At 64.4% G+C, this 112,105-nt stretch carries 110 protein-coding genes, 1 tRNA gene, 4 pseudogenes and 1 riboswitch (2 of these 116 running past the window's edge); of the genes and pseudogenes, 80 read left to right on the forward strand and 35 right to left on the reverse strand.

Annotation, left to right across the window (positions count from 1 at the left end; translation table 11 throughout):
- Positions 1-595, reverse strand: the 5' end (the start) of a protein-coding gene (locus BSE24067_RS08360) for an ABC transporter ATP-binding protein/permease (RefSeq protein WP_151066570.1). It extends 1,175 nt beyond the left edge of the window; the window shows 595 of its 1,770 coding nt (coding positions 1-595); the start codon lies at positions 593-595; its stop codon lies beyond the left edge, outside the window.
- Positions 596-865: 270 nt separating this feature from the next.
- A riboswitch (TPP riboswitch) is annotated at positions 866-989 on the forward strand.
- 234 nt (positions 990-1,223) lie between these two features.
- On the opposite strand from BSE24067_RS08360, the gene BSE24067_RS08365 reads away from it, so the two are divergent.
- The 29 genes from BSE24067_RS08365 to tatC all read left to right on the forward strand — a co-directional run bounded on the left by BSE24067_RS08365 (position 1,224) and on the right by tatC (position 22,676).
- Positions 1,224-2,360, forward strand: a complete 1,137-nt coding sequence (locus BSE24067_RS08365; protein ID WP_151066572.1) for an FAD-dependent oxidoreductase — start codon at positions 1,224-1,226, stop codon at positions 2,358-2,360.
- 33 nt (positions 2,361-2,393) lie between these two features.
- The gene (thiS, locus tag BSE24067_RS08370; RefSeq protein WP_151066574.1) at positions 2,394-2,591 is read left to right on the forward strand and encodes a sulfur carrier protein ThiS; all 198 of its coding nucleotides are present in this window, start codon (positions 2,394-2,396) and stop codon (positions 2,589-2,591) included.
- Positions 2,592-2,629: 38 nt separating this feature from the next.
- Complete coding sequence (locus BSE24067_RS08375; protein WP_151066576.1) at positions 2,630-3,445, forward strand: thiazole synthase; 816 nt, start codon at positions 2,630-2,632, stop codon at positions 3,443-3,445.
- The gene (gene thiE / locus BSE24067_RS08380; protein ID WP_151066578.1) at positions 3,442-4,566 is read left to right on the forward strand and encodes a thiamine phosphate synthase; all 1,125 of its coding nucleotides are present in this window, start codon (positions 3,442-3,444) and stop codon (positions 4,564-4,566) included. Before BSE24067_RS08375 ends, thiE begins: the two co-directional genes overlap by 4 nt.
- 84 nt (positions 4,567-4,650) lie before the next feature.
- Positions 4,651-5,472: an ABC transporter ATP-binding protein gene (locus tag BSE24067_RS08385; protein WP_151066580.1), complete on the forward strand. Its 822-nt coding sequence runs from the start codon at positions 4,651-4,653 to the stop codon at positions 5,470-5,472.
- The gene (gene mlaE, locus BSE24067_RS08390; RefSeq protein WP_011655796.1) at positions 5,469-6,236 is read left to right on the forward strand and encodes a lipid asymmetry maintenance ABC transporter permease subunit MlaE; all 768 of its coding nucleotides are present in this window, start codon (positions 5,469-5,471) and stop codon (positions 6,234-6,236) included. Before BSE24067_RS08385 ends, mlaE begins: the two co-directional genes overlap by 4 nt.
- A gap of 24 nt (positions 6,237-6,260) precedes the next feature.
- A complete protein-coding gene (gene mlaD / locus BSE24067_RS08395; RefSeq protein ID WP_151066582.1) occupies positions 6,261-6,821 on the forward strand; it encodes an outer membrane lipid asymmetry maintenance protein MlaD in 561 nt (186 codons plus the stop codon).
- A 32-nt stretch (positions 6,822-6,853) separates the two neighbouring features.
- On the forward strand, positions 6,854-7,834 hold the full coding sequence (locus tag BSE24067_RS08400; RefSeq protein ID WP_174904728.1) for an MlaA family lipoprotein: 981 nt from the start codon (positions 6,854-6,856) through the stop codon (positions 7,832-7,834).
- A gap of 110 nt (positions 7,835-7,944) precedes the next feature.
- The gene (locus BSE24067_RS08405; protein ID WP_040144866.1) at positions 7,945-8,574 is read left to right on the forward strand and encodes an MlaC/ttg2D family ABC transporter substrate-binding protein; all 630 of its coding nucleotides are present in this window, start codon (positions 7,945-7,947) and stop codon (positions 8,572-8,574) included.
- On the forward strand, positions 8,571-8,846 hold the full coding sequence (locus BSE24067_RS08410) for an STAS domain-containing protein (protein WP_151064235.1): 276 nt from the start codon (positions 8,571-8,573) through the stop codon (positions 8,844-8,846). Before BSE24067_RS08405 ends, BSE24067_RS08410 begins: the two co-directional genes overlap by 4 nt.
- A 192-nt stretch (positions 8,847-9,038) precedes the next feature.
- Positions 9,039-9,965: an ABC transporter ATP-binding protein gene (locus BSE24067_RS08415; RefSeq protein ID WP_151064234.1), complete on the forward strand. Its 927-nt coding sequence runs from the start codon at positions 9,039-9,041 to the stop codon at positions 9,963-9,965.
- Entirely contained in the window at positions 9,962-10,717 is a 756-nt protein-coding gene (locus BSE24067_RS08420) for an ABC transporter permease (protein WP_151064233.1), read from the forward strand. The genes BSE24067_RS08415 and BSE24067_RS08420 overlap by 4 nt, the downstream gene beginning before the upstream one ends.
- 50 nt (positions 10,718-10,767) lie before the next feature.
- Positions 10,768-11,007 (forward strand): BolA family protein, encoded by a 240-nt coding sequence (locus BSE24067_RS08425; RefSeq protein WP_006477131.1) that lies wholly within the window; start codon positions 10,768-10,770, stop codon positions 11,005-11,007.
- 14 nt (positions 11,008-11,021) lie between these two features.
- Positions 11,022-12,371: a UDP-N-acetylglucosamine 1-carboxyvinyltransferase gene (gene murA, locus BSE24067_RS08430; protein WP_151064232.1), complete on the forward strand. Its 1,350-nt coding sequence runs from the start codon at positions 11,022-11,024 to the stop codon at positions 12,369-12,371.
- A complete protein-coding gene (gene hisG / locus BSE24067_RS08435) occupies positions 12,368-13,021 on the forward strand; it encodes an ATP phosphoribosyltransferase (protein WP_151064231.1) in 654 nt (217 codons plus the stop codon). Before murA ends, hisG begins: the two co-directional genes overlap by 4 nt.
- A gap of 24 nt (positions 13,022-13,045) precedes the next feature.
- The gene (gene hisD, locus BSE24067_RS08440) at positions 13,046-14,362 is read left to right on the forward strand and encodes a histidinol dehydrogenase (protein WP_151064230.1); all 1,317 of its coding nucleotides are present in this window, start codon (positions 13,046-13,048) and stop codon (positions 14,360-14,362) included.
- Between the two features lie 119 nt (positions 14,363-14,481).
- Positions 14,482-15,555 (forward strand): histidinol-phosphate transaminase, encoded by a 1,074-nt coding sequence (gene hisC, locus BSE24067_RS08445; protein WP_151064229.1) that lies wholly within the window; start codon positions 14,482-14,484, stop codon positions 15,553-15,555.
- 65 nt (positions 15,556-15,620) lie between these two features.
- Positions 15,621-16,208 (forward strand): imidazoleglycerol-phosphate dehydratase HisB, encoded by a 588-nt coding sequence (gene hisB, locus BSE24067_RS08450; protein ID WP_151064228.1) that lies wholly within the window; start codon positions 15,621-15,623, stop codon positions 16,206-16,208.
- A 60-nt stretch (positions 16,209-16,268) separates the two neighbouring features.
- The gene (locus BSE24067_RS08455) at positions 16,269-16,889 is read left to right on the forward strand and encodes a YchE family NAAT transporter (protein ID WP_151064227.1); all 621 of its coding nucleotides are present in this window, start codon (positions 16,269-16,271) and stop codon (positions 16,887-16,889) included.
- Positions 16,886-17,527 (forward strand): imidazole glycerol phosphate synthase subunit HisH, encoded by a 642-nt coding sequence (gene hisH, locus BSE24067_RS08460; RefSeq protein ID WP_151064226.1) that lies wholly within the window; start codon positions 16,886-16,888, stop codon positions 17,525-17,527. The genes BSE24067_RS08455 and hisH overlap by 4 nt, the downstream gene beginning before the upstream one ends.
- Positions 17,528-17,691: 164 nt before the next feature.
- A complete protein-coding gene (gene hisA / locus BSE24067_RS08465; RefSeq protein WP_151064225.1) occupies positions 17,692-18,447 on the forward strand; it encodes a 1-(5-phosphoribosyl)-5-[(5-phosphoribosylamino)methylideneamino]imidazole-4-carboxamide isomerase in 756 nt (251 codons plus the stop codon).
- Between the two features lie 108 nt (positions 18,448-18,555).
- On the forward strand, positions 18,556-19,329 hold the full coding sequence (hisF, locus tag BSE24067_RS08470; protein WP_151064224.1) for an imidazole glycerol phosphate synthase subunit HisF: 774 nt from the start codon (positions 18,556-18,558) through the stop codon (positions 19,327-19,329).
- Positions 19,329-19,745, forward strand: coding sequence for a phosphoribosyl-AMP cyclohydrolase (hisI, locus tag BSE24067_RS08475; protein WP_048251404.1), 417 nt, complete (start codon positions 19,329-19,331; stop codon positions 19,743-19,745). The genes hisF and hisI overlap by 1 nt, the downstream gene beginning before the upstream one ends.
- Complete coding sequence (locus BSE24067_RS08480; protein WP_044845953.1) at positions 19,742-20,107, forward strand: phosphoribosyl-ATP diphosphatase; 366 nt, start codon at positions 19,742-19,744, stop codon at positions 20,105-20,107. Before hisI ends, BSE24067_RS08480 begins: the two co-directional genes overlap by 4 nt.
- 71 nt (positions 20,108-20,178) lie before the next feature.
- Positions 20,179-20,571, forward strand: a complete 393-nt coding sequence (locus tag BSE24067_RS08485; protein WP_040143134.1) for a DUF4870 family protein — start codon at positions 20,179-20,181, stop codon at positions 20,569-20,571.
- Positions 20,572-20,599: 28 nt separating this feature from the next.
- Entirely contained in the window at positions 20,600-20,965 is a 366-nt protein-coding gene (locus tag BSE24067_RS08490; RefSeq protein WP_096504263.1) for a histidine triad nucleotide-binding protein, read from the forward strand.
- 93 nt (positions 20,966-21,058) lie between these two features.
- Positions 21,059-21,289, forward strand: coding sequence for a Sec-independent protein translocase subunit TatA (gene tatA / locus BSE24067_RS08495; RefSeq protein ID WP_151064223.1), 231 nt, complete (start codon positions 21,059-21,061; stop codon positions 21,287-21,289).
- A gap of 26 nt (positions 21,290-21,315) precedes the next feature.
- Positions 21,316-21,849, forward strand: a complete 534-nt coding sequence (gene tatB, locus BSE24067_RS08500) for a Sec-independent protein translocase protein TatB (protein ID WP_151064222.1) — start codon at positions 21,316-21,318, stop codon at positions 21,847-21,849.
- Between the two features lie 41 nt (positions 21,850-21,890).
- Complete coding sequence (tatC, locus tag BSE24067_RS08505) at positions 21,891-22,676, forward strand: twin-arginine translocase subunit TatC (RefSeq protein WP_151064221.1); 786 nt, start codon at positions 21,891-21,893, stop codon at positions 22,674-22,676.
- A gap of 239 nt (positions 22,677-22,915) precedes the next feature.
- Here the strand turns inward: tatC and BSE24067_RS08510 are convergent, their stop codons facing one another.
- Positions 22,916-24,121 (reverse strand): Do family serine endopeptidase, encoded by a 1,206-nt coding sequence (locus tag BSE24067_RS08510; RefSeq protein WP_151064220.1) that lies wholly within the window; start codon positions 24,119-24,121, stop codon positions 22,916-22,918.
- 21 nt (positions 24,122-24,142) lie between these two features.
- Between BSE24067_RS08510 and BSE24067_RS08515 the strand changes: the two genes are divergently transcribed.
- The 9 genes and pseudogenes from BSE24067_RS08515 (at position 24,143) to BSE24067_RS08555 (ending at position 30,556) form a co-directional block, all read left to right on the forward strand.
- Positions 24,143-24,889, forward strand: coding sequence for a Nif3-like dinuclear metal center hexameric protein (locus BSE24067_RS08515; RefSeq protein WP_151064219.1), 747 nt, complete (start codon positions 24,143-24,145; stop codon positions 24,887-24,889).
- Between the two features lie 218 nt (positions 24,890-25,107).
- Positions 25,108-25,728, forward strand: coding sequence for a ubiquinol-cytochrome c reductase iron-sulfur subunit (gene petA, locus BSE24067_RS08520; RefSeq protein ID WP_040143147.1), 621 nt, complete (start codon positions 25,108-25,110; stop codon positions 25,726-25,728).
- Positions 25,728-27,110 carry a cytochrome b gene (locus tag BSE24067_RS08525; RefSeq protein WP_151064218.1) on the forward strand — a complete coding sequence of 461 codons (1,383 nt, stop codon included), beginning with the start codon at positions 25,728-25,730 and terminating at the stop codon, positions 27,108-27,110. Before petA ends, BSE24067_RS08525 begins: the two co-directional genes overlap by 1 nt.
- 21 nt (positions 27,111-27,131) lie before the next feature.
- Entirely contained in the window at positions 27,132-27,890 is a 759-nt protein-coding gene (locus BSE24067_RS08530) for a cytochrome c1 (protein ID WP_151064217.1), read from the forward strand.
- A gap of 93 nt (positions 27,891-27,983) precedes the next feature.
- Positions 27,984-28,595 carry a glutathione S-transferase N-terminal domain-containing protein gene (locus BSE24067_RS08535; protein WP_006400565.1) on the forward strand — a complete coding sequence of 204 codons (612 nt, stop codon included), beginning with the start codon at positions 27,984-27,986 and terminating at the stop codon, positions 28,593-28,595.
- Between the two features lie 71 nt (positions 28,596-28,666).
- Positions 28,667-29,188 (forward strand): ClpXP protease specificity-enhancing factor, encoded by a 522-nt coding sequence (locus BSE24067_RS08540; RefSeq protein WP_151064216.1) that lies wholly within the window; start codon positions 28,667-28,669, stop codon positions 29,186-29,188.
- Positions 29,189-29,207: 19 nt separating this feature from the next.
- Positions 29,208-29,283 (forward strand) — tRNA-Thr (locus BSE24067_RS08545).
- Between the two features lie 174 nt (positions 29,284-29,457).
- Positions 29,458-29,992: pseudogene (locus BSE24067_RS32420) on the forward strand (tyrosine-type recombinase/integrase); the annotation flags it as partial.
- 84 nt (positions 29,993-30,076) lie between these two features.
- Positions 30,077-30,556 (forward strand): tyrosine-type recombinase/integrase, encoded by a 480-nt coding sequence (locus BSE24067_RS08555; protein WP_420883512.1) that lies wholly within the window; start codon positions 30,077-30,079, stop codon positions 30,554-30,556.
- A 64-nt stretch (positions 30,557-30,620) separates the two neighbouring features.
- Here BSE24067_RS08555 and BSE24067_RS08560 read toward each other — a convergent pair whose 3' ends face one another.
- The 5 genes from BSE24067_RS08560 to BSE24067_RS08580 form a co-directional block, all read right to left on the reverse strand.
- Positions 30,621-30,842 carry a helix-turn-helix transcriptional regulator gene (locus tag BSE24067_RS08560; protein WP_109342969.1) on the reverse strand — a complete coding sequence of 74 codons (222 nt, stop codon included), beginning with the start codon at positions 30,840-30,842 and terminating at the stop codon, positions 30,621-30,623.
- A 116-nt stretch (positions 30,843-30,958) separates the two neighbouring features.
- The gene (locus BSE24067_RS08565) at positions 30,959-31,750 is read right to left on the reverse strand and encodes a transcriptional regulator domain-containing protein (protein WP_151064215.1); all 792 of its coding nucleotides are present in this window, start codon (positions 31,748-31,750) and stop codon (positions 30,959-30,961) included.
- Positions 31,751-32,004: 254 nt separating this feature from the next.
- Complete coding sequence (locus BSE24067_RS08570; RefSeq protein ID WP_151064214.1) at positions 32,005-32,649, reverse strand: hypothetical protein; 645 nt, start codon at positions 32,647-32,649, stop codon at positions 32,005-32,007.
- Positions 32,649-33,062 (reverse strand): hypothetical protein, encoded by a 414-nt coding sequence (locus BSE24067_RS08575; RefSeq protein WP_109342971.1) that lies wholly within the window; start codon positions 33,060-33,062, stop codon positions 32,649-32,651. The genes BSE24067_RS08570 and BSE24067_RS08575 overlap by 1 nt, the downstream gene beginning before the upstream one ends.
- Positions 33,063-33,070: 8 nt before the next feature.
- Positions 33,071-34,174, reverse strand: coding sequence for a hypothetical protein (locus BSE24067_RS08580; protein WP_151064213.1), 1,104 nt, complete (start codon positions 34,172-34,174; stop codon positions 33,071-33,073).
- 276 nt (positions 34,175-34,450) lie between these two features.
- Between BSE24067_RS08580 and BSE24067_RS08585 the strand changes: the two genes are divergently transcribed.
- Positions 34,451-35,026: a recombinase family protein gene (locus BSE24067_RS08585; RefSeq protein WP_151064212.1), complete on the forward strand. Its 576-nt coding sequence runs from the start codon at positions 34,451-34,453 to the stop codon at positions 35,024-35,026.
- A 184-nt stretch (positions 35,027-35,210) separates the two neighbouring features.
- On the opposite strand, the gene BSE24067_RS08590 is transcribed toward BSE24067_RS08585, so the two are convergent.
- Complete coding sequence (locus BSE24067_RS08590) at positions 35,211-35,492, reverse strand: hypothetical protein (protein WP_059617979.1); 282 nt, start codon at positions 35,490-35,492, stop codon at positions 35,211-35,213.
- A gap of 388 nt (positions 35,493-35,880) precedes the next feature.
- Positions 35,881-36,468, reverse strand: coding sequence for a hypothetical protein (locus BSE24067_RS08595; protein ID WP_151064211.1), 588 nt, complete (start codon positions 36,466-36,468; stop codon positions 35,881-35,883).
- Positions 36,469-36,861: 393 nt separating this feature from the next.
- Here BSE24067_RS08595 and BSE24067_RS08600 point away from each other — a divergent pair, with 393 nt between their 5' ends.
- Complete coding sequence (locus BSE24067_RS08600) at positions 36,862-37,989, forward strand: acyltransferase family protein (RefSeq protein WP_244130551.1); 1,128 nt, start codon at positions 36,862-36,864, stop codon at positions 37,987-37,989.
- A gap of 291 nt (positions 37,990-38,280) precedes the next feature.
- Positions 38,281-38,484, forward strand: coding sequence for a hypothetical protein (locus BSE24067_RS08605; RefSeq protein WP_151064210.1), 204 nt, complete (start codon positions 38,281-38,283; stop codon positions 38,482-38,484).
- 100 nt (positions 38,485-38,584) lie between these two features.
- Here the strand turns inward: BSE24067_RS08605 and BSE24067_RS08610 are convergent, their stop codons facing one another.
- The gene (locus BSE24067_RS08610; RefSeq protein ID WP_014722334.1) at positions 38,585-39,385 is read right to left on the reverse strand and encodes a transporter substrate-binding domain-containing protein; all 801 of its coding nucleotides are present in this window, start codon (positions 39,383-39,385) and stop codon (positions 38,585-38,587) included.
- Positions 39,386-39,744: 359 nt separating this feature from the next.
- On the opposite strand from BSE24067_RS08610, the gene BSE24067_RS08615 reads away from it, so the two are divergent.
- The 9 genes and pseudogenes from BSE24067_RS08615 to BSE24067_RS08650 all read left to right on the forward strand — a co-directional run.
- Positions 39,745-42,936: a type VI secretion system Vgr family protein gene (locus tag BSE24067_RS08615; RefSeq protein ID WP_151064209.1), complete on the forward strand. Its 3,192-nt coding sequence runs from the start codon at positions 39,745-39,747 to the stop codon at positions 42,934-42,936.
- A gap of 52 nt (positions 42,937-42,988) precedes the next feature.
- Positions 42,989-47,533 carry an RHS repeat-associated core domain-containing protein gene (locus BSE24067_RS08620; protein WP_151064208.1) on the forward strand — a complete coding sequence of 1,515 codons (4,545 nt, stop codon included), beginning with the start codon at positions 42,989-42,991 and terminating at the stop codon, positions 47,531-47,533.
- 69 nt (positions 47,534-47,602) lie between these two features.
- Entirely contained in the window at positions 47,603-48,046 is a 444-nt protein-coding gene (locus BSE24067_RS08625; RefSeq protein WP_208455063.1) for a DUF4265 domain-containing protein, read from the forward strand.
- A 309-nt stretch (positions 48,047-48,355) separates the two neighbouring features.
- Positions 48,356-48,460 (forward strand): hypothetical protein, encoded by a 105-nt coding sequence (locus tag BSE24067_RS33090; RefSeq protein WP_420883518.1) that lies wholly within the window; start codon positions 48,356-48,358, stop codon positions 48,458-48,460.
- 63 nt (positions 48,461-48,523) lie between these two features.
- Positions 48,524-48,874, forward strand: a complete 351-nt coding sequence (locus BSE24067_RS08635; RefSeq protein WP_151064206.1) for a DUF7716 domain-containing protein — start codon at positions 48,524-48,526, stop codon at positions 48,872-48,874.
- A 39-nt stretch (positions 48,875-48,913) separates the two neighbouring features.
- Positions 48,914-49,057 (forward strand): annotated as a pseudogene (locus tag BSE24067_RS33095) (RHS repeat-associated core domain-containing protein); the annotation flags it as partial.
- A gap of 42 nt (positions 49,058-49,099) precedes the next feature.
- Positions 49,100-49,378, forward strand: coding sequence for a hypothetical protein (locus tag BSE24067_RS33100; RefSeq protein ID WP_420883511.1), 279 nt, complete (start codon positions 49,100-49,102; stop codon positions 49,376-49,378).
- Positions 49,375-49,848, forward strand: coding sequence for a hypothetical protein (locus tag BSE24067_RS08645; protein WP_151064205.1), 474 nt, complete (start codon positions 49,375-49,377; stop codon positions 49,846-49,848). Before BSE24067_RS33100 ends, BSE24067_RS08645 begins: the two co-directional genes overlap by 4 nt.
- 317 nt (positions 49,849-50,165) lie before the next feature.
- A pseudogene (locus BSE24067_RS08650) lies at positions 50,166-50,465 on the forward strand (integrase core domain-containing protein); the annotation flags it as partial.
- A 432-nt stretch (positions 50,466-50,897) separates the two neighbouring features.
- On the opposite strand, the gene BSE24067_RS08655 reads toward BSE24067_RS08650, so the two are convergent.
- Positions 50,898-51,287, reverse strand: a complete 390-nt coding sequence (locus tag BSE24067_RS08655) for a hypothetical protein (RefSeq protein WP_151064204.1) — start codon at positions 51,285-51,287, stop codon at positions 50,898-50,900.
- A gap of 365 nt (positions 51,288-51,652) precedes the next feature.
- On the opposite strand from BSE24067_RS08655, the gene BSE24067_RS08660 reads away from it, so the two are divergent.
- Positions 51,653-51,970 carry a DUF7716 domain-containing protein gene (locus BSE24067_RS08660; RefSeq protein WP_151064203.1) on the forward strand — a complete coding sequence of 106 codons (318 nt, stop codon included), beginning with the start codon at positions 51,653-51,655 and terminating at the stop codon, positions 51,968-51,970.
- 85 nt (positions 51,971-52,055) lie between these two features.
- On the opposite strand, the gene icmH is transcribed toward BSE24067_RS08660, so the two are convergent.
- The 3 genes from icmH to tssJ all read right to left on the reverse strand — a co-directional run bounded on the left by icmH (position 52,056) and on the right by tssJ (position 54,896).
- Positions 52,056-52,838 (reverse strand): type IVB secretion system protein IcmH/DotU, encoded by a 783-nt coding sequence (gene icmH, locus BSE24067_RS08665; protein ID WP_151064202.1) that lies wholly within the window; start codon positions 52,836-52,838, stop codon positions 52,056-52,058.
- The gene (tssK, locus tag BSE24067_RS08670) at positions 52,835-54,181 is read right to left on the reverse strand and encodes a type VI secretion system baseplate subunit TssK (protein ID WP_151064201.1); all 1,347 of its coding nucleotides are present in this window, start codon (positions 54,179-54,181) and stop codon (positions 52,835-52,837) included. The genes icmH and tssK overlap by 4 nt, the downstream gene beginning before the upstream one ends.
- A 103-nt stretch (positions 54,182-54,284) precedes the next feature.
- On the reverse strand, positions 54,285-54,896 hold the full coding sequence (gene tssJ, locus BSE24067_RS08675; RefSeq protein WP_151064200.1) for a type VI secretion system lipoprotein TssJ: 612 nt from the start codon (positions 54,894-54,896) through the stop codon (positions 54,285-54,287).
- A gap of 378 nt (positions 54,897-55,274) precedes the next feature.
- Here tssJ and BSE24067_RS08680 point away from each other — a divergent pair, with 378 nt between their 5' ends.
- The 14 genes from BSE24067_RS08680 (at position 55,275) to BSE24067_RS08745 (ending at position 72,908) form a co-directional block, all read left to right on the forward strand.
- Positions 55,275-55,913, forward strand: coding sequence for a tetratricopeptide repeat protein (locus BSE24067_RS08680; protein WP_151064199.1), 639 nt, complete (start codon positions 55,275-55,277; stop codon positions 55,911-55,913).
- A gap of 49 nt (positions 55,914-55,962) precedes the next feature.
- On the forward strand, positions 55,963-56,478 hold the full coding sequence (gene tssB, locus BSE24067_RS08685) for a type VI secretion system contractile sheath small subunit (protein WP_121859106.1): 516 nt from the start codon (positions 55,963-55,965) through the stop codon (positions 56,476-56,478).
- A 15-nt stretch (positions 56,479-56,493) separates the two neighbouring features.
- Positions 56,494-57,984 carry a type VI secretion system contractile sheath large subunit gene (tssC, locus tag BSE24067_RS08690; RefSeq protein WP_151064198.1) on the forward strand — a complete coding sequence of 497 codons (1,491 nt, stop codon included), beginning with the start codon at positions 56,494-56,496 and terminating at the stop codon, positions 57,982-57,984.
- Positions 57,985-58,055: 71 nt separating this feature from the next.
- Positions 58,056-58,559, forward strand: a complete 504-nt coding sequence (locus tag BSE24067_RS08695; RefSeq protein ID WP_151064197.1) for an Hcp family type VI secretion system effector — start codon at positions 58,056-58,058, stop codon at positions 58,557-58,559.
- A gap of 62 nt (positions 58,560-58,621) precedes the next feature.
- On the forward strand, positions 58,622-59,107 hold the full coding sequence (tssE, locus tag BSE24067_RS08700) for a type VI secretion system baseplate subunit TssE (protein ID WP_151064196.1): 486 nt from the start codon (positions 58,622-58,624) through the stop codon (positions 59,105-59,107).
- Positions 59,108-59,184: 77 nt separating this feature from the next.
- A complete protein-coding gene (gene tssF, locus BSE24067_RS08705; protein ID WP_151064194.1) occupies positions 59,185-61,020 on the forward strand; it encodes a type VI secretion system baseplate subunit TssF in 1,836 nt (611 codons plus the stop codon).
- Positions 60,984-62,084, forward strand: a complete 1,101-nt coding sequence (tssG, locus tag BSE24067_RS08710) for a type VI secretion system baseplate subunit TssG (protein WP_151064192.1) — start codon at positions 60,984-60,986, stop codon at positions 62,082-62,084. Before tssF ends, tssG begins: the two co-directional genes overlap by 37 nt.
- Positions 62,085-62,127: 43 nt before the next feature.
- A complete protein-coding gene (tssH, locus tag BSE24067_RS08715) occupies positions 62,128-64,797 on the forward strand; it encodes a type VI secretion system ATPase TssH (protein WP_151064191.1) in 2,670 nt (889 codons plus the stop codon).
- 39 nt (positions 64,798-64,836) lie between these two features.
- On the forward strand, positions 64,837-65,958 hold the full coding sequence (tssA, locus tag BSE24067_RS08720) for a type VI secretion system protein TssA (protein WP_151064189.1): 1,122 nt from the start codon (positions 64,837-64,839) through the stop codon (positions 65,956-65,958).
- A gap of 67 nt (positions 65,959-66,025) precedes the next feature.
- Entirely contained in the window at positions 66,026-68,707 is a 2,682-nt protein-coding gene (locus tag BSE24067_RS08725) for a type VI secretion system Vgr family protein (protein WP_151064187.1), read from the forward strand.
- Positions 68,708-68,709: 2 nt separating this feature from the next.
- Complete coding sequence (locus BSE24067_RS08730; protein WP_151064185.1) at positions 68,710-70,119, forward strand: hypothetical protein; 1,410 nt, start codon at positions 68,710-68,712, stop codon at positions 70,117-70,119.
- Between the two features lie 26 nt (positions 70,120-70,145).
- Positions 70,146-70,907 (forward strand): hypothetical protein, encoded by a 762-nt coding sequence (locus BSE24067_RS08735; RefSeq protein WP_244130550.1) that lies wholly within the window; start codon positions 70,146-70,148, stop codon positions 70,905-70,907.
- 83 nt (positions 70,908-70,990) lie between these two features.
- A complete protein-coding gene (locus tag BSE24067_RS08740) occupies positions 70,991-71,746 on the forward strand; it encodes a hypothetical protein (protein WP_151064183.1) in 756 nt (251 codons plus the stop codon).
- A gap of 475 nt (positions 71,747-72,221) precedes the next feature.
- Positions 72,222-72,908: a Pycsar system effector family protein gene (locus BSE24067_RS08745; RefSeq protein WP_151064181.1), complete on the forward strand. Its 687-nt coding sequence runs from the start codon at positions 72,222-72,224 to the stop codon at positions 72,906-72,908.
- Positions 72,909-73,165: 257 nt separating this feature from the next.
- Here BSE24067_RS08745 and BSE24067_RS08750 read toward each other — a convergent pair whose 3' ends face one another.
- The 5 genes from BSE24067_RS08750 to BSE24067_RS08770 all read right to left on the reverse strand — a co-directional run bounded on the left by BSE24067_RS08750 (position 73,166) and on the right by BSE24067_RS08770 (position 80,827).
- Positions 73,166-73,729, reverse strand: a complete 564-nt coding sequence (locus BSE24067_RS08750; protein WP_151064179.1) for a DUF3592 domain-containing protein — start codon at positions 73,727-73,729, stop codon at positions 73,166-73,168.
- Between the two features lie 47 nt (positions 73,730-73,776).
- The gene (locus tag BSE24067_RS08755) at positions 73,777-74,745 is read right to left on the reverse strand and encodes an OmpA family protein (protein WP_151064178.1); all 969 of its coding nucleotides are present in this window, start codon (positions 74,743-74,745) and stop codon (positions 73,777-73,779) included.
- A gap of 4 nt (positions 74,746-74,749) precedes the next feature.
- Positions 74,750-75,739: a type VI secretion system-associated protein TagF gene (gene tagF, locus BSE24067_RS08760; protein WP_151064176.1), complete on the reverse strand. Its 990-nt coding sequence runs from the start codon at positions 75,737-75,739 to the stop codon at positions 74,750-74,752.
- Positions 75,736-79,680 carry a type VI secretion system membrane subunit TssM gene (tssM, locus tag BSE24067_RS08765; RefSeq protein ID WP_151064174.1) on the reverse strand — a complete coding sequence of 1,315 codons (3,945 nt, stop codon included), beginning with the start codon at positions 79,678-79,680 and terminating at the stop codon, positions 75,736-75,738. Before tssM ends, tagF begins: the two co-directional genes overlap by 4 nt.
- A 301-nt stretch (positions 79,681-79,981) precedes the next feature.
- The gene (locus BSE24067_RS08770) at positions 79,982-80,827 is read right to left on the reverse strand and encodes a M15 family metallopeptidase (RefSeq protein WP_151064172.1); all 846 of its coding nucleotides are present in this window, start codon (positions 80,825-80,827) and stop codon (positions 79,982-79,984) included.
- Positions 80,828-80,948: 121 nt separating this feature from the next.
- On the opposite strand from BSE24067_RS08770, the gene BSE24067_RS08775 reads away from it, so the two are divergent.
- Positions 80,949-81,917 (forward strand): phage tail protein, encoded by a 969-nt coding sequence (locus BSE24067_RS08775; RefSeq protein WP_174904727.1) that lies wholly within the window; start codon positions 80,949-80,951, stop codon positions 81,915-81,917.
- A gap of 217 nt (positions 81,918-82,134) precedes the next feature.
- Positions 82,135-83,163 (forward strand): transporter, encoded by a 1,029-nt coding sequence (locus tag BSE24067_RS08780; protein ID WP_151065136.1) that lies wholly within the window; start codon positions 82,135-82,137, stop codon positions 83,161-83,163.
- A gap of 119 nt (positions 83,164-83,282) precedes the next feature.
- Here the strand turns inward: BSE24067_RS08780 and BSE24067_RS08785 are convergent, their stop codons facing one another.
- Entirely contained in the window at positions 83,283-85,451 is a 2,169-nt protein-coding gene (locus BSE24067_RS08785) for a M1 family metallopeptidase (protein ID WP_151065135.1), read from the reverse strand.
- Positions 85,452-85,644: 193 nt separating this feature from the next.
- On the reverse strand, positions 85,645-85,920 hold the full coding sequence (locus tag BSE24067_RS32425; protein WP_244130549.1) for a hypothetical protein: 276 nt from the start codon (positions 85,918-85,920) through the stop codon (positions 85,645-85,647).
- Positions 85,921-86,091: 171 nt separating this feature from the next.
- Here BSE24067_RS32425 and BSE24067_RS08795 point away from each other — a divergent pair, with 171 nt between their 5' ends.
- The 4 genes from BSE24067_RS08795 (at position 86,092) to BSE24067_RS08810 (ending at position 89,320) form a co-directional block, all read left to right on the forward strand.
- On the forward strand, positions 86,092-86,586 hold the full coding sequence (locus BSE24067_RS08795; RefSeq protein ID WP_151065134.1) for an LEA/WHy family protein: 495 nt from the start codon (positions 86,092-86,094) through the stop codon (positions 86,584-86,586).
- A gap of 149 nt (positions 86,587-86,735) precedes the next feature.
- The gene (locus tag BSE24067_RS08800) at positions 86,736-87,068 is read left to right on the forward strand and encodes a YegP family protein (RefSeq protein WP_151065133.1); all 333 of its coding nucleotides are present in this window, start codon (positions 86,736-86,738) and stop codon (positions 87,066-87,068) included.
- A gap of 138 nt (positions 87,069-87,206) precedes the next feature.
- A complete protein-coding gene (locus BSE24067_RS08805) occupies positions 87,207-88,340 on the forward strand; it encodes a methyltransferase (RefSeq protein ID WP_151065132.1) in 1,134 nt (377 codons plus the stop codon).
- 89 nt (positions 88,341-88,429) lie between these two features.
- Positions 88,430-89,320, forward strand: a complete 891-nt coding sequence (locus BSE24067_RS08810) for a class I SAM-dependent methyltransferase (RefSeq protein WP_151065131.1) — start codon at positions 88,430-88,432, stop codon at positions 89,318-89,320.
- 71 nt (positions 89,321-89,391) lie between these two features.
- Here the strand turns inward: BSE24067_RS08810 and BSE24067_RS08815 are convergent, their stop codons facing one another.
- Both BSE24067_RS08815 and BSE24067_RS08820 read right to left on the reverse strand, forming a co-directional pair.
- Complete coding sequence (locus BSE24067_RS08815; protein ID WP_151065130.1) at positions 89,392-89,964, reverse strand: DUF1415 domain-containing protein; 573 nt, start codon at positions 89,962-89,964, stop codon at positions 89,392-89,394.
- A gap of 82 nt (positions 89,965-90,046) precedes the next feature.
- Positions 90,047-90,670: a TetR/AcrR family transcriptional regulator gene (locus tag BSE24067_RS08820; protein WP_151065129.1), complete on the reverse strand. Its 624-nt coding sequence runs from the start codon at positions 90,668-90,670 to the stop codon at positions 90,047-90,049.
- 217 nt (positions 90,671-90,887) lie between these two features.
- Between BSE24067_RS08820 and BSE24067_RS08825 the strand changes: the two genes are divergently transcribed.
- On the forward strand, positions 90,888-92,171 hold the full coding sequence (locus BSE24067_RS08825; protein ID WP_151065128.1) for an MFS transporter: 1,284 nt from the start codon (positions 90,888-90,890) through the stop codon (positions 92,169-92,171).
- A gap of 57 nt (positions 92,172-92,228) precedes the next feature.
- Here BSE24067_RS08825 and BSE24067_RS08830 read toward each other — a convergent pair whose 3' ends face one another.
- Complete coding sequence (locus BSE24067_RS08830) at positions 92,229-93,245, reverse strand: fimbrial protein (RefSeq protein ID WP_170297481.1); 1,017 nt, start codon at positions 93,243-93,245, stop codon at positions 92,229-92,231.
- Positions 93,246-93,677: 432 nt separating this feature from the next.
- On the opposite strand from BSE24067_RS08830, the gene BSE24067_RS08835 reads away from it, so the two are divergent.
- Positions 93,678-94,283, forward strand: a complete 606-nt coding sequence (locus BSE24067_RS08835) for a nitroreductase family protein (RefSeq protein WP_040143232.1) — start codon at positions 93,678-93,680, stop codon at positions 94,281-94,283.
- Positions 94,284-94,467: 184 nt separating this feature from the next.
- Complete coding sequence (locus tag BSE24067_RS08840) at positions 94,468-95,718, forward strand: Hsp70 family protein (protein ID WP_151065126.1); 1,251 nt, start codon at positions 94,468-94,470, stop codon at positions 95,716-95,718.
- A 103-nt stretch (positions 95,719-95,821) separates the two neighbouring features.
- Here the strand turns inward: BSE24067_RS08840 and BSE24067_RS08845 are convergent, their stop codons facing one another.
- On the reverse strand, positions 95,822-96,025 hold the full coding sequence (locus BSE24067_RS08845; RefSeq protein WP_006477070.1) for a cold-shock protein: 204 nt from the start codon (positions 96,023-96,025) through the stop codon (positions 95,822-95,824).
- Between the two features lie 420 nt (positions 96,026-96,445).
- Between BSE24067_RS08845 and BSE24067_RS08850 the strand changes: the two genes are divergently transcribed.
- Positions 96,446-98,044, forward strand: coding sequence for an APC family permease (locus tag BSE24067_RS08850; protein ID WP_151065124.1), 1,599 nt, complete (start codon positions 96,446-96,448; stop codon positions 98,042-98,044).
- A gap of 127 nt (positions 98,045-98,171) precedes the next feature.
- On the opposite strand, the gene BSE24067_RS08855 is transcribed toward BSE24067_RS08850, so the two are convergent.
- The 7 genes from BSE24067_RS08855 to BSE24067_RS08885 all read right to left on the reverse strand — a co-directional run bounded on the left by BSE24067_RS08855 (position 98,172) and on the right by BSE24067_RS08885 (position 104,274).
- Positions 98,172-98,963: a DODA-type extradiol aromatic ring-opening family dioxygenase gene (locus BSE24067_RS08855; RefSeq protein WP_151065123.1), complete on the reverse strand. Its 792-nt coding sequence runs from the start codon at positions 98,961-98,963 to the stop codon at positions 98,172-98,174.
- Between the two features lie 221 nt (positions 98,964-99,184).
- A complete protein-coding gene (locus tag BSE24067_RS08860; protein WP_151065122.1) occupies positions 99,185-99,781 on the reverse strand; it encodes a UbiX family flavin prenyltransferase in 597 nt (198 codons plus the stop codon).
- A 13-nt stretch (positions 99,782-99,794) separates the two neighbouring features.
- On the reverse strand, positions 99,795-100,106 hold the full coding sequence (grxD, locus tag BSE24067_RS08865) for a Grx4 family monothiol glutaredoxin (RefSeq protein ID WP_011883132.1): 312 nt from the start codon (positions 100,104-100,106) through the stop codon (positions 99,795-99,797).
- A 67-nt stretch (positions 100,107-100,173) separates the two neighbouring features.
- Positions 100,174-101,016 (reverse strand): peptide chain release factor N(5)-glutamine methyltransferase, encoded by an 843-nt coding sequence (gene prmC, locus BSE24067_RS08870; protein WP_151065121.1) that lies wholly within the window; start codon positions 101,014-101,016, stop codon positions 100,174-100,176.
- 7 nt (positions 101,017-101,023) lie between these two features.
- On the reverse strand, positions 101,024-102,106 hold the full coding sequence (prfA, locus tag BSE24067_RS08875) for a peptide chain release factor 1 (protein WP_151065120.1): 1,083 nt from the start codon (positions 102,104-102,106) through the stop codon (positions 101,024-101,026).
- An 81-nt stretch (positions 102,107-102,187) separates the two neighbouring features.
- Positions 102,188-103,486: a glutamyl-tRNA reductase gene (hemA, locus tag BSE24067_RS08880; RefSeq protein WP_151065119.1), complete on the reverse strand. Its 1,299-nt coding sequence runs from the start codon at positions 103,484-103,486 to the stop codon at positions 102,188-102,190.
- Between the two features lie 26 nt (positions 103,487-103,512).
- Positions 103,513-104,274, reverse strand: coding sequence for a response regulator transcription factor (locus BSE24067_RS08885; RefSeq protein WP_151065118.1), 762 nt, complete (start codon positions 104,272-104,274; stop codon positions 103,513-103,515).
- Between the two features lie 171 nt (positions 104,275-104,445).
- Between BSE24067_RS08885 and BSE24067_RS08890 the strand changes: the two genes are divergently transcribed.
- The 4 genes from BSE24067_RS08890 (at position 104,446) to BSE24067_RS08905 (ending at position 107,767) form a co-directional block, all read left to right on the forward strand.
- On the forward strand, positions 104,446-104,700 hold the full coding sequence (locus BSE24067_RS08890; protein WP_151065117.1) for a hypothetical protein: 255 nt from the start codon (positions 104,446-104,448) through the stop codon (positions 104,698-104,700).
- 18 nt (positions 104,701-104,718) lie between these two features.
- A complete protein-coding gene (locus tag BSE24067_RS08895; RefSeq protein ID WP_151065116.1) occupies positions 104,719-106,533 on the forward strand; it encodes an aminopeptidase P family protein in 1,815 nt (604 codons plus the stop codon).
- Positions 106,534-106,595: 62 nt separating this feature from the next.
- Positions 106,596-107,147 carry a cysteine hydrolase family protein gene (locus tag BSE24067_RS08900; protein WP_151065115.1) on the forward strand — a complete coding sequence of 184 codons (552 nt, stop codon included), beginning with the start codon at positions 106,596-106,598 and terminating at the stop codon, positions 107,145-107,147.
- Positions 107,144-107,767, forward strand: a complete 624-nt coding sequence (locus tag BSE24067_RS08905) for an HAD family hydrolase (RefSeq protein ID WP_151065114.1) — start codon at positions 107,144-107,146, stop codon at positions 107,765-107,767. The genes BSE24067_RS08900 and BSE24067_RS08905 overlap by 4 nt, the downstream gene beginning before the upstream one ends.
- A 137-nt stretch (positions 107,768-107,904) precedes the next feature.
- On the opposite strand, the gene ettA is transcribed toward BSE24067_RS08905, so the two are convergent.
- The 3 genes and pseudogenes from ettA to BSE24067_RS32430 all read right to left on the reverse strand — a co-directional run.
- Positions 107,905-109,572, reverse strand: coding sequence for an energy-dependent translational throttle protein EttA (gene ettA / locus BSE24067_RS08910; RefSeq protein WP_151065113.1), 1,668 nt, complete (start codon positions 109,570-109,572; stop codon positions 107,905-107,907).
- Positions 109,573-109,759: 187 nt separating this feature from the next.
- Entirely contained in the window at positions 109,760-110,068 is a 309-nt protein-coding gene (locus BSE24067_RS08915) for a DUF3761 domain-containing protein (RefSeq protein ID WP_151065112.1), read from the reverse strand.
- A gap of 119 nt (positions 110,069-110,187) precedes the next feature.
- A pseudogene (locus BSE24067_RS32430) lies at positions 110,188-110,370 on the reverse strand (transcriptional regulator GcvA); the annotation flags it as partial.
- Between the two features lie 452 nt (positions 110,371-110,822).
- Between BSE24067_RS32430 and gabP the strand changes: the two are divergent.
- A protein-coding gene (gabP, locus tag BSE24067_RS08920; RefSeq protein ID WP_151065111.1) for a GABA permease crosses the window boundary here: on the forward strand, positions 110,823-112,105 show its 5' portion. The gene runs 109 nt beyond the window's last position; 1,283 of the gene's 1,392 nt are visible here — the first part of the coding sequence; its start codon is at positions 110,823-110,825; its stop codon lies beyond the right edge, outside the window.

Below are 112,105 nucleotides of genomic sequence, written 5' to 3' on the forward strand. Positions count from 1 at the left end.
TGTAGCCGGGAATCGTGATCGGTGTCGCGCCGAGCGAGAACGTCAGCGCGCCCGCGAGCGACCACAGGATCGTGATGAACGACACGAGCGTGACGACCGTCGACAGCAGGTCGAGCGACAGCGCGAGCGTCGTCGTCGCGAACGACTGGAGGTCGTCGGTGATCCGCTGGTCGGGGTTGTCGGCAAGGCGGTCGCGTTCGATTCGGTAGAACGCGCGATCGCCGAGCCACTGGCCGAGAAAGCGGTCGGTGAGCCATTGGCGCCAGCGGAACCCGAGCATCTGGCGCAGGTAGCGGCCGTACACGGCGAGGATGATGAAGCCGAACGCGAGCGCGGAGAACTGCATCAGCAGGTTCGGGAAGTCGTGGACGTTCTTCGATTGCAGCGCGTTGTAGAACGCCGCGTTCCACTTGTTCAACTGTACGTTGATCCAGACCACGCAGAGGTTGATCGCGACGATCGTGATCAGCAGCCCCCACGCGACTTTCCATTCCGACGACACCCAATAGGGCTTGATGAGGCTCCATGCGGATACCGGGCGCTCGTCCTGCGGCGCGGCGGAGGCGGAGCGGACGGGATCGATCGATTGGGTCATGTGCTTCCTGATGAGTAGCCGGCGCGCGGGCCCGGCGAGGCCGGGCGCGCGCCGCGGTACGACATGCCGGCACGGCGTGCCGACTGACGGCGGGCGTCCGGATGGTGGCCTGCACGTCTTAAACGGCACTTAAAAACCGGCGGTGACGCGGCAACCGGCCGCTCGCGCGGCCGGCCTGCGGGCATTGTGCCAGAGCGGCGCGGCACGCCGGCGAATTTGCCGCATGGGGGACAGTTTGCGGCGTTTTCCGCTTTTATGGTCTAATGGCCGACGACGAAACAGGGGTGCTTCGAGCGCGGCCAGCGGGTAGTTCCGGGCGACGCGGCGAGGCTGAGAAAGACCCTTCGCACCCGATCCGGGTAATACCGGCGAGGGAAGTTTCTGATCCCGCCGGGCCGCGCTGGCCGCCATCCCACATGGTCAGCGCCCGAGTCCCGCCCGGCCGGCCTTTGCTGCCGGTTTCGTCCTTTTGGGTACGCGCGTCGCGCGTTACGGAAGGAATGATGACCGCTCAATCTTCAGTCTTTTGCGCTGTTCCCGATTCGCTGCCGTGTGCGTCTGCACGGGACGGTGCGCGTGCGTCGACGTCCGTCGCGCACGTCCGCACGGTTCGCGGGGAGGGCGCGCGATGAGCGTCCACGCTTCCCGGCCCGATTTCGCGGTACTCGGCGGCGGCCTCGTCGGCCGCCTGATCGCGTGGCGGCTCGCGGGCGACGGGCACCGCGTCGCGCTGTACGAGCGCGGCGGCCCGGACGGCGAGCAGTCGGCCGCATGGGTCGCGGCCGCGATGCTCGCGCCGCTCGCCGAGGCGGCGAGCGCCGAACTGCTGATCACCGAGCTCGGCGCCGCGTCGCTCGCGCGCTGGCCGCAATGGCTCGCCGAGTTGCCCGAACCGGTGTTCTTCCAGCATCGCGGCACGCTCGTCGTGTGGCATCACGCGGATCGCGCGGAGGCGCCTCTGTTCGAGCGGCGCGTGCGCGCGAACGCGCCGGCCGAGCTGTTCGACGGCGGCTTCGTCGCGCTGGCCGGTGCGCAGGTCGACGCGGCGGAGCCCGCGCTCGCCGGGCGCTTCGCACGCGGGCTGATGCTGCCGCGCGAAGGGCAGCTCGACAACCGGCAGGCGCTGCGCGCGCTCGCGGCGGGCCTCGCGCAACGCGGCGTCGAGCTGCACTGGCACGCGACGATCGACGACGGGAACCGGCCCGACGCGCATTTCACGATCGACTGCCGCGGGCTCGGCGCCAAATCAGCGCTGCCGGCGCTGCGCGGCATCCGCGGCGAGGTCGCGCGCGTGCGAGCGCCGGGCATCGGTCTCACGCGGCCCGTGCGGCTGCTGCATCCGCGCTATCCGCTGTACATCGCGCCGAAGCAGGATGACCTGTACGTGATCGGCGCGACCGAGGTCGAGGGCGAGGACATGTCGCCCGTCAGCGTGCGCTCCGCGCTCGAACTGCTGAGCGCGGCGTTCTCCGTGCATCCGGCCTTCGGCGAGGCGCGCATCCTCGAGCTCAACGCGCAGTGCCGCCCGACGCTGCCCGATCATCGGCCGGCGGTGATCTGGGACGGCGCGACGACGCTGGCTGTCAACGGCCTGTACCGGCACGGCTTCATGATCGCGCCGGAAGTCGCGCATGCGGCGGCCGGATTCGCGCAAGCCGCGCTCGCCGGCGCGTTGCCCGATGCCGACGCGTTCGGCGCGTGGCGCGATGCCGCGCGCTGGCCGACGCTCCTTCATCACCGCGACGACGCGCGCCAGCCGGCCTGAGCGCGCGCCGCCAACCGAATTCGATCAAGCCTCATGGACATCCAGATCAACCAACAGACGCTGACGCTGCCCGACGGCGCGACGGTGGCCGACGCGCTCGCCGCGTACGGCGCGCGGCCGCCGTACGCGGTCGCGTTGAACGGCAATTTCGTCGCGCGCACGCAGCATGCGGCGCACGCGCTTGCGGCGGGCGACAAGCTCGACGTGGTGCACCCCGTCGCGGGCGGCTGAGCGCCGCCGGTTCGCCCACGCTCTTCCAGGAACACGACATGACGTCCCACACTTCCGCCGACGCGCTCACGCTGTACGGCGAAACCTTCGCAAGCCGCGTGCTGCTCGGCACGTCGCGTTATCCGTCGCTGCAGTCGCTGTCCGATTCGATCGCCGCGTCGCGTCCGGGGATGGTGACGGTCGCGCTGCGCCGCCAGATGACCGGCGGCACCGCCGAAGCCGGCTTCTTCGAGCTGCTCAAGCGCCACGCGGTGCCGCTGCTGCCGAACACGGCCGGCTGCCAGACCGTCGCCGAAGCCGTGACGACCGCGCACATGGCGCGCGAGGTGTTCGAGACCGACTGGATCAAGCTCGAACTGATCGGCGACGACTACACGCTGCAGCCCGACCCGGTCGGCCTGATCGACGCCGCCGCGCAACTGGTCAAGGACGGCTTCAAGGTGCTGCCGTACTGCACCGAGGATCTCGTGATCGGCCGGCGGCTGCTCGATGCCGGCTGCGAGGCGCTGATGCCGTGGGGCGCGCCGATCGGCACCGGCAAGGGCGTCGTGAACCCGTACGGGCTGCGCGTGCTGCGCGAGCGGCTGCCCGACGTGCCGCTGATCGTCGACGCCGGGCTCGGCGTGCCGTCGCACGCATGCCAGGTGATGGAATGGGGCTTCGACGGCGTGCTGCTGAACACCGCCGTGTCGCAGGCCACGCATCCGGAAATCATGGCGCGGGCGTTCGCGCAGGGCGTCGAGGCTGGCCGCGCGGCCTACCTCGCCGGGCCGATGGACGCGCGCGAAACCGCGCACGCGAGCACGCCGGTCGTCGGGATGCCGTTCTGGCATCAGGATGGAGGCGGCGCATGAGCGCGCGCTTCGCCGACGCGTTCTGGCCGCCGGCCGACGAGCTGGCCGAAGCGGCCGAGCGGATTCGCGCGCGCCTCGGCGACTGGCCGGCCGCCACGACGCGGTGGCGGCTCTGCGTCGCGGCGCCCGACGTGCCGGCCGACGGCGACGTGCTGATCGTGTCGGCCGGCGACCGTGCCGCGCAGGCACGTGCATCCGCCGTGTCGCGTCCCGCTTCGCCGGACGCCGTCGCGATCGAATTCGACGAGCGCGGCGCGACGCTGCATGCCGCGGGCGTGCGCCATGCGCTGGAAGCCGCGCATCCGCTCGCCGACGACTGGATCGCCGCGCTCGCCGCATTCCTCGACTGCGGTTTCGCGCCGATCGACGCGCTGGTGCTCGCGCTCGCGTGGCGCGATGGCGACGAAACGCGCGATGCCGACGCGTGGCCCGTCGACGCCGCGCGGTTCCCGCGCATTGCCGGCCTGGCCGCGGCGCCCGAACCGGCATTTCCGCCGTGCCCGGCGCAGCTCGGCCTTTATCCGGTCGTCCCTGACGCCGACTGGGTCGAGCGTGTGCTCGAGTGCGGCGTGCGTACCGTGCAGTTGCGCGTGAAAGGCGCGGGCCCGGACGCGCTGCGCCGGGAAATCGCACGCGCGGTCGCGGCCGGGCGCCGCTATCCCGATGCGCGCGTGTTCATCAACGATCACTGGCAGATCGCAGTAGAAGAGGGTGCGTACGGCGTACATCTGGGTCAGGAAGACCTGGAAACGGCCGACCTGGCCGCGATCGCGCGCACCGGCCTGCGGCTCGGGCTGTCGAGCCACGGCTATTACGAGATGTTGCGAGCGCTGCACGAGTGTCCGAGCTATCTGGCGCTCGGCCCGGTCTACGCGACCGCGACGAAGGCGGTCGCTGCCCCGCCGCAGGGGCTCGCCCGGATTGCACGCTATGTGCGCTTCGCGGGCGCGCGCGCGCCGCTCGTCGCGATCGGCGGCGTCGGGCTCGACGCGCTGCCGGACGTACTGGCGACGGGCGTCGGCAGCGTCGCGGTCGTCAGTGCGATCTCGGGCGCAGACGATTATCGGGCCGCGATTGTTGCGTTGCAGCAATGTTTTGCCCGACAATTTGACAATCATTGACCGCAGGGCCCGGAACGGCTTCACGACATCATTCCAATGCAGGCCCTATAATTCGGCGTTCTGCGTAAAAGGACTGTCAGCTCCGTGAGCCCCACTCCTACCGACACACTGCTGGAACTTCGCGACGTCGACTTCGGCTATGGCGAGCGCCTCGTCCTGTCGAACCTGAACCTGCGCTTCGGGCGCGGCCAGGTCGTCGCCGTCATGGGCGGGTCGGGCTGCGGCAAGACGACCGTGCTGCGCCTGATCGGCGGCCTCGTGCGCGCGAACCGCGGGCAGGTGCTGTTCGACGGCGCCGATGTCGGCGCGCAGACGCGCGACGGCCTGTACGCGCTGCGCCGCAAGATGGGCATGCTGTTCCAGTTCGGCGCGCTCTTTACCGACATGTCGGTGTTCGAGAACGTCGCGTTCGCGCTGCGCGAGCACACCGACCTGCCCGAAGACCTGATTCGCGACCTCGTGCTGATGAAGCTGAACGCAGTCGGCCTGCGTGGCGCGCGCGACCTGATGCCGTCCGAGGTGTCGGGCGGGATGGCGCGCCGCATCGCGCTCGCGCGCGCGATTGCGCTCGACCCGCAGCTCATCATGTACGACGAGCCGTTCGCGGGCCTCGATCCGATCTCGCTCGGCATCACCGCGAACCTGATCCGCACGCTGAACCAGGCGCTCGGCGCGACGTCGATCCTCGTCACGCACGACGTGCCCGAATCGTTCGCGATCGCCGATTACGTGTACTTTCTGGCCAATGGCGGCGTGCTCGCGCAAGGCACGCCCGACGAACTGCGCGCATCGACCGACCCGAGCGTGCGCCAGTTCATCGACGGCGCGCCGGACGGCCCGTTCAAATTTCATTACACGAGCCCGCCGCTCGCAGCGGATTTCGGGCTCGGCGGAGGACGCGCATGATCAGCGCGATCGGACGTTACGTCATCGGCGGCCTCGAACGCGCGGGCTACGGCACGCGGCTGTTCGTGCGCCTCGTGCTGGAATTCTTCCCGCTGCTGCGCCGGCCGCGGCTCGTCACGAAGCAGATCCACTTCCTCGGCAACTATTCGTTCGTGATCATTGCCGTGTCGGGTCTGTTCGTCGGCTTCGTGCTCGGGCTGCAGGGCTATTACACGCTGAACCGCTACGGTTCGGAGCAGGCGCTCGGCCTGCTGGTCGCGCTGTCGCTCGTGCGGGAGCTCGGGCCCGTCGTCACCGCGCTGCTGTTCGCGGGCCGCGCAGGCACGTCGCTCACGGCCGAGATCGGTCTGATGAAGGCCGGCGAGCAGCTCACCGCGCTCGAGATGATGGCCGTGGACCCGATCAAGACGGTGATCGCGCCGCGCCTGTGGGCCGGGATCATCGCGATGCCGCTGCTGGCCGCGATCTTCAACGCGGTCGGCGTGCTCGGCGGCTATTTCGTCGGCGTCGTGCTGATCGGCGTCGATCCGGGCGCGTTCTGGTCGCAGATGCAGGGCGGGGTCCAGGTGTGGGCCGACGTCGGCAACGGCGTGATCAAGAGCATCGTGTTCGGGTTCGCCGTGACCTTCATTGCACTGTTTCAGGGGTATGAAGCGAAGCCCACGCCCGAAGGCGTGTCGCGCGCGACGACCAAGACGGTCGTGTTCGCGTCGCTCGCCGTACTCGGCCTCGATTTCCTGCTGACCGCGCTGATGTTCAGCTAAGCCTCAGCCAAGCCAAATTTTGGGATGACGATGAAAAAGACTGCTCTCGACTTCTGGGTCGGCCTGTTCGTGGTGGTGGGCTTCCTTGCGCTGCTGTTCCTGGCGCTCAAGGTCGGCAACATGAGCTCGCTGTCGTTTCAGCCGACCTACTCGGTCCGAATGAAATTCGACAACATCGGCGGGCTGAAGCCGCGCGCGGCCGTAAAGAGCGCGGGCGTCGTGGTCGGCCGCGTGAAGTCGATCGGCTTCGATACCAATACCTATCAGGCGGTCGTGACGATCGACGTCGACGGCCAGTATCAGTTTCCGAAGGATTCGTCCGCGAAGATCCTGACGTCGGGCCTGCTCGGCGAGCAGTACATCGGCCTCGATCCGGGCGGCGACACCGAAATGCTGAAGGCCGGCGATACGATCACGATGACGCAGTCGGCCATCGTGCTCGAGAACCTGATCGGCCAGTTCCTGTACAGCAAGGCAGCCGACGCCGGCGGCGCGAAGCCGGCGGCCGGCGCACCTGCGGCACCTGCGGCGCCCGCCCCGGTCGCGGTGCCGGCGTCCGCGGTGTCCGGGTCGGCCGGCCAATAACCACACGAGAGAACGACAAGAGGGTAATGACCATGCAGACGATCCGCATCAGGCACGCGGCGCTCGCCGTGGCGGCAGTCGCCGCGTTGAGCGGTTGCGCGACCGTGCAGACGCCGACCAAGGGCGATCCGCTCGAAGGCTTCAACCGCACGATGTACAAGTTCAACGACACGGTCGACACGTACGCGCTGAAGCCGGTCGCGAAGGGCTACCAGTACGTGGTGCCGCAGCCGGTGCGCGACAGCGTGACGAACTTCTTCTCGAACATCGGCGACGTCTACATCGCGGCGAACAACATCGTGCAGCTGCGGATCGCGGACGGCGTCGGCGACATCATGCGCGTCGTGATCAACACGGTGTTCGGCGTCGGCGGCCTGTTCGACGTCGCGACGATCGCGAAGCTGCCGAAGCACACGGCCGATTTCGGGATCACGATGGGCCGCTACGGCATGCCGTCGGGCCCGTATCTCGTGCTGCCGCTGCTCGGGCCGAGCACGCTGCGCGACACGGCCGGTCTCGGCGTCGACTACGTCGGCAATCCGCTCACGTACGTGAAGCCCGACGGGCTCAGCTGGGGCCTGTTCGGCGTGAACCTCGTCAACACGCGCGCGAACCTGCTCGGCGCCGGCGACGTGCTGGATGCCGCGGCGCTCGACAAGTATTCGTTCGTGCGCAACGCGTATCTGCAGCGCCGCCAGATGCTGATCGACAACGCGCGCGGGGAAGCCGCGACGACGTCGAGCAACGACGCGCTGCCGAAGTACGACCTGCCGGACGACGGCGCGGCACCTGCGCCGGCGGCGGCCGGCGCCGCCGGTGCGGCAGGTACCGCAGGCGCGGCGGCAGTCGGCGGCGCGACGGCGCCGGCCGGCGCATCGGCCGCGGCGGTTCCCGCGCCGGCGTCGGGCAGCGCCGAAGCGCCGAACCCGGCGAGCGCAACGAACGTGCCGGCGATGCAGATGACGCCGCCTGCACCGGGCGGCCTGCGCTTCCCGAGCATCAAGCTGCACTGACGAACTTACATTCGTTACAGCCGGAAACGATTCAGTCGGTAGCGTGCGCGAACTTGCGCGTAAGCTACCGTCTCCAACCTTCGCATCGACTCTTCATGCAGGTCACTATGATGAAAAAACTGTTCCTGATCCCCGTATTCGCGGCGCTGTTCTCGTTCGGCAGCGCGGCTCACGCGCAAGTCGACCAGTCGAACCCGCAGGCGCTGATCAAGACGGCGACGCAGCAGGTGCTCGACGAGGTCAAGCAGCAGACGATCAAGCAGGGCGATACCAACCGCATCATTTCGATCGTCAACAAGGACATCCTGCCGTACACGGATTTCCGCCGCACCACGCAGCTCGCGATGGGCCGTAACTGGCGCACGGCGACTGCCGAGCAGCAACAGCAGGTTCAGGAGCAGTTCAAGCTGCTGCTGATCCGCACGTATTCGGGCGCGCTCGCGCAGCTGAAGCCGGACCAGCAGATCCAGTACCCGCCGTTCCGCGCCGATCCGGCCGACACCGACGTCGTCGTGAAGACGATCGCAATGAACAACGGTCAGCCGGTCCAGATCGACTACCGTCTGTACAAGACGGCCAACGGGTGGAAGGTGTATGACCTCAACGTGCTCGGCGCGTGGCTGATCCAGACGTACCAGCAGCAGTTCAACGAAAAGATCCAGCAAAGCGGCGTGGACGGCCTGATCAAGTTCCTGACGCAGCGCAACCAGGAGCTTGCTGCCGGCAAGCAGGCGTCGTGAGCGGCTTCGCAGCCGGCTCGTCGCTGACCGTCGCGAGCGCGAAGTCCGCGCTCGCGGACGGTCTTGCGCGCATCGACGCGGGCGCAACCGCCGTCGATTGCGCCGCGCTCACGCAGTTCGACTCGTCCGCGCTCGCCGTGCTGCTCGCATGGCAGCGCGCCGCCAAGGCGCGCGGCGCAACCCTCGACATCCTCAATTTCCCTCCGAAGCTCGCGAGCCTCGCACGCGCATACGGCGTCGACGCGCTCGTCGAAGGCACCGGGCGACATTGACCCTGTCCGACCGAAGCTGCCGCGCCAGCCGGCGCGCGCACGCTTCAGGCCGCGCGCTGCCGGCGCCGGCTCCACCAGCCGGTTTGCCCTATAATCAAGCGTTTTGCGGGGCTGCCAATCGGCGTCCGGCCCCCATTTTCATTCGCAGCAAGCACAGAAATAGGCGTCGCGGCCGTTGCGCCGCGCACAGTCATGTCAGCCATAGAAATCCGTCACGTCAAGAAGCGCTACAAATCGCTTCAGGCGCTCAAGGGCGTCAGCCTGTCGGTCGAGGAAGGCGAGTTTTTCGGTCTGCTCGGCCCCAACGGCGCAGGCAAGACCACGCTCATCAGTATCCTCGCCGGGCTCGCCCGGGCCGATGAAGGCAGCATCTCCGTGCGCGGCCACGACGTCGTCAAGGACTTCCGCGGTGCGCGCCGTGCGCTCGGTGTCGTGCCGCAGGAACTCGTGTTCGACCCGTTCTTCACCGTCCGCGAGACGCTGCGGATCCAGTCCGGCTACTTCGGGCTGCGCCGCAACGACGACTGGATCGACGAAGTGATGGCCAATCTCGACCTCACCGAGAAGGCCGACGCGAACATGCGCGCGCTGTCCGGCGGGATGAAGCGCCGCGTGCTCGTCGCGCAAGCGCTCGTGCATCGGCCGCCCGTGATCGTGCTCGACGAGCCAACGGCCGGCGTCGACGTCGAACTGCGCCAGACGCTGTGGAAATTCATCTCGCGGTTGAACCGCGAGGGCCACACGATCGTCCTGACCACGCATTACCTCGAGGAAGCGGAGTCGCTGTGCGACCGGATCGCGATGCTGCGCCGCGGGGAAGTCGTCGCGCTCGACCGCACCGATGCGCTGCTGCGCCGCTTCGCGGGGCTGCAACTGTACCTGCGGTTCGCGACCGGCGCGCTGCCGGCCGAGCTGCGCGGGCTGGAAACGGATCCGGCCGCACGCGCGCCGGGCGAGCATCTGTTGCGTCTCACGACCTACGACGATGTCGAGCGCATCCTCGCGCAGTGCCGCGCGGCGGGCTGCACGTTCGACGAGATCGAGGTCCGCAAGGCGGATCTCGAAGATGTGTTCGTCCAGGTGATGAACGGAGCAGAAGTGGTCGAGGGACTGGCATGAGCGGTTTTCAAACGCTGTTCTACAAGGAACTGCTGCGCTTCTGGAAAGTGTCGTTCCAGACGGTGTGCGCGCCGATCGTCACGGCGCTGCTGTATCTGACGATCTTCGGGCACGCGCTGTCGGGCCGCGTCGAGGTGTATCCGGGCGTCGAGTACGTGAGCTTCCTCGTGCCGGGCCTCGTGATGATGAGCGTGCTGCAGAACGCGTTCGCGAACAGCTCGTCGTCGCTGATCCAGTCGAAGATCACCGGCAACCTCGTGTTCGTGCTGCTGCCGCCGCTGTCGTACAAGGACATCTTCGGCGCGTACGTGCTGGCGTCCGTCGTGCGCGGGCTCGCGGTCGGCGCCGGCGTGTTCGTCGTGACGATCTGGTTCATCCCGATGCACTTCGCGGCGCCGCTGTTCATCCTCGCGTTCGCGCTGCTCGGCTCGGCGATTCTCGGCACGCTCGGGCTGATCGCCGGGACCTGGGCCGAGAAATTCGACCAGCTCGCCGCGTTCCAGAACTTCCTGATCATGCCGCTGACGTTCCTGTCCGGCGTGTTCTATTCGACGCACTCGCTGCCGCCCGTCTGGCGCGAAATCTCGCGTCTCAACCCGTTTTTCTACATGATCGACGGCTTCCGTTACGGGTTCTTCGGCGCGTCCGACGTCAACCCGCTCGCGAGCCTCGCGATCGTCACCGGTTTCTTCGTGCTGCTCGCGGTGTTCGCGATGCGGCTGCTCGCGACCGGCTACAAACTGCGTCATTGATATCGACGGCAGCGGCCGCCGCGGGCGGCGCGCGCCGACAGGAGCCCCTCATGTTGCCGACTCCCGAACAGGTCAAGCAATACATCGCCGGCGGTCTCGCCTGCACTCATCTGGAAGTCGAAGGCGACGGCCAGCATTTCTTCGCGACGATCGTGTCTGCGGCCTTCGAAGGCAAGCGGCCGATCCAGCGGCACCAGCTCGTCTATGCGGCGCTCGGCGATCGCATGAAGCAGGAAATCCACGCGCTCAGCATGAAGACGCTGACGCCCGCCGAATGGCAGAACGCATAACCCGGAACCACTGAGTGCAAGTCACCGTCAACGAGCGCGACGCCGTCCAGAGCGTCGCCACGGCACACCCGGCCGTCAACGGGGAATCGCAGGGACAGGGGATGGACAAGCTGGTGATTGAAGGCGGTCGCCGGCTGTCGGGCGAGATCGTCGTGTCGGGCGCGAAGAACGCCGCGCTGCCGATCCTGTGCGCGGGGCTGCTCAGCGCCGAGCCGGTCGAGCTCGGCAACGTGCCGAACCTGAAGGACGTGCGCACGACGCTGAAGGTGCTGAACCAGATGGGCGTGAAGAGCGAAACGGACGGCTGCCGCGTGCAGCTCGATGCATCGCGCGTCGACAACCTCGTCGCGCCGTACGAGCTCGTGAAGACGATGCGCGCGTCGATCCTCGTGCTCGGGCCGTTGCTCGCCCGCTTCGGCGAGGCGAAGGTGTCGCTGCCGGGCGGCTGCGCGATCGGCGCGCGTCCGGTCGACCAGCACATCAAGGGCTTGCAGGCGATGGGCGCCGAGATCAGCATCGAGCATGGCTTCATCGAAGCGCGCGCGAAGCGGCTGAAGGGCGCGCGCATCGTGACCGACATGATCACGGTGACGGGCACCGAAAACCTGCTGATGGCCGCGACGCTCGCCGACGGCGAAACGGTGATCGAGAACGCGGCCCGCGAGCCCGAAGTGAGCGATCTCGCACACTTGCTGGTCGCGATGGGCGCGAAAATCGACGGCATCGGCACCGACCGCCTCGTGATCCAGGGCGTCGAGCGGCTGCATGGCGCGCGTCATTCGGTGATTCCGGACCGCATCGAGGCCGGCACGTTCCTGTGCGCGGTCGCGGCGGCCGGCGGCGACGTGCTGCTGACGGGCGTGCGTCCGCACATCCTCGACGCGGTGATCGACAAGCTGCGCGAGGCGGGCGTGTCGATCGACGAAGGCGACAGCTGGCTGCGCGTGAAGATGGACCGCCGCCCGCAGGCCGTGACGATCCGCACGTCGGAATACCCGGCGTTCCCGACCGACATGCAGGCGCAGTTCATGGCCCTCAATTCGGTCGCGGCGGGGACTGCGCAGGTCGTCGAGACCATTTTCGAGAACCGCTTCATGCACGTGCAGGAACTGAACCGGCTCGGCGCGAACATCACGATCGACGGCAACACCGCGCTCGTGACGGGCGTCGACAAGCTGTCCGGCGCGAACGTGATGGCGACCGACCTGCGCGCGTCGGCGAGCCTCGTGATCGCCGGGCTGCGTGCCGAAGGCGAGACGCTCGTCGACCGCATCTATCACCTGGACCGCGGCTACGACCGCATGGAAACCAAACTGACCGCCGTCGGCGCGAACGTGCGCCGCCTCTCCGGGAGCCAAGCATGACCGCGCCGTTGACCCTCGCCCTGTCGAAGGGCCGGATTTTCGAGGAAACCCTGCCGCTGCTGGCGGCCGCCGGCGTTCAGGTCGCCGAGGATCCGGAAACGTCGCGCAAGCTGATCCTGCCGACCACCGATCCGAACCTGCGCGTGATCATCGTGCGCGCGAGCGACGTGCCGACCTACGTGGAATACGGCGCGGCCGACTTCGGCGTGGCCGGCAAGGACGTGCTGGTCGAGCACGGCGGCTCGGGCCTGTACCAGCCGATCGATCTGAACATTGCGCGCTGCCGGATGTCGGTGGCCGTGCCGGCCGGTTTCGACTATGCGAGCGCGGTGCGCCAGGGTGCGCGCCTGCGGGTCGCGACCAAGTACGTCGAAACGGCGCGCGAACACTTTGCCGCGAAGGGCGTGCACGTCGACCTGATCAAGCTGTACGGGTCGATGGAGCTGGCGCCGCTCGTCGGGCTGGCCGACGCGATCGTCGACCTCGTCAGCTCGGGCGGCACGCTGAAGGCGAACAATCTGGTCGAGGTCGAGGAGATCATGGCGATCTCGTCGCGCCTCGTCGTGAACCAGGCTGCGCTGAAGTTGAAGCGCGCCGCGCTCAAGCCGATTCTCGACGCGTTCGAACGCGCGTCGCAGAATGGCAATTGAGCGCATCACCGTAACGGAATTCCCATGGCCATCACCATCCGCAAACTCGATTCGACGAGCGACGGCTTCGACGCCGCGCTGCGTGCGGTGCTCGCGTTCGAGGCGAGCGAGGACGAAGCGATCGAGCAGTCGGTCGCGCAAATTCTCGCCGACGTGAAGTCGCGCGGCGACGCCGCGGTGCTCGAGTACACGAACCGCTTCGATCGGCTGGACGCGCAGAGCGTCGCCGCGCTGGAGCTGCCGCAGGACGCGCTGCAGACGGCGCTCGACGGCCTCGCGCCGAAGGCGCGCGCGGCACTGGAAGCCGCGGCCGCGCGCGTGCGCGCGTACCACGAGAAGCAGAAGATCGAGTGCGGCACGCATAGCTGGCAGTACACGGAAAGCGACGGCACGGTGCTCGGCCAGAAGGTCACGCCGCTCGACCGCGTCGGCCTGTACGTGCCGGGCGGCAAGGCCGCGTATCCGTCGTCGGTGCTGATGAACGCGATTCCCGCGCGCGTCGCGGGCGTCGGCGAAATCGTGATGGTCGTTCCGACCCCCGACGGCGTGAAGAACGATCTCGTGCTTGCCGCGGCGCTGCTCGGCGGCGTCGACCGCGTGTTCACGATCGGCGGCGCGCAGGCGGTCGGCGCGCTCGCGTACGGCACCGAGACGGTGCCGGCCGTCGACAAGATCTGCGGGCCCGGCAATGCGTACGTCGCGTCGGCAAAGCGCCGCGTGTTCGGCACGGTCGGGATCGACATGATCGCCGGACCGTCGGAAATCCTCGTGCTGTGCGACGGCACGACCGATCCGAGCTGGGTCGCGATGGACTTGTTCTCGCAGGCCGAACACGACGAGCTCGCGCAGTCGATCCTGCTGTGCCCGGACGCCGCGTTCCTCGAGCGCGTCGAGAAGGCGATCGACGAGCTGCTGCCGACGATGCCGCGCCAGGACGTGATCCGCGCATCGCTCGAAGGCCGCGGCGCGCTGATCAAGGTGCGCGACATGGCCGAAGCCTGCCGGATCGCGAACGACATCGCGCCCGAGCACCTCGAAATCTCCGCGCTGGAGCCGCAGCAATGGGGCCAGCAGATTCGCCACGCGGGCGCGATCTTCCTCGGCCGCTACACCAGCGAAAGCCTCGGCGACTACTGCGCGGGGCCGAATCACGTGCTGCCGACGTCGCGCACCGCGCGCTTTTCGTCGCCGCTCGGCGTGTACGACTTCATCAAGCGCTCGAGCCTGATCGAAGTCAGCGCGGAAGGCGCGCAGACGCTCGGCGAGATCGCGTCGGAGCTCGCATACGGCGAAGGGCTGCAGGCGCACGCGCGCAGCGCCGAACTGCGGATGAAGGGGTGACGCGCGGCGGCGCCGATGCCGACGCATCGGCGCCGGTCGACGAGGAGATCCTGCGCAGGGCGGCAGCCGCCGCCTTGCCGACCATTTGACGCCGGCGCGACGCACGCCGGCTTGAGACCATGACCACGCCACAAGACATCATTCGCCGCGACGTGCTCGCGATGACGAGCTACCCGGTGCCCGACGCGAGCGGCTTCGTGAAGCTCGACGCGATGGAGAATCCGTATTCGCTGCCCGCGCCGCTCGCGGCGGCGCTTGGCGAGCGCCTCGCGCAGGTCGCGCTGAACCGCTACCCGGCGCCGCGTCCGGGCGCGCTGCTCGACAAGCTGCGCCGCACGATCGGCGTGCCGGCCGCGTGCGACGTGCTGCTCGGCAACGGTTCGGACGAAATCATCAGCATGATGTCGATGGCGTGCGCGAAACCGGGCGCGAAGGTGCTCGCGCCGGTGCCCGGCTTCGTGATGTATGAACTGTCGGCGAAATTCGCGCAGCTCGAATTCGTCGGCGTTCCGCTGAACGCCGACCTGACGCTCGACGCCGACGCAGTGATCGCGGCGATCGCCGAGCACCGGCCCGCGCTCGTCTATCTCGCGTATCCGAACAACCCGACCGGCACGCTGTACGACGAAGCCGACGTCGAGCGGATCATCGCGGCCGCGCAGCACAGCCTGATCGTGATCGACGAGGCGTACCAGCCGTTCGCGGAGCGCTCGTGGCTGCCGCGCGCGGCCGAGTTCGACAACGTCGTCGTGATGCGCACGGTATCGAAGCTGGGTCTGGCCGGCATCCGCCTCGGCTATCTCGCCGGGCTGCCCGCGTGGCTGACCGAATTCGACAAGGTGCGCCCGCCGTACAACATCAACGTGCTGACCCAGGCGACCGCCGATTTCCTGCTCGACCACCTCGACGTGCTCGACGCACAGGCGGCCGAACTGCGTGCGGAACGCGCGCGCCTCGCGCAGGCCGTGGCCGCGCTGCCGGGCGCGACGGTGTTCCCGAGCGCCGGCAATTTCCTGCTGGTGCGCGTGCCGGACGCGGCAGCCGTGTTCGACGCATTGCTCACCGAGCGGGTGCTGGTCAAAAACGTGAGTAAAATGCATCCGTTGCTGGCCGAATGCGTGCGGCTGACCGTCGGTTCTCCCGACGAAAACGCACGCCTGCTGGCTGCCTTGAAACTCGCGCTGCCCGGTTGAGCCCAGGGCGCGGCGGCGCGCGACGATCAATCCCCATTTACATCAGACTCAATCAAGGAATTGCCATGCGTGTGGCGGAAGTCGTTCGCAATACCAGCGAAACGCAGATCCGTGTGAAGCTCGATCTCGACGGTACGGGCCGGCAGAAGCTGGCCACCGGCGTGCCGTTTCTCGACCATATGCTCGACCAGATCGCGCGGCATGGTCTGATCGATCTCGAGGTCGAAGCGCATGGCGATACGCATATCGACGACCACCATACGGTCGAGGACGTCGGCATCACGCTCGGCCAGGCCGTCGCGAAGGCGGTCGGCGACAAGAAGGGCATCCGCCGCTACGGTCATTCGTACGTGCCGCTCGACGAGGCGCTGTCGCGCGTCGTGATCGACTTCTCGGGCCGGCCGGGCCTCGAATTCCACGTGCCGTTCACGCGCGCGCGGATCGGCACGTTCGACGTCGACCTGTCGATCGAATTCTTCCGCGGGTTCGTGAACCACGCGGGTGTCACGCTGCATGTCGACAACCTGCGCGGGATCAACGCGCACCATCAGCTCGAAACGGTGTTCAAGGCGTTCGGCCGCGCGCTGCGCGCGGCGGTGGAGCTCGACGAGCGCGCGGCCGGGCAGATTCCGTCGACGAAGGGCAGCCTCTAACTTCCGAACGGACGACGCCAAGGACAACCTCACGGCTTCGGCGCGGCGCGCCGGCTTGCGATGGATCTGCTCAAATCGTTCATTTCGCTGCTGGCGCTGATCAACCCGGTCGGCGCGGTGCCGTTCTTCCTGAGCCTGACCGCGCAGCAGACGGACGCCGAGCGGCGCCGCACGATCCGGATCGCGTCGGTGTCGGTGTTCTGCGTGATGACGGTGACGACGCTGCTCGGGCAGCAGATCATCGACTTCTTCGGCATTTCGGTCGGCTCGCTCGAAGTCGGCGGCGGGATCATCATGCTGCTGATGGCGATCAACATGCTGAACGCGCAGATCGGCAACACGCGATCGACGCCCGAGGAGCGCGACGAAGCCGAGCTGAAGGACAACATCGCGGTCGTGCCGCTGGCGATTCCGCTGCTCACGGGCCCCGGCTCGATCAGCACGGTGATCATCTACGCGGCGAACTCGCATCACTGGTATCAGCGAGCCGGGCTCGTCGCGATCGGCGCGGTCCTGGCTCTGCTGTGTTTCTTCGCGATGCGGCTTGCCGAGCCGATCGCGAACTGGATCGGCCGCACCGGCATCAACATCGCCACGCGGCTGATGGGTTTGATGCTGTCGGCGCTGGCGGTGGAATTCATCGTCAATGGACTGAGGGCGCTACTGCCTGCACTGAGATGAAAACTTCGATTGCGATTGTGGATTATGGAATGGGCAACCTGCGCTCGGTCGCGCAGGCGCTCAAGAAGGCCGAACCGGCCGCCGACGTGGCGATCGTCGACACGCCGGCCGCGATTCGCGCGGCCGACCGCGTCGTGCTGCCCGGCCAGGGCGCGATGCCCGACTGCATGCGCTGCCTCGGCGAATCGGGGCTGCAGGAAGCGGTGATCGACGCATCGCGCACGAAGCCGCTGCTCGGCGTGTGCGTCGGCGAGCAGATGCTGTTCGACTGGAGCGCGGAAGGCGACACGAAGGGCCTGGGCCTTCTGCCCGGCAAAGTCGTGCGCTTCGAGCTCGACGGGCAACTGCAGGATGACGGCTCGCGCTTCAAGGTGCCGCAGATGGGCTGGAACCGCGTGCGCCAGGCGCGGCCGCACCCGCTGTGGGACGGCGTGCCCGACGACGCGTATTTCTACTTCGTGCACAGCTATTACGTGAGCCCGGGGAACCCGGCGCACACGGTCGGCGAAACGGCCTACGGCGCGCCGTTTACGTCCGCGGTCGCGCGGGACAACATCTTCGCGACCCAATTTCACCCGGAGAAAAGCGCCGAGGTCGGGTTGCGTCTGTATCGCAACTTCGTGCACTGGAAGCCGTAAAACGTGGCGCGCGAGCCACAGTCGACCTGGCCGAACGGCCTGTCGCGCGTGGCGAGTGAGCTTAAGCGCCGAAAGAGTTGTACTAAACTAGCGAGACGGCGCGGCACCGGTTTGGCCGGTACGCGCCTGATTCTTTTCATTTTCCACGACGACACCCGATTGCTATGTTGCTGATTCCGGCCATCGATCTCAAAGACGGTCAGTGTGTGCGCCTCAAACAGGGCGATATGGACCAGGCCACGATTTTCTCCGAGGACCCGGCGGCGATGGCCCGCAAGTGGGTGGATCTCGGCGCCCGGCGGCTGCATCTGGTCGACCTGAACGGCGCGTTCGCCGGCAAGCCGAAGAATCTCGACGCGATCGAAGCGATCCTCGACGAAGTCGGCGACGAAATCCCCGTGCAGCTCGGCGGCGGCATCCGCAGCCTCGAGACGATCGAGAAGTATCTCGACGCCGGCCTGTCCTACGTGATCATCGGCACCGCTGCCGTCAAGAATCCGGGCTTCCTGCAGGACGCATGCACCGCGTTCTCCGGCAACATCATCGTCGGGCTGGACGCGAAGGACGGCAAGGTCGCGACCGACGGCTGGAGCAAGCTGACCGGCCACGAAGTGATCGATCTCGCGCGCAAGTTCGAGGACTACGGCGTCGAATCGATCGTGTACACGGACATCGGCCGCGACGGGATGCTGCAGGGCATCAACATCGACGCGACCGTGAAGCTCGCGCAGGCAGTCGGCATCCCGGTGATCGCAAGCGGCGGCCTGTCGAATCTCACCGACATCGAGCACCTGTGCGAAGTGGAAGAGCACGGCGTCGAAGGCGTGATCTGCGGCCGTGCGATCTACTCCGGCGATCTCGATTTCGCGGCCGCGCAAAAGCGCGCGGACGAACTGAACGGCGAACTCGACAACGCCTGAGCGCGGCGGCGTCCTCTTCGCCGGGGCTGCCCACGGGCGGCCCCGACCGGACGCCTCGCGCGAGGCGTTCGCAACCGGCCGTCCCACCGCGGCCTATGGCGCAACATCATGGCTCTAGCTAAACGCATCATCCCTTGCCTGGACGTGACCGCCGGGCGTGTCGTCAAGGGCGTCAACTTCGTCGAACTGCGCGATGCCGGCGATCCCGTCGAAATCGCTCGCCGCTACGACGACCAGGGCGCGGACGAACTGACGTTCCTCGACATTACCGCGACGTCCGACCAGCGCGACCTGATCCTGCCGATCATCGAAGCCGTCGCGTCGCAGGTCTTCATTCCTCTGACCGTCGGTGGCGGCGTGCGCGCCGTCGAGGACGTGCGGCGCCTGCTGAACGCGGGCGCGGACAAGGTCAGCATGAACTCGTCGGCGGTCGCGAATCCGCAGCTCGTGCGCGACGCGGCGGACAAGTACGGCTCGCAGTGCATCGTCGTCGCGATCGACGCGAAACGCGTGTCCGCCGACGGCGAACCGCCGCGCTGGGAAGTGTTCACGCACGGCGGCCGCAAGGGCACGGGCCTCGACGCGATCGAATGGGCGCGCAAGATGGCCGAGCTCGGCGCGGGCGAGATCCTGCTCACGAGCATGGATCGCGACGGCACGAAATCGGGCTTCGACCTCGCGCTCACGCGCGGCGTGTCGGATGCGGTGCCGGTGCCGGTGATCGCATCGGGCGGCGTCGGCTCGCTGCAGGATCTCGCCGACGGCATCAAGGACGGCCGCGCCGACGCCGTGCTGGCCGCGAGCATCTTCCACTACGGCGAGCACACGGTCGGCGAGGCGAAGCGCTTCATGTCCGACCAGGGCATCGCGGTGAGGCTGTGATGAATACCGAAACGAAATCCCTGCCTGCGTGGCTCGACAAGGTCCGCTGGGACGACAACGGCCTCGTGCCGGTGATCGCGCAGGAAGCGTCGACGAACGACGTGCTGATGTTCGCGTGGATGAACCGCGAGGCGCTCGCGAAGACGATCGAGACGCAGCGCGCGGTCTATTACTCACGCTCGCGCAAGCGCCTGTGGTTCAAGGGCGAGGAGTCCGGCCACGTGCAGCACGTGCATGAGGTGCGGCTCGACTGCGACGAGGACGTCGTGCTGCTGAAGGTCGAGCAGGTGTCGGGCATCGCGTGCCACACCGGCCGGCATTCGTGCTTCTTCCAGAAATTCGAAGGCAACGTGGACAGCGGCGACTGGGTCGCTGTCGATCCCGTGCTGAAAGACCCCGAACACATCTACAAATGACGCAATCGACCGAAGACACGCTGCTGCGGCTCGCGGCCGTGATCGATAGCCGCAAGGGCGGCGACCCCGAGCAATCGTACGTATCGCGCCTGTTCCACAAGGGCGACGATGCGGTGCTGAAGAAGATCGGCGAAGAGGCGACCGAGGTCGTGCTGGCTGCGAAGGACGTGCGCCAGGGCGGCGCGCCGACGGCGCTGGTCGGCGAAGTCGCCGATCTGTGGTTCCACTGCCTCGTGATGCTGTCGCATTTCGACCTGAGCCCCGCCGACGTGATCGCCGAGCTCGAGCGCCGCGAAGGGTTGTCGGGGATCGAGGAAAAGGCGCTGCGCAAGCGTCGCGAGCGCGAGGAAAACGGCGGGTGACGGGCATCGGCACGCCGCGGTGGCAACAGTGCGGTAAGCTGTAAGAATTGTCATCCAACGGGGGTAGCATCATGACCGATACGCCGAGCCAGTTTCCGACGCCGTCAGTGCCGGGCGCAGCAGACGCCGAGCGGTTGAACGGTCTGCGCACGCTGACGCACGTGCTGTATGGCCTCTATGCGATTCATTGGCTGACGGGCGGCGTCACCGGCATCATCGCGATCATCATCAACTACGTGAAGCGCGGCGACGTGGCCGGCACGCCGTACGCCGACCATTTCGAGTGGCAGATCCGCACGTTCTGGCGTGCGCTGATCGCATACGTGATCGGCTTCGCGCTGATGTTCGTGGTGGTGGGATTCGCGATCATGTTTGTCACGTGGATTTGGACGCTGTACCGTATCATCAAGGGTTGGCTGTACCTGAACGACAACAAGACGCTCGATCCGCAGGCCTGGTTCTGACCGCGCGAGGGCGTTTCGCAGGAGCAACATGAGTCACGATCCGAATTGCCTGTTCTGCAAGATCGCGGCGGGCGAGATTCCCAGCACGAAAGTGCATGAGGACGACGAATTCGTCGCGTTCCGCGACATCCGCCCGGCGGCCGAGACGCACGTGCTCGTGATTCCGCGCCGGCACCTGCCGACGCTGTCGGCGGCCACCGACGCCGATGCGCCGATGCTCGGCCGGCTGATGCTGCTCGTCGCGCGCCTGGCCGACCAGTTGGGCGTCGCGTACACGGGCGGCGAAACCGGTTTTCGCACGGTGATCAACACGGGCCCCGGCGGCGGGCAGGAGGTCTACCACCTGCACGCGCACATCCTGGCCGGCCCGCGCCCGTGGCAGCGAATGGGTTGACGCAGCGGGGCGTTTCCCCGCATCGATAGTCGAAGCCGGCGTGCCGCCGGCGATTTGCGCCGCGACGCGGCGTGGTTGAGGAGAGGTTTCATCATGGGTGGATTGAGCATTTGGCACTGGCTGATCGTGCTGCTGATCGTGGCGCTGGTTTTCGGTACGAAGAAGCTGCGCAACATCGGCAACGACCTCGGCAGCGCAGTGAAGGGTTTCAAGGACGGCATGAAGGAAGGCGACACGCCGGCAGACGCGCAGCAATTGCCGCGTTCGGGCACGGTCGACGTCAACGCGAAGGGAACGACGCGTTCCGACTCGAACAAGGCGTAACGCCGGCACGCTGACAGGCATTCGCGATGCTGGATCTCGGTCTTTCGAAGATGGCGCTGATCGGCGTCGTCGCGCTCGTGGTGCTCGGCCCCGAGCGCCTGCCGCGCGTCGCGCGCACGGCAGGCGCACTGTTCGGCCGCGCGCAGCGGTACATCAACGACGTGAAGGCCGAGGTCTCGCGCGAAATCGAACTCGACGCGCTGCGGACGATGAAGACCGATTTCGAAGCGGCCGCGCGCAATGTCGAGACGACGATTCACGACAACCTGCGCGAGCACGAGAAGGAACTGAACGACACGTGGAATTCCGCGGTCGGCGGTCTCAACGAAGGCTCGGTCGATGCCGCCTCGTACGGCAGCGACACGCCTGCGGCGCCGTCGTGGCACGGCGGCAACCCGGCCGCACTCGCGCGCAAGCGTCGCAACTGGCGGGTCAAGCAGGCGGCGACGCCTGTCTGGTACAAGCGCGCGACGACCCGCCGCACGCACGTGCAGTCGGGCGCCGCGCGTGTCGCGCGCCACCAGCCGGCCAGCTTGCGCCGGCCGACGCGCTTCTTCTGAATCGAGCGCATGCTCGCTCGTCAATCCTACCGAGGGCCGGTGTGAGCGACCCCCAGCAGAATCCGGGCGACGCCCCGGAAGAAACCTTCATTTCCCATCTCGTCGAGCTTCGCGATCGCATCATTCGCGCGGGGCTGGCCGTGATCGTCGTGTTCCTCGGGCTCGTGTACTGGGCGCCCGACATCTTCCGGCTGCTCGCGCGGCCGCTGATGGAAAACCTGCCGAAGGGCGGCAGGATGATCGTCACCGACGTCACCGGCTCGTTCTTCGTGCCGATGAAGGTCACGATGCTCGTCGCGCTCGTGATCGCGCTGCCGATCGTGCTGTACCAGATCTGGGCGTTCGTCGCGCCGGGGCTGTATCAGCACGAGAAGAAGCTCGTCGCGCCGCTCGTCGGCAGCAGCTACTTCCTGTTCCTGTGCGGGATGGCGTTCGCGTACTTCCTCGTGTTCCCGACCATCTTCCGCGTGATGGCGCACTACAACGCGCCGCTCGGCGCGGAGATGTCGACCGATATCGACAATTACCTGAGCTTCGTGCTCGGGATGTTCATCGCGTTCGGGGTCACGTTCGAGGTGCCGATCGTCGTCGTGCTGCTCGTCCGGATGGGCGTGCTGTCGCTGCAGAAGTTGAAGGAGATGCGGCCGTACGTGATCGTCGGCGCGTTCGTCGTCGCGGCGGTCGTCACGCCGCCCGACGTATTCTCGCAGCTGATGCTCGCGCTGCCGCTCGTCGTGCTGTTCGAAATCGGGCTGCTGGCCGCGCGATTCTTCGTGCCGAAGGCCGCCGAAGAGCCCGAGGCCGAGAACAATGGCGCCGCAAGTTGACGAGCGCGGTGCACGGTGGCCGGTATCGGCGCCGCCATCGCGCTTGCCAACTTGTGGCCGAGTTGCAGCCGCTTCATGACGTTGGCGTGGGGCATGTGAGCGCAACGCGCGGGCGGTGACGCGAAACGCAGCTGCGCCGTGCAGCAGCATCGATACAAAGCAAAAGGGCAGCCCGAGATCGAGCTGCCCTTTTGCTTTGCGGTGGCGGCGAGCGGCGCAGACGCGCGTGCCGCCCGGCGTCATTCGGCGTCGCTGTCCTGCTCGTCGAGCGTTTGCTTCGGCGGCGGCGGGCGCTTGCCGATCACGACGTTTACGTCGAACTCCTTGCCCTTGCGCACGACGTGCACCTTGGTCGGCGTGCCGGGCTTGATCTGCGCGACGGTGTTCAGCAGCTTCGTCGTGTCGGTGATTTCGTCGCCGTTCACGCTGACCAGGATGTCGCCCGGCTTGATCCCGGCCTTGTCGGCCGGGCCGCCCTGCAGCACGCCGGCGACGATCGCGCCCGACTTCTGCTGGAGCCCGAACGACTCGGCGATCTCCGGCGTGACGTCCTGCGGCTCGACGCCGATCCAGCCGCGCGTGACCGAGCCCGTCGTGATGATGCTTTCGAGCACGGTGCGCGCGGTCGACACGGGGATCGCGAAGCCAATGCCGAGCGAGCCGCCCGAGCGCGAGTAGATCGCCGTGTTGATGCCGAGCAGGTTGCCGTTCACGTCGACCAGCGCGCCGCCCGAGTTGCCGGGATTGATCGGCGCGTCGGTCTGGATGAAGTTCTCGAACGTGTTGATGCCGAGATGATTGCGGCCGAGCGCGCTGATGATCCCCATCGTGACCGTCTGGCCGACGCCGAACGGGTTGCCGATCGCGAGCACGACGTCGCCGACGCGCGACTGGTCCGAACGGCCGAGCGTGATCGTCGGCAGGTTCGTCATGTTGATCTTCAGCACCGCGAGGTCGGTTTCCGGATCGATGCCGATCACCTTCGCGGTGGCCGTGCGGCCGTCGGCGAGCGCGACTTCGATCTGGTCGGCGCCGTCGACCACGTGCTGGTTCGTTAGAATGTAACCTTCCGCGCTCACGATAACGCCGGAGCCGAGGTTGGCGGCCGGTTCGTCCCGCTGCTTGCGGGCGTTGCGGTCGCCGAAGAAATAGCGGAACAGCGGATCCTTCGCGCGCGGATCGGGCGGCAGCGAGCCGTCCTTGCTGGAGAAGACGTTGACGACGGCGGGCATCGCCTTTTGCGCGGCTTCGGCGTACGACGTGGTTGCCGGTGCCCCGCCAATGCCCGGCGCGACTTCGCGCAGCGCGACGATCGGCGTGGCGAGCTGCTTGCCGAGCTGTCCTTGCCGTTGCAGCCATTGCGGCTTGAGCGTCACGACGATGAACATCAGCGCGAGCAGTACGGTCACCGCCTGCGCGAAGAACAGCCAGAAGCGTCTAAGCATCTGAATGGATTAGAGGTTTATATGGATCGGATCGAACTCGAATTGTACTTGAACAATACCCTTGAAACCGCGCGCTTCAAGGACTATTGCCCGAACGGCCTGCAGGTCGAGGGGCGCCGCAAGATCGAGAAGATCGCCACCGGCGTGACGGCGTCGGTCGCACTGCTCGAAGCCGCGCTCGAATGGGGGGCGGATGCGGTGCTCGTCCATCACGGCTACTTCTGGCGCAACGAGGCGCCGCAGATCACCGGTCGCAAGTATCAGCGCCTGAAGCTGCTGCTCGCGAACGACCTCAACCTGTTCGCGTTCCACTTGCCGCTCGATGCGCATCCCGAGCTCGGCAACAACGCACAGCTCGGCGGGAAGCTCGGTCTGATCGGCGAACAGCGGTTCGGCGAAGGCGACCTCGGCTGGATGGCCACGCTGCCGATGCCCGTCACGCTCGAGCACTTCGTCGCGAAGGTCGAGAACACCCTTGGCCGCACGCCGCTCGTGCTCGGCGATCCGGACATGCAGCTGCGCCGCATCGCGTGGTGCACCGGCGCCGCGCAGAGCTATTTCGACGCGGCGATCGATGCCGGCGCCGACGTGTTCTTGACCGGCGAGGTGTCGGAATCCGTCACGCACGCGTCAGCCGAGAGCGGTGTCGCGTTCGTTGCGGCAGGGCACCATGCGACCGAACGTTACGGAATCCAGGCGCTCGGCCGTCACTTGTCCGAAGAATTCGATATCGAGCACCTTTTTATCGATATTCATAATCCGGTCTGATTGCCGGATTTGCGGCGGCGCATCGAAATTTCTCAATGTAGCAAACGCTTAAAAGACAAATGATTCAATCGCTCCGATAGTGGGGGAAAACCCTTAACTATCAATTACTTCGAAGGGATTTTCATCTCCGGGCCTTGTAAATGACGGCTCCATTCGAGCAAACTAGCGGCGGAATGGAAAGTCGTGACGGAAAATCCAACTCAGAAGTGGGGCGTGTGATGCGAGACAAGGAAGAGAAACGCGTCGACAGCGGCCGCCGTACCTGGCTGATTGCGACATCCGTAGCAGGTGGCGTGGGAGGCGTAGCCACCGTCATACCTTTCGCGGCGTCGCTCGCGCCGTCCGCGAAAGCGAAAGCGGCTGGCGCACCGGTCGAGGTCGACATCAGCGGGCTGAAGCCCGGCGAAATGGTCACCGTGCCGTGGCGCGGCAAGCCGGTCTGGATCCTGAACCGCACCGACGACATGCTGGCCGACGTCGTCAAGGCCGACAAGGAAGTGGCCGATCCGACCACGAAATCCCCGTATTCGATGCCGTTGCCCGCGTATTGCGCGAACGAATATCGCGCGCGGGCCGATCGCAAGAACATTCTCGTCGTGATGGCCGTGTGTACGCACCTCGGCTGCACGCCTAGCCAACGTTTCACGCCGGGTCCGCAGCCGAACCTGCCGGACGACTGGCCGGGCGGTTTCCTGTGCCCGTGCCACGGTTCGACCTACGACCTCGCCGGCCGCGTGTTCAAGAACAAGCCGGCGCCTCAGAATCTCGACATCCCGCCCTACATGTTCACGTCGGCGACGACCCTCGTGATCGGCAAGGACGAGAAAGGAGAAGCGTGATGGCAGTCGAGAACAAAGAAGTCTCCACGACAGGTGTCACCGGCTGGATCGACCAGCGCTTTCCGCTCACGTCCACCTGGAAGAAGCACGTTTCCGAGTACTACGCGCCGAAGAACTTCAACTTCTGGTACTTCTTCGGCTCCCTCGCGCTGCTGGTGCTCGTCAACCAGATCGTCACGGGCATCTTCCTGACGATGAACTACAAGCCCGACTCGCTGCTCGCGTTCGCGTCCGTCGAGTACATCATGCGCGAGGTGCCGTGGGGCTGGCTGATCCGCTACATGCACTCGACCGGCGCGTCGATGTTCTTCGTCGTCGTGTACCTGCACATGTTCCGCGGGCTGATGTACGGGTCGTACCGCAAACCGCGCGAGCTCGTGTGGATCTTCGGTTGCGCGATCTTCCTGTGCCTGATGGCCGAAGCGTTCTTCGGCTACCTGCTGCCGTGGGGCCAGATGTCGTTCTGGGGCGCGCAGGTGATCGTGAACCTGTTCTCGGCGATCCCGTTCGTCGGTCCGGACCTGTCGTTGTGGATCCGCGGCGACTACGTCGTGTCCGACGTCACGCTGAACCGCTTCTTCGCGTTCCACGTGATCGCGATTCCGCTCGTGCTGGTGGGCCTCGTCGTCGCGCACCTGGTCGCGTTGCACGAAGTGGGGTCGAACAACCCGGACGGGATCGAGATCAAGGCGAAGAAGGACGCGAACGGCATTCCGCTCGACGGCATCCCGTTCCATCCGTATTACTCGGTGCACGATTTCTTCGGCGTCTGCGTGTTCCTGATGGTGTTCGCGGTGATCGTGTTCTTCGCGCCGGAGATGGGCGGCTACTTCCTCGAGTCGAACAACTTCGTGCCGGCGAACCCGCTGCAGACGCCGCCGGAAATCGCGCCGGTGTGGTATTTCACTGCGTTCTACGCGATGCTGCGGGCGACCACCGATCCGTTCAAGATCGTGCTGATGATCGTGATCGCGCTGCTCGGCGTGCTCGCGCTGGTGCGCGCGCGCGGCAAGTGGAAGGTCGGCCTGCCGGTGCTGGCCGCGGCGATCGTCGTGTTCATGTTCCTGACGGAATCGAAGTTCTGGGGCGTGGTCGTGATGGGTTCGGCGGTGATCACGCTGTTCTTCCTGCCGTGGCTCGACCGCAGCCCGGTGAAGTCGATCCGCTACCGGCCGCTGTTCCACAAGGTGTTTCTCGGGATCTTCGTCGCGGCGTTCCTGACCCTCGCGTTCCTCGGCACGCGGCCGCCCTCGCCGGCCGCGACGCTGATCGCCCAGGGCTGTGCGCTGATCTACTTCGCGTTCTTCCTCGGCATGCCGGTCTGGACGCCGCTTGGTACGTTCAAGCAGCCGCCGGAACGGGTGCGCTTCAAGCCCCATTAACGTGAGCGAGGAGAGAACGACATGAAGAAACTGCTTTCGACGCTCGTGCTGATCGGGGCGACGGCCGTCGCGCTGCTGGCGGCGCCGGCCGCGCACGCGGAAGGTAATTTTCCGCTCGACCGGGCGCCCGATAACACGCAAAATCTCGTTTCGCTTCAGCGCGGCGCGCAATTGTTTGTAAACTATTGCCTGAACTGCCACAGCGCGAACCTGATGCGCTACAACCGTCTGACGGATCTGGGCATATCCCAGAAGGAGATCGAAAAGAATCTCCTGTTCACGACCGACAAGGTCGGGAACACGATGACCGTCGCGATGCGGCCTGAAGACGCGAAGAACTGGCTCGGCACCACGCCGCCCGACCTGTCGGTCGAGGAGCGGGCGCGCGGCCGCGACTGGCTGTACACGTATCTGCGGAGCTTCTACCGCGACGATACGCGGCCGACCGGCTGGAACAACGCGGTGTTCGAGAACGTCGGCATGCCCCACGTATTGTGGCAACTGCAGGGGCAGCGCACTGCCAAATTCGAAGACAAGACGGACGAGGAGACGGGCGAGAAGGTCCACACGCTCGTCGGCTTCCAGCAGGTCACGCCGGGCACGTTGTCGTCGCCCGACTACGATGCTGCGGTGGCCGACTTGGTGGCCTATATGACATGGATGTCCGAGCCGGCCCAGCAGACCCGCAAACGCCTCGGCGTGTGGGTGCTGGTCTTTCTCGGTCTCCTGACTTTCCTGTCCTGGCGGCTCAATGCCGCGTACTGGAAAGATATCAAGTAAACACGCCTGACCGGCGTGGGGCCGGCGCAAGGCGGAACCCGTGAAGGGGTTGCGCCGCGTGCCGGCCCTCGGCTTTTTTGAGGAAACGCAAATATGATGGTTCTGTATTCCGGCACAACTTGCCCGTTCTCCCAGCGTTGCCGGCTGGTGCTGTTCGAGAAGGGCATGGACTTCGAGATCCGCGACGTCGACCTGTTCAACAAGCCGGAAGACATCTCGGTGATGAACCCGTACGGGCAGGTGCCGATCCTGGTCGAACGCGACCTGATCCTGTACGAATCGAACATCATCAACGAATACATCGACGAGCGCTTCCCGCATCCGCAGCTGATGCCGGCCGATCCGGTGCAGCGCGCGCGTGCTCGCCTTTTCCTGCTCAACTTCGAGAAGGAGCTGTTCGTTCACGTCAGCACGCTGGAGAACGAGAAGGGCAAGGCCGCCGAGAAGAACCACGAGAAGGCGCGCCTCGCGATCCGCGATCGCCTGACGCAGCTCGCGCCGATCTTCGTGAAGAACAAGTACATGCTCGGCGAGGAGTTCTCGATGCTCGACGTCGCGATCGCGCCGCTGCTGTGGCGTCTCGATCACTACGGCATCGAACTGTCGAAGAACGCTGCGCCGCTGATGAAGTACGCCGAGCGGATCTTCAGCCGTCCGGCGTATATCGAAGCGCTGACGCCGTCCGAAAAGGTCATGCGTCGTTGATGGTGCAATGAGTGCATGACGGAGCGGGCAGCGCGGCGTGCCGCGTGCCCGCTCCGGGTTCGAGGATCGTGATGCAAGAGATTTCAACGAAGCCTTATCTGCTCCGCGCGCTGTACGAGTGGTGCACCGATAACGGTTACACGCCGCATATCGCGGTGAGGGTCGACAACTCGACGCGCGTGCCGCGTCAGTTCGTGCGTGACGGCGAGATCGTGCTCAACATCAGCTTCGAGGCGACAAGCCAGCTGCAGATGGGTAACGAGTGGATCGAGTTCACGGCCCGGTTCTCCGGGAAGGCGCACAAGATCGAGATTCCGGTGGCGAACGTGCTCGCGATCTACGCGCGGGAGAACGGGCAGGGAATGGCGTTCCAGGTCGATGCGGTCGCGGGCGAGGGCGCGGATTCGGGTGCGTTCGAAGACGATGCAGAGCAGGCGGGAGATGCGTCGCGTGACGGGGCGCCTGCCGTGTTGACGCCTGTCGCCGATGACGGCGCGAACGAGGAGCCGTCCGAAGGCGCCGACGAACCGCCGAAAACCGACGGCGACGGCTCGAAAGGCGGCAGCAGACCTCGCCTCAAGATCGTGAAATGAGGTAGAATCTCGCGCTTACGCCGGCTTAGCTCATCTGGTAGAGCAGTTGATTTGTAATCATCAGGTGGCGGGTTCGAGTCCTGCAGCCGGCACCAAACACTAGTATCACGCAGTACCGGGAAGTCCCAAAACCCGCGTCCAGCCTAGCGCTGACGCGGGTTTTTTGTTTCTGGAAGTGCCGAGTGGAACCGGGGCATCCCGGAAATTTGGGGGTAAGATTCGGGGTATGACTTCCCGGATTTGGGGGTATGCCGTACCCCCGGCGAACAATGAAAACCAAACCTCTTACCGACGCCAAGTGCCGCAACGCTAGATTCGATGAGGCCAGGGGAAACAAACTCTTCGACGGCGGCGGCCTGTATCTCGATCTGCGCTCCAGTGGCTCGAAGAAATGGCGGCTCAAATACCGGTTCAATGGCAAAGAAAACCTCTGACGTTCGGCGACTATCCCGCGACGTCGCTCGCTGACGCTCGGTCGAGGCGTGACGAAGCGAAGCGGCTGTTAGCGGAAGGGAAGAACCCTGCGTTCGAGCGCGACGTCGAGAAGCAGACTCGCGCAATTGCCGCACAGAACACCTTCGAGGCCGTCGCGCTGGAGTGGTACGAGGCGCAGCAAGCGACATGGAGCGCTTCGCACGCGAGCCGAGTCAAGAAGCAGCTTGATCGGGAGGTGTTTCCGTTGATCGGTCAGCGTCCGATTTCGTCGATCGGTGCACCGGATTTCTCGCGGTCATTCGACGGATTGAAGGGCGAGAGGCGTTCGAAACCGCGCGCAAGACGTTGCAGACATGCGGCCAAGTGTTTCGCTATGCCGTCGCGACAAGCCGTGCCGAGCGAGATCCGTCGCCGGATCTGCGAGGCGCGTTGAAGGCGGTCCCCGTCAAGCATATGGCGCGAGTTGGCGAAAGCGAGCTGCCGGAGCTGCTTCGCTCGATCGTTACCTATGAAGGCGAGCCCGAGACTCGGCTCGCTCTGCGATTCCTGGCATTGACGTTCGTTCGCACTATCGAACTGCGGCAGGCCGAGTGGACGGAGATCGACTTGGAGCGCCGAGAATGGCGCATTCCGGCCGAGAAGATGAAGATGCGCCGCGTGCATATCGTGCCGCTCGCCGAGCAGACGATCGCTCTGCTTTCCGACCTGCGCGCGCTTACGGGCCACCGGCGCTGGCTGTTCCCGAACAGCCGCAGACCGTTGCAGCAGATGAGCGAGAACACGATCCTGTACGCGCTATACCGGATGGGCTATCGCAGTCGCATGACCGGACACGGGTTCCGTGGTCTTGTCTCAACGATCTTGAACGAGAAGGGCTTCAATTCCGACTGGATCGAGCGTCAGCTCGCGCCACGCTCTAGCTCACTTTCGTAAAAAGCAGCGTCGGCTCTCTTGTTCTCTTCGCGTGCCGCTGCGCGCACGTTTGATGTGTTGGTCGTCATTGTGTCTGGCTCCGATTCGCACGTGCGGCGAGCCATGCCTCGATGTCCCGTTCGAGCCAGCCAACAGCCCGCACGCCAAGCGGAATGGGCCGAGGAAACGTCCCCGCCTGAATTTGCCGATAAATCTCGCTTTTGCTTAATCCGATGCGTTCGGTAAGTGGACGCAGGCGAACAACTCGATTTGCGGTGAGGGAAGGGTGCGGGTTTTGTATTTCCATTTGCGCTCCGGTGAAATGGAACCGCGCGGGACTGCACGGCACGAGAGTAGTGTCGTCATTTCCACGGCAGCGCAAACGTCAGGTTTGGGGTAGCTATATCTATAGGGTCGATGTTTCTACCTTGACACCGGCGCCCCTGTCATAATTGGCAGCACTCGATAATCGTGTTCTATATATCGGCGAGCTGCGTCGAGCGCGTTTCTTGCATCTTGGACATAGTCGATGTCATCCACGTCCAACTTTTCGCTCATGAACTGATCTGCCAATTCGTTCAGTGCCAGTGCCTCGGATAACCCAAGGTCTTTCATTGCCCGAAACCCGTCGAATGCACGCAGATATCGAGGCAACAAACTCCATCGAGGTCTAGCGGCTTTCCGCGCAGCCGGGAGCCTAGATTGCTGGAATTCCAGCACGGATTTCACTTGCTCTAGCTGACGAGAGATCGGCATGGAGGCATCGAAAATCACTCTGTACTCAGTGTCGCGCAACGGTCGGTCAAAGTAACGTGACGAGTCTACGGGGCCACTGACGAATCCGCATGGTGCGTCAAATTCCATGTTGATGAATTGTTGGGTCCCATCGTCAAGAGTTGTCGGCCAGCCCCACACCCAAGACGGCGGGTACCAATAGTCAATGCCCCAATCCATAAGGAATTTCGAATGCGCTTCGAAGTCGGGATGAGAGGCAAGGCGTTGCTTGTGAGGAACCTGCGCCAAGCGGTTACAGATATCGGCCTGCTGCTTGATGAACTTTTCATTTCGGCGCAGAAACTCCCACGCCCATCTGTCACCACTGGCAGATGCGGGTGGGTATGCAGACGGGTTACGCCAATCGGGAATTTGAAACCAACTTCGAACGCGACGTCGCGCCTCGATGGAGCCTAGTCGCCTACCGTTAACGACAAACAATATCCCTCCTCCGTGCGTCCTTCAAGCTCAAAGTCGAGCCGGCCGCTGAAGGTGTTCGGCATTCGGTGGGAGCCTAGGCTCGACTGATTAGCCCCTCTTATCTCTCAGAATATCTCCGACCCAAAGCTGCTTGGTGGAGCGGATTTTCCGCACGCCAGACTCAAGATCGATAGCTGGGGCGGGTATATCTTGGATGCTGGAGTACGCATGCGACGATAACGCAATCAAACGGGGGGCGCCATCGTCCTAGGGGGTTACTTCTTTTCTTTGTCTTTCGGGTCAAAGTGAAGGACAACTCCAACGTGCCACACGCGATAATCGCGCCCGGACGAATCGTGCTTGTGCTTCGACCGGAAACCTATCTCCTTACGATGAGGGCAGTCGTCCGCGACAAATTCGGCGATCTTTTGATCGCCAAGGTGGGCTCGCCACTTTTTTATCACTGCTCCAACGTCCTGAACACGGGTATAGACGATCAAGCTACCTCGATCGCTATCTGGCGTTCCTCGTGAGTATCGCGTACATAGCTGGTTGAAGCCCTGGAGCAGGTAATCATAGGTGCTATGTATCTTCGCTTCACCTAACCAGAGGTAGCCCTTAGCATGGCGAACAACGATGTCCGAGTGGCCGCCGACCTTTTCATCATGCGAGGCATCGTACGATCGTGACCTCAGCATCGTGATTATTTCCGCTGTGAGCCGATCTTCGCCGTCTTTAGCACGGATCTGCGGGTCCTCTTCAAGCATCTTGATACACTGAAGGAGATCCAGCTCAAGTACATCCGACCATACTTCGTAGCCTCGCGTTGGCGCGAGAAGGCGGCGAGCTACCAATGCCAGTTCAGGATTGATCTCGTCATAGCCTTCCAGGTCTGCGACTGTCAGAGATTCAAGCTTCATTACTTCCCGTCCGCGCATAATTCAACGGCTTCGGGCGTCAGCCGGAAGTAGACGTATATCAGGCGCTCGAAATCCTTGACAGGCTCCCCGAGGTCGGGATGATTGAATACCCGTGTACGGCGCGCTTCCTGAATATCCTCGTCGGAGAGGTCGTACTCTTCATCGCCGTCGATAAATGAGTACGCTGTTTCGAAAAGCGGAAGCCTCGAACCGGAGAGATACTGGACAGCGGGGATGACTTCCTTGACGTCAGAAAGGCTTGCGGCCTTGCTTAGAGATCCGAACGTTACTCTTTCCAGCAACGTTGCTGGCCGAGCAGCCACATACTCGACGATGGCTTCGCACGCGTGTACGAGGCTAGGCTGTGTGCCCAGGTCCTCGCGAATGCGCGCTAACGCATCATCTTTTTGCATGTCAGGTCTCAAGCAAGTTTGTCAATGAGCATTTTATACTGCGCTCCGTTCGCACATTGCTCTAGGATCGCATAAAAAATTGCCGCGTCAGGGTTGCCGGCGTCGGCAAAGTGACCGGGCAGCTCGATCGTGGGTGTGTTCGGTCCCTTTTCCAGCGGCCAGCTTTTTCGGATAGCGTAGGAATCTGTAGTTTTGATCTCTTCCAGTCCGCGCTTGTGGAACGGCTCTTGTCTCAGGTCCTTCCGACGACTGCGCATCCGCTCCTCTTTGACGGAGTCGGTGCCCGTCGCATGTCCTAGCTTGCCGACCTTGCCGTCGACGTCGTCATAGAATTTCTGAACGTACGGGAACAAATTTTCAGGTAGAACGATAGAGGTTTCTGGGCCAGGCTCAAAGCCGCACACCTCGTTAAGTGTCGCTATATAGTGGGTCCGGATCTGCTTGAAATCCTCTGAACCCATCGGGCAGCAGATGTCGATATGAACAGAAAGGATGTGCGTAGATTTGTTAAATTCGATGTAATCGTACGCCTGAACCACGCCGTGGCGAATTCCGATCACTTCGTCAAATTCGCTCAGAGCACTCTTCGCTTCTTCATGAAGCTCTTCGATTTCAATCGGTTTTCGTTCCCTAAACGATCTCTTTGCGCACGCGATCGCGCGAAGAACGTTCCCTTCTGTTCGGAATCGTACAAACCTTCCGTTGTACCCAGCACGTCGAAGCACTGACGGCGCAATGGGAAAAGGGAAGCTATCAGAGAAGGGGGTCTTGTCTTCGACAAGGGCTTCGATTCCGGCCGCGACTGGCTTGGCTAGCGCTGGGTCGACTTTGTAGAACGCGACCGCGCGCTTTGAAAACAGCACTGAGTCCCGATGCAATTCCTTAATCACTTTTTGGTAATCAGGCAGATAAGGACTCGCGAGCGAAAGTGCTCGATACTTGGGTATTAGTTCATCGTAGCCGCGAGCGGTAGGCATTTTGGTGGTGCGCAGTCGCTCTGTCACCAATCGGAACGAGAACCCCTGTTGCCGCCCGCGCAACGCGGTCAGATATTCAACAATATCTTTCCTCAGCTCTGCCGCTGATTTACCCGAAATATCGGACTCTGCCATCCTATGCCCCGTGGAGGTTAATTGTTTTGTGGTCGATGGTTGCTTTTGTTACTCAGCACGACGTCGTCTAGCGCGTCGACGCTTCGATTCTTGCACATATTGTTTTATCGAGATAGAGGGGCGGTTACGCAGAGCCATTTTGTCGCTGCTTGCGACATGTCCGAAATCGATCCCTTCCGGACATGGGTGTTCAGGAGTGTCCGAAAATAAGGCTTTATAGTTTTCGGACATGGGGTATGATTCGGACATCCTTTTCGAACATACTGAGAGTACGTCATGTCCCGGACCTTCGCGTACGCCCGCGTCAGCACGACCGACCAGACGGCGGCTAACCAACTTCGCGAGATCGAGGCGGCCGGCTTTTCGGTCGACAAGCGTCGAGTCGTCACGGAGAGCATCTCCGGTAGTGTTAGCGCGCAACAGCGACCGGGGTTTGCGGAGCTGCTCCTCAAGATGGAGGAAGGGGATGTGTTGATCGCGACCAAGCTTGATCGACTTGGTCGTAACGCAATGGATGTGCGTGAGACCGTTGAGACTCTGGCAGATCGCGGCATCCGAATTCACTGCCTTGCTCTTGGTGGTGTCGACCTGACGAGCGCGGCCGGCCGTATGACGATGCAGGTATTGAATGCCGTAGCCGAATTTGAACGGGATCTACTGATAGAGCGGACACAAGCCGGTATCGCCCGAGCAAGGGCGGAAGGGAAGGCGATGGGCCGTCCGTCCGCGCTGACTAAGCAACAGCAGGACGACGTGCGCCAGCATTTGAGCGAAGGGGTGAGCGTGGCGAGTCTCGCGAAACGGTATGGCACGAGCCGCCAGACGATCATGCGGGTGCGCGACTCGGCTTAATGTGCGCCGCTCAAAGTTACTTTTTGTGCACTGAGCGGCGACCTCGTCCGCCCAGGTGCGTGCGGATACCGGGGACACGACGCAGGGCCAGTGCTGCAGTGGTCGATCCACCGCCGAAATGATGAGCGTAGGGCCTTTGACGGTCGCTAAGCACCTGTTCGGCGGGCGGCGCTGATGTCCCAAACTAGGCTCCCTTTTTCGCGACTGTCTTCGAGATTTCCTCAAATATCACAAGGGGAAGCTTGTTAATGACAATGCAGCCGTTTTTTCCGGCCGCCTTGACCGCGAGCACGACCGAGTTTTTTTGAGACTCCGCGACTGATCTGCCTTTCTCTGGATTGGCTTCTTTGACGTGGCTCAAAGCTTTTTTCGCGGCAGCCTCGCCGTCTGATGCTGACACAATCATCTCCAGCACATGAGGATGATCCAGCGTCTTCACGTACGCCTTGTACAGTTTCTCGGCCATATTGCCCCCGTTTTTTATAACAATCTACTTGGTCTCACCGCTCGAAAACTCTAGCACGTTCACCGTTTCGACTGCTATTCGACCGAACCCTCCATCGCTCTAGGCGCATTTGCGCCGTATAGCCCCGTGGCGGGGAGGGCGACGGCGCGGGGGAATTCTTTGCGCGCAGCGTTCCAGATCGGGGCAACTGCCGAGTGAGCCGCTGTGCCTTGTCCGGGCGTCTATCTCTAAACTTATCTCCAAGAAAAGAGGGTTTTGGGAGACATACTTGGAGATAGTCGGAGCCTTGCCAGTCGCGGCAGACCGGCCGAAATGAGCGCTTGTCTCCAAATCTCCAACAAAAATTCGTTCTGGCGGCGTACGGAACTCATGTTTCCTTGGCGGTGCGTCACGGAAAGGCGAAGGGAAATTCCGCGAAGCAGCCATCGCGCAATTTTTTCAATAGCTTTTCAGCGTGCTCCGGCTTAGCCTCTTCGTGCGTGGCGAGATCCAAGTAATAGTTCGCGCCATCGTGTTTCGCGTAGATGATCCAATCGCCAGTTAGTCCCCTTTGGGCTCGTTCCTCGAACCCGCCGACTACTAGGCGGTGCGCGAGGTAGGCTTGCCACAGTTCGGGATCTTCGCCGTATGTCTCCGCGACTTCGCGCAGCATCCGATCTAGATCTCTGTTTCCGCCGTCGGCGAGATTCCAGCGGATCCCGATATTTCGGACAAGGTGCCGGGCCGAGCTGAAGTGCTTATGCCAAAAGGGTTGGAGGTGAGGTCCCTTGAATGGCGATTCACGCTTTGTTTTGGATGTCGGGCGGATGCCTTCGAGATAGTCGAGTTCGTCCAACACGGCGAACGGGTCGAAGTACCGATCGCTCTTATCCAGAAGCCGGACCGCGAGGGCGATACTGATGCGGGGCGCGTATGGTCGTTCGCGCACTGCCGTCGTCTTGAGCTTGGCGATCGCGTCCGGGGTCAAACTGACCATCGTTCTTGACTTTTCCACTGCCGGTGTGTGCATGACGTTGACGCCTGTAGCATACACATATGCTTCGTGAGGATGCTCTCGCAGGTCTCCCGGTGTATGGGGGTACGTTTGGGGGTGTATCGGATCTTTATCTGAGGTGATTCTTATTGGAATCAGACTGTTAAATCGTAAATCCCATTCCTGCAGCCGCACCATATCCAGCAAGGGGTTACGCGATGTTTGCGTAGCCCCTTCGCGTTTCCAGAGCACCCGTCACGTTTCCCCCAGCCGCCAGACGGCGCTCTAAGGCCAGCTCGTCCATAATGGCGGGCGCGCACGAATAGACCGTCGTGCGAGGTCAAACTGTCGCCGGGCCGGCGCAGGCCACAACGATAATTCCAACAAGCCCAAACCGTGAAGTTGTCCCGTATTCCCGAGCTCGATCTGCTCCGCTTTGTTGCCGCGATCGCCGTCGTGTTCTTTCACTATGCATTCCGAGGCCATGCGGCTGACGATCTGACGTCGATGCACTATCCAGCGCTCGAGCCGGTCGCGCAGTATGGTTTCCTCGGCGTGCACCTGTTCTTCATGATCAGCGGCTTCGTGATTCTGATGACGGCGGGCGACGGAAGCGTGAAGCGCTTCATCGCCTCGCGAGCGTCTCGCCTGCTGCCGGCCTTCTGGGTTTGCTGCACGATCACCTTTCTCGTGACGCTCGCGATTGGCGGCGATCGCTTCGTCGCGACGTGGCCGCAGTTCGTCATGAATATGATCACCCTCGGCGGGGGATTCGGTGCCGACCCTATCGACGGTGCGTACTGGTCACTCGGTGCAGAACTGCGGTTTTATCGCCTGGTGGGCATTCTGCTCATCGTCGGCCAGATTCACCGGGCGGAGCGCTGGCTGTTCGCCTGGCTGATTTGCACGGTGCTCGTCGAGGTGTTTCCGTTCATCAAACTCAAGGGTTTCCTGGTGACGGACTATGCGGGCTTTTTTATTGCCGGCGCTGCATGCTTTCTCATCCGTGACCGCGGCCTGTCGCGATCACGCGTCGCGCTCGTTTGCGCATCCTGGGGACTTTCGCTGTACCACGAACGCCAACTGCTGCCGAATTTCGCCGAGAATTTCGGGAAGGAGCTGAATCCCGTGATCGTCGCGATCGCGATGACCGGGTTCTTCGTGGTGATGCTGGCGCTCGCACTGCGCCGAACGCCTATGCTGTCCAGTCCGCGATGGGTTTGGTTCGGCGCGGTCAGCTACCCGCTGTACTTGATCCACCAGAACGTCGGATACATGGTTTTCAATCAAGCCGGCCCGATCGTCGACCAAGGCGTGCTGTTTTGGACTGTTGTCGCTGCGGCGATCGGCACGGCGCTGTTGGTGCATGTGGCAGTCGAGAAACCCGCTGCCGGTATGCTGAAACGCAACCTGCTGCGCGCACTGGACTCGCTGGAGCGCCGCGCGCCGGCGTCGCTGCGTCGTCGGCGCGCGCTGCACGCCGATCAGCGCGAGCGATTTAGTGGCCGCGCGCCGCGGACGTAGCGCACCGTCGCACCGCGTCCGCTGTGGGCCGCTATGCCAGCGCCATCGTTGCCCCCGTTCCTGTCACGCCCCCGTCACGCGGCGCCCCTAACGTTGCACATTCCCGTCGCGGCAACACCTGCGCGATCGGGCGGTGCGTGACCGCATGCGACGCCGTGCCCGCGTCGCGCGGCGGTCACCCGGGATCTCGCTCCCGCTGCCGCATCGGCTTCTGCCGCATATCCATTCGATTCGACAACACGATCGACGCCGATTGAACCGGGTCGCGCGGACGATCAGGAGACAAGGACCATGTTGAGTCCGCACGAATTCTCTATGCTGCTGCGCATTGCGCGTGCGCCGGACAGTGTCGACCTCGCGAACCCGGCATTCGCCGTGCTGGTCGAAAAACGGCTCGTCGACGATACGCAGGTACGCTTGAATGCGGTTGCCGCGCGCCCGGCGCTGACGCCGATCGGCCAGATGCTGCTTGCCCGCTTCGACGAGGCCGCTTGATCGACAAAGGAAGAGGAAAGAAGGAGAGGAGAAGTCCGAGCCGAGCGTCACGCCTTCGCCGCAGCGAAGAACGTGACGCACAGAAAGCGCGGCGAACCGCTTACTGCGCGACCGGCACGGTCACGTCGCTGCCGAACCAGTGCATCGAGATCTTCTTCAGCGTGCCTTCCTTGCGCAGCGAATCGAGCGCATCGTTGATCGCTTTCTCGAACTTCGGATTGCCCTTGCGGAACGGGATCGCCATCTCCTGCTTGCCGCCGTTCAGCACCGCGCCCGAGCGCAGCGGCAGATTCGACGTCTTGATCATGTACGGCAGCATCAGCCGGTCGTCGAGCGTCGCTTCGATCCGGCCCGCGGCGAGATCCCGCAGCTTTTCCGGCGCGCCCGGATACGTCTGCACCTCGATGCCCGGCACGCTGCGCGCCATCTGGTCGTAGTTGGTGCCGAGCGTCACGCCGAGCTTCTTGCCCTTGAAGTCCTCGAGCGACTTGAAGTTGCGCGTGTCGTCCTTGCGCTGGATCAGCTGCGCGGCCGAGTACGTGTACGGCTCGCTGAAGTCGAGCGCCTCCTTGCGTTGCGGCGTGATCGTCACCTGATTGACGATCACGTCGAATTTGCCGGCCTGCAGCCCGGCGATGATGCCGCTCCATTCGGTCGGGACGAACTGCGTCTTGACGCCGAGCTTGCCGGCAACCGCATTCGCGACGTCGACGTCGAAGCCCTCGAGCTGGCCCGACGTGCCGCGCGAGTTGAACGGCGGATACGTGCCTTCGAGACCGACGCGCAGCACGCCGGCTTTCTTCACCGAGTCAAGCAAGTCTTCCGCGTGCGCGGCGACCGCCGTGAAACCGAGGGCCGACGCGAGCAGCAGGCCCGACAGCAGGAACTTCGAACGTTTCATCGCAGATCTCCAGTCATTCAGTGTGGTGTTTGGCGCCGGGCATCGGCGTGCCCGGGCTGGGGCCGGAAAGCGGGCACGTAGACACTACTCGCAACCGCGCCGCGCCGGAAGTCGAATTGGCCCTGATTGCAATCGATTCCGCGGGCGGCGCTCGGGCAATGCCGCTTGACGAGGCTGCGCGAAGGGCAACGAAAGAGCGCTCGATAAGTTGCTCCGGCCAGTTCAGAACACGCTTAAAAATACTCTTTTAAATCAGGTCATTTTTCCGATTCGCGCAGTAATTTGTCTGTAAAATCGCGCGAGCGAAATCGCTCAACGCGCCATCCGAGGGCGCGTCAGAAGAAGAAAAGGCCGTTGCCATGAACATGCAGAACACTGTTGCCGCATTGCGCGGCGGGTTGCTTCAGCAGGACCGGCTGTTGAAGCTCGATACCCCGTTGGGCGCGAACGTGCTGACCGTGCAGCGGGCGGTCGGCCGCTCGCGCATCGGGCGCGCGTACGAATTCACGCTGGACGTGCTGTCGACCGACAGCGATCTGGAACTCAAAAAGCTGATCGCGCAGCCGGTCACGTTGTGGATCCAGCAGGCCGACCGCAGCTACCGCCCGGTGCACGGCTACGTGCACACCGCGCGGCGCCTCGGCGCCGACGGCGGCCTAACGACCTATCAGCTGACGTTCGCCGATTTCACCCATTTCCTGAAGTTTCGCCGCGACCAGCGGATCTGGAACGATACGACCGTCGACCAGATCATCAGCGACGTGCTGAACCAGCATCCGCAGGCGCGCGGACATTTCCGCTTCGCGCTGTCGCAGCCGCTGCCGAGCCGTTCGTACACACGCCAGCACGACACCGACTGGCATTTCGTGCACCGGCTGATGGAGAGCGAAGGCCTTTACACGACGTGGCAGCAGGCCGACGACGGCAAGTCGCATACGCTCGTCATCACCGACAACCTGCAGGCGTTCGCGCCGCTATCGCCCGAGACCGTGCGTTTCTATCGCGGCGGGGCGGCGAGCGAAGCCGACGCGTTCACGCAATGGTCGGGCACGCGCACGCTGCAGAGCGTGACGCGCACGACGCGCACGTTCGACTACAAGAATCCGTCGCAGCCGTCGAACCCGAAGGGCACGATGCTGCCGACGATGGCCGGTCAGGGCGAATTGCCCGACCAGCTCGAAGTCTACGAATACACCGGCGCGTACACGTATCTCGACCAGACACGCGGCGACCATCTGACGAAGATCCGGATGGAGCAGTGGGAGTCGGAGGCGAAGCGCTTTCACGGCGCGGGCGGCGTGCGGGCGGTCGATGCCGGGCGGCGTTTCATACTGGCCGATCATCCTGAGCACGATCGCGATCCGGCCGATCAGCGCGAATTCGCGGCGATCAGCGTGCAATGGTGGATCGAGAACAACCTGCCCGTTGCGAGCGGCAGCGCGGACTTCCCGTACAGCCTGCGCGAAGCGTTGACGCAAGCGCAGGACGGCTATGGCGCCGACCCCGCGTTTCGTGTGCCGCACGCCGACGGCTCGGTCGGCTTCTATCTCGTCGAGGTCGAGGCGCAGCGCGTGAGCGTGCCGTATCGCAGCCCGTTCGAACACGAGAAGCCGAAGATGCATCTCGAGACGGCGATCGTCGTCGGGCCGCAGGGCGAGGAAGTCTATACCGACGAGCTGAACCGGATCCGCGTGCAGTTCGTGTGGGATCGTCTGAACCCCGGTAACGAGAACGCATCGTGCTGGGTGCGCGTCGTTCAATCCGATACCGGCGGCGGCTACGGCGGCGTGCACGTGCCGCGTATCGGCGAGGAGGTGCTGATCGACTATGTGGGCGGCGATTGCGACCGGCCGCTCGCAGTCGGTCGCGTGTACAACGGCGCGAACCAGCCGCAGTGGCATTCCGACGGGATCTTGTCCGGCTATCGCTCGAAAGAGTATTCGGGCGGCGGCTACAACCAGCTCGTGATGGACGACGCGACCGGCCAGAACCGCGTGCAACTGATGAGCAGCAGCGCGAACAGCCTGCTGCATCTGGGCTACATCATCGACCAGAACGGCAATTCGCGCGGATCGTACCTGGGCAGCGGCTTCGATCTGCGCTCGGACGCATACGGCGCGGTGCGGGCGAGCCAGGGGCTGTACGTCACGACCCATCCGAAGGCGCCGAACAGCCAGCCGCTCGACGTGAAGGAAGCGCAGCAGCAGCTCGTGACCGGCGAGAGCCTGGTGGAAGCGCTGTCGGGCGTGAGCGAGCAGCATCAGGCGGAAAGCCTGAAGGAAGCACACGAGACGATGCGCGCGTTCACCGACGCGACGCAGGACAGCGCGTCGGGCAACGCGTCGGGCGGCCGGACGGCCGGCGGCGGCACGGGCAGCGCGAACGCGTTCAAGGAGCCGGTGATGCTGTTCGGCAGCCCGTCGGGGATCGCGATGTCGACGCAGCAGTCGCTGCACATGGTCGCGAACGATCACGTGAATGTGGCGAGCGGGCAGAGCGTGCATGTCGCGGCAGGCAAGTCGCTGATCGGCAGCATCGGGCAGAAGCTGAGCCTGTTCGTGCAGAACGCGGGGATGAAGCTGTTCGCGGGCAAGGGCAAGGTCGAGATCCAGGCGCAGTCGGACAACGTCGAGGTGACCGCGCAGAAGGCGGTGAAGGTTGTGTCCGCAACCGACCGGATCGAGATCGCGGCCGATCAGGGGATTCTGCTGACGAGCGGCGGCGGGTATATCCGCATCAAGGACGGCAACATCGAGATTCATACGCCGGGCGCGGTCGATGTGAAGGGCGCGTCGCATACGTTCGCGGGGCCCGCGAGCATGGGTTATCCGTTGCTGAGCCCGCGGCCGGATCAGCCGGGGCAGCTCGAACTGTTTCACAAGTATGTGAACGGCGAGGCGGTCAAAGGCGGGCTGTTCACGGTGAGAGACGTGAACGGCGCCGTGCTGAAGAAAGGCGCGCTCGACAGCAGCGGCCATACGGTCGTGAGCGGTTTGCCGCCGGGGGCCGTGCGCGTCGAATTCGGGAAAGACCCGCGCGAGTCGGATCAGCCGGCGAACTATTTCAAGCAGGCGAAGTGGCCGGCGGAGCCGGTCGAGCCGTCGCCGGAGGCCGCGCAAGCCGCGGCGAGCGGCCAGCTCGCGAGCCAGCTGCAGGGGATGGCGCCGGCCGCGACGACAGCGGCGATGGGGCTGGTGAGCGGCGGTGGCGCGGGTGCGGCGCTTGGCGGGCTCGCGAGTTCCGCATTGCCGGCCGCGGCGACCGCGTTGGGTGGAGCCGGCGTTGCGTCGGCGTTGCATACGGCGTCGAGCCTGAGCGGTGCGGCGAAGCAGGTGGCCGGGATGGTCCAGGCCGCACGTCAGGGTGGGCTTGCCGCGCTGGCCGCGCCGGCGGCGAATGCGGCGTCCGGAGCGTTGCAGGGCGCTTTGCCCGTTGCTTTGCCGGGCGTCGCCGGTATCGCGGGCAAGGGCGCCGCGACCGTGGCGTCGGCGGCGGGCCCGGCGGGCATGAAACTGCCGACCAGCGGGTTCGGCGGACCATTGAAATCCTGAGAGCTCGCGGCTTGTCAGCCGTCTTGAAAAAACGAATTGAACGAACAACGACATGGCACAACAACTTCCACCGGGCGCTGAGAAGGAACAGGCCGTTTCCTGGCTCAGCGATGTTTCCGCCAAGGATGTCGCCGCGGTCGGCAACCGCTTCGATGCGTGGTTGCGGCGGATCAGCGGCAACCACATCACGTTCGAGGATGTGAAGACGTTTGCCGGTGCGGTCCCGATCATCGGCAACATCATGGCGATGGTCGACGCGCTTGGCGATATCGCCGAAATCATCGAGAAACGCGGCGGTCAGGTGCTCGACTACATGAGCCTTGCGATCAACCTGCTCGGCATCATTCCAATCCCGCCGACGCTCGCGCCGTTCCGGATGTCGGCGCGCCCGCTGCTCGCGCTCGTTCGACACGAATTGCTGGCAACCCGCAACAATCTCGGCGCGGCGATCATCTCGGTGCTGGTCACGCATATCAACGCGACCTGCGCGACCGAGATCGAGGACTTTCTCAACAAGCTGAAGGCCGGCCTCGTCGAATTGCTCGACGGATGCGCGTCGACGTGCCAGGAGATCATGCTCGCGCTGGCGACGGGCATGGACAAGGCGCTGCACGGGCAGCTCTTCGACGCCAACGCGAATCTGAAGCGGCAGCAGGAACTTGCGAAGAAGATGGCGGACGACCGGCCGTGGTACAGCCCGAGCCGCGTCGGTGACGGCATCCAGTTCGCGTACGAGGGGACCAAGGCGCTGGGCAAGAAGGTGGTCAACAAGACGGCCGGCACGATGGCGCAGCTTGCGCCGGATGCGTGGCTCGAGCCGTTTCGCAGCACGGTGACATTCCTTCGCACCGAAGCGCCGAAGATCGCGGCGTCGATTCGGTCGCTTGCCGGCAGCGAGGAAGGCAAGATGATGTGGCTGGTCTTGCAGCTGATCGAGGCCGTCGGGCGCGTCAAGGCACGCGCGAAGCTTCATGAGCAGACTGCGGACGTCAAGGCGGCCGGCACGAGCCAGGCGAGGAAGACGCGTGGGCAGGAGCGGCTCGAAAAAACCAACGGGCAAGCGCCGGCCGAAGGGCCGGGGGCGAGCGCGTGCAAGGCTTGCGGGCTTGGGGCGTCGCCGGCGTCCATCGATTTCGCGTTCGGCGACGAAACGTTCTCCCACGTGGATTTCGACCTGCCGGGCGCCATGCCCTTCGTGTGGGAGCGTACGTATCGTTCCCGGCTTTCCGCGTATGACAACGGTGAACTCGGTGCGCGATGGATCACGCCCTATACCACGCGAATCGACATCAAGAACGGTCAGTGGATCTATCGCGATGCGGAAGGGCGCAGCATCGAGTATCCGGCGCTTGCGGCCGGCGCGGCGCACGATGATCTGTCCGAGAACCTGACGTTGTCTCGGCTCGACGATAGGTGGGTGACGATCGCATACGGCCACGCGGTGCTGCATGTGTACGAGCGCCGTGGCGACGCTTTCCGGCTTGCGATGCAGAAGGACCGTGCCGGCAACACGATCACGCTCGACTACGATGCGCTTGACCGTCTTGCGCGCGTGATCGATGCGAGCGGAAATGTACTCGCGTTCGAGCACGACAGGCATGGCCGAATCGTGCAGATCGAACACGTGATCAAGGACGGCGCGCATCGTACGCTGGCGAGCTACGAATACGATGCGGACGGCGATCTCGTGCGTGCGACCGATCGCCATGGCAACGCACGGACGTATCAGTATCACCGGCATCTTGTGACGCGCTATACCGATCGCACGGGCCGCGGGATGACGCTCGAATGGGATGGCGCGGATGCTGAAGACAACGCAGACGCGAAATGTATCCGCGAATACGCCGACGACGGCAGTCTCGATCTCAGGCTCGCATGGAATCCGAACATCCGTCTGACCTACGTGACCGATGCCCTCGGTCAGATGACGCGGTACTACTTCAACATCCATGGTTATGTGTATCGGATCGTGTATCCGGACGGTAACCAGGAGTGGTTCCGACGCGATGCTCATCACAATCTGGTGTTGCATATCCGACAGGATGGCAGCATCGAGCGGCGCGAATACGACGCGCGCGGCAATCTGGTGCAGCACGAGCGCGCGGACGGCAGCGTTGTCGAAATGGCGTATGACGACAAGGATCAGATGATCCGGCTCGTCGACCCGAACGGGCACGTGTGGCAGCGCAAGTACGATGATGCCGGCAATCTCGTCGAGGAAATCGATCCGCTCGAGCACTCGACGAAGTACGAATACGACGACAAGGGCTTGCCGACGCAGATCATCGATGCAAAGGGCGGCGCGAAGACGCTCGAGTACAACGATGCCGGGCAGATCACGAGCTATACGGACTGCTCCGGAAAGAAGACGGAGTGGCGCTACGACGATATCGGGCGCGTGATCGAGACGAAGGATGCGGCTGGCGGCGTGGTTGCCTATCGGTACGGCCCGAACGGGCAACCGACAGAAGTTCGCTCGCCTGCCGGCGTCGAGCAGGTTCAATACGATGCGGAAGGTCGTTTGCTCCGGCACACGGATCAGCTCAATCGGTCGACGCGATATGGCTACGACGCGGTCGGCCGCATTGCCAGCCGCGCGGACGCGCTCGGGCAGACGGTTGCGTATCGCTATGACCGCCTCGGGCGCTTGACCGCTCTCACCGATGCTAACTTTGCGACGTACCAGTTCCACTACGATCCGGCAGGGCGGCTAATTGAGGAAGTCGGCTTTGACGGCAAGTCGACGCGTTATCAGTACGATCGGGACAGCGGCAGTCTCGTCGCGATCGATGAAGCGGGCTGCGTGACTTCGGTCGACGTCGATGCAAACGGCCGTCTGCTGAAGCGTGTCGCGGGGGAAAGCGAAGAGCGGTTTGCCTATGATCGGAGCGGCAGGCTGATCGACGCGGTGAATCGGTACAGCCGCGTGCAGTTCTTCTTCGATTCGGTCGGCAATCTCGTGCGTGAACATCACGCCTACGATCTGTTCGGCGAGCGGCGCAGCTACGTATGGCATCACGAATACGACGAACTCGGCAATCGGCGGCGTACCGTTCGGCCGGGCGGGCATGTGGTCGACTGGTTGATGTATGGCTCCGGGCACGTGCACGGGATGCTGCTCGACGGCGAGGAGCGCGTGCAGTTCGAGCGCGACGATCTTCATCGCGAGACGGTGCGCGTGCTGTCGAGCAAGGTCGGGCAGCGCACGCATTACGATCCGGCCGGACGCGTGTTGCAGCAGACGATCCAGCGATCGACGTCACCTGCGCCGCTTGCCGAGCGGCGGTATCGCTATGACGCGGCGGGGCAGTTGTCGCGGATCGAGGACAGCCGCAAGGGCGGGACCGACTATCGATACGACCCGGTCGGACGGCTGATCGAGGCGATCAGTCCCATCGCAAAGGAACGGTTTGCGTTCGATCCGGCGAGCAACATCATCGATCCGGTGCGGACAGCGGACACGCCTGCATCGCGTCCGAGCCCGGTGCGGCCGGAAAGCACGTTGCCGGTCGAGGTGCCGAAGGTGCTCGGGAACCTGCTGAAGGCGTATGCGGGGATGCACTTCGAGTACGACGCCCGCGGGAATCTTGTGCGCAAGCGCACGCCGGCGGGCGAGCAGGAATACGAGTGGGATGAATTCAATCGCTTGCTGCGCGCGCGGGTTGCGGAGACGTCGCGGCAGAGTCAGGCGCGGTATTTCTATGACGCGTTCGGGCGGCGGATTGCGAAGGAGGTGAACGGCGAGCGGACGGTGTTCGGGTGGGATGGTGACACGCTCGCGTACGAGAGCGATGGCGAGCGCGGCACGCATTACCTCTACGAGCCGGGGACGTTCGTGCCGCTGGCGCAGTATGTGGCGGGGCCGGTCGATGGGATCGCGACGCCGGAGTGGAAGAGTACTGATCGCTATGTGCCGGAGGAGGATCCGCTGCAGAAGGTGCCGGAGCGGCGGGGTGAGGCGGCGGTGTTCTATTACCACTGCGATCAGATTGGTACGCCGCAGTTGCTGACCGATGGCGACGGTGACGTCGTATGGGAAGCGTCGTATAAGGCGTGGGGCGAAGCGCGGGAGGTGATTGCGCGGGCGTCTAAGGCGGCGGGGATTGTGGCGAGGAATCCGTTGCGGTTTCAGGGGCAGCAGGTTGATGATGAGACGGGGCTCGCTTATAACCGATATCGATATTACGATCCAGAAACTGGCCGATTTACTTCGGAGGATCCTATCGGGCTCAACGGCGGGGCCAACGTTTACCAATACGCTCCGAATCCGATCGAGTGGATTGACCCTCTCGGCTTAGCTCGCATTCCGAAATCCGTTAAGGACAAGGTTGCGAAAGAAAATCAGGAATTCTTCGGGAAAGGGACTTGTGAATGTTGCGGGGTTGAAGTTGTTCCAGGAAAGAAAAGTCAGCGCGGGATCACCCCGCCGACAAATGAGCGTCAATTCGATCACATCGAGCCGGATGCGCTCGGCGGAGCAAACGATGAAGACAACACGCAAGTTCTGTGTCGCAAGTGTAACAGGCGATTGTGGGATAAAATCAAGGATAATTTCAAGCGACTTAATCGCTTGGGGCGTACGCCGTGTGACAGTTAAGGGTGGAATATGCGAGAGCTTAGGAAGATTATTTTTAGATTGAAGAAAGATGAAGACGGATACCCTCCAATGGAATATGAGTCTCTCTGGGGTATATTTTCGGATGATCTTTCTTGTGTGGTTGATAACGTACCGTATTACGTCTGCGGTGTGAGTAAAGGAGACACGGTAGCGGTGAAAGATGTCGACGGAGAACTCTTTGCAACCTCCGTGGTTGCACGAGGAGGCCATTCAACACTGCGAGTTTTTGCCGAGGATCCCGACACCAAAGCATCGATCATTTCCGATCTGAACTCTCTCGGAGCGCAATGTTCCGTCACGCGTGGGCTTTCTCTCTTTGCGGTTGACATTCCTTCCGATGCTGATTTCGGAAAGATCGACGCGATGCTCGCCTCCAAATCTGATGGCGAGTATGTTGCATATGAGGACGCGTGCTTGCAACACGGGGGCGTCAGCGCCGACCGGGCACTCGAATGTGAGTCGCTCGCGTCGGTTCCTCTACGGCTGCACTAAGGACGAGTGGACTTGATGCGCCAGAAGATGCTGCGCGAGGTAGTCGGTTGTGGTGTCGGTTACTGCGATTCGCCTGCAGCATCTATTATCGTTACGCAGGGGTTCACGTGACAAACGATGACGGCATATTTAAAGAATATAGAGAACGTGCTGCGACTCGATGCACAGTCCCGATGTGACTATTTCGTCCGCAAGGTCGCTGACTTTGAAGTCGTCTCGGGTCTCTTTGACAAGGGGGGGCGACCGCGCAACCCGGCGCTACTTGATTGGTCGAAAAAGCCGAAGGATCTTGGAAGTAGCCCACCTGGGATGACGTGGCATCATAACGATGAAGTCGAGAAATTAAATTTGGTGGAGCGAAGCGATCACGGCGATAACCACGGTATACCATCCAGACGATACTGGCTGGCGTGATAAATGGGGCGGTGGATAGCTTGGTCGAAAAGGGAAGTTGGACTCTGCTACAGGATGCCCATTATGAACAGCTTCGTTATAAATACGTTTTACAAGATTGACGATTTGATCAGCCTTGTTAGAGAAAAGAAGGATCGGGACGCTGTTTACATGGTCTATGTACCAAAGGATACCGACGATTTGCGAATCGGCATGGACGTCTATGTAGGTGACGTACCGGACTTCGATGATGACGACAACGAGGTATTTCCTGAGTCTGTAATTGCGTTGGGGCTTGAGCAAGGCTATATGCGAGAGCACTTGCAAGATGTTATCGATTTGGCATACAAGCAGAAGCCAACGGCTTCAACTGAAGAGGTTGTTCGATGCTTGAACCACTACTCTAAGTACGATGATTTCCTAGACTTGTGCTGATCGATTGTTTGCGGGGCCGCGCGAGCGGCCCCTGTCTTCGAGGCGGGGCTGCATTATAACCGACACAGATACTATGACCCGAACAGCGGCCGGTTCGTCAGCAAAGACCCAATCGGGCTGGTGGGCGGGATAAACATATATCAATACGCGCCGAACCCGTTGGGATGGATTGATCCACTTGGCTTGGCGCGTTGTCTGACATCCCGAACTGCGCGCAGAGAAGCAATGAGGCAAGCAGGTATTCCGACGAGCCAACAACCAATCAGTCAGTCAAGAAATGCTTCTGGCTTAGAGTATCGATATGAGGTACCCCAGGCGGGCGGTGGAAAAATACAGGCGACTGTCCAGCAGCAGACGACGGATGTGAGCCATCAAGACGATCCTCATTGGGAGGCTGGCAAGGTAAAGATTGATCCGATTAGCGGCGAAACGCGGATGAATGATTATGGTCGGCCTAAGATAGACAATCCGAAAGGTAAAGCTTATTACGGGGATTGCTCATGAGCAAGCGCGGCGTGAATCAATACAGGAAGGATCTTCTTTACAGAAAAGTCGCAGGAAAAAAAATACTCAGTGACTATCTTGGGAAAGTGGAGTCTTTGTTCCCGGCTGAAGATCGACCGGAGATAGTTTCCCTGGAGGAAACGGATATTTTTTTGGAGCGATTTAAGGAAGAATCTACACGGTTACACCAAGAGGTTGGGCGAATTTCTAGGAGTGAACTTCACGCCGAACTCGTAGTCATGAAGGATCGTCGGGGCGATTTTTACGTTCTCATCGATGAAGATTGGAAGTACTGTGGAATGGTGCTCGTCAGAACCATGAAAGGCCTCAATGTAGACGTCGAGTTCGGCGACAAAATATTGAATGAAATTGTCTTTGTGTCTGCTGATATGTCATTCGCTATTGGTTTTGATTTCTTTGGTGTTGCAGATAAATATCTAATAGACATTAAGAGATGGCGAAAGAAATGACCCAAAAGCCGCGTAAACGACAATTGGTATGTGTGCTTGATTGAGGCTTGGCGTTCGGGTAGTCGTGATGGTAATATTGCCATATTCGAAGTGAGCGAGGAGATCGATTTGGCGTGCAAGCAGGAGTTAATCGCTTTATCGGGGATTTTATTCGATGCATGAGCCACTACGCTACGTGCGATGATTTTTTGGACTTGCATTGACGTCCCGTGGAAATGCTATGCAGCGGCCGCGTAAACGGTCACTGTTGTTTTTGGTACTTGAAAAGGTTGAGTAACGCACGCAGTACGATCCGGTCTAGCTGCGAATTTATTTAGAAGGCGCTCCAAGGATGGGCGTACGAGAATGGCGCGGAGATTGGCCTCTCGCGCCTTGGCAAGCCGGCCGACAACGCGAAGAACGAACCCTTCAACGGACGCTTTCGGGAGGAATGCCTCAACGCACATTAGTTCTTGTCGCTAGAGGACGCCAGACGCAAAATCGAAGTCTGGCGCGAGTACTATAACGAGGCGCGCCCTCACTCTGCGCTGCTGTGGATGACACCGGCGGAATTCGCCCGCCAGTGCACCGATGGGGCCGATCCGGCCCGCCCCGAAGAGCCGGAATTTTCCAACTAAGACCGGGACGGAAATTGGGCTAGCCTCACTGTTCTGCATACTACGGAAGTGCCACTTCCCGACGCGAATGCGGCGATCGCATATCAGCAGAAACAGATCGGGCGCGAGTTGGGTCAATATGATGAGAGATCGAATAGTTGCGTCGACCACGTAGCTAATGTATTGCGGGCTGGTGGCGAGAACGTTCCCTCGGGACCGTTGGGTCAGTCGAGGTATCTTACCCAACGTGGGTTTAAAATGAAGGTTAGATAATATGGCTCATGCGATATGCGAAAAACACGGCTCCCAACCTGCAGAGTTGGTGACCAAGAACGTGCTCGATATGATCAGGTCGGGCGCGAAGCCGGGCGCGGGGACAGTGTCTCCGATAACGTTGATTTATGAGGAGCTTGAATACCCCGGTTATGGTGTGACGGACGACCGGGCTGTTCTTCAACGTCTTGGCGGGAATTGGGAATCCACAAAAATGTGCAGGTTTACCGACGAGCACGCGATGGAGCAGGCGATAGGGCTATTTACTGCAGCTTGTGCCAAATGTTTGGCGGAAATACTGTGACACTCCATGCTGAAGCGACGAAAAAGATAGAAAACCCAAACCACAAATCTATCGTCGATCAAGCTGAATCGAGTTGGGGGATTGCGGGTGGCAGCTATGTAGTCGATCGAATCAGACGGTTTCCGGTGTGATGTGATCGGTGGTTCGCCGACCAAACCATTGGCGGCAATACCACACTGACCGCCGCCATGCTTGATCGCGTCGCGCTCCAGTTCCGCTTGCTCTAGCTCAGAGTAGGCGGTGACGGACAGAATCGGCAATGGCATGCCGATCTCGTTTGATCTAACGGCTGGCTCAGTTTGACAAGAGGCAATCCAACGCGGGAAATGGGTGCGCTCTCTTGCGGTCCGCTTTCCTGCACGTCGCACGGCGACGGGCATCGCTCCCGCTCGTCGTACTGGGGCTCGACCGGCTCGACCGCCTCGGCAAGCGCAATGGATGACTATCCTGCGCTTGACGATGTATATCGGAAAGCGGAGAGCTCGACCGACAACAACCGCCGATCCGCCTCGCGCCTCCGAAATTGGCATAATCACGGCTCGCTGCCGCGTGCGCTGCGACGCAGGCGCATTCGTTCCTGTGGCATCACCCGTCTTGCATCGACTTCAGCCTGGTTATAGCCGCAACCCCCATGCCGACCATCCCCGCGACCACCGCGTCGCTGAAACACATCCTCGAACACCCTGGCGATTTCCACGGATGGCTCTGCCTCCCGCAGACGCCATGGACCCTCGACACAGAGGCCGCATTCATCGAAGACGCCGCCAACACCGAAGCTGCTACGCCACCCACCACCGCCCCACACCCCGATTGGCGCGTGACCTTGAACAGCGCGACGATCGAGGACATCGTAATCAATGCGCATGACCAGGTCGACGAGCCGACCGCCACGCAGCTGTTCGACGCGTTCGTGTTCTACATCGACAACCAAGACTTCATCCTGCTCTGAAGCCACACGTCACACGCCACAGCAAAAAAGGACCGCCAAGCGGTCCTTTCTCATACAGCGTCAACGTCCGAACGACGCACAGCCCTCAAGGCAACGAAATCGTCAAATTCGCCGACTCCGGCCCGACCTTGATCACCTGCGAATAAGGCGCCAACGCCTGCAGCGTCTTGTCCTTGAGGTAGGCATTGAGCCCGAGATACCCGAGCAGGGCCACCAGCGCGAACACGGCCCCGATCGCCCAAACCGGCACCTCCCGCTTCAACCGGTGCGCGATCTGATCCGGCAGCGGCCAATGCGGCGCAAACGCGGCCCGCTTGCCCTTCATATGCGCGATCTCGTCGCCCAGCCGCGCGGTGAGATACGCGAGCTTCTCCGGCCCCTCGAGCAAATACTTTCCCTGGAACCCGAGCAGCAGGCACATGTGAAACACCTCGAGCGATTGCAACCGCGCTGCGCCCTGCGCGCGACATTCCTCGAGATACTGGAAGAATTTCTCGCCCGCGAGCTGCTCGCCGAACAGCACGAGCTGCAACGGCCGGCGCTCCCAGTCGGCGCGGATCTTGAACTGCGACGACAGCACCATTTCATCGACCGCCGCGCAATAGGCGAACTTCGCGCCATACACGTCTTCGGCAGCGATATTCAGCTTCTTCGCGCCGCGCTCGAAATCCGACAGGAATTCCTGGATCTTCGTGCTGAACTCGCTCGCGCTGTCCGGCTCGCGGCCGTTCTTCAGCAGGAACAGCATGAAGAACCCGTCGTACAGCAGATCGAGCAGCGAACGAGCCTGGAAAGCGGCGTCGGTGGACGCCGGCGTATGAATGGGGGCCGGCGCGTTGTCGCCGAACAGGGAAGGCGCGTAGCTCATGATGTGACCGCGATCAGTTCGAATTTCAGGTCATTGATGCCGGTCGGCGCATAGATCATCGCCGACTGGGCCTGCAGCATGCGCTCGTACAGCGCGCCGCGCGAATCAAGCTGGAAATAGCACGCGCCCGGCCGCACGGGGATCGCGGGCGGCACCTGCGGCGTGTACGACAGCCGCACGCCGGGCATCGCCGACAGCACGAGCTTGTCGACGTCGTCGGGCGCGCCGACCTTGAAGCGGGCCGGCACCGCATCGACGAGCTCGACGCTCGGCATGTCGGCGGACACTGCCAGGTAGAACTCGGTCTTGTCGTCGATCTTGCCGGAGTCGAGGCGGCCGAGGTGGAACGAAGGACGCACCTCGTCGAGCGTGATCGCGAAGTAGCGCGTCGAGATCACGGTGTCGAGCAGCTCGCGCAGCATCAGATCGAGACGCGCGAAGCTCGGCCCCGGATCGTCATGGCGATACACGGGCAGGTCGGTGAGCGTGTAGCCCTTCGAGAACGTCATCAGCTGCCCCGCGAGGCGCAGCAGCTCCTGGAACAGCCGCTCCGGATGCAGCGCCGCGTGCTGATGCAGATGCGCGAGCGTCGCGAACGCGGCGTTCGCGGTGTGCAGCAGCCAGAACGACGCGATGTCGCCCGAGCGGAACTCGATGATGTTCTTCGACGGCTCGCGATGAAAACCGTACAGCGCGTTGACCTTCGCCTGCAGCGCATCGACGAGCTGGCGCAGCCGCTGGTGCAGGATCGGCGACGCCTCGATCGCAAGGCATGGCGGCACGAAGTTGTCGTCGATCTCGAAGCCGGACGTCGCGGTGCGGCGCACGCGCACGAGCGGCACGGACAGCAGCTGGTCGCGCGGTTCGCTGTGTGCGATCAGCTTGACCTGGGTCTTCAGGAACGTGATGTCGGCTTCGGCGGCGTCGGTGAAGTTGTCGGCGACGCTCGTCTGCTCGCTGACGAAACGCGTCGTGAAGCCGGCGGCCGGATCATCGCTGTAGTTGGTGCCGTTCTCGCGCAGCGGATGCAGCGCGAGGTAGAACACGAATTCGTTGATGCCGTCGGGCAGCGTGTCCAGCGCGATCGGCGGCGGCAGATCGTCGGCCTGCGGCGCCGCGTACAGCGCGCCGTCCGGGAACACGAGCGCGAGTTCGGCCACGCGCAGCACGTTGCTGCCGAGCGCATCGCGGTCGATGCGCACGGAACGCACGCCCCAGTTATACGGCTGGATCGCCTGGATCGATTCGAACAGGCGCGCCTCGTGATAGGCGTCCTGCCGCTGGAAGTGTTGAGGCCGGAGGAACAGCCCTTCCCCCCAAAGCACCTTGGCCGAATAACTCATGTCAAATCCGGTTAATGTGGCGTTGCGATGTAATCGATTTGGTCGTGCCCGAATTTAATCGCCAATTTGTTAACTCTTGTTAATTGACATTCGTGCGTCATGTTTAACCGCAGGTGACCGACGACAGCATATTCAGCGGCTGCGAAGGCGCACCCTGTTGCGGTGCGATGACGGAGCCATCGGTGACGGTCATCGCGCAATTATGCAGGCCGATGATTATGCCGGATTTCTCCGACTTCGCCGGGTCGAACGTCAGTTTCCATCGCTGGATGGCGGGATCGCGGAACAGCGCGACGATGCCGAATGCCTGCGCTTCGCGCGAAACCTTTTCGGTTGCCGTATAGCGCTGACCCGGAATCAGCGTGATTTCGCGCACGTTCAGCAGATCGGCGCCCAGTGCGGCCTTTTCCTTGGTCGGATCGGTGAATGCGTCGAACGGCGCCTGCTGGAACGAAGTCGGATCCTTCAGCGCGTAGAGCCTCACCACCAATGCGAGCGGCTTGTGATCGTTCGCGGCGTTGAGGTTCGGCGCGGCCGCGAGCGTGAGCCCGATGTTGCGCGGCGGCTTCTGCGCGTCGGGCAACTCGGGCTTGCCGACGCCCGCGGCCTGCATCACGGCGCTCGCGGCGGAGCCAAGCAACGGGGCGGCCGCGCATCCGGCCAGAAGCGCGCAGACAAGCAGCGGCAACGCAAAGCGAATCATGGACGATCTCATCGTGTTTCCGGCGTGCCGCCTTTAACTCCCCTGTCAAAACTGCCGGGTATTTCCGCGTTGGCCGCGAATGCCCGGCTTATCTGCCGCCCAACTATCAAGCACGCGTGCGCTGCATCGCGCCCCCGGAAATTTTTGCCGTCGGGCGTTCGGTGCGCCGCGGGGCAAGTAAAACTTGCGCATTCCTGTCCGCGACAAAGCCGCCGCCAAGGGGCTTCCAGTCGCGTTTCGACGGGGTAGCGCACGATTTTAAAAGGAATTACTCTGCACGCAGCGATTGAATTATGAAAAATTGATCGGTACTATACCCGCGCGCTTCGTGCAAAGCAAAAGAACCAGATTCTCAACGATTTTAATACTCACGCGCCGGTGGATATAACGATGAAAGACCGTCTCTTCGCAAAACTTTCTGGGGTAGTGCTGGCTTGCGGCGTGATCGCCGGTTGTGCGAGCCAGCCGCCGGCGCCGCCGACCGCCGAGGTGTTCAACAAGTCGCTGGCCGATGCGGACGCCGTCGCGAAGGCGGGGGATCAGGACAAGGCGCTCGGCCTGTACCAGCAGCTCGCGAAGTCGGACCCGACGCGCGAGGAACCGTGGTCGCGCATCGCACAGATCCAGTTCGCACAGAACCACTATGGCCAGGCGATCGTCGCCGCGCAGGAAGCACTGCAGCGCGATGCGACGGACCGCCAGGCGAAGAGCGTGCTCGCGGTCGCGGGCCTGCGGATCGCGACGCAGTCGCTCGGCGAACTGCGTCAGGATGCGTCGCTCGCCGGCGACGCGAAGTCGGACGCGCAGGCGCTCGCGAAGCAGCTGCGCGACACGCTCGGCGAATCGGCGCTGTTCCCGCCCGAGCAGCGTACCGTGAAGACGCGTACGGCGCGCCGCCCGGTGCATCGTCCGAAGGCAGGTGCGGCACCGGCCGCCGAAGCCGCGACGACCACGCCGGCGCCCGCTGCCGCGCCGCAGGCCGCGGCGCCGCAAAAGGGTGGCGCCGACCCGTTCAGCGCGCTGCGCTGAGCCGAACGCAACTGACGCGATAACCACAACTAACCTGGGAGCCGTCGAGATGGCCAAGAAAGAAAGCATTCAGAAGAGCTTGCAGAAGATACGGCCGCCGCGCGTCCAGCTGACCTACGAGGTCGAGAAGGGCGATGCGATCGAGGTGAAGGAGCTGCCGTTCGTCGTCGGGGTCGTCGGCGATCTGGCGGGCCAGTCGGAGGTCGAGCAGCCGAAGCTGCGCGACCGCAAGTTCGTCAACATCGACCGCGACAACTTCGACGACGTGATGAAGGCGATCGAGCCGCGCGCCGCGTTCCAGGTGGAAAACCGCCTGAGCCCGGAAGGCGGCAAGTTCGCGGTCGACCTGAAGTTCCGTTCGCTGTCGGATTTCAGCCCTGACGAAGTCGTCGAACAGGTCGAGCCGCTGCGCCGCCTGCTCGAGGCGCGCTCGAAGCTCGCCGACCTGCGCAACAAGCTCGCGGGCAACGACAAGCTCGAGGACCTGCTGTCCGAGGTGCTGAAGAACACGCAGCAGCTGCAGGAGCTCGCGAAGGGCACGGGCAGCGACAAAGACGGCGAATGACGACGGAGTGTTGAGATGAACCAGCAAACGGCTGCGGCCCAAGCGAGCGGCGCGGAATACGCCGCCGGGACTTCGCTGCTCGACGAAATCGTCGAGAAGAGCAAGGTCGCGAAATCCGATTCCGAACATGCGCGCGCGAAGGACCTGATCGGCGAACTCGTGCACCAGGTGCTCGACGGCACGGTGATCGTGTCGGACAACCTGTCGGCGACGATCGACGCGCGTGTCGCGGAGCTCGACCGACTGATCTCCACGCAGCTGTCGGCGGTGATGCACGCGCCGGAATTCCAGCGCCTGGAAAGCACGTGGCGCGGGCTGGACTATCTGGTCAAGGAAAGCAACACCGGCCAGACGATCAAGATCAAGGCGCTGCACGCGCCGAAGCGCGACCTCGTGCGCGACTTCAAGGGCGCGAGCGAGTTCGACCAGAGCGCGCTGTTCAAGAAGGTCTACGAAGAGGAGTTCGGCACGTTCGGCGGCTCGCCGTTCGGTGCGCTGATCGGCGATTACGAGATCTCCCGGCAGCCGGAAGACCTGTACTTCATCGAGCAGATGTCGCACGTCGCGGCGGCCGCGCACGCGCCGTTCATCGCGTCGGCGTCGCCGGAGCTGCTCGGCCTCGAGTCGTTCGCCGATCTCGGCAAGCCGCGCGATCTCGCGAAGGTGTTCGACACGGTCGAATATGCGAAGTGGAAGTCGTTCCGCGATTCCGAGGATTCGCGCTACGTCGGGCTTACGCTGCCGCGCTTCCTCGGCCGCCTGCCGTTCAATCCGAAGGACGGCCAGACCGCCGAGCGCTTCAACTTCGTCGAAGACGTCGACGGCACCGAACACGACAAGTACCTGTGGTGCAACGCCGCGTGGGCGTTCGCCGCGCGGCTGACGGCCGCATTCGACGACTTCGGCTGGTGCGCGGCGATCCGCGGCGTCGAAGGCGGCGGCCTCGTCGAGGATCTGCCGACGCACACGTTCAAGACCGACGACGGTGAAGTCGCGCTGAAGTGCCCGACCGAAATCGCGATCACCGATCGCCGCGAGAAGGAGCTGAGCGACCTCGGCTTCATCCCGCTCGTGCATTGCAAGAATTCCGATTACGCCGCGTTCTTCGCCGCGCAGTCGGTGCAGAAAGCGAAAAAATACAGCACCGACAGCGCAAACGCGAACGCCGTTCTTTCCGCGCAGCTTCAGTACATCTTCTCGGTATCGCGCGTCGCGCACTACCTGAAGGCGATGATGCGCGACAAGATCGGCAGCTTCGCATCGGCGCAGAACGTGGAAACATTCCTCAACCGGTGGATTTCGCAATACGTGCTGCTCGACGACAACGCGACGCAGGAGCAGAAGGCGCAATTCCCGCTGCGCGAGGCTTCCATACAAGTGTCGGAGATTCCGGGCAAGCCGGGCTCGTATCGTTCGGTCGCGTTCCTGCGTCCGCACTTCCAGCTCGACGAACTCTCGATTTCTCTGCGACTTGTCGCTGATCTGCCCAAATCGGCAAATTCATAAGCGAGCAAAATCGCCCGGGCGGGCCGCCTGGGTAGGACGTTAAAACCACCTCTTTGGGGAGTAGAAGGACCATGCTACACATTCACCTGCAGTTTGGCAGTCCCGCAATCAAGGGCGAGTCCGCGGACAAGGATCATCAGGGCTGGCTCGAACTGAAGTCGTGGGACCACTCGATCGTGCAGCCGCGCTCGGCAACGGCGTCGTCGGCCGGCGGCCTCACGCAAACGCGCTGCGAACACGGTGACATGGTGTTCTCGAAGGAAATCGATTCGTCGAGCCCGCTGCTGTATCAGCACGCATCGGGCGGCACGACGTTCGACGAAGTGACGATCCACTTCTCGCGCGCGGACGGCGAAGGCAAGCGCGTGCAGTATCTGGAAATCAAGCTGAAGTACGTGATCATCTCGAGCATCGCGCCGAGCGTCCGCGAGGAAGGCCTGCCGATCGAGACGTTCTCGCTGAAGTACGCAGCCGTGCAGTGGAAGCAGACCCAGCAGAAGATCGGCGGCAACCAGGGCGGCAACACGCAAGGCGCCTGGAGCCTGACGAAGAACGACAAGACCTACGCGGTCTAAGGTCGGTTGCGGCAACGGGGCGCTCGGCGTCCCGTTGCCGTTTTCGCTGTGCAGGCCGGCCGATGAAACGATTCGAACCGAGTTTTCTCGACAAGCTGTTCGACGACGAACCGCACCTGCCGGCGACGGCTGCGATGCGGCAATTGTCGCTGGACGAGCTGAAGAACACGGTCGCCCGCGACGTCGAGGCGATTCTCAACACCCGTATCGCACACACCGAAATCGAGCTCGAGGCGCTGCCGGAATGCCAGAAATCGGTGTTGACCTACGGGCTGAACGATTTCGCGGGGCTGAGCCTCGCGAGTCACTACGACCGCGCGTTCATCTGCAAGTCGATCCAGCAGGCCATCGCGCGCCACGAGCCGCGGCTGCAGCAGGTCAAGGTGACGTTCGAGCTGAACGAGCAGTCGACCAACGCGCTTTACTTCGCGATCCAGGCGCTGCTCGTCGTGCATCCGGCCGAGGAGCCGGTGAGCTTCGACGCGATGCTGCAGCCGTCGACGCTGCAGTATTCGGTCACGCGCGCACGCGCGGCCAGAATGCCGTAAATCAAGCCGCCGAGCGGGCCGGACCGCCCGGTGGCGGAACAGGGTCCGGCAGGAAATATTGAGGTTCGGGGTCGTCGATGGAAGAATTGCTGCCGTATTACGAGCGCGAATTATCGTTTTTGCGGCGCTATTCGCGGGATTTCGCCGAACGCTATCCGAAGATCGCGGCGCGGCTCGCGCTGTCCGGCGAGCATTGCGAGGATCCGCACGTCGAGCGGATGATCGAGTCGTTCGCGCTGCTCGGCGCGCGCATCAACAAGAAGCTCGACGACGACTACCCGGAATTCACCGAAGCGCTGCTGGAAGTGCTGTATCCGCACTACCTGCGGCCGTTCCCGTCGTGCTCGATCGCGCAGTTCACGCCGGCGTCGCCCGGCCAGCAGACGGAGCCGGTCGTGATCGAGCGCGGCACCGAGCTGAAGAGCCGGCCGATCCGCGGCGTGCAGTGCCGGTTCCGCACCGCGTACGACGTGACGCTCGCGCCGATCCGCATCTCGGAGGCGCGCTACACGCCGGTCGCGCTCGCGCCGAGCGCGACGGTGCTGCCGTCCAACGCGACGGGCGTGATCTCGATCACGTTCGAATCGCTCGCCGCGCAGCTCGATCTCGGCGCGCTGAAGCTGCCGACGCTGCGCGCGCACCTGCACGGCGAGCAGTCGTTCGTCGCCGCGCTGACCGACTGCCTGTTCGTGAACGTGCTCGGCGCATACGTCGAGCCCGAGCGCAACGGCCGCTGGACCGCGCTGCGCAAGCTGCCGATCGCGCACGCCGGCTTCGACGAGGACGACGCGCTGATCGACTACCCGGCGAAGTCGCACCCTGCGTATCGGCTGCTCACCGAGTATTTCGCGTTCCCCGACAAATTCGATTTCGTCGATTTCGACGTCGCGGCGATCGCGCGCGCGGCCGGCCGCTGCCAGCGCGCGACGCTGCATCTCGTGCTGCAGGACGTGCGCAGCGATTCGCACGTCGCACGCCTGCTCGAACTGCTGACGGCGAGCCATTTCCGGCTGTTCTGCACGCCGATCGTCAACCTGTTCCGCCAGCACGGCGAGCCGATCCGCATCACGCACCGCGCGGTGTCGTATCCGGTGATCGCCGAGGCGCGCCGCGCGTTCGCGTACGACGTGTATTCGATCGACTCGGTGAAGCTCGTCCGTCAGCAGGCGCACGAGGAATCGGTGATCGAGTTCCGGCCGTTCTATTCGCTGCATCACGGCGAAGCGGCGCGCATCGGCCATTACTGGTTCGCACGCCGCAACGACTGGGTCGCGCAGAAAAGCCCCGGCTACGAAACCGAGATCTCGATCGTCGACATCGACTTCGAGCCGACCTCGCCGCAGACCGACACGCTGAGCCTCGACCTCACGTGCACGAACCGCGACCTGCCCGCGATGCTCGCGTTCGGGCTCGAAGGCGGCGATCTGTTCCAGGAAGGCGGCGCGCAGACGAGCGGCATCTCGATGCTGCGGCGCCCGACGCAGAGCGTGCGCTTCGAGCGCGGCCGCGCCGCGCACTGGCGGCTGGTGTCGCATCTCGCGCTGAACCACGTGTCGCTCGTCGCGCACGGACTCGCGCCGCTCAAGGAAATGCTGACGCTGTACGACCTGCGGCGCACCGCCGTGTCGATGCGCCAGATCGACGGCCTCGTCGGCGTCGAGCAGCGCGGCGCCGTGCAGTGGCTGCCCGGCAAGCCGTTCGCGACTTTCGTGCGCGGCATCGAAGTGCGTCTCACGATCGACGAGGAGCATTTCGTCGGCGCGAGCCTCGCGTCGTTCGTGCGCGTGCTCGACAGCTTCTTCGGGCTGTACGTCCATCTCAACAGTTTCGTTCAATTGGTCGTCGTGTCGAAGCGCACCGGCGAGGAGATCATTCGATGCAAGCCCCGAACCGGCGAATCGATCCTGGCGTAGTCGACGCGCTGCTCGACGAGCCGCACCGCTTCGAGTTCTTCCAGGCGGTGCGCGTGCTCGAAGGGCTGTTCGCGCGGCAGGCGTCGGATGCGCCCGGCGCGTGGCGGCAAGGCGACGTCGTCGCGCAGCGCATCGGATTCCGCAACACGATCTCACTCGGCTTCCCGCCGAGCGAGATCGAACGCGCGCGCTCGTTCGACGACGACGGCACGCCGCTCGATTCGGGTGACGCGCGCGGCGCCGCGCTTGCGGCCGGCGAGCTCGGCCGCGTCGAGCTGACGCCCGCGTTCTTCGGGCTGCTCGGCGGGCAGGGCGCGCTGCCGCTGCATTACACCGAGCAGATCGTCGCGCGCGAGCACCTGAAGCGCGACCACGCGGCACGCGCGTTCTTCGACGTGTTCTCGAACCGCGCGACCGCGCTGTTCTACGCGGCGTGGAAGAAATACCGGCTGCCGTTCCACTACGAGCTCGACCGCGACGAGCGCTATCTGCCGCTACTGCTCGCGATCGCCGGCGTGCCGAGCGACGAGGTACGCGACAGCCTCGCGGCCGGCCCCGGCGGGGTGCTCGACGAGGCCGTTGCCGGCTATGCGCTGGCCGCGCGGCACCGGCCGATGTCGGCCGCCTACCTGCAGCGCACGCTGTCCGACTACTTCCGCGTGCCGGTAAAGATCGGCCAGTTCGTCGGCAAGTGGTACGACGTGCCGCCCGACCAGCTGAGCGTGCTCGGCGAGGTCAACGCGGTGCTCGGCGCGACGGCGCTCGTCGGCGAGCGCGTATGGCAGCGCGACATGCGCGCGCGGATCGTCGTCGGTCCGCTGTCGAAGCGCGATTACGAAGCATTCCTGCCCGGCGGCCCGCAGGCCGTCGCGCTCGAACGGATGTTGACGCTGCTCGCCGGCGTCACGCTCGAATACGAGGTCAAGCTCGTGCTGAAGCGCACCGAAGTCGGTGCAAGCGTGCTCGGCGCGGGCTCGCGACTCGGCTGGGACGCGTTCCTCTGCACGCGCGACGCGGACGAGGACCGCTCCGACGCCCGCTACGAACTGCACGTGATTCACTGATTCCGAACGACAAAAACACGCAATCGAACCTGAGATCGACGCCATGAGCACGCCTCTGAAGACCCTGATCACGAAACTGAATCCGCTGTGCCGGCACGCGACCGAGCGTGCGGCGAGCGCGTGCCTGACGCGCGGCCATTACGAGGTCGATCTCGAACATCTGTTCATCGCGTTGCTCGACGAAGCGACGGGCGATCTGCCGCTCGCGCTGCGCGCGAGCCGCGTCGATGCGCATGCGCTGCGCGCCGATCTCGAGCGCGAGCTCACGCGGCTGAAGACCGGCAACACGCGCACGCCGGTGTTCTCCGTGCATCTGATCGCGCTGTTCGAGCAGGCGTGGCTGATCGCATCGCTCGATTCGCAGCTGGGCCGCATCCGTTCGGGACACCTGCTGCTCGCGCTGCTGACCGCGCCCGATCTCGCGCAGTTCGCGCAGCGGATGTCGCCGCAGTTCGCGGAAATGAACGTGACGGACCTGAAGCACAAGTTCGACGAGATCATGGCCGGTTCGAGCGAAGCCGAGCCGCGCCAGGCGGACGACGAAGGCAGCGATGTCGGGCCGGCCGCCGACGGCGCGGCACCCGCGGCCGGCCCGTCGAAGACGCCCGCGCTCGATACGTACACGACCAACCTCACGCAGCGTGCGCGCGACGGCAAGATCGACCCGGTGATCGGCCGTGAAGCGGAGATCCGCCAGGCGATCGACATCCTGATGCGCCGCCGCCAGAACAACCCGATCATGACCGGCGAGGCCGGCGTCGGCAAAACGGCCGTCGTCGAGGGCCTCGCGCTGCGGATCGCGGCCGACGACGTGCCGCCGCCGCTGCGCGGCGTCGCGCTGCACGTGCTCGACATGGGGCTGCTGCAGGCCGGCGCGAGCGTGAAGGGCGAGTTCGAGAACCGGCTGAAGAGCGTGATCGACGAGGTGAAGAAAAGCGCGCATCCGATCATCCTGTTCATCGACGAGGCGCACACGATCATCGGCGCGGGCGGCCAGGCCGGCCAGAACGACGCGGCGAACCTGCTGAAGCCGGCGCTTGCGCGCGGCGAGCTGCGCACGATCGCCGCGACGACGTGGAGCGAATACAAGAAGTACTTCGAGAAAGATGCGGCACTGGCGCGGCGTTTCCAGGTCGTGAAGGTCGAGGAGCCGAGCGAGCCGCTCGCGGCCGCGATGCTGCGCGGGATGGCCGGGCTGATGGAGAAGCACTTCAACGTGCGGATCCTCGACGACGCGATCACCGAGGCCGTGCGCCTGTCGCATCGCTACATCAGCGGCCGCCAGCTGCCGGACAAGGCGATCAGCGTGCTCGACACCGCGTGCGCGAAAGTGGCGCTCGCGCACAGCGCGACGCCGGCGGCGATCGACGACACGAAGAAACGCATCGAGCGCATCGATGCGGAAATCGCGTCGCTCGAGCGCGAAGCGGCAGGCGGCGCGGCGCACGACGAGCGGCTCGGCGAGCTGCGCGGCGCGCGCGACACCGCGCTCGCGCAATTGAGCGAAGACGAAGCGCGCTACGAAGCCGAACGCGCGATCGTCGCCGAGATCACCGCGCTGCGCGAGACGCTCGACCGCGCGCGCGGTCCGTCGGACGACGGCGAGCCGGTCGACGTGCCGGCCACGCGCGAGAAGCTCGCGGAGCGCGTCGCGGCGCTGCAAGCGCTGCAGGGCGGCGAGCCGATGGTGCCGCTGCAGGTCGATGGCCATGTCGTCGCCGAGATCGTCGCCGCGTGGACGGGCATTCCGCTCGGCCGGATGGTGAAGGACGAGATCGATACCGTGCTGAACCTGCAGCCGCTGCTCGCCGCACGCGTGATCGGCCAGGACCATGCGCTCGAAGCGATCGCGCAGCGCGTGCGCACCGCGACCGCGAACCTCGAGGATCCGAACAAGCCGCGCGGCGTGTTCATGTTCGTCGGGCCGTCGGGCGTCGGCAAGACCGAGACGGCGCTTGCGCTGGCCGACATCCTGTACGGCGGCGAGCGCAAGATGGTCACGATCAACATGAGCGAGTACCAGGAAGCGCACAGCGTGTCCGGCCTGAAGGGCTCGCCGCCGGGCTACGTCGGCTACGGCGAGGGCGGCGTGCTGACCGAGGCCGTGCGCCGCAATCCGTATTCCGTCGTGCTGCTCGACGAAGTCGAGAAAGCGCATCCGGACGTGCTCGAGATGTTCTTCCAGGTGTTCGACAAGGGCACGATGGACGACGCCGAAGGGCGCGAGATCGACTTCCGCAACACGCTGATCATCCTGACGTCGAACGTCGGGTCGGCTGCCGTGATGCAGGCGTGCCTGAACAAGCCGGCCGACGAGCTGCCCGATCCCGACGCGCTCGCCGACGCACTGCGCCCGCAACTGTACAAGACCTTCAAGCCGGCGTTCCTCGGCCGGATGAAGGTCGTTCCGTACTACCCGATTTCCGACGACGTGCTGGCCGAGATCATCGAGCTGAAGCTTGAACGGATCCGCCGCCGCATTGACGCGAATCACAAGGCCGCGTTCGAGTGGGACGAATCGCTCGTCGATGCGGTGCTCGCGCGCTGCACCGAAGTCGATTCGGGCGCCCGCAACGTCGACCACATCCTGAACGGCACGCTGCTGCCGGAGATCGCGGGCCACGTGCTCGGCCGGATCGCCGACGGCGCGGCGATCGCGCGCATCGCCGTGCGCGCGGACGAGGCAGGCGAATTCGCGTACATCGTCGAATGAGCGCGGCCGTGCAACACGTATTGATGAACTGACCGAACCATGCCGATCAATCTCCCCGAGCTGCTGACGCCGATCAGCGATGCGTCGCCCAGTGGCGACGACCTGCTGTTCTCGAACGAATTCGACGCGATCCAGGAGGCGCGGCGCCACGACGATCCGACGCTCGACCAGGGCGAATGGGTGACCGAGATCAAGGAGGCCGACTGGGGCTTCGTCGTCGATCAGGCGGGCGAGCTGCTGCGCACGCGCACGAAGGACCTGCGGCTCGCCGTGTGGCTGACCGAGGCGCTCGCGCTCGAGGACGGCATCACCGGCCTCACCGAAGGCTATGCGCTGCTGGAAGGCCTGTGCCGCGACTACTGGGACACCGTGCATCCGCTGCCGGAGGGCGACGACGTCGAATACCGGCTCGGCAACGTGGCGTGGCTGTCCGGGCGCACCGCCGAACTGCTGCGCGGCATTCCGGTGACGGACGGCGCGTCGACCGCGTTCACCACGCTCGACTGGGAGGTCGCGCAGCACGTCGCGCAGGCCGTGAAGCGCGACCCCGATCACGCCGACGACATCGCGCGCGGCAAGCCGTCGGTCGAGCAGGTCGACGCGTCGCGACGCATGACGCCGATCGCGTTCTACACGACGCTGCTCGCGAACCTGAAGGCGTTCGAATTCGCGCTCGACGCGTTCGAGGAACGGCTCGTCGAACGCGCGGGCGACTCCGCGCCCAGCTTCCGCCAGACCCGCGACGCGTTCGAGACCGTATACCGGCTCGTCGAGCGCTTTGCGCGCGAGCAGGGTTATACCGGCAGCGCACCGCAGGCGCCGTCGGCGCCAGTGGCGCAGCCCGAGCGCGTCGAGCCGAGCTTCGGCGACGCGTTCAACCAACAGGAGACCCATGTGCAGCCGCAGACCGCTCCGCGTGCGCCGGTGACGCAGATGATCGCCGGCATCCAGAACCGTGCGCAGGCCGTCGACCAGTTGCGTGCGGTCGCGCGTTACTTCCGTCAGACCGAGCCGCACAGCCCGGTCGCGTATCTCGCGGACAAGGCCGCCGAATGGGCCGACATGCCGCTGCACAAGTGGCTCGAGAGCGTCGTGAAGGACGATGGATCGCTGTCGCATATCCGCGAGCTGCTCGGAGTGAGGCCCGACGAGCAGTCGTGAGCGACGGCGTTTTGACCTGAGAGCGCGGGCCCGGCGGGTTCGCGATGAACGAGAAGAAGGGTGACGCATGAACGTGACCGAACTGGCGCAGGCGATCCGCGGTGGCCTGATTCAGCAGGACCGCCTGCTGAAGACGGACATCCCGTCGCTGCCGAACAATGCGCTCGTGCCGCGCCGCGCGGTGACGCGGTCCGAGCTCGGCCGCGATTTCAGCGTGGTGCTCGACCTGGTGTCCACCGCGAGCGACGTCGAGCTCAAGACGCTGATCGCGCAGCCGATCACGCTGTGGATCCAGCAGGCGGACAAGTCGTATCTGCCGATCAACGGATATGTGCATACGGCGCGGCGGCTCGGCGCCGACGGCAGCCTGTCGAGCTACCAGTTGAGCTTCGCATCGTGGCTGCACTTCCTCAGGTTCCGCAGCGACATGCGCTACTGGCAGGACCAGCCCGTCGACGCGATCCTCGCCGACGTGTTCGACATGCATCCACAGGCCCGCGGCCAATACCGGTTCGCGCTGTCGAAACCGTTGCCGTCGCGGTCGTACTGTCGCCAGAGCGAAACCGACTGGAATTTCGTGCATCGGCTGATGGAGGACGAAGGGCTGTTCGGCTTCTGGCGGCACGGTGAAGACGGGAAGTCGCATACGTTCGTGATCACCGATGATCTGCATGCGGTCGATGCGCTGTCGCCGAATACGGTGTCGTTCGACCGACAGGGCAGCCGCACCGAAACCGGCGGCTTCACGCAATGGGCCGCATCTCGAACGCTGCAGAGCACGCAGCACACGACGCGCACGTTCGACTACAAGTCGCCTTCGTCGGCAGGAAATCCGAACGGCACGTCGTTGCCGACCAAGGCAGGCCAGGGCGACCTGCCGGCGCAGGCGGAAATCTACGAATACACCGGCGCATACACGTATCCGGGCCAGGACCGCGGCGAACATCTGTCGAAGATTCGCCTCGAGGAGTGGGAGTCGCGCGCGAAGCGCTTCTTCGGCGTGGGTGCCGTGCGCGGCATCGATGCCGGCCGGCGCTTCACGCTGGCCGACCATCCCGAGCACGATCGCGATGCGGCGAGCGACCGCGAGTTCGCGGCCATCGGCGTCACGCGTTACATCGAGAACAATCTGCCGGTTTCTCAGCACGAAGCGAGTTTCCCGCATAGCCTGCAGGACCAGCTCGCGCAGGTGAAGGCCGGTCACGGGAAAGCGGCTGCGTTCGAGGTCGGGCATGACGACGGCTCGGCCGGGTTCTATCTCGTCGAGGTCGAAGCGCAGCGCGCGAGCGTGCCGTATCGCAGCCCGTTCGAACATCGCAAGCCGGCGATGCAGCTCGAGACGGCGATCGTCGTCGGCCCCAAGGGCGAAGAGGTTTATACGGACGAACTGAACCGGATCAAGGTGATGTTCGTGTGGGACCGGCAGAGCGAAGGCCGCGAGACCGCATCGTGCTGGATGCGCGTCGTGCAGTCGGATACCGGCGGCGGCTACGGCGCCGTGCATATTCCGCGCGTCGGCGAGGAAGTGCTGGTGGGCTACATCGGCGGCGACTGCGACCGGCCGATCGTCATGCACCGCGTGTACAACGGCGCCGCCAAGCCGCAATGGCATAGCGACGGGATCCTGTCGGGCTTCCGGTCGAAGGAGTATGCAGGATCGGGGCACAACGAGATGGTGCTCGACGACGCCACCGGGCAGAACCGCGCGCGGCTGTTCAGCAGCAGCGCGAATTCGCTGCTTCATCTCGGCTATCTGATCGAGCAGAACGGCAATACGCGCGGCGCGTATCTCGGTTCAGGTTTCGATCTGCGTACCGATGCGTATGGCGCGATGCGTGCGGGCCAGGGGCTGTACGTGACGACGCATCCGAAGCAGGCGAACAGCCAGCCGCTCGACGTGAGCGACGCGAAGCAGCAGTTGGCCAACGCCGAAGGGCTGATCGAGTCGATGTCGCAGGTCAGCGAGATGCATCGGGCGGAGAGTCTCGGCACCGGGCGCGATGCGCTGAAGCAGTTCGGCGATGCGACGCAGAACAGCGTGGCGGGGGCGACGGCGGGCGGCGGCAGGACCGGCGGTGGCGGGACGGGGAACGCGAACGCGTTCAAGGAACCGGTGATGCTGTTCGCGGGCCCCGCGGGGATCGGGGTGGCGTCGCAGCAGTCGGTGCATCTGGCGAGCGAGCAGCAGACGAATATCGTTAGTGGGCAGAGTACGCATGTCGCCAGCGGGAAATCGCTGGTGGCGAGTGTCAAGGAGAAGCTCAGCCTATTCGCGCAGAACGCCGGGATGAAGCTCTTCGCCGGGAAGGGCGCGGTGGAGATTCAGGCGCAGAACGACAACGTCGAAATGATCGCGCAGAAGACGGTGAAACTGCTGTCCGCGACCGCAACGGTCGAAGGCGTCGCGAAGGAGGAGATTCTGCTGACGTCGGGCGGTGCGTATGTCCGAATCAAGGGAGGCAACATCGAGATTCATGCGCCGGGCAAGATCGACGTGAAGGGCGGGCAGCACGCGTTCAGCGGGCCGACGAGCATGCACAAGACGTTCAAGGCGGAAGGCAAGAAGGCGGATATGCGGATCCGCTACGTGGATGCCGATGGCAACGTGCCGCACGGGGAGCCGATCAAGTTCACGTCCGAGGACGGGACCGAGCATAGCGTTGCGCTGGACGCGGAAGGCAAGGCGGAATTGAAGAACATCGATTTTGACGAGTTCGTGGCCAATCAGGTCAAGCGGATGGGAGAGTGAACATGGGTGGCAAGGCGCTTGTTCAACATCAGGTTTGTATCGATCTGCCGGGGGAGCCGGTCAGTTGCTGGGCCGAGACAGACATCACGGTGCTGTTGCGCAAGCATCGGGATGTCATTTTTGATCTTCACATAAGCAAGGGCGCGACTTACACCCTCGAGGCGCCGGAAGACTGGATTTATGACGTCGTGCAAAAGAAGCGCGTCAAGCGAGGGCGCTTCTCGGACGGCCAGCGTTATCACGTCTGGATCGGGCGCGATTTCAAGGGTGAGTTGGTGCTCAAGCGCGATGGGAAGGTGTTTCAACGGTATTCAATGCTCCAGTTTGGCTTGATTGACGCCAGCTCCGATCCGAAGGTGAAGCCGGAACCGATCATCATTGCAATGAATATCAACACGCCGACGAGCCGGCCCCCTTTTGCTGCGACGCAAGTGAGGCCGCTCGGCATGTCGATTGGCTCAAATTCGGGAGGAGCGCTGCTTCGGTCGCTGCAGGCGTCTGAGCCCTCTGACCCGCTCTCTCTCGGACAAATAGGAGCATTTCCTCTACCCATCAAGCTGAGTCAGGATGCCGATGTTACCGCGACGCAGTACTCTCACGTAATCGAAGTCAATCTCGCGGCGGTTCCACGCGAAATCTTAGATATGCTGTCGTCAGGAGGCGCGGAGGAAACCGCAATTGATCCAAACAAGATTGCGACACGCAACTGGCTGACGGCTCAACTTGCCGGAGTTGCTGCGTTCCTCAACGACAACAAAAAATGGGCAGACGAGCTTTGGTCGCAAAAATTTCGATTAGTGAAAGTCGTTCATAAGAATGCTGGGGAGAAATGGTACGTCGTGTTCTCCGGCAACCAGAAGCTGCGTCAGCTTATGTCGGCAGCGCGATATGGTGTGCAGCATGAAAAGGTGCTGACAATCGCAGGAGGCGCCGGCAACGCCGCGTCACGCGCCGCCGCCGCCAAGGAGGCCGTCAAAGGTGCATTCAAAAAGGCGGGGCGGATTGCGGTCGTGTTCACGATTGCGTTGGACATTGCCGAATGGCTGCGCGACTACGAGCAGATCGATCATGAAGGCAAGCGCCGTAAACATGTCTCCGATCTGCTTGCGAAGATTTTTATTGATGTTACCAAGGCTGGATTGAATGCGGCCGTGACATCGATTGTGATCGGTCTGATTGTCGGATTCTTCGGTACTGCCGGTTTGCCCGTTTGGGGAATCGTGGTTGGCACCATCGTCGTTGCGTGTGCGGTGGGGTACGGTGTGGATTATTTAGACAAGAAGGCCCGTGCGTCCGAGATCGTTACTGCCGGCTTTAAATGGCTGGGCGAGTCGCTCCAAAGCGCGGCAACATACCTCGAGAAGGCGATGCCGAAGGACTACGAGGGTTATCCGATGATGTTTACGCCCTGACAACGCGTAACGCCCGAGAACTGATCATGAAGAATATTTCGCAACCTCAATCAGACCACGTTCTGATAATACTGAAGAAAGCGGTTCCACTGGTTCTGGTGATGTCGCTTTTGGGGGCCACGCTGTCGTATGCAGCCTATTCTGATGACTTATCGGTATCGGCATGGCCCTGGAGGATTGGTGTTTTGGTCGCGGTGCTGAGTTGTGCGGGGCTGATTATTGTCTACGTCCGATACCGCGGCACGAATGATTTGTATGCGTATGGACTAGTCATGTCGATTGGTACCATTTCGACTTACTATTTTTTTGGAATATTCTGCTATTTCTGCTATTTTGCGTTCGCACCGATGCCAGGCGTAGTGCGATGGCCGGGGTTGATTGGCGGGATCGCGCTTAACTTCGTTTGGGCAGTGGTGGTGCAGCGCAACGTGCGTCACACGGTCAACACTACCCCGTTTCTCGACAAGGTTATCAAAGAGCGTGGCGAGGTGCTCGTCTACGACGTTCAACGTGGTTCTATAGAGTTCGATCGGTATCATCGCGAAATGCATATTATGCCAAGAATTTTTAAATGTCTTGTCTTCGGGATTGCGCCGTTCTATTTGGTGCTGAATCGCTTGATTTTTTCCAACTTCGGCACTAACGGAGTGCTGTTATTTTTGGCGATATTCGGTATGCCCGTCGCGTTGCTGTTTGTCAGCTTGTTAGTGCGCAACTACGTTTTGATGATAGATGTGCCAAAGCGGATCGAGAAAGAACGTGGTAGGCGCGTATTGGTAGCCGGATAGCACAAGTTTTCCTCATAACGACCGCTAAACTAAGGCGATGTAGAGACTGGTAGAGAATGCAGCACTCGATCCTCGTATGAGTCATGAAATCAGACGTTGACGACGGTTCGCCGATAGATTCGCACAGAAGTTTAGCGATGATCGAGTTGGCGATTGGTATGCTCGTGGCCGGAATCTATTACGTATTCTCGCAGCTACATGTGATGGCGGCTTGGGTGTGGAAGGTGGTGCTGGTCATGCAGTGCTTCGTGTCGATTGTGTTGTTTTTTCACTATTCGATGAACCGGCGGTCGCGAAGACTCTGGATCGAAGGCATCGTCTCGATGCTGGCGCTCGTTCCGTGGTTGATGATTGCATTTGTTTGGTTGTTCTACCTGTTGTATATCCCGATGTCTGCCTTCCCGAAGGTTTCGCTGGTGGTGGTATGCTTTATCACTATCGGCTGGTATGCAAGCACGGTTTATTCGGATTTTCGGCGCGCAGCTAAGAAAGAGGCGGTTGTGAATGCGATTTACTATGATGATGGCAATAATCTGGTTTTTCGTCATTCGTGTGGTGGATACATCGATCTGTTGACGTCAAGAACCCCTTTTAAAGGTTCATTGATTTCGGTGATTATTTGCTTGATGCCTTTTGCTGCGATGATCGGGTCTAATACAAAATATATTCTGGGGGGGACTGTTGGGGCGCACGTGTTGTGTATCGTTTTGTCGCTCCTGGGGTTTCCAATGGCTATTTCGATTGTTGGGAATTCATATGTGAAGGCTATATTTTTCAGAGTGTATTTGCCGTTGAAGCTCGAGCGTCGGACTGGCAAGAAAGTCATTCTTGCGCGGTGAAGTGACGCGTTCGCTGCGAGTTGTCTGATGCTGTTGGTGTGACCGGCTCTGACCGCCGGTCCCATAAGAGGTTTCGAGCAGGTCCGGAGCATCGCAGTGCCTTTCCAAACTGACCGAGCAACGAACCAAATTTTCTGGATTACTTTAAACAGCGGGCGATTAGCGAATGGACGATCCGGGGGCTGCGTAGTACGTGCGTAAGTCAAGACCAGCTCTGTCAGTCAGGGGAAGGACAGGTCCGAAATTGCTTGGCCATCGCTTCATCAAGGACCGTGGTCGGCCCGAAGCAGCTGGATCGCCAACTCCGAAGTGGATGCTCAATGACACACTGATTTCCCGAACATCGCTTGCCGTTGCAAACTACTTTCCGGCGCTTAAAAGCTTGCGACTTCTCGAAGTAGCGCATATGTCGAAGCAACGCGTAAGCTAATGCGTCGTGATCGTTTTTTTTGCTGTCTTAATGAGGCTAAAGTGAATGAGTGCAGATCTGCAGTCGATGTTGGCCGGGGCCCGACGAGCCGCTATCGAAAGAGGCGAAAAGGAGTACAAGCTGCAATGCGATGTCTTCGACTCTGCCGACCGAAAGGCCCAGGGAACGACAACGATTGCCGGAGCCTTGCTCGCAGCGGACCTGGGCTTTGTCGCAAAGCTCACTGATACGCCTAGCCCCCTAGCAATCATTATCCTGCTTATGATAACGGGAGCTCTCGGGTGCAGCGTCCTCATGGCGTTGTGGGCGTTGTACGCGCGTGATTCAGACGTCCCCGCGACCGGTAACGAATGTGAGCCCGGCTACTCGAAGTTGATTTCACGGACTTCGACTGAGAACTTCGCGACCGCAGAAGCCGAGCTGCTGGACTTCGTCATCGGAAAGCTGAAGAAGGCAAACGAATCTGTAACGACGGTCGCGGCAACCAAAGCGAATTGGGTTCATCGTTCTCAGCACGCACTTTTCTTAGCTGCGGCCGCAACTATAGTACTTACGACGCTTTTGATTTTTAATCCAAAACTGCTGACGCTTGCCACAACCGTTCAGGTAACGGCGGCCCCAGCGGCGCATGCTGCGACGAACGTTCCTGCCTCGGTCGCAACTGGCTCAGTTCCGGCGGCATCGTCCCCATCCGCATCGATTTCGGCCCCACCGATTTCAATGAAGCATTGATCTGCCAATCGCTCTGGCTGCGCGCCTAAAAAGGGCCAAAAGCCTTTCAGTTTGCGCTTGGCTTATCCACACGGGGAGTCGAGGCGGTTGCCGACAATTTGGCTGGCAACGGCGGACGACCGCTTTAGGCCGTATGAGTTAGATGATCGGGCGCTGCCTGTTTAGTCTGGTCCAGCTTTATATACGTTACGGCGATCAGCCGCCGCGCATGGATGGGCGCAGCCCACGGCGATCCGATACCATCCCGCCCATCCGCATCACCAACCACTAACGCGGTTCCGTGCACGCCGCGCTTTCCGCTTCGCCGCGGTTTTTCTGCGATCCTCGATCCACGGCAGCATCGAAATGCTTGCCGCAGACAGCATCAACCCGGCGACCAGAGCAAACAGGCCAAACGCCATTTCACGCACCCAGGCCCCACCCTCAACCGCCTCGTTGCGCCGGGCAATGCCCGGAAACATCGGCGAAACGCGCAGGTCATCGTTCGCGGCCGCGCGGCAATACGTCTTCGTGAGGACGGCGAATTGTTCGCGGCTGATGTTCGAGGCGGCCGAACGCGAATACACCTGCGACCCGGCGGGCTGCCACGTCGTCTCGTACTGCCGCGTCTGCCCCATGTCATAGCGGAACACGGCGTGCGCCTCCCATGTCGCATCGGATTTGCCGTATCGCAGAGACACCTCACATCGCTCGACAACCGCAGGGACGTGAGGCCACGCACGAGCGCGAACGAGGATGGCGGAATTGATCGTGCCGGTTATACCCACCAGCACGAAGACAGCCGCAACGAACAGAAGAATGGCCGACCACAAGCAGCGCATTGCGTATTTCACTGGAATGGCTGAAATCAGTCGTCCCCGATCCCCGCCTACTGCCCCACCCGAAACTCGATCCTTCGATTCCTCGCCCGCCCCTCCGCCGTATCATTCGGCGCAATCGGCTGATCCGGCCCGACCCCGGTAGTGGTCATCTGCTGCGGCGGAATGCTCTTCGTGATCAGATACCCCTTCACCGCATCCGCGCGCGCCTGGCTCAGCGCGATGTTCGACGTCCGGTTCCCCGAGTTGTCGGTATGCCCGATGATGTCGACCGTGCGGTTCTGCAGCTTCGACAGCGCGGCCGCCATCTGATCGAGAATCTGCTTGCCTTGCGGCGTGAGCGTCGCGCTGCCGGTCTCGAACTCGATCGTGCGGTTGGCGAGCGTCTGGTCGAGCAGCCCCTGCTCGGACGCCGACACGCGCAGCCCGTTCTTGATCGTATACGTCGGGTTCAGCGTGTTCGCCATGTCGCTCGCAAGCTGCTGGCGTTGCGCCTCGTTGTGCACCTCGCCCTTCATCTCGATCTGCGTGCCGTTGATCTTCAACTGCCCCTTGCTGATCTGCTTCAGCTGCGCGCCCAGCAGCTTCTGCACGTTCGCGCTCCAGTTCGGCGGCGTCGCGACGTCGCCGACTTCGATCTGGTCGACCACGTTGGCCGCGCCGTACGTATCGCGCAGCTTCTGCAGCACCGCCGCCTTCGTCGCCTCGTCGGGCACCTTGCCGCCGACCACCACCTGGCCGGGCGCCGCGTTCGCGGGCGGCGGCGTGAGCGTGCCGGCCGTGCCGTGCACCACCGTGCCGGACGCCGTGCCCGGTGCGCCGCCGGCATTCGGCGTAGCGGGCAGCGCCGCGGTCGCGACCGTGCCGTTGCCGACCGGCGTGACGGTTGCGCCGCCGGTGTTCTGCGCGTAGGCCGCGCCGCCGCCGACGAGGCCGGCAGCGAGAAGGGCGGCGACGAAGGACGAGACGCGCGGGTAGCGCGGAAAGCGCATGCGTCGAACATGAATCGTGCGTTGCATCGCGTCAGCCTCCGATGAACGCTTCGCGGAACGCGTCGATGGCGACGCGCAGCGACAGTTGCGGTTGGTCGAGGTAGCTGACGAGCTTGCTGACCTGCGGATCATTTTGCGCATGGGCGTCGATCCACTCGGGATCGTCGATGTCGATGTTGTGGGCGGCGTAAGTCTGCGGGTCGACGACGCTCAGCAGCGTCTTCGACGACGCGCCGTTGAAGCCGATGATCAGTCGTTCGCGCTCGGCGATGGTGCCGATGAAGATCGCGAGCTCGAAGTCGGCCTGCGCGACGAACGGCGTGATGAGTTCGAGCCAGAACGCGGCGACGAGGCTGCGGTAGAACGGATCGACGGGCAGCGGCAGCGTGAGGCCGCGCTCGATGTGCGACGAGCCGCTCTGCATCACGGGCCGCAGCAGCGAGCCGAGCGCGAGCATCGCGCCGCGCAGCCGCACCGGATGACCGCTTTCGAGCAGCATCTGCTGCAGCCCGTACAGCGACTGGTGTTCGACGAAATCGTTGAAGGTGCCGTCATGCGACGTGCCGGGGCCGCCGACGTCGATCGGCACCTGCGTGTCGCCGAGCGCCTGCAGCGCGCCGGGCGGCTCCTCCTTCGCGAGCAGCGCCGGCATCTGTGCGGCAACGCGCGACCACAGCCGCGCGAACGCGAGCGGGCTGCGCGCGAGGAACGCGAGCGGCCGCTCGACTTCGAGCGCGGTCGCGCCGAGGAACGGGAAGCGGCGCATCGACACGTCATGGCTCGCGACCATGTGGCCCGCGATCGCGAGCTTGCTGCGCGAGCCGAGGAACGCGAAATGCATCGGCTTCGCATCCTCGTAGACGATCTTCCACCGCGGATCCTCCGCGAGAAGCTCGAGCGCCTGCGCGATCCAGCGATCGAGCGTCTGCAGCAGCTGCGGATTGTGCGCGCTCTTCACGAAGTCGCCGCGCGACGGAATCTTGCCGAAGTAGGCGATCTGCGCCTGAACGGTTTGCGTCATTGCGCCCCCTGTGCATTCGTTGCGGCGGTGGCCGTGACGGCCGGTGCCGTGGCCGGCGCGCCGGTGCCGGCCTGCGTCGCGTTCTGCGCGGCGCCCGCGCTCGCGTCGGCGACCGACGACGGCAGCTGCAGGCCGCGCAGGCTCTGCTGCTGCGGCTGATCGCCGCCGCCGGTCGGCTGCGACGTGCTGATGATGCGCATCGTCACCGACACGTTCACGCTGCCCTGTGCCCACGTCAGGTCGAAGGTGCCGTCCGGACGGCGCTTGCGCTGCGCCGAGTTGATCAGCTTCTCGAGCCCGTAGCGGCCCGGCTCGTTGACGAGTTGCACGGTGCGGCCGTCGAAGGTCGTCGCGGACAGCGTCGCGCCCGGCGAGCCCTGCGGGTTCGGCCACACGAAGTTGGTCCACTGCGGCGGCGTGTTGCGGTAGCGCAGCTGCTGGCCGTCGATCGCGATCGTGTACTCGGTCGTACCGGTGCTCGGCTGCGGCAGGATCTGGAACACGGTCTGCGGTTCGGCCGCCGCGGCTGCACCGCCCGCGGCGCCGCCGGCGAGCGGCGCGACCCAGCGCGCGAAGCCGTTCGTGAAGTCGGGCGTGAGGCCGATACCCATGTCGCCCCACGTGCGCGCGGCGAGCGTGTCGCCGCGGCGCACCGCGAGCGGGCCCAGCGTCGTGCTGACGAACTTCGCGATCGCGCCGTCCGGGCCGAACACCTGCGCGATTTCACCGGCGCCGGCTTCGACCTTCGCGTTCGCGGCGAACGGGTACTTGGTCGCGAGCGAGTTCTGGAACGGCTGGTAGACCTGCGCGTTCCACACCTTGTTCACTTCGGCGCTGGCCGGCTGGATCACCACCGAGAACGCCTGCATCAGCGGGCGCACCAGCAGCGGACGCAGCGACTTGCGTTGCGAATCGGTGAGGCCGGTCAGCATCTGCTCGTCGACGAACTTCAGCGAATCGGCGAGCTCCGAGCCGTTGCCGTCGAGTGTCTGCTGCATCAGCTGGCGCGCGCCGGGGCCGGGGTCGCCCTGGTTCTTGATCACGTTGAAGCGCGTGCGGACCTTCGACAGCGAATCCATGTAGCCCTTGAGCATCGACGTGCCGTCGTGCGTCGCGACGATCCGCGCGAGCCCGATGAACTCCTGGCCGATCGGGCCCATCGGCACCTCGGCCGGATTGCCGTTGATGTCGATGTTCGCGGCCGCCATCTGGCCGGCCTGCGAGCGCGTGAACAACTGCTTCACCCAGTTCACGACGCCCGTCTGCGCCTTCTTGATCGCGACGTTCGCGAGCGACGGGTTGTCCCACGACGTCTGGTCGTACGCGGTCTCCAGAACCTTGCGGATCGGCGAATCCTGCGGATCGCCGAGGCGGTTCATTCCATCGACGGCCTGCCCGAAACTCGTGAAGCCCTGCACCGCGATGCCCTGCATGAACTTCTGCCAGTGCTGCGCGTATTCGGTCTTGTACATGCCGACGAGCGTCTTCTGGATCTGCTCGGGGCTGCCTTCCAGCGTCAGGTCGTCCTGCGTCGACGTGTTCAGCACCCAGTCCTTCGCCTGCAATTCCTTGGTGGCCGCGTCGCGGATCGCAGGCTGCACGTAGTCGAACCAGGCTTCGCGCGTGAACGTGCCCGGGATCGCGTAGCTGCCTGCGATCAGCCCCTGGTTGCCGTCGCCGACGATGCGCGCGATGGTCATCGGCGCGAAGCGGGTCGACGCGCGCGCCTTGATTTCCTCGTAGACGCGCTGGCGGGCCGGCATCCCGCGCACCACGCGGCGCAGGTTCTCGCGGGTCTGGTCGACGAGCGCGAGGTTCGCGTCGATCATCGGCCAGTCGTTGTCGTTCACGCGCGACAGATAGAACGAGATCATCCGCTCGGCGCTCTTGATCATCTCGTCGCGCGGCATGTTGCCGCGATTCGTCTCGAGCCAGCCGCGCCAGAAGCGGGCGAGCTGGTCGGTCAGATGCGCCTGTTCGACGTGACGCTTGTCCGACAGCATCAGATACGTCTTCAGCGCGTTGTACGCATCCTGCACGTTGGTCGGCGACGCGTCGCTGTACAAGCCGCCTTGCGGTGCGGCCGGCTGTTGCGGCGCGGCGGCCGTCGCGGCGGAGGCGCCTTGCGCAGCGCCGGCGCCGCCGAGCGTCGCGGCGCCCGGCGGGTTCGTCGACACCGGAATCGCGCCGCCCTGCACCGCGCCCGATTCGGGCGGGCGCGTCATCGGCACGAGCTGTTCGGGGTGCGCGTTCACGTCCTTCATGAACGACGCGAGGTTCTGCGAGACCGGCGCGAGCAGGATCTGGCGCACGCCGTTGTAGTACTCGGTCAGCAGATGCTGTTCGAGCCGGTCGCCCTGATACAGGCCGAGCGACACCGACATCGGCTTGTCGCGGCGGAACTGTTCGAGCTGCTCGATCCGGTCTTCGAGGATATCCATCGCCTGCAGGCGCGACTGCAGGTCGTTGCGGCCCTGCTGCAGGCGCGTGACGTTGTCGAGGTCGGCCTGCACGTTCGCGACGAGCTGCTGGTTGCCGATCGTCGACCAGGTCCAGCCGCCGAGCGCGAGCGCGAGCGCCGCGACGAAGCCGAAGAAGGTCGCGTAGCGCAGCCGCGTCTTGGTCGGGCTCGCGAACTGGCGCACGGTCTGGCGGTCCGCGAAGATCACTTTCGAGAACAGGTCGCGCAGGAAGAAACCGTTCTTCGAGAACGCGCTGTGCGGCTTCGGCAGCGCGCTCGCGTCGAGGCCGAAGCGGTGCGCGATGCGCTGCGCGGCCGCGCTGTTGGTTTCCCCTTCCTGCAGCGCGCTGGTGAAGTAGAAACCGCGGAAGATCGGCTTGTACTGGAACGGGTTGTTCTCGAACAGCGTCGCGAGGAACGCGCGCAGCGACGGCTTGATCGTGGAGAATTCGAGCGGGAAGCTCAGTTGCCCCGGCGACAGCTGGTTGCCGCGCGACAGCGACAGCTGCGCGACGCTGATTTCCTTCAGCCCTTCGTACAGTTCCTCGAAGCGCTCGTCGAACAGCGCGACGACGTCGCGCTTCTCGTCCGGCTCGTAGGGCAGGGTGGCGCCCCACACGCGGTCGTATTCGTGCTTGTCGCTGCTGCTGAAGAATTCGGTGAAGCCGGTGATCAGGTCGGCCTTCGTGAACATCACGTAGACCGGCGCGAACACCTCGAGCTTTTCGGTCAGCTCCTGAACGCGCTGACGGAGGTTTTTCGCGAGGTTGATCGCGAATTCTGGGCGGTTGCCGGTGAGTTCGGCGATGCTGGCGGTGACGATGATGCCGTTGATCGGCGCCTTCGGGCGGTAGCGCTTCAGCAGCCCGAGAAAGCCGAGCCATTCGCTGCGGTCTTCCTCGTGCACCGAGTAGCGGCCGGCCGTATCGAGCAGGATGCCCTCGGTCGTGAAGAACCAGTCGCAGTTGCGCGTGCCGCCGATCCCGTGGATCACCGCGCTGTTCTTGTCCGCGAACGGGAACTGCAGGCCGGAGTTCAGCACCGCGCTGCTCTTGCCCGCGGCCGGGTTGCCGATCACGATGTACCACGGCAGTTCGTACAGCGCGGAGCCGCCCGACACCTGGCCGATCTTCGACGTCTTGATCGTCTTCACCGCGTCCGACAGGCGCGTGCGCAGCACGTCGAGGTCGGCAGTCTTCGCGTCCGGCGCGATCGCGGCTGCGGCCGGCGCGGCGATCTTGCCCGTTTCGGCCTGTTCTTCCAGCACCTGGCCGAGCTGCTGGTTCGCGCGCTTCACGCGCCAGCGGCGCCACAACGCGACGCCGAGCCACAGCGCGAGGATCGCCGCGAACGCGATTGCGGCCCACAGGAGCGGCAGCTGCAGCATGTCAGCGGCGATGAAGAGAATCGCCGCTAGCGCGACGATCCCGAGAATCGAGAGCGTACGCGGATGAGTCAGCACGTTGAGGATGCGTTGCATAGGACGTTCAGGTTCCGGTGCGTTTCGGTGAGGCGACGCAGGCGCGCCGAGCGGCAAGCGTGGCGCCGCGATGTGTCGCCATGCTGTCAAACTGGAGGAAGGGGGCTGGCATCAGTGCGCCCGCGGCATCGGAGAAGGCGCGCGCAATAATGAAAGGACGCTGTGAGAATTAAAACGGAAGCGGCGGCCCGAAAAAATCGCGCAACGGAATGCCCGATCGATTGCGCCACCCAAATCGTTTCCTGCCGCGTGATTAAAAAGCCCCATGCCGCCCTCATTATTTCTTGTCCGGCAGCCCTGACTAGCTGCCGCGTCCCAGTTTAAAACCGGGTTTATGGTATTCCACGTGCCCGAGATCCATCATTTTCCATCGGCCTCCCCAGGTCAGGCCGACCTGCTCGGCGACCTGTCCGTACAACTGGTAGCCGCGCATCGCCCAGGGATCTTTCTCGGAAATGACCAGCTTGCCGTCGCGCAAGAACGCGTTGTCGGCCGCGAGCCCGAACTGGTGATAACTCTGGAAAGCCGCCGCATTGGTCACGTTGGTGCCCATCTGCGCGAGCCGGTTCTGTCGTTCCGGGCTCCGATAACCTTCCAGCAGCGCCATTTCATAACCATATTGTTCGTGCATGATCTTGTAGACCAGCAGCAAACGCGTGCGGAAGTCAGGGTCCAGCAGATTCCAGTCGCGGCTCGCATCTCTCAGCGCAGGCCGCACCTGTTCGACTTCCTTCGTGGCAAACACTTCAGGCGGCAACGGCGGGGGCGGGACGAGCTGCTCGCCCTGCAGCAGCGCGGCGATCTTCTCGTCGGGCACGCGCGCCGTGTCGTCGTACTGAAACAATTGCCGACCGCGTAACGCAATGGCCACCAATGGCGGCGTCGCAAGAATACCTGCCGACACCATAATCATCAAGCGCCGCCGGATCAGTAAATTTTGCACGTCACTTAATGCGCCGCGCGTCGCGGTGGCCGATTTAACAATTTGACTGCGCGTGCGGGCGGCGCGATCGTTCGCGCGGCGGGTCAGGCGGCCGTGAAACTGCGCGACGGATTCGAAAACGGTCGCGCGCAGACCCGGTAAAAGCAACAGGGCCGCGACCGCGACGGCAACGGCGAAATAGGCGACGAGTGCGACGGCAATCAACGAAATCCCCGGAAATTGGAATTGATTGTGTTTTGCAATGCTTGCTCTTAGAATCAGGCTGCTTTGAGAGGCCGGGCTATATTATCGCGGTGAATTAAACCAGGATTCAATGAGACGCTGAATGAGTGCGCCGGAAAATTCAAATTCGAAAACCCCGCCGAGCCTGTTGTCCGATACCAAACCGGCAGGCCAGGACGGGCCTCAGCAGTCGCGCATTCTCGCGAATCTGGAAGGACGTGTCACGCCGCCCGCCGAAGCGCCGCGCCGTTCGCTGAAGGGGCCGATCGCGGCCGTCGTCGCGCTCGTGGTCGCCGTCGGCGGCTGGGGGGCGTGGCGTTGGCAGCAGCAGTCGGCCGAGCCGGCCGCCGTGGCCGCCGCGCCGGCCGCGCCCGCGCAGGCCTCCGCGAAGGCAGAACCGGCCAGCGGCGCCGCCGTGCAAGTCGCGCAGAATGCCGCGTCCGCCGCACCCGCTGCGCAACCGGCGACGATCGTCAATGACGATGCCGCATCGCAGACCGTTGCGTCCGCATCGGCGGCATCGGCCGCGTCGGGCGCCGACAACAGCCGCCTGTCCCGCGCGCTCGCCGACGGCGCCGACGACGCGTCCGGCGCAGCTACGGCCGGTGCCGTTGCCGCGACGGCCGCGGCGGCGGCAGCGACGAAGTCCGCGAAGGCCGACGCCGCGAAGGGCGACAAGGTCGCCGCACGCAGCAAGGCCGATGCAAAGGCGGACGCACGCAAGCATCGCAAGGAACAGCAGGCGGAGCTCGCGCAGGCGAAGAAGCGCCGCGAAGCCGCGACGCGTACCGCGAGCGCGAAGGCGGCCGTGAAGGACGATCCGGATGCGGATCTGCTGGCCGCGCTCGTCGCGCGCACGAAGCCCGCGGACAAGAAGGCCGCTGCGCAGAAGGCGCAGGCCGTGCCGACCCGGACGGCCGCCGCGACGGGCGGCTCGCTTGCCGCGCGCGTGAAGGAGTGCTCGGAGCGCGGTTTCTTCGAGGATCAGCTCTGCCGCTGGCGCGTCTGCGACGGCCATTGGGGCAAGGATCCGGCATGCCCGAGCGCCGCGCAATCGGAGACCCGCCAGTAACTTGCGTCACGCCTGCGTCACACCGTCCCGCTGATCGCATCCGCGCCGCCCAATGGGCGGCGCGTTGCTTTTGGGAGGCACCCCGCGCGCGGACGGCCATATGTGACGATGTCACGAGAGTGTCACACGCGTCGGGCATACGTTTGCTTTCATTTCCCGGCGTCGCGCCGCGGCGCGCGACGCGCGGCACGGTGCGCGCCGCACGACCTTCGACACGATGGACCTGATCGTACAGACTTACGGCGCCGATACGTCCGGCATGGTGTGCGGATTCCGTTTCGTCCCGGGCGGATCGGGCGAGATGCTCGACGCCGATGCGGCCGCCGCATGGCTGCGCTCGTGCCGCGACGGCGATGCGGCCGCCTCCGGCGACTTCGTCTGGCTGCACTTCAATCTCGCGCACGGCGCAAGCGAGCGCTGGATGCGCACGCACCTCGGATTGCCGGACAGCTTCTTCGAATTCCTGCACGAAGGATCGCGCTCGACGCGCATCGAGCAGGAAGACGGCGCGCTGCGCGCGATCGTCAACGACGTGATGTTCAACCTCGAATTGACGCCGTCGGAAATCGCGACGCTATTCGTGCACGTCGAGCGGCGCATCATGGTCACCGCGCGGCTCAAGCCGCTGCGCTCGGTCGACACGCTGCGCGCCTGCGTGCGTGACGGCGAACGGTTCCGCTCGCCGGCCGAGCTGCTCGTGCATCTGTTGCGCGACCAGGCCGACCTGCTGATCCAGATCATGCGGCGCACGAGCGTCGACGTCGACCGCATCGAGGATCGCTTCCTGTCGCAACGGCTCACGTCGAATCGCGTCGAACTCGGCGCGATGCGCCGCACGCTCACGCGGCTGCAGCGCATGCTCGCGCCCGAGCCCGGCTCGATCTTCCGGCTGCTCGCGAAGCCGCCCGCGTGGCTGCATTCCGAAGACGTGCAGGAGCTGCGCGAGTCGACCGAAGAGTTCTCGCTCGTGCTTGCCGATCTGTCGGGGCTCAACGAGCGGATCAAGCTGCTGCAGGAAGAGATCGGCTCGCGGCTCGACGAGCAGAACAACCGGACACTGTTCACGCTGACGCTCGTGACCGTGATCGCGCTGCCGATCAACATCGTCGCGGGTTTCTTCGGGATGAACGTCGGCGGGGTGCCGTTCGCCGAGAACAAGCACGGGTTCTGGCTGATGGTGCTGCTGGTCGCGGGCTTCACCGCCCTTGCCGCGTGGTGGGCGTTCCGCCGGCGCGACGATCGCTAGCGCCGTTCGCCAATACGTCCGCAAAAAAAACGGGCCCCGCATGCGAGGCCCGTGGAAGGGACGTGAAGTCCGAAACGCCGGCCGGCGCCGCGACGCGCGCGGCGCCGGCCGATGCAACGTTACTGAACCAGCGTCTTGCGCGGCTTGAACATGCCCTGATAGCGCAGCGACGGACGCTCCTTCACCGTCGGCGCGAAGCCGCCGAAGCTCGGCGTCTGGCGCAGCTTCATCGCGGCCGGCGACGCGACCGAGCCGATCGACGTCGAACGCGAAGCCGGCGCGAGGTTGTTCGCGACGAGCAGCGCGGCCTCGCTCTTCAGGTTCGCGAGCAGCACCGGATCGGTCGAGCCGTTGACCTGCGTGAGCAGCCCGCTCCACGCGGCATCGCTGTAGTTCACGACGTAGTAGTCGAGACCGCTCGGATCCGCGACCACGCCCGTGCAGCCGTCGATCCGCGTCTGCGTCTGCGTGTCCTTCAGCGCGAGCGTCGTGCGTTTCGCGAGACCCTGGCCGTACGCGAGCGTGATCGGCACCGTCCATTGCAGGCCCGGATACGCGTTCTTGTTCGGGAACGGCTGCTGTTTCAGCGTGACGATCGTCTGGTTCTTCGTCATGTCGCACTGCGTATCGAGCGAGATCAGCGGCACGCCCGTCTGACGCACGTAGCTGTCGCCGATCGGGCCGACCGGCTGGCCGCTCGCCTTCGACAGCGCATCCCACAGGCGCTTCGGCGTGCCGTTGCCGAACGAGTAGTCGACCAGGTACTGCTGCAAGCCCTTGCGCAGCGTCTGTTCGCCGAGATAGTTCTCGAGCGTCTTCAGCACGTGGCCGCCCTTGTCGTACGTGAACGCGCTCGCGCTCAGCACGAAGTCGTTCGACGCCCAGTCGTTGAAGTTCGGCGCGACCGGGAACGCGTTCGGGCCGATGTCGCGATTGATCACGCGGTACTTGTTCTTCACCTGGTCGAGCCAGCTGAACTCGTCGGGGAAGAACTGGATCGTCGTCTTCGTCTCGAAGAACGTCGCGAACGATTCGTTCAGCCACACGTTGTCCCACCAGTCGGTCGTCACGAGATCGCCGAACCATTGGTGCGCGACTTCGTGCGTGAGCACCTCGTTACCGTAGCGCGACATCGGCTGGCCCGGCTGCGGCAGGATGTCGTCGGCGAACTCGAGGATCGACCCCCAGTTCTCCATCCCGCCGAAGTTCAGGTCCTTCTGCTCCTTGAACGCATCGTTCGCGGCGACCGTGTCGAACTTCGTCAGCGGCAGCGGGATGCCCGTATAGCGGTAGTAGAAGTCGAGCGCCTGCTTGGTGCGGTCCATCGCCGGCTTCGCCCAGTCGCTCATGCCCGGCGGCGTGAACACGCGCAGGTGCAGGCCGCCCTTGCCGCCCGGCAGCGGGCTCGTGAAATCGTCCTCGTAGGTGTCGAACATGCCGCCGCCGAAGAACAGCAGATACGACGGCATCGGCGGGGTCTTCTCGAACTGCACGAGCTTGTAGCCGCCGCCGACGTTGGTCGACGGTTTCTCGGCCGCGTTCGACACGACGCGCCAGTTCTGCGGCACTTCGGCCGTCACTTCATAGGTCGGCCGGAACGCCGGCTCGTCCCAGCCCGGGAACCACTGGCGCGACAGGTTCGTTTCGCCCTGCGTGAGGATCGCGCCGCTCGTCGTGCCGTCGGTGCCCTTCAGGTCGACGCGGAATACGCCTTCCGCGGCCGAGCAGCCCGGATACGGATCGTCGCCGCAGCTGCCGCCGGTCTGGTTGACCGGATCGTCATACGACTTGAAGTTGATGATGCCCGACCACTCCATGTGCAGCGAATAGTTGCCCGGCGCGATCGTGCCGGCGACGGGGCGCAGCTGATAGAAGTCGCCCTTGTCCTGCGGCGTCGCGATCAGCTGGATGTTGCCCGGCTGCAGCGTGATGCGGCCGTTCGTGAACTTGATTCGGTGGCCGGCGACCACGATGTTGTTGACCGGCTTCAGCACCTTGATCTCGACGTCGGCGCGCCCGTCGAACGCGTTCAGCGCGTCGTTCGGGCGGAACCACAGCCGGTAGTTGACCGGCACGACGGTGTCCGGCAGCTCGACAGGCGACACGCTCTTGTCGACGTTGGATGCGCTCGGCGGCGCGTTGACGGCGGGCGACGAACTCGAATGCGGCGCGCCGGCGGAGCTGAGTGCGGAAGCCGAGCCCACGCCGCCGTCGTCGCCGCCGCACCCGGCGAGTGCGAGCGCGGCGACCAGCGGCAGATAACGCATCTTGTGAATATTGATCGACATGACTGAAACCTCGATTGTTGAAGGAATCGTTCAGTGCTGCGAAAACGCCGGCAAAAGCGGTCCCTCGCCGTTAATCAACAGCGACGAGAAATGCCAATGACGGTTTATTCGAAAAGACGGCCGGCCGACTACGTAAAGGTAATCATGGTTTACTGCCCCCTCTGTGTTTCCGGATGTCGGTTAACTTGCCGGTTCAAAATGGCGGGCGCGTGTTGTACTGAATTGATTTCGCGCGCACGACACGGGGCTGCCCGCCCTGTGCGGGCGTGCATTCCCTTTGAACCGACGACCCACGGGGCTGGCCGTACCAGGCCGCAGGACGGAAGGACGGCGTGTCGCCGTTCCGTAAAATCGCCGTCATGCGGCTTGAAGGTTTGTCGGCCTGCTCGAAGGATGCGTAAATATACTTGATGGATTTGGGTAAAGGAAACGAAAAAATTAGAAAGCGATTCGAGTGCGGTTCGGGCATGGCATTGAATGTCGAAAGGCATTAATTCGCTTTTCGTTTATCCATTGTTTCCGTAGTTTTAATCTATTAACGATTGCGGCGGTGTGCGAAAACTACGAATCGGCGCGTGGCTGGGCGCGCTCGGTACAATGCAGCGACACCCTGTCGATCGATTCCCGCTGGAGGCCATTGATGTCACACGCTTTGTTCCGAATCGCGCCGCTGCGCGCCGCGCTGCTGCTATGCGCGGCCGTGCTGCTGCTCGGCGGCTGCGCGGGCCTGACGCGCGAGCCCGTGAACGTGACCGTCGCGGGCCTCGACCCGCTCGTCGGGCAGGGGCTCGAGATGCGTTTCAGCCTGAAGCTGCGCGTGCAGAACCCGAACGACACGCCGATCGAATACGACGGCGTTTCGGTTGCGCTGGACTTGAACGGCACACCGTTCGCGAGCGGCGTCAGCGACCGCTCCGGCGTCGTCCCGCGCTTCGGCGAGGCCGTGATCGACGTGCCCGTTTCCGTATCGGCATTTGCCGCCGCGCGGCAGGCGTGGAACCTGCCGGGCGCGGCCGCGAACGGCGAGTTGCCGTACGCGCTGCGCGGCCGGCTCGCGGGCGGCGTGCTCGGTACCGTGCGGTTCAGCGACGCCGGCACGCTCCGGATGCCTGCCACGCCAGGATGGGGTGGGTAGCGAGAAAGTAACTAACGTCTGCCAAATGTGAACGAAAATACACGAATTGACAGTCTTCAACATTCAACTTGCCGGGGAGTCGATTTTTGTCGGTGGCGCTCCTACACTGTTTTCGTCCGAGGGACGGACGCTTTCAGGAGAGACACGACATGGCAGCCAAATTCGAAATCATGCGGGCCGCGAACGGCGAGTATTTCTTCCATCTGAAGTCGGCGAACGGCGAAATCGTCCTCGCAAGCGAGCGGTACGACGCGAAAGGCGGCGCGCGAAACGGCATCGCGTCCGTGCGGGAGAACGCGCCGCTCGATGCGCGCTATGAGCGCAAGCTCGCGCGCAACGGCGAACACATGTTCGATCTGAAGGCGGCCAACCACGAGATCATCGGCACGAGCGAAACGTACCAAAGCACGCAGGGCCGCGAGAACGGCATCGCGGCCGTCAAGCGCGATGCTCCCGGCGCGGAAACCTTCGATCTCGCCTGATTGACCGGGCGCCGCGGCGAGCATCGAAGAACCGGCGCTGCGGTGCGCGTTTTGCCGGGGCGCGCAAAGCGCGGTATGGTGTCGTCCGCGCGGTGAGTTTGCACCGCCAGTCTGAAGCCAACCTGTAGCCGAGCTCGTGTGACCGATTTCCCCGTTTTCCACTGGACCGACGCCGACGGCGCCGAACATGCCGTGCGCTGGCGCTCCGAAGCCGGCGTGCCGCCGCCGAAGCGCGCCGTGCCCGCCGACGACCGCGTCACCGCCGACACCGCGTACCGCCTCGCCTGCGAGGGCACCGCGCTCGTCTGGCAGGGCGACTTCCAGAATGCGCGTCAGCTCGTGCAGGCGATGGCGCGCCGCGTCGAGCGCAAGCCGAAGAAGGCGAAGGCCGCGGCCGGCGTCGACGCGTTCAACCTTCACCGGCTCGCGCAATCGCAGCGCGCCCGCACGCTCGGGATGCTGCTGATCCCGCTCGATGCCGACTACACGATTCCGCTGCGCCGTGCGCCCGACGTGCGCGCCGCGTGCGAGGAAGCGTACGGCCCGGGCGGCGCGCCGTCGGTCGTGTCGCTGCGCGAGCTGCTCGGGCTCGTCGGCGCGCACGAATGGCGCAAGAAGGGCGTGCCGATCCCGGCGCTCGGCGGCGCGCCGATCCATCCACATTACGGCGTGTTCTCGCCGGTGCGCGGCGAATACGTCGAGCTCGTCGCGCGCGCGCCGCTGCCGGCGACGACGCTCGCGTTCGACATCGGCACGGGCACCGGCGTGCTCGCGGCCGTGCTCGCGTCGCGCGGCGTCGAGCGCATCGTCGCGACCGACCAGGATCCGCGCGCGCTCGCATGCGCGCGCGAGAACGTCGCGCGGCTCGGCTACGCCGCGCGCGTCGATGTCGTCGAAGCCAACCTGTTCCCGGCCGGCCGCGCGCCGCTCGTCGTCTGCAACCCGCCGTGGGTGCCGGCTCGTCCGAGTGCGCCGATCGAATACGCCGTCTACGATCCCGACAGCCGTATGCTGCGCGGTTTCCTCGCCGGGCTCGCCGACCATCTCGAACCGGGCGGCGAAGGCTGGCTGATCCTGTCCGATTTCGCCGAGCATCTCGGGCTGCGGCCGCGCGACACGCTGTTGCAATGGATCGATGAAGCCGGGCTCGTCGTGCTCGGTCGCGAAGACATCCGCCCCGCCCACCCGAAGTCGGCCGATGCCGACGATCCGCTGCACACGGCGCGCCGCGCCGAGATCACGTCGCTGTGGCGGCTGGGCGCGCGGGCTTGACCGCGCATTTTCGGTAAACTGTCGCCATTCCTCACGAATTCCCGCCGCCGGGCCGTGGTCGACCGACCGTGGCCCGGCGCCGCTTCACGATGTCGAACAAGACCTACGAAATCCGTCCGGAGCAGTCCGTCGAGCTGCTGAAGGAATTGCATATCCTCACCCGCGACGGCAAGCTGAACCAGGACAGCCGCCGCAAGCTGAAGCAGGTCTATCACCTGTTCCAGTTCATCGAGCCGCTGCTCGCGAGCGTGCAGGCCGACAACGGCGCGGTGACGCTCGTCGATCACGGCGCCGGCAAGTCGTATCTCGGCTTCATCCTGTACGACCTGTTCTTCAAGCAGCAGCCCGGGCACGGCACGCCGGCATTCACGTCGCACGTGTACGGGATCGAGACCCGCGAGGAACTCGTCACGCGCTCCACCGAGCTCGCCGCGCGGCTCGGGTTCGGCGGCATGTCGTTCCTGAATCTGTCGGTCGCCGATTCGATCACGTCGCCGAAGCTGCCGCCGACGGTCGATGTCGTCACCGCACTGCATGCGTGCGACACGGCGACCGACGATGCGATCCGTTTCGCGCTCGCAAAGCGCGCGCAGCACATCGTGCTGGTGCCGTGCTGCCAGGCGGAAGTCGCGGGCGTGCTGCGCAGGAACAAGGGCAAGTCGCTCGCGAATGCGTTGACGGAAGTGTGGCGGCATCCGCTGCATACGCGCGAATTCGGCAGCCAGATCACCAACGTGCTGCGCTGCCTGCAACTCGAGGCGCACGGCTATCAGGTGAGCGTGACGGAGCTGGTCGGCTGGGAGCATTCGATGAAGAACGAGCTGATCATCGCGCAGTACAAGAACCTGCCGCGCCGCAAACCGAGCGAGCGGCTGAACGAGATCCTCGGGATGTTCGGGCTCGCCGAGCTGAACGAGCGCTTCTTCGTGCCGGCGCCCGCGGCGGCGGCCGGCACGGCCATCGAGCCGGCCGCGGACTGAGCGGGCCGAGTCGGCCGAGCCCGCCGAGCAACCGCGGCGTCCGCCGCGCTGCGCGCCCGTCGCGCGATGCGTCAGACGTCGTCGCCCGGCCGGCGCATCCATTCGCGCCAGCCGTCGTGTCCAAGGCGGCGCAGCGTTTCCTGGTTTTTCTCGTAGATCGCGGACGCGTCCGGGAACGCGTCGACCGCGCGCGCGATGCTGTCCTCGCGCAGCAGGTGCAGGATCGGATAAGGCGCGCGGTTCGTGTAGTTCTCGATGTCGTCGGCTTCGCTGCCTTCGAACCGGTACTCGGGATGGAAGCTCGCGATCTGCAGCACGCCGTCGAGCCGCAGTTGCTGCACGAGCCGGTCGGCGAAAAACAGCGCGTCGTTGTAGTCGACGAAATCCGCGAAAACGCGCGGATAGATCACGAGCGTCGTGTCGACCTGCCGCGGATCAGCGGCTTCGAGCGTGCGCAATTCGGTTTCGAGATCCGCGAGCGCGTCTTCCAGTGTCGTGGCTTCGCTGATTGCATAGCGCACCTGGTCCTTCACGTAGACGCTCTTCGCGAACGGGCACAGATTGAGCCCGATCACCGCGCGCGCCAGCCAGTGCCGCGTGGCGGCGACGATGTCGTCGTGCGAGTCGGGGCGGGTGTCGGTCATGGCGAAGGCAATCGGGCGGAACGGCAGCGAGGGCCGCATTGTAGCCGGAGCGCGCCCGCCCGGTCATGACATGCGCGGCGCGTCATGCGCATGCAGCTTCGATCAGCTGCGTCACCAGCGCGGGCGCGGTGCCGATCGGCGTTTCGCCGTGCCGGTACGTCTGGCTGGCCGCGTAGATCCCTTCGACGACGAGCGCGAGCGCATCGGCGAGCGCCTTCGGCTGCCGCGCGCCGGCACCTTCGCACAGCGCGACGAGCCGCTTCATCAACTGTTCCTTGTTCTGCGCGACGCGCTCCCGCGCCGGGTGCGACGCATCGGGGAATTCCGCCGCGACGTTGACGAACGGGCAGCCGCGATAGTCCTTCTGCGTCGCGCGCTCGGCGAGGTCGACGAAATACTGGATCAGCTGCGCCTTCGGCTGGCCGGGATGCTTCGCGACGCTCGAATCGAAACGCTCGAAGAAGCACGCGTCCATCCGCTCCAGATACGCGAGGATCAGCTCGTCTTTCGACGAGAACTGCCGGTACAGGCTCATCTTGTTGACGCCCGCGCGTTCCACGACCGCCTCGACGCCCACTGCGCGCACGCCTTCCTTGTAAAACAGCTCCTCGGCTGCGCGCAGCAGGTGTTCTTGCGCGGCGGCCGCGGCGATCGGCCGGCGCGTGCGGCGTGCCGGCGGCTGGGTGGCGGCCTCGATGCCCGACATGATGACCCTCGACTGCGTGATGGATTGCTTGACATGTTACCGACTGGTAACTACGATCGCAACACACTTGTGACCGATCGGTAACAATGCCGCTCGGATCGACAGACGAATGCCACGTATCGGCCCGGGTCAGCCGATGCAGCGTGCGGCGGAGGTGGCCTGGTGGTGAGGCGGTTCAGGCGCATGGGCGCCGGTCCGCCAACTGGAGAGGGACAACATGAACTGGGCAGTGACACGAATCGGCGGGCGCTTTCACTACGGCTGGCTCGCGGCGGCGGTGGTTTTCCTGATCCTGCTGGCGGCGGCCGGCACGCGTGCGACGCCGAGCGTGCTGATGGTGCCGCTCGAGCGCGAGCTCGGCTGGAGCCGCGCGGCGATTTCGCTGGCGATTTCGGTGAACATCGCGCTGTACGGGCTGACCGGCCCGTTTGCGGCGGCGGCTATGCAGCGCTTCGGGCTGCGGCCGACGATCCTGACCGCGCTGACGACGCTGAGCGTGGGCGTCGCGCTGTCGTCGATGATGACGCAGAGCTGGCAGATGGTCGTGATCTGGGGGCTGATGGTCGGCTGCTCGACCGGCGTCGTCGCGCTGACGCTGTCCGCAACGTTCGTCACGCGGTGGTTCCATGCGCGGCGCGGCCTCGTGATGGGCATCCTGACCGCGAGCACGGCCACCGGCCAGCTCGTATTCCTGCCGATGCTCGCGGCGATCGCGCAACGCCATGGCTGGCGCCCGGTCGTGCTGGTCGTCGCGGTCGCGGCCGCGGTCGTGATTCCGCTGGTCGCGTTCCTGCTGCCGGAGCGGCCGGCCGACGTGAAGCTGCGCCCGTACGGCGAGCCTGACGATGCGCCGGCGGCGCCCGACGCGACGAAGGAGAACCCGCTCGCGGTTGCGTTCCGCACGCTGCTGACGGCGAGCCGCTCGCGCGACTTCTGGCTGCTGTTCTTCAGCTTCTTCATCTGCGGTGCGAGCACCAACGGCTATGTCGGCACGCACCTGATCGCGATGTGCAGCGACTACGGAATGACCGAAGTGCAGGGCGCGTCGCTGCTCGCCGCGATGGGCGTGTTCGACCTGTTCGGCACGACGCTGTCGGGCTGGTTGTCCGACCGTTACGACAATCGTGTGCTGCTGTTCTGGTACTACGGGCTGCGCGGGCTGTCGCTGATCTACCTGCCGCATGCATTCGGCATCGATTTCTTCGGGCTGCCGTTGTTCGCGATGTTCTACGGACTCGACTGGATCGCGACCGTGCCGCCGACCGTGCGGCTCGCCACCGACGTGTTCGGCAAGGCGGCGGCGCCGGTCGTGTTCGGCTGGATCGTCGCCGGCCACCAGCTCGGCGCGGCGTTCGCGGCGCTCGGCGCGGGGCTGCTGCGCGCGAGCCTCGGCACCTATACGATCGCGTCGATGATCTCGGGCGGGCTTTGCATTATCGGTGCGCTGATCGTGCTGCGAATCAATCGCGGGCCGTCGCGCGCGGCCGCGCAGGCGGCCTGACGCGCGACGAAGGCTCGCGCGCCGGCTGGTGAACCGCGCAGGCGGACGGGCTCGGCACTACTGATAGTTCAGCGTGAACGTGACGAGCGCATTGGCGGTGCCCGGTGTGACGGCGGACGCGGTCTGGTAGTAGCGGGCCAGCAGCGGGATCGTGTAGTTGCCGTCTTCGACGAACTGCGGCTTGAAGTCCACTGGCATCAGCTGGTTGTACGTGACGGCCGTGCGGTTGGCCTTCGCGATTTGCAAGCCGATGCCGGTCGCCGTCGGCTTTCCGGCCTCCGGTTTCAGCGCGATGATGCCTTGGGACGAATTGACGATCGGCGTGCCAGGCGTGAGCGTATAGCGCAGCGTGACGTTCGACGTGAACGCCGGGCAGTTCTGTAGCGCGATATTGACCGGCTTCCACTGCGTGGCGGAGCCCACGCCGGTGAACGCGCGCTCCTTCAGGAACGTGCCCATGTCGACGGCGACGTCCGGCGTCTTGCAGGTGCCCGTCGTGATCGTGGTCGAGCCGGTGACTGAATAATTGACAGCGTTGAGCCGGTTCGAGCCGTAGTACAACCTGATTTGCGGAAGTATGGACGCGTTGATTTTCCCCGGCTTCACGTCGCCGATCTTGATCAGCACGATGGCGACCGTATCGTTGAAATAGGCCTTGGTGCCCTGCGCAGGGCCCATCAGGAGTTCAACGTTGCCGGATGGCACACCGGAGTACGACATAGGCGTGCCGGCGAGAAACGCGATACCGATTCCATCCTGGCCGGTCTTGTACACCTTGCCTCCGTAGGATCCTTGATTCCAGGATGTGAGCTGCCCACCGCTCGCCTCGAAACTGACCTGCTCGAATTGATCCGTGTCGGAGAGGCCGGTGCAATTGCCCTCGGGCACGCCACCGTACCCTAGGTTCGTGCTATAGATGACTTGTCCGATCGGAATATCGCGTCCGGTAAAGACGGTCGACGGCAGCGAAACGGTGTCGTTTCTGACCGAATTGCCCGGCGCAAACGAACACGTGCCGGCAAAAGCTTCTGCACCGACGGCCGCCGCGATCATGAAGAGCGCAACGTGCAGCAAGGAGCCTATTCGGGAACGCCATTCAGAGTGGATGGTTGATTTTCGCATAGTGGGATGTACTTCGGTTGCATCCGCGGCCATGCTTGAGAAATGTGACGCGATGCGCGGGCGCGGAACCCGACCTGCCCGGGAGACGGGCGGGCGTTGTGCGCCAATCGGGAGTTGACGGGCGACCCGTTCTCGTGCCCATTGGGCCGACAAGGCTCCATTGTTGCGAAATGCTGAGATTCACGATATCGGACGCGTACGAAATTGTCGTTTCGCGGGAGCGGGAAGGGCCCCTTAGCCGTTGACGCCGCGCCGGCCGAAGCCCGCCTGCCTTTCCAGGTCTCTCGATAAGCTTCTACGCGGCCGACCGTGCGGGAGTCGCGGCGAACGGTTATTCTTGTGCGTTCATGAGGCGACCCCATTTCCGACACCACGAGGAACCGCATGTCCGTCAAACCTGCTCCCACCACTGTTTCGATTCACGACCTGATCGCGGGCCGCTGGAGCCCGCGCGCGTATTCGGACGAGCCGATCAGCGCCGCCGATCTGCACGCGGTGCTCGAAGCCGCGCGCTGGGCGCCTTCCGCGTACAACGCGCAACCGTGGCGTTTCATCGTGTTCGATCGCACGCGGGACGAAGCGGCGTTCAAGCGCGCATTCGCGACGCTGGTGCCGTTCAACCAGGGCTGGAATGCACCCGCGCCGGTGCTGATCGCCGTGACCGCGCACACGCTCACGCCGAAGGGCGAACCGGCGCCGACCGCGCTGTACGACGCGGGTGCGGCGGCGATGTCGCTGGTGCTGCAGGCGCACGCGCTCGGCCTTGCCGCGCACCAGATGAGCGGCTTCGACGCAAAGGCGTTTCGCGATGCGTTCGAGATCCCGGCCGACGTCGCGATCCCGGCGATCATCTCGCTCGGCCACTACGGCAACGTCGACAAGCTCGATCCGGTGCTGCGCGATCGCGAAAAGGCGCCGCGCACGCGTCATCCGATCGGCGAAGTCGTCTATGCGGGCGCGTGGAAGAAGGGCTTCGACGCCGCGGCCTGATCCCGCACGCGGATGGGCGTGCACGATGCGCCCGTCCGCCGTCCGTACCCGTTGCCGCCGCCCCGGATGCGCGCGTGGCGCCGTCCGCCGGCCGGTTGGCCGGCCCCAGTTGTGATCCGGCAGGCTTCGTGATAAAAAGCCCGTCCTTTCCGTTTTCGCGCCGGCCATGCTGCGGCACCTTCCCATGACTTACTGCGCGATCGATTTCGGCACGTCCAATTCCGCCGTGGCGCTGCCCGGCGGCGACGGCATGCGTCTCGCGCCCGTCGAGGGCGACCACCTGACGCTGCCCACCGCGATCTTCTTCAACAACGACGAAGAGACGGTCGAGTTCGGCCGCGCGGCGCTCGCTTCCTATATCGACGGCTTCGACGGCCGCCTGATGCGGTCGATGAAGAGCATTCTCGGCTCGCCGCTCGCGGAGACCACGACGGATCTCGGCGACGGCAGCGCGATCGCGTACACCGAGATCATCGCCCGCTTCCTGACGCACCTGAAGCGTAAGGCGGAGGCTCACGCCGGCGCGCCGATCGGCCGCGCGGTGCTCGGCCGGCCGGTATTCTTCGTCGACGAAGACCCGCGCGCAGACCGCCTCGCGCAGAACCAGCTGGAAGCCGCCGCGCGCTCGGTCGGCTTCACCGACGTGCATTTCCAGTACGAGCCGATCGCAGCGGCGTTCGACTACGAGTCCCGTCAGCAGGCCGAGCGGCTGGTACTCGTCGCCGACATCGGCGGCGGTACGTCGGACTTTTCGCTGGTCCGCGTGGGGCCGGAGCGGATGGCGCGCCTCGAGCGCAAGGACGACGTGCTCGCGCATCACGGTGTGCACGTCGCGGGCACCGACTACGACCGGCGCGTCGAACTGTCGGCAATCCTGCCCGCATTCGGCTACCGCGCGCTCGACCCGGAGGGGCGCGAACTGCCGAACCGCATCTACTTCGACCTGGCGACGTGGCACCTGATCAATACGGTCTACACGCCGAAACGGCTGGGCGAATTGAAGCTCATGAAGCACCTGTACCGGGACGTGCGGCAGCACGACCGGCTGACGCGCGTGGTCGAGCAGCGGCTCGGTCATGCGCTGATGGCGCGCGCGGAAGAGGCGAAGATCGGCGTGGCGGCGGGCGGCGAGACGATGATCGACCTGAACGACGTGGAAGAGGATCTGCAGATTGCGTTCGACGCCAAGCGCCTCGTCGACGCGAGCGTGGACGATACCGCGCGCATCGTCGAAGCGGCACGCGAAACGGTGCGGCTCGCGGGCGTGGCGCCGCGCGACGTCGGTGCGCTGTATTTCACCGGCGGCTCGACTGGCCTCGCGTTCCTGTCGGGCGCGCTGGCCGCCGCGTTCCCGGACGCGCAGCCGGTGTTCGGCGATCGCCTCGCGAGTGTCGCGACGGGCCTCGGCATTCACGCGCAGCGGCTGTTCGGCTGAAGGGTGGGCGGCCAACGGGTCGCCATGCCGGCCGGCGGCCAGCGCCCAAAAACAAAAAGCCCCGCCGAAGCGGGGCTTTTTTACACGAATGATCGCGCCAAGCTTAGACCGGACGGATGTTCGCAGCTTGCAGACCCTTCGGGCCCGTCTTCACTTCGAATTCAACCTTCTGGTTTTCTTGCAGCGTCTTGAAACCTTCGACGCGGATTTCCGAGAAGTGCGCGAACAGATCGTCGCCGCCGCCTTCCGGGGTGATGAAGCCGAAGCCCTTTGCGTCATTGAACCACTTGACGGTACCGGTTGCCATGTTACTTGTTCCTAAAAAGATAAAACGGGGCCGAAGCCCATGGGTGCGGAAAATCAAGGAAGGGGGTAATGGGACCAACCGGAGTACCGTTGATGGGCGAACTACGAAAGAACCAATTCACTCGCCGCTTGAAATCCTGCAACGTTGTTTATACGGCTAATCGGCCCTGCGGTCAACCGGATTTCCATGCTCTCAGGGTTATTGCGGAGTTAAGGTTTACAAACCTTGCAAGCGACGCGAATTTTTTGTAGGGGGCGAACGATTTTGGCGCCAACTTGCAGGTGCAACCGTTAAACTACGCGCCGCGTGGACGGGTTGCCCCGATCGGGTTGACCCTCCCCCCAAAATGGCATGCGCGGCGCTGTCCGAGCCGATCCCGGGCAGCAGGCCGACCGTGCTTTTTGAGACACAGGAGAGGATGTGAAGAGTTCTATTCAACGGAACATCGGCCCGTTTGCACTGATGCTGACGGGGCTGGGTTCGATTATCGGCTCAGGCTGGCTGTTTGGCGCCTGGAAGGCTGCGAAGATTGCCGGTCCGGCGGCAATCTGCGCATGGATCATCGGCGCGGTCGTGATTCTCGCGATCGCGCTGACGTACGCCGAACTCGGCGCGATGTTCCCGGAATCCGGCGGCATGGTGCGCTACGCGCGCTACTCGCACGGTTCGCTGGTGGGCTTCATCAGCGCGTGGGCGAACTGGATCGCGATCGTATCGGTGATTCCGATCGAAGCGGAAGCGTCGATCCAGTACATGAGCACGTGGCCGTATCCGTGGGCGCACGCGCTGTTCGTCAACGGCGAGTTGACGACACCGGGCCTGCTGCTGTCGGCGGTGCTGGTCGTCGTCTACTTCCTGCTGAACTACTGGGGCGTGAAGGCGTTCGCGCGGGCGAACACCGCGATCACGATCTTCAAGTTCCTGATCCCCGGCCTCACGATCCTCGGCCTGATGCTGTCGAGCTTCCATTCGGAAAACCTCGGCACCGCATCGAACGCGAGTTTCGCGCCGTACGGCTGGTCGGCCGTCCTGACCGCGGTGGCGACGAGCGGCATCGTGTTCGCGTTCAACGGCTTCCAGAGCCCGGTGAACCTTGCCGGTGAAGCGCGCAATCCGTCGCGCAGCGTGCCGTTCGCGGTGATCACGTCGATCCTGCTCGCACTCGTGATCTACGTGCTGCTGCAGATCGCGTACATCGGCTCGGTCGATCCGGTCGAGGTCGCGAAGGGCTGGGCGCACTTCAACTTCTCGTCGCCGTTCGCGGAACTCGCGATCGCGCTGAACCTGAACTGGCTCGCGATCCTGCTGTACGTCGATGCGTTCATCAGCCCGAGCGGCACCGGCACGACCTACATGGCGACGACCACCCGGATGATCTACGCGATGGAGCGCAACAACACGATGCCGAAGATGTTCGGCAACGTGCACCCGATCTACGGCGTGCCGCGCCAGGCGATGTGGTTCAACCTGCTCGTGTCGTTCATCTTCCTGTTCTTCTTCCGCGGCTGGAGCTCGCTCGCGGCGGTGATCTCGGTCGCGACGGTGATTTCGTACCTGACCGGCCCGATCAGCCTGATGGCGCTGCGCCGCTCGGCGACCGACATCGAGCGTCCGCTGTCGATTCCGCTGATGAAGCTGATCGCACCGTTCGCGTTCGTGTGCGCGTCGCTGATCCTGTACTGGGCGAAGTGGCCGCTGACCGGCGAAATCATCCTGCTGATGATCGTCGCGCTGCCGGTGTATTTCTTCTTCCAGGCGAAGGCCGGCTGGACCGGCTGGGGCGCGGACCTGAAGGCCGCATGGTGGCTGGTCGCGTACCTGCCGACGATGGCCGTGCTGTCGCTGATCGGCAGCAAGGAGTTCGGCGGTCACGGCTTGCTGCCGTACGGCTGGGACATGCTGATCGTCGCGGCGATCTCGCTCGTGTTTTACTTCTGGGGTGTGAACACGGGCTACCGAACCCAGTATCTCGACGAACGCGAGTCGCACGACGAGATCCTCGAAGGGGTCGGTGTCTGACGATGCCCAACCACGCCTGATCTGTCGCCGGAATCGGCGGCGGCAGGAAGCGCGAAATAAAGCCCGTCCGAGCGTTGCTCGGGCGGGCTTTTCGTTTCATGGCGCGCGTTGGGCCGCGCCGCCCGGCTCAGGCGGCCGCGCTCGCGAACACGTAGTTCGTCATCGCGAGCACGCGTTGATACGTGCCGAGCGACTGAATGCCCAGCTGATAGTCGTCGTCGGCCGCGCCGAGCGCAGCGAACACCGGCAACAGATGTTCGTCCGTCGGATGCATCAGCGTCGCGTGCGGCGCCTGCCGGCGATAGTCGAGCAGCGCGTCGACGTCGCGCGCGGCGAGCCTCGCTTCGAACCAGTCGGTGAATTCCGCGACGCGCGGGTCCGCATCCTCCGGCGCCGCGCCGAAATCGGCCGCGCGCAGATTGTGCGTGATCTGGCCCGAACCGATCACCATCACGCCTTCGTCGCGCAGCGGACGCAGCGCCCGGCCGAGCGCGAAGTGGTGGGCGGCGTCCGCGCGCGGCTGGATCGACAACTGCGCGACGGGAACGTCGGCTTCCGGGAACATCAGCAGCATCGGCACCCACGCGCCGTGGTCGAGGCCGTGCTCGGTCGTCGCCGTTGCAATGCCGGCCGCATTCAGCAGCGTGGCTGCGCGCTCGGCGAGGTCCGGCGCGCCCGGCGCCGGGTAGCGGATGTCGTATAGCGCCTGCGGGAAGCCGTAGAAGTCGTGGATCGTTTCCGGGTGCGCGGCGACGCTCGCAACGGGCCGCTGCGTGCCCCAGTGTGCGGACAGCATCAGCACCGCGCGCGGGCGCGGCAGCTCGGCGCCGAGCTGCGCGAACGCGCCGGACGGCAGCGTGGGGTCGATCGGCAGCGTGGGCGCGCCGTGGGACAGGTACAGCGAAGGCAAACGGTTCATGGCAGGGAGCCTGCAAAAGAGTTTGCCTTGACTATAGGCGCGCACCGTACATTGATAAATGGGCGGCCAGTAATTTGATTGAATCGCTTATGTTGATAATCAGGCGATTCGATTCAGCTGCGCAGCAGCGCGTTGACGCTCACGCGCACCAATGAGCTGAAAAGCCGCCAGATCGGCGAAGAAGGACGCGGAACGACACGAAAGGCGCCGCGCAGAACTGCTTATTGCGCTGGCCGGATCCCGGCCCAGGGTGCGGTCATCGGCGCACCGAGCGCGAACAGATCGAGCACGCGCGTAACGGTCTGATCGACGAGTTCGTCGATCGTCTTCGGCATCGCGTAGAACGCGGGCAGCGGCGGAAACACGATGCCGCCCATTTCGGTCACGGCCGTCATGTTGCGCAGATGCGCGAGGTTGAATGGTGTTTCGCGCACCATCAGCACGAGACGGCGGCGTTCCTTCAGCGTGACGTCGGCCGCCCGCGTGATCAGGTTGTCCGACAGCCCGTGCGCGACGCTGGCGAGCGTCTTCATCGAGCAGGGCGCGATCACCATCCCGTCGGTCGCGAACGAGCCCGACGCGATCGTCGCGCCGACATCGCGCACCGAGTGCACGACGTCCGCACGGCTTTCGACGTCGGCTTTCGACAGCTTCAGTTCATGCTGGACATTGAGCCAGCCGGCGTTCGACACGAGCAGATGCGTTTCGACGCCGCCGGCGGCGCGCAGCAGTTCGAGCAGCCGCACGCCGTAGACCGCGCCGGTGGCACCGGTGATCGCGACGATCAGCCGGCGCGGCGGCGCGCTGCGAGATGCCATCGGCAACGACGCGTTACGCGGCGGCGAACAGTTGCTGCAGTTCGCCCGACTGGTACATCTCCATCATGATGTCCGAGCCGCCGATGAATTCGCCCTTTACGTACAGCTGCGGGATGGTCGGCCAGTTCGAGAATTCCTTGATGCCCTGGCGGATTTCGTCGTCCTCGAGCACGTTGACCGTCTTGAACTGGTCGACGCCGCAGGCTTTCAGCACCTGTACGGCGCGGCCCGAGAAGCCGCACATCGGGAATTGCGCGTTGCCCTTCATGAAGAGCACGACCTGGTTTTCGTCGACGATTTGCTTGATACGTTGTTGGGTGTCCATGACTGACCTTGCGTTTGCGGGGCGTTAGAACGAAATGATAGCGGATTTCAACCGGACGGGCCGGCCGTCAGCCGGGCCGGCGGCCGCCTGTCGTGCGTTCGATCGCGGCGAGATCGGCGAGCGATTCGACTGCGACGAAGCCGCGCGACTCGAGCAATGCGCGGACGGCTTCGGCCTGGTCGTAGCCGTGCTCGATCCACAGCGTGCCGCCCAGTTTCAGATACGCGCCGGCGCCCGCGACGATCGTGCGGATCGCGCTCAGGCCGTCGGCGTCGTCGGTCAGCGCGCCGCGCGGCTCGAAACGCAGGTCGCCCTGCTCGAGGTGCGGATCGTGCTGCGCGATGTACGGCGGATTGCTGACGATCGTGTCGAACGCGAGGGCCGGGTCGAGCGCGGCGTACCAGTCGCTTTGCAACCACTGCAGCGGGCCGCCGGGGCGGCGCGCATCGAGCAGCTTGTCCGCATTGCGGCGTGCGACTTCGAGTGCGGCGGACGACCGGTCGAGCGCCCACACGCGCGCGTCGGGCCGTTCGGCCGCGATCGACACGGCGATCGCGCCGCTGCCGGTGCCGAGATCGAGCACGGCCGGATGCGGGCGGCCATCGATCGCGTCCAGCGCCGCTTCGACGAGCAGTTCGGTTTCGGGGCGCGGAATCAGCACGTCCGGCGTCACGTCGAACGGCCGGCCGAAGAATTCGCGCATCCCGACGAGTTGCGCGACCGGCTCGCCGGCGATGCGGCGCGCCTCGAGCGCGCGGTAGCGCTCGATCGCGGCGGGCTCGAGCGGCGCGTCGCCGCGCGTGATCAGCTGCGTGCGGGTCCAGCCGAGCGCGTACGCGAGCAGCACGCGTGCATCGAGCGCGTCGAGCGGCGACGCGCGCAGCAGATCGTCGGCGGTGGTGTCGTGCATCGCCGCCTCAGTCGGCGTCGCCGAGCGACGCGAGGAGCTCGGCCTGGTGCTCGCTGACGAGCGCGCCGATCAGTTCGTCTAGATCGCCGTCCATCAGCGCCTCGAGCCGGTACAGCGTCAGGTTGATCCGGTGATCGGTCATCCGGCCTTGCGGGAAGTTGTACGTGCGGATCCGTTCCGACCGGTCGCCCGAGCCGATCAGGTTCTTGCGCGTCGCCGCTTCCTTCGCGTGCTGCTCGTGATACTGCTTGTCCTTGATGCGCGCGGCGAGCACCTTCAGCGCACGGTCCTTGTTCTTGTGCTGCGAGCGGTCGTCCTGGCACTCGACGACGATTCCGGTCGGGATGTGCGTGACGCGCACCGCCGAATCGGTCTTGTTGATGTGCTGGCCGCCGGCGCCGGACGCGCGGAACGTGTCGATCCGCAGATCGGCCGGATTGATTTCGACCTCGCCGATCTCGTCGGCTTCCGGCATCACCGCGACCGTGCACGCGGACGTGTGGATACGCCCCTGGGTCTCGGTCGCCGGCACGCGCTGCACGCGATGGCCGCCGGATTCGAACTTCAGGCGCGAATACGCGCCCTGGCCCGCGATCCGCACGATCACTTCCTTGTAACCGCCGAGATCCGACGGGCTTTCCGACATCATCTCGACCTGCCAGCGCTGGCGCTCCGCAAAACGCAGGTACATGCGCAGCAGGTCGCCCGCGAACAGTGCCGATTCGTCGCCGCCGGTGCCCGCGCGGATTTCGAGGAAGATGTTGCGGTCGTCGTTCGGATCCTTCGGCAGCAGCATCTTCTGCAGCTCGCCTTCGAGGCGCGCCATGCGTTCGCGGGCACTGCGGATCTCGTCTTCAGCGAAATCGCGCATCGACGCATCGGCGAGCAGTTCCTGCGCGGCCGTTTCGTCATTGCGCGACTGGCGCCACAGCGCGTACTGCTCGACGACGGGGCCGAGTTCCGCGTGTTCGCGCGTCAGCTTGCGGTACTGGTCGAGGTCCGCCGTGACGTTCTCGCGGCTCAGCAGGTCGTTCAGTTCGGCCAGCCGGGTGGACAGCTGGTCGAGCTTGCGTTGCATGCTCGTTTTCATGGTGTGGAGCGGCGCTCCCGGGCAAGGGTATTCGAAAAGGATAGGCCGGCTCGCGGCCGGCGGCGGGGGAGCCGGCCGGCGCTAGTGGCCGGACTGGTCGTTCGAGCGCGGCGCGTGCTGGTAGAAGCCGCGCATCAGGTCGATCAGCGAATCGCGATCGGCGCCGTTCACGCGGTTGAGCGCGCTCGTCGGGCCGTGGATCAGCTTGTTGGTGAGCGCCTGCGACAGCGCTTCGAGGACGGCGGCCGGATCGTCGCCGCGTGCGAGCAGCTTCTGTGCCTTCTCGACTTCCGCGCGGCGCAGCGCGTCGGCCTGCGTATGCATGTGACGGATCACCGGCACGACGCTGCGCGTGTCGAGCCATTGCATGAAATTCTGCACGCGCGTCTCGATGATCGTCTCGGCCTGCGCGACCGCGGCCTGGCGCGATGCGTTGCCTTCGCGCACGATCGCGCCGAGATCGTCGACGGTGTAGAGGAACACGTCCTTCAGCTTGCCGACCTCGGGCTCGATGTCGCGCGGCACCGCGAGGTCGACCATGAAGATCGGCCGGTGGCGGCGCGCTTTCACCGCGCGCTCGACCGCGCCGAGCCCGATGATCGGCAGCGTTGACGCGGTGCACGACACGATGATGTCGAATTCGTGCATGCGGGCCGGCAGGTCCGACAGCGGCATCGCGCGGCCGTTGAAGCGTTCGGCGAGCCGCTGGCCGCGTTCGGCCGTGCGGTTTGCGATCACGAGTTCGCGCGGGCCTTGTGCGGCGAAGTGCGTCGCGCACAGCTCGATCATCTCGCCGGCGCCGATGAACAGCACGCGCTGATCGGCCACCTTTTCGAAGATGCGCTGCGCGAGGCGAACGGCTGCGGCCGCCATCGACACCGACTGCGCGCCGATCTCGGTCGTGCCGCGCACTTCCTTCGCAACGGCGAACGTGCGCTGGAACAACTGGTTCAGATAGGTGCCGAGCGCGCCGGCTTCGGTCGCGGTGCGCACCGCGTCCTTCATCTGGCCCAGGATCTGCGTTTCGCCGAGCACCATCGAATCGAGGCCCGACGCGACGCGGAAGGCATGACGGACGGCTTCCGATTGCGGCAGCGCATAGACGTGCGGCGCGAGTTCGTCGACCGGAATCTTGTGGTACTCGGACAGCCAGCGAATCGCGCCCTCGCGCGCGGCCCGATCATCGGTCGCGCAATAGAGCTCGGTGCGGTTGCAGGTCGACAGGATCGCCGCTTCGGGCGCATTCGGCGCCTGCGGGCCGAGGAATACGTTCTTGAACGTGGCGAGAGCCGGCTTGATTTGCTCGAGCGGAAACGCCACGCGTTCGCGCAAGGCGACAGGCGCAGTGTGGTGGTTGATTCCGATCGTGAGGAGTTGCATATCGAGGGCTATCGTTTAGCCCCATATTATAGCGTTTCAGCGGTTTCCTCACTCGCGGCATACCGGGCATCAGCATGGCGGGGCCTTGAATTTGGGGGCTCGATCGGTACGCTATCGAGCTGGTAGCCGTAGCCATAGAGCGGCAGGAGCCGATATCCGCGCTCGGGGAGCAATTGCAGCTTGCTCCGCAGCCGGGACGCGTGGGTGTCGAGCGTGCGCGACTTCATGTCGCGGCGGCGGCCCCAGACCGTCTCGAGGATATGCGCGCGCGACACGGGCCGCGACAGGTTCGCGAACAGCAGCTGCGCGAAGCGGAATTCCTTCGGCGTGAGGGCGACGACCGTGTCGCCGAAACGCACGAGGCTGTGGGTCGCATCGAATGCGTATTCTCCATACAGTTCGCGCGAGCGATTTGGCGGGCGCCGCACGCCGGCGCGCCGGCTCAGCGCATTGACCCGCGCGAGCAGCTCGGGCCCGCTCACCGGACGCACGAGGCAATCGTCGGCACCCGCGTGCAGGCACGACACGACTTCGCTTTCCCGCGCCAGCTGCATCACGGCGATCGCCGGCAGACCGGGCAGGATCGTCTGCGCACGCGGAATGACTTCCTCGGCCGGCTGATCGCCGGCCCAGTTGCCGGTGATCAGCATGTCGCAGGTATGAGTGGCGAGCCACTCGAAGAACGCCGCGCTGGACGGAAACGCGTGGCACACATGACCGCCCGCGAACAGCAGGCGGTTCAGGAGCGCAGCATGACGTGCCTCCGGATCGATCAGGGCGATTCGCATGAGGATTTGTTCAATACGGCTGCCGGTGCGCGCTTGCCATAACGTCGGGTCGGCCCCTACACTCGAATGTTCGCGGCGCCCGGCTGGTCTCGGGTTCGATGGATGAATCGATGCTAGCCGCTGGCAACGTTCACGCCTATGGGACGAATCTGAATTTATAGAAGGCGTCGAATGAACTGGTTTGGAATCCTTGTCCTCGGAGCGGCCGTCGGGCTGTTCGGCCGGTGGCTGCATCCGATGCGGCGCACGGGCCGGCCGGCATGGTGGATCGTGGTGATGGTCGGCATCGCAGGCGCCGCCGCCGCGCGCATGGCCGGCAATCTCTCTGGACTGTTTTACGATGGCGAAACGCTCGAATGGCCGGTCTGCACCGGCGTCGCGTTCCTCGCCGTAGCCGTGACGGTCGCCGTGTCGGCCCGTCGCTGAAAGCTCTCAGGTGAAATCATGAATGCCCGTCTCCCCGAAGTCTCGTCGGTGCCGGCCCGCCTCGCGCTGCTGCGCGGCGCGATGGTCCGCGAGAATCTGGCCGCCTATCTGGTGCCGTCCGCCGACCCTCATCTGTCCGAATACCTGCCCGAACGCTGGCAGGCGCGCCGCTGGCTGTCCGGCTTCACGGGCTCGGTCGGCACGCTGGTCGTCACCGCCGATTTCGCGGGCCTGTGGGTCGACAGCCGGTACTGGGTGCAGGCCGAGGCCGAGCTCGCGGGCACGGGCGTTCAGCTGATGAAGATGACGGGCGGGCAGCAAAGCGCGCCGCACGTCGACTGGCTCGCGCAGAACGTGCCGGCCGGCGCGACGGTCGGCGTCGACGGCGCGGTGCTCGGCGTCGCGGCGGCGCGCGCGCTGACGGCCGCGCTCACCGCGCGCGGCATCGCGCTGCGCACCGATCTCGACCTGCTCGACGCGATCTGGCCCGAGCGTCCGGGGCTGCCAGGCGACGCGGTATTCGAGCACGTCGCGCCGCAGGCCGACACGACGCGCGCGAGCAAGCTCGCCGAGGTGCGCCGCGCGATGCACGCGCAGGGCGCGCAATGGCACTTCGTGTCGACGCTCGACGATCTCGCGTGGCTGTTCAACCTGCGCGGCGCCGACGTCAATTTCAACCCCGTGTTCGTCGCGCACGCGATGATCGGCGCCGATCGCGCGACGCTGTTCGTCGCCGACGGCAAGGTGTCGCCGGCACTTGCCGCGTCGCTCGCGCGGGACGGCGTCGAGGTTCGCGCGTACGACGCGGCGCGTGCGTCGCTCGCGGCGCTGCCCGACGGCGCAACGCTGCTGATCGATCCGCGCCGTGTGACGTTCGGCACGCTCGAGGCGGTGCCGGCCGGCGTGAAGCTGATCGAGGCCGTGAACCCGTCGACCTTCGCGAAGTCGCGCAAGACGGCCGCCGAAATCGAACACGTGCGCGTGACGATGGAGCACGACGGCGCCGCGCTCGCCGAATTCTTCGCATGGTTCGAGCGCGCGCTGAACCGTGAGACGATCACCGAGCTGACGATCGACGAGAAGCTCACGGCCGCGCGCGCACGGCGCCCCGGCTACGTGTCGCCGAGCTTCGCGACGATCGCGGGCTTCAATGCGAACGGCGCGATGCCGCACTACCGCGCGACGCCCGAGTCGCACGCGACGATCGCCGGCGACGGCCTGCTGCTCGTCGATTCGGGCGGCCAGTACACGACCGGCACGACCGACATCACGCGCGTCGTGCCGGTCGGCACGATCAGCGATCTGCAACGCCGCGATTTCACGATCGTGCTGAAGTCGATGATGGCGCTGTCGCGCGCGCGCTTTCCGCGCGGCGTTCGCTCGCCGATGCTCGACGCGATCGCGCGTGCGCCGATGTGGGCGGCGGGGCTCGACTACGGTCACGGCACGGGCCACGGCGTCGGCTACTTCCTGAACGTGCACGAGGGCCCGCAGGTCATCTCGCACTACGCGCCGGCCGAGCCGTACACGGCGATGGAGGAAGGGATGATCACGTCGATCGAGCCGGGCGTGTACCGGCCCGGCAAATGGGGCATCCGGATCGAGAACCTGGTCGTGAACCGCGCGGGCGGGCAGACCGAGTTCGGCGACTTCCTCGCGTTCGAGACGCTGACGCTGTGCCCGATCGACACGCGCTGCGTGCTGGTCGAGATGCTGCACGACGAAGAGCGTGCGTGGCTGAACGCGTATCACGCGACCGTGCGCGAGCGCGTCGGCCGGCACGTGAGCGGCGACGCGAAGGCGTGGCTCGACGCACGCACGCAGCCGATCTGACGCAACGCGCACACCGTACGATACCGGCCGTACGACGGGCGGACCGTGAGAGAGAGCAACCGATGGCAGACACCGCAGTGATCGTGATCGACATGCAGCGCGGGCTCGTGCAGCGTGCGCGGCCCGCGTACCGGCTCGACGACGTCGTGGCCGGCATCAACCGGCTGACCGCAGCGGCGCGCGCGGCAGGCGCGCCCGTCTGCTTCGTGCAGCACGACGGCGATGCGGACGACGACATCGTGCCCGGCACGCCGGGCTGGGCGCTGCATGACGACCTGATCGTCGCGCGCGCCGACTGGCGCATCCGCAAGCACGTGAGCGATGCGTTTCACGACACGCCGCTCGCCGCGCAGCTCGACGGTCACGGGATCCGCTCGGTGCTGATCTGCGGCTATGCGACCGAGTTCTGCGTCGACTCGGCCGCTCGCCGCGCGGCATTGCTCGGCTACCGGACGACCGTCGTGTCCGACCTGCATACGACGAACGAGCGCACGCACCTGTCGGCCGCGCAGATCGTCGCGCATCACCACTTCATCTGGGAAAACGGCACGCTGTCGGGCAATGCGGTGACGCCGCGTCCGCTTGCCGACGTGCTGGCCACGGAGTTCGCATGACGATCAAGGCGGTGGTATTCGATTTCGGCGGCGTGCTGATCGACTGGAGCCCCGAGTACCTGTACCGGCAACTGATTCCCGACGAGGCGGAGCGCCGCTGGTTCCTCACGCACGTGTGCGCGATGGACTGGGTGGTTCGCCAGGACGGCGGGCAGACCATTGACGAAGGCACGAGCGAGCTCGTCGCGAAGTTTCCGGAGCACGAGGCGCTGATCCGCGCGTTCTACGCGCGCTGGCACGAGATGATCGGCGGTGTGCTCGACGAAGGCGTGGCGCTCGTCGATCGGCTGGAGGCGCGCGGGATGCCGCTGTTCGGGCTGACGAACTGGTCCGCCCAGACGTTTCCGTACGCGTGGGACAACTTCCCGGTGCTGCGCCGGTTCAAGGACATCGTCGTGTCGGGCCGCGTGAAGCTCGTGAAGCCGGATCCGGCGATCTATCGCGAGATGCACGCGCGGATCGATCCGCACCTGCCCGGCATCGCGCCGCATGAGCTCGTGTTCATCGACGACAACGCGAACAACGCCGCGGCTGCGACGGCGCTCGGCTGGCACGGTATTCATCACACGAGCGCGGCCGCGACCGAGGCGCGGCTGCGCGAGCTCGGCGTGCTCGCGTAGCCGTCCCGCCGAAGCGTCTTCGGACGAAAAAAAAGCGCCCCGCGGAGCGCTTTTTTCGTCGTTGCCGATCCCGATTCGGCCGCATTCGGCGAACCGGAGCCGCGTTGCCGCGGTGCCGGTTGCGCGCGCCGCGCCGCTCAGCGGCTGATCGGCTTGTAGCGGATCCGCTTCGGCTTCGCGGCTTCCTCGCCGAGGCGCGCGCGCTTGTCGGCCTCGTATTCCTGGTAGTTGCCGTCGAAGAACGTGACCTGCGAGTCGCCTTCGAACGCGAGGATGTGCGTCGCGATCCGGTCGAGGAACCAGCGATCGTGCGAGATCACCATCACCGAGCCCGCGAATTCCAGCAGCGCGTCTTCCAGCGCGCGCAGCGTTTCGACGTCGAGGTCGTTCGACGGTTCGTCGAGCAGCAGCACGTTGCCGCCGGAGATCAGCGTCTTCGCGAGGTGCAGGCGGCCGCGTTCGCCGCCGGACAGGTTGCCGACGATCTTCTGCTGGTCGCCGCCCTTGAAGTTGAAGCGGCCGATGTATGCACGCGACGGCGTTTCGTACTTGCCGACGGTCAGCACGTCCGCGCCGCCCGAGATTTCCTCGAACACCGTCTTCGAGCCGTCGAGCGCGTCGCGGCTCTGGTCGACGTACGCGAGCTTCACGGTCGGGCCCATCACGATTTCGCCCGAATCCGGCTGTTCCTTGCCGGTCAGCATCTTGAACAGCGTCGACTTGCCGGCGCCGTTCGGGCCGATGATGCCGACGATCGCGCCGGCCGGAATCTTGAAGCTCAGGTTGTCGATCAGCAGGCGGTCGCCGAACGACTTGCTGACGTTCTTGAACTCGATCACTTCATTGCCGAGGCGGTCGCCGACCGGAATGAAGATCTCCTGCGTTTCGTTGCGCTTCTGGTATTCCTGGCTGTTCAACTCCTCGAAGCGCGCGATACGCGCCTTCGACTTCGCCTGGCGGCCCTTCGGGTTCTGGCGCACCCACTCCAGTTCCTTCTTGATCGCCTTCTGGCGTGCCGATTCCGCCGCTTCTTCCTGCTTCAGGCGCTCTTCCTTCTGATCGAGCCAGCTGCTGTAGTTGCCCTTCCACGGGATACCGTGGCCGCGGTCGAGCTCGAGAATCCACTCGGCCGCGTTGTCGAGGAAGTAGCGATCGTGCGTGACGGCGACGACGGTGCCCGGAAAGCGCACGAGGAACTGCTCGAGCCAGTCGACCGATTCGGCGTCGAGGTGGTTGGTCGGCTCGTCGAGCAGCAGCATGTCGGGCTTCTCGAGCAGCAGCTTGCACAGCGCGACGCGGCGCTTTTCGCCGCCCGACAGGTGCTCGATCTTCGCGTCCCATGGCGGCAGGCGCAGCGCGTCGGCGGCGACTTCGAGCTGCTGCTCGGGGCTGCCGCCGTCGCTCGACGCGAGGATCGCCTCGTATTTCGCCTGCTCGGCCGCGAGCGCGTCGAAGTCGGCGTCCGGCTCGGCGTATGCGGCGTAGATTTCCTCGAGCTTCTTGTTCGCCTGGAACAGATCGCCGAGGCCTTCCTCGACGGCTTCGCGCACCGTCTTCGTCGGGTCGAGCTGCGGCTCCTGCGGCAGGTAGCCGATGTTCAGGTTCGGCATCGGCGTCGCTTCGCCTTCGATGTCCTTGTCGACGCCCGCCATGATGCGGATCAGCGTCGACTTGCCCGAGCCGTTCAGGCCGAGCACGCCGATCTTCGCGCCGGGAAAGAACGACAGCGAGATGTCCTTCAGGATCTGGCGCTTGGGCGGCACGATCTTGCCGACCCGGTTCATCGTGAAAACGTATTGGGCCATTTCGGTGTGAAAGTCAGAGGGTTGAGACTGCCGCGCGGCGCATGCGTGCGCGTGGCGTCGGATGATTCGGTACGGAGCGGGCCGCGCGCGGCGCGGCGGTATCGCCGCGGGTTGGCGGCGCGAGCGCGTATTGTACTTCGCCGCCGGCCGGCGCTGGCACCGCACCGGCCGTTCGGCCGACCCGCGTTCACAGCCATGCGGCGACGCCGCCGTGCCCCGAGCAGGTGCCGCGCCGATGACGGCTGAAGCTGTACGTGCCGTCGCGGCAGCGCGCGCTGGCGCCGTCCGGCACGCGGCCCGATTTCGAACGGGCCGGTGCATGGACCGCGTCGCCGTCGCGATTGCGGTACGTGTCGTGCCGGTCGAGGTCGGCTTCGTTGTCGTAGCCGGGCGATGCGCGATACGCGTGCGCCGCGGGCGGCAGGATCGCGCATCCGACGAACAGCGCGGCCGACAGGGTCGCGATGCGCGTCGCGCGGCGGAGCAGGGCGGGCATGGTCTCTCTCTTCGGATGTTGTTGTCTGCGTTCGATGGCGCGCGGAGCGCCCGCGGCATGTTAGCCGAACGGCCAGGCCGCGTTGCAGCGAATCGCCGCGATCGGGCGGTGCCGCGACGCTACGCCGCGCCGCTCGCCGAGGCCGCGCCGTCCGCCCGCGCTGCCTCGAGGATCCGCCGGCGGAACGCGGCGACCTCCGCCCGTTCCGCATGATGCGGCGGGTCAACGACGGAGTGCGGGAAATCGTCGGGCCGTGCGGCGTCGGCAAGCTGCACGAGCCGGCCGCGCGCCGGCGCATTGCGCCAGTGCGGCGCGCGGACCGCTTCAACGGGACATGCTCGTCGCGGTTCCGATTGCGCAGTCGTCGCCCGCAGTTGTCCGATCCGGCGGCACCCGCACGGACCCTGGGCCAAACCAAGCGTTCCATCGGTGCGCATCGATGCAACGAGTGGTCCCATCGAAATTCTTCAATTGGTTCTTAGTGAAGAACCGTTTGATGCTTACACTCCTTCGCTTCGAAGGCGGCTGACCGACCAGCCGACGAACGGCGCGCACGCGATGCGCCGGCGCTTCGCGCACCGCATCGCACCCGCAGCTTCGCAGACTGCGTCGCGCACCGTCCGGAGCAGGCGCGATCCGCTTCTGCCCGCATGCCGCGCACGCGCGGCGGGCAGCCGGATCCAACAACGACAATTCCCCGCGCCGCCTTCACGCGACACCGGTCGTATCGGAACCGTTTTTTGGAGAGAGACACATGAGTGGAAGCAACACAGGCCTCGGCACGGGTCTGAAGCAGCGGCACGTGACGATGATGTCGATTGCCGGCGTGATCGGCGCGGGCTTGTTCGTCGGCTCCGGCCACGCGATCGCGGAAGCCGGGCCGGCTTCGATCCTCGCGTATGCGATCGCGGGCGTGCTGGTCGTGCTGGTGATGCGCATGCTCGGCGAAATGGCCGTCGCGCATCCGGACAGCGGGTCGTTCTCGACCTATGCCGATCGCGCGATCGGCCATTGGGCCGGCTTCACGATCGGCTGGCTGTACTGGTGGTTCTGGGTGCTCGTGATCCCGATCGAGGCGACCGCGGCGGCCACCATCCTCAACGCCTGGTTCCCCGGCATCGCGACGTGGATCTTCGCGCTCGGCATCACGCTGCTGCTGACGATCACCAACCTGTTCTCGGTCAAGAACTACGGCGAATTCGAGTTCTGGTTCGCGCTGATCAAGGTCGTCGCGATCGTCGTGTTCCTCTGCGTCGGCGGTGCGGCGATCGTCGGCATCGTGCCGGCGCCGGCCGTATTGGGCGTGTCGAACCTCTTCGCGCACCAGGGCTTCATGCCCAACGGCGCGGGCGCGGTGCTCGCGGCGATGCTGACGACGATGTTCTCGTTCCTCGGCACCGAAATCGTGACGATCGCGGCCGCCGAATCGGACAACCCGCAGCGCCAGATCGTGCGCGCGACGAATTCCGTCATCTGGCGTATCACGCTGTTCTATCTCGGCTCGATCCTCGTCGTCGCGGCCATCGTGCCGTGGAACGATCCGCTGCTGCCGAAGCACGGCTCGTATCAGCGCGCGATGGAGTTGATCGGCGTGCCGAACGCGAAGGCGATCATCGACGTGATCGTGCTCGTGTCGGTCGCGAGCTGCCTGAATTCGGCGCTGTACACCGCGTCGCGAATGCTGTTTTCGCTGTCCAGGCGCAAGGACGCGCCCGCGTTCCTGCACCGCACCGATTCCACGGGCACCCCGCGCGCGGCCGTGCTCGCTTCGACCGCGTTCGGGTTCGTGACCGTGATCGCGAACTACCTGATGCCGGAGCAGGTGTTCGGCTTCCTGCTCGCGACGTCGGGCGCGATCGCGCTGCTCGTGTATCTGGTGATCGCGATCTCGCAGCTGCGGATGCGCCGGACGCTCGAATCGGGCGGCGCTGCGCTGCCGCTGCGGATGTGGCTGTTCCCGTGGCTCACGTGGGCGGTGATCCTGTTCATCTGCGGCACCCTGACCGTGATGTTCGTCAGCGACGAGCATCGGATGGA

Source organism: Burkholderia latens, assembly GCF_902499045.1.
Lineage (GTDB): Bacteria > Pseudomonadota > Gammaproteobacteria > Burkholderiales > Burkholderiaceae > Burkholderia > Burkholderia latens.

Bases quoted from the DNA above. Each gene is read 5' to 3' on its own strand.
- hisA (WP_151064225.1), top strand. From the start codon at position 17,692: ATGTTGCTGATTCCGGCCATCGATCTCAAAGACGGTCAGTGTGTGCGC.
- BSE24067_RS08575 (WP_109342971.1), bottom strand. From the start codon at position 33,062: ATGCAAAAAGATGATGCGTTAGCGCGCATTCGCGAGGACCTGGGCACA.
- BSE24067_RS08645 (WP_151064205.1), top strand. From the start codon at position 49,375: ATGAGCAAGCGCGGCGTGAATCAATACAGGAAGGATCTTCTTTACAGA.
- hisB (WP_151064228.1), top strand. From the start codon at position 15,621: ATGCGTGTGGCGGAAGTCGTTCGCAATACCAGCGAAACGCAGATCCGT.
- BSE24067_RS08400 (WP_174904728.1), top strand. From the start codon at position 6,854: ATGCAGACGATCCGCATCAGGCACGCGGCGCTCGCCGTGGCGGCAGTC.
- BSE24067_RS08895 (WP_151065116.1), top strand. From the start codon at position 104,719: ATGAATGCCCGTCTCCCCGAAGTCTCGTCGGTGCCGGCCCGCCTCGCG.
- BSE24067_RS08515 (WP_151064219.1), top strand. From the start codon at position 24,143: ATGGATCGGATCGAACTCGAATTGTACTTGAACAATACCCTTGAAACC.
- BSE24067_RS08530 (WP_151064217.1), top strand. From the start codon at position 27,132: ATGAAGAAACTGCTTTCGACGCTCGTGCTGATCGGGGCGACGGCCGTC.
- BSE24067_RS08455 (WP_151064227.1), top strand. From the start codon at position 16,269: ATGGATCTGCTCAAATCGTTCATTTCGCTGCTGGCGCTGATCAACCCG.
- BSE24067_RS08730 (WP_151064185.1), top strand. From the start codon at position 68,710: ATGGGTGGCAAGGCGCTTGTTCAACATCAGGTTTGTATCGATCTGCCG.
- BSE24067_RS08555 (WP_420883512.1), top strand. From the start codon at position 30,077: ATGGCGCGAGTTGGCGAAAGCGAGCTGCCGGAGCTGCTTCGCTCGATC.
- tssF (WP_151064194.1), top strand. From the start codon at position 59,185: ATGGAAGAATTGCTGCCGTATTACGAGCGCGAATTATCGTTTTTGCGG.
- BSE24067_RS08595 (WP_151064211.1), bottom strand. From the start codon at position 36,468: ATGGTCAGTTTGACCCCGGACGCGATCGCCAAGCTCAAGACGACGGCA.
- BSE24067_RS08585 (WP_151064212.1), top strand. From the start codon at position 34,451: ATGTCCCGGACCTTCGCGTACGCCCGCGTCAGCACGACCGACCAGACG.
- BSE24067_RS08855 (WP_151065123.1), bottom strand. From the start codon at position 98,963: ATGAACCGTTTGCCTTCGCTGTACCTGTCCCACGGCGCGCCCACGCTG.
- BSE24067_RS08420 (WP_151064233.1), top strand. From the start codon at position 9,962: ATGAGCGGTTTTCAAACGCTGTTCTACAAGGAACTGCTGCGCTTCTGG.
- BSE24067_RS08780 (WP_151065136.1), top strand. From the start codon at position 82,135: ATGGACCTGATCGTACAGACTTACGGCGCCGATACGTCCGGCATGGTG.
- tssE (WP_151064196.1), top strand. From the start codon at position 58,622: ATGAAACGATTCGAACCGAGTTTTCTCGACAAGCTGTTCGACGACGAA.
- BSE24067_RS08835 (WP_040143232.1), top strand. From the start codon at position 93,678: ATGTCCGTCAAACCTGCTCCCACCACTGTTTCGATTCACGACCTGATC.
- tatA (WP_151064223.1), top strand. From the start codon at position 21,059: ATGGGTGGATTGAGCATTTGGCACTGGCTGATCGTGCTGCTGATCGTG.
- BSE24067_RS08660 (WP_151064203.1), top strand. From the start codon at position 51,653: ATGCCGACCATCCCCGCGACCACCGCGTCGCTGAAACACATCCTCGAA.
- BSE24067_RS32425 (WP_244130549.1), bottom strand. From the start codon at position 85,920: ATGCCCGAACCGCACTCGAATCGCTTTCTAATTTTTTCGTTTCCTTTA.
- BSE24067_RS08755 (WP_151064178.1), bottom strand. From the start codon at position 74,745: ATGCAACGCACGATTCATGTTCGACGCATGCGCTTTCCGCGCTACCCG.
- prfA (WP_151065120.1), bottom strand. From the start codon at position 102,106: ATGAAAACGAGCATGCAACGCAAGCTCGACCAGCTGTCCACCCGGCTG.
- BSE24067_RS08415 (WP_151064234.1), top strand. From the start codon at position 9,039: ATGTCAGCCATAGAAATCCGTCACGTCAAGAAGCGCTACAAATCGCTT.
- tssJ (WP_151064200.1), bottom strand. From the start codon at position 54,896: ATGAGATCGTCCATGATTCGCTTTGCGTTGCCGCTGCTTGTCTGCGCG.
- BSE24067_RS08695 (WP_151064197.1), top strand. From the start codon at position 58,056: ATGCTACACATTCACCTGCAGTTTGGCAGTCCCGCAATCAAGGGCGAG.
- BSE24067_RS08825 (WP_151065128.1), top strand. From the start codon at position 90,888: ATGAACTGGGCAGTGACACGAATCGGCGGGCGCTTTCACTACGGCTGG.
- ettA (WP_151065113.1), bottom strand. From the start codon at position 109,572: ATGGCCCAATACGTTTTCACGATGAACCGGGTCGGCAAGATCGTGCCG.
- BSE24067_RS08655 (WP_151064204.1), bottom strand. From the start codon at position 51,287: ATGCCATTGCCGATTCTGTCCGTCACCGCCTACTCTGAGCTAGAGCAA.
- BSE24067_RS08535 (WP_006400565.1), top strand. From the start codon at position 27,984: ATGATGGTTCTGTATTCCGGCACAACTTGCCCGTTCTCCCAGCGTTGC.
- BSE24067_RS33100 (WP_420883511.1), top strand. From the start codon at position 49,100: ATGAGGCAAGCAGGTATTCCGACGAGCCAACAACCAATCAGTCAGTCA.
- BSE24067_RS08540 (WP_151064216.1), top strand. From the start codon at position 28,667: ATGCAAGAGATTTCAACGAAGCCTTATCTGCTCCGCGCGCTGTACGAG.
- BSE24067_RS08365 (WP_151066572.1), top strand. From the start codon at position 1,224: ATGAGCGTCCACGCTTCCCGGCCCGATTTCGCGGTACTCGGCGGCGGC.
- BSE24067_RS08900 (WP_151065115.1), top strand. From the start codon at position 106,596: ATGGCAGACACCGCAGTGATCGTGATCGACATGCAGCGCGGGCTCGTG.
- BSE24067_RS08625 (WP_208455063.1), top strand. From the start codon at position 47,603: ATGGAATATGAGTCTCTCTGGGGTATATTTTCGGATGATCTTTCTTGT.
- BSE24067_RS08480 (WP_044845953.1), top strand. From the start codon at position 19,742: ATGACGCAATCGACCGAAGACACGCTGCTGCGGCTCGCGGCCGTGATC.
- tssA (WP_151064189.1), top strand. From the start codon at position 64,837: ATGCCGATCAATCTCCCCGAGCTGCTGACGCCGATCAGCGATGCGTCG.
- BSE24067_RS08815 (WP_151065130.1), bottom strand. From the start codon at position 89,964: ATGACCGACACCCGCCCCGACTCGCACGACGACATCGTCGCCGCCACG.
- tssH (WP_151064191.1), top strand. From the start codon at position 62,128: ATGAGCACGCCTCTGAAGACCCTGATCACGAAACTGAATCCGCTGTGC.
- BSE24067_RS08560 (WP_109342969.1), bottom strand. From the start codon at position 30,842: ATGGAAATACAAAACCCGCACCCTTCCCTCACCGCAAATCGAGTTGTT.
- BSE24067_RS08845 (WP_006477070.1), bottom strand. From the start codon at position 96,025: ATGGCAACCGGTACCGTCAAGTGGTTCAATGACGCAAAGGGCTTCGGC.
- grxD (WP_011883132.1), bottom strand. From the start codon at position 100,106: ATGGACACCCAACAACGTATCAAGCAAATCGTCGACGAAAACCAGGTC.
- hemA (WP_151065119.1), bottom strand. From the start codon at position 103,486: ATGCAACTCCTCACGATCGGAATCAACCACCACACTGCGCCTGTCGCC.
- BSE24067_RS08615 (WP_151064209.1), top strand. From the start codon at position 39,745: ATGAACATGCAGAACACTGTTGCCGCATTGCGCGGCGGGTTGCTTCAG.
- BSE24067_RS08890 (WP_151065117.1), top strand. From the start codon at position 104,446: ATGAACTGGTTTGGAATCCTTGTCCTCGGAGCGGCCGTCGGGCTGTTC.
- thiE (WP_151066578.1), top strand. From the start codon at position 3,442: ATGAGCGCGCGCTTCGCCGACGCGTTCTGGCCGCCGGCCGACGAGCTG.
- BSE24067_RS08820 (WP_151065129.1), bottom strand. From the start codon at position 90,670: ATGTCGGGCATCGAGGCCGCCACCCAGCCGCCGGCACGCCGCACGCGC.
- BSE24067_RS08570 (WP_151064214.1), bottom strand. From the start codon at position 32,649: ATGAAGCTTGAATCTCTGACAGTCGCAGACCTGGAAGGCTATGACGAG.
- petA (WP_040143147.1), top strand. From the start codon at position 25,108: ATGCGAGACAAGGAAGAGAAACGCGTCGACAGCGGCCGCCGTACCTGG.
- hisF (WP_151064224.1), top strand. From the start codon at position 18,556: ATGGCTCTAGCTAAACGCATCATCCCTTGCCTGGACGTGACCGCCGGG.
- BSE24067_RS08750 (WP_151064179.1), bottom strand. From the start codon at position 73,729: ATGCGCTGCTTGTGGTCGGCCATTCTTCTGTTCGTTGCGGCTGTCTTC.
- BSE24067_RS08840 (WP_151065126.1), top strand. From the start codon at position 94,468: ATGACTTACTGCGCGATCGATTTCGGCACGTCCAATTCCGCCGTGGCG.
- BSE24067_RS08485 (WP_040143134.1), top strand. From the start codon at position 20,179: ATGACCGATACGCCGAGCCAGTTTCCGACGCCGTCAGTGCCGGGCGCA.
- BSE24067_RS08620 (WP_151064208.1), top strand. From the start codon at position 42,989: ATGGCACAACAACTTCCACCGGGCGCTGAGAAGGAACAGGCCGTTTCC.
- tagF (WP_151064176.1), bottom strand. From the start codon at position 75,739: ATGACGCAAACCGTTCAGGCGCAGATCGCCTACTTCGGCAAGATTCCG.
- thiS (WP_151066574.1), top strand. From the start codon at position 2,394: ATGGACATCCAGATCAACCAACAGACGCTGACGCTGCCCGACGGCGCG.
- BSE24067_RS33090 (WP_420883518.1), top strand. From the start codon at position 48,356: ATGACGTGGCATCATAACGATGAAGTCGAGAAATTAAATTTGGTGGAG.
- BSE24067_RS08375 (WP_151066576.1), top strand. From the start codon at position 2,630: ATGACGTCCCACACTTCCGCCGACGCGCTCACGCTGTACGGCGAAACC.
- BSE24067_RS08885 (WP_151065118.1), bottom strand. From the start codon at position 104,274: ATGCGAATCGCCCTGATCGATCCGGAGGCACGTCATGCTGCGCTCCTG.
- tssC (WP_151064198.1), top strand. From the start codon at position 56,494: ATGAACCAGCAAACGGCTGCGGCCCAAGCGAGCGGCGCGGAATACGCC.
- prmC (WP_151065121.1), bottom strand. From the start codon at position 101,016: ATGCACGACACCACCGCCGACGATCTGCTGCGCGCGTCGCCGCTCGAC.
- hisG (WP_151064231.1), top strand. From the start codon at position 12,368: ATGACCGCGCCGTTGACCCTCGCCCTGTCGAAGGGCCGGATTTTCGAG.
- icmH (WP_151064202.1), bottom strand. From the start codon at position 52,838: ATGAGCTACGCGCCTTCCCTGTTCGGCGACAACGCGCCGGCCCCCATT.
- BSE24067_RS08905 (WP_151065114.1), top strand. From the start codon at position 107,144: ATGACGATCAAGGCGGTGGTATTCGATTTCGGCGGCGTGCTGATCGAC.
- BSE24067_RS08725 (WP_151064187.1), top strand. From the start codon at position 66,026: ATGAACGTGACCGAACTGGCGCAGGCGATCCGCGGTGGCCTGATTCAG.
- BSE24067_RS08635 (WP_151064206.1), top strand. From the start codon at position 48,524: ATGAACAGCTTCGTTATAAATACGTTTTACAAGATTGACGATTTGATC.
- hisH (WP_151064226.1), top strand. From the start codon at position 16,886: ATGAAAACTTCGATTGCGATTGTGGATTATGGAATGGGCAACCTGCGC.
- BSE24067_RS08590 (WP_059617979.1), bottom strand. From the start codon at position 35,492: ATGGCCGAGAAACTGTACAAGGCGTACGTGAAGACGCTGGATCATCCT.
- BSE24067_RS08425 (WP_006477131.1), top strand. From the start codon at position 10,768: ATGTTGCCGACTCCCGAACAGGTCAAGCAATACATCGCCGGCGGTCTC.
- BSE24067_RS08775 (WP_174904727.1), top strand. From the start codon at position 80,949: ATGAGTGCGCCGGAAAATTCAAATTCGAAAACCCCGCCGAGCCTGTTG.
- BSE24067_RS08795 (WP_151065134.1), top strand. From the start codon at position 86,092: ATGTCACACGCTTTGTTCCGAATCGCGCCGCTGCGCGCCGCGCTGCTG.
- tssM (WP_151064174.1), bottom strand. From the start codon at position 79,680: ATGCAACGCATCCTCAACGTGCTGACTCATCCGCGTACGCTCTCGATT.
- BSE24067_RS08580 (WP_151064213.1), bottom strand. From the start codon at position 34,174: ATGGCAGAGTCCGATATTTCGGGTAAATCAGCGGCAGAGCTGAGGAAA.
- mlaD (WP_151066582.1), top strand. From the start codon at position 6,261: ATGACGATGAAAAAGACTGCTCTCGACTTCTGGGTCGGCCTGTTCGTG.
- BSE24067_RS08610 (WP_014722334.1), bottom strand. From the start codon at position 39,385: ATGAAACGTTCGAAGTTCCTGCTGTCGGGCCTGCTGCTCGCGTCGGCC.
- BSE24067_RS08605 (WP_151064210.1), top strand. From the start codon at position 38,281: ATGTTGAGTCCGCACGAATTCTCTATGCTGCTGCGCATTGCGCGTGCG.
- BSE24067_RS08680 (WP_151064199.1), top strand. From the start codon at position 55,275: ATGAAAGACCGTCTCTTCGCAAAACTTTCTGGGGTAGTGCTGGCTTGC.
- BSE24067_RS08405 (WP_040144866.1), top strand. From the start codon at position 7,945: ATGAAAAAACTGTTCCTGATCCCCGTATTCGCGGCGCTGTTCTCGTTC.
- BSE24067_RS08810 (WP_151065131.1), top strand. From the start codon at position 88,430: ATGTCGAACAAGACCTACGAAATCCGTCCGGAGCAGTCCGTCGAGCTG.
- hisC (WP_151064229.1), top strand. From the start codon at position 14,482: ATGACCACGCCACAAGACATCATTCGCCGCGACGTGCTCGCGATGACG.
- BSE24067_RS08735 (WP_244130550.1), top strand. From the start codon at position 70,146: ATGAAGAATATTTCGCAACCTCAATCAGACCACGTTCTGATAATACTG.
- mlaE (WP_011655796.1), top strand. From the start codon at position 5,469: ATGATCAGCGCGATCGGACGTTACGTCATCGGCGGCCTCGAACGCGCG.
- tatB (WP_151064222.1), top strand. From the start codon at position 21,316: ATGCTGGATCTCGGTCTTTCGAAGATGGCGCTGATCGGCGTCGTCGCG.
- BSE24067_RS08740 (WP_151064183.1), top strand. From the start codon at position 70,991: ATGAAATCAGACGTTGACGACGGTTCGCCGATAGATTCGCACAGAAGT.
- BSE24067_RS08745 (WP_151064181.1), top strand. From the start codon at position 72,222: ATGAGTGCAGATCTGCAGTCGATGTTGGCCGGGGCCCGACGAGCCGCT.
- BSE24067_RS08510 (WP_151064220.1), bottom strand. From the start codon at position 24,121: ATGCTTAGACGCTTCTGGCTGTTCTTCGCGCAGGCGGTGACCGTACTG.
- hisI (WP_048251404.1), top strand. From the start codon at position 19,329: ATGAATACCGAAACGAAATCCCTGCCTGCGTGGCTCGACAAGGTCCGC.
- BSE24067_RS08785 (WP_151065135.1), bottom strand. From the start codon at position 85,451: ATGTCGATCAATATTCACAAGATGCGTTATCTGCCGCTGGTCGCCGCG.
- hisD (WP_151064230.1), top strand. From the start codon at position 13,046: ATGGCCATCACCATCCGCAAACTCGATTCGACGAGCGACGGCTTCGAC.
- BSE24067_RS08490 (WP_096504263.1), top strand. From the start codon at position 20,600: ATGAGTCACGATCCGAATTGCCTGTTCTGCAAGATCGCGGCGGGCGAG.
- tssG (WP_151064192.1), top strand. From the start codon at position 60,984: ATGCAAGCCCCGAACCGGCGAATCGATCCTGGCGTAGTCGACGCGCTG.
- BSE24067_RS08525 (WP_151064218.1), top strand. From the start codon at position 25,728: ATGGCAGTCGAGAACAAAGAAGTCTCCACGACAGGTGTCACCGGCTGG.
- BSE24067_RS08915 (WP_151065112.1), bottom strand. From the start codon at position 110,068: ATGCCCGCCCTGCTCCGCCGCGCGACGCGCATCGCGACCCTGTCGGCC.
- BSE24067_RS08860 (WP_151065122.1), bottom strand. From the start codon at position 99,781: ATGGCATCTCGCAGCGCGCCGCCGCGCCGGCTGATCGTCGCGATCACC.
- tssB (WP_121859106.1), top strand. From the start codon at position 55,963: ATGGCCAAGAAAGAAAGCATTCAGAAGAGCTTGCAGAAGATACGGCCG.
- BSE24067_RS08800 (WP_151065133.1), top strand. From the start codon at position 86,736: ATGGCAGCCAAATTCGAAATCATGCGGGCCGCGAACGGCGAGTATTTC.
- tssK (WP_151064201.1), bottom strand. From the start codon at position 54,181: ATGAGTTATTCGGCCAAGGTGCTTTGGGGGGAAGGGCTGTTCCTCCGG.